Below are 115343 nucleotides of genomic sequence, written 5' to 3'. Positions count from 1 at the left end.
GTTACGGCATCCCGCGGCGCCGCCTCGGCTCGATCATGAGCCCGTGGTGCCTGAAGCGGCTCGATGAATTCAATGGCGACATCACGCGCTTCACCGTCGCCAAGCTCGCGCCCTCGCGCCTGCGCCAGATCGCAATCGCCAAGACAGAGCCAGGCGACGAGAATAATCAGGACATCTCCTCGCTTGTCGGCAAGGTGGATATTCGCAAGCTCGAGGCGCATGCGCAGGCCGATCCGGACGCCTATAATTATTCCGGCGGCCTGAACCGCGCCAATCAGGGCCTTCTCGAATTCGTCGAGATGTTCAAGGCGCCCATCAAGATGCTCCACCCCCTGCTCACCGCGACGCAGGAGGGCAATTACATCGGCACGGAGAATATCGGCGCGATCCCCTTCTCGGGCATCGTCCTCGCCCATTCGAACGAGGCCGAGTGGCAAAGCTTCAAATCCAACCGCAACAATGAAGCCTTCATCGACCGCATCTACGTCATCAAGGTTCCCTATTGCCTGCGCGTGACGGAGGAGCAGCGCATCTATGAGAAGCTGCTGCGCGAATCCGAGCTGGCGAACGCCGCCTGCGCGCCCAACACGCTGGAGATGCTGGCGCGCTTCATCGTGCTGTCGCGCCTGAGCCCGCACGAGAACTCCAACCTCTTCTCGAAGATGCGCGTCTATGACGGCGAAAGCCTGCGCGAGGTGGACCCGCGCGCGCGCAGCATTCTGGAGTATCGGGAGGCGGCGGGCGTCGACGAAGGCATGACCGGTCTTTCGACGCGCTTCGCCTTCAAGGTGCTCGCGGCGACCTTCAACCACGATACTGTCGAGGTTGCGGCTGATCCCGTTCATCTCATGTATGTGCTGGAGCAGGCGCTGCGGCGCGAACAGCTTCCCGCCGAGACGGAGAAGCGGTATATTGAGTTCATTAAAGGCGAACTTGCACCGCGCTACGCGGAATTTATCGGCAAGGAAATTCAAAAAGCATATCTCGAATCTTATCAGGACTATGGCCAGAATCTTTTCGACCGCTACATCGATTATGCAGACGCTTGGATTGAGGACCTGGATTTCAAGGATCCCGACACCGGACAGATGCTCGACCGCGAGCTGTTGAATCAGGAACTAACAAAAATCGAAAAGCCGGCCGGCATCGCCAATCCCAAGGACTTCCGCAACGAGGTGGTCAAATTCGCGCTGCGCTGGCGCGCCTCGAACAAGGGGCGCAACCCGTCCTGGGCAAGCTACGAAAAGATCCGTGACGTGATCGAAAAGAGAATGTTCTCCCAAGTGGAAGACCTCTTGCCGGTCATCAGTTTCGGAACGAAGAAAGACAACGAAACAGAAAGCAAGCATACAGAGTTTGTTAGCCGCATGGTCGCTCGCGGCTACACCGAGCGGCAGGTGCGGCGCCTGGTCGAATGGTACATGCGCGTAAAGCAGGCAGGCTGATAGGGTTTTGCCGGCGACGCGCTTGCAAGGATCGTGAAGGAAGAGATGCGCATCGTCGATCGCCGGCTCAATCCAGGGGGCAAAAGCTTCTCGAACCGTCAGCGTTTTCTTCGCCGTGTCCGAGACACAGTCGAGCGCGCGGTTCGTGAAGCAAGCCGCGAACGCGCAATCGAAGATCTGGAAAACGCGCAGGAAGTGACCGTGCCGGCGGACGGCGCGCGCGAGCCGATGTTTCGGCATACGCGCGGCGAACGCCGCGACTATATCCTGCCGGGAAACCGCGAATATATCGAAGGCGACCTCATCGACCGGCCGACAGGCGAAGGCGGCGGCGGCGGCTCGGAGCCGGGGCGCGGCAACGGCCAGGAGGACGCCTTCAGATTCGTGCTCACGCGCGAGGAATTTCTCAGCATCTTTCTCGACGATCTGGAGCTGCCGGATTTCGCCAAGCGCGGTCTTGTCGACGCGCAGAAGCTCGGCTCGCGCCGCGCCGGCTATTCGACGAGCGGCACGCCGGCCAATCTCGCGCTTGGCCGCACCATGCGAATGTCGCTCGCGAGGCGCATCGCCATGGGTCGGCCGCCGCGCGCGACGGTCGAACAGCTCGAAGAGGAGATTGCCGGGGCAAAGGAAAGCGACTCGCTCGACGTCATGGACGAAAGATTGCGCGCCGTGCGCGCGCGGCGGATGCGCATCCCCTTTCTGGACCCCGTCGATCTGCGCTACCGGCATTTCGAGCGCTTTCCCAAGCCGGTGGCGCAGGCGGTGATGTTCTGCCTCATGGACGTCTCCGGCTCGATGACGGAGCATATGAAGGATCTCGCCAAGCGCTTCTTCATGCTGCTGCATGTCTTTCTCACGCGCCGCTATGAGCGGGTCGAGATCGTCTTCATCAGACATACCGACGAAGCACAGGAGGTCGACGAGGAGACGTTCTTCCGCTCGACCGAGACCGGCGGCACGATCGTTTCGTCGGCGCTCGCCGAGATGGACCGCATCATCACCGACCGTTTCGATCCGGCCAATTGGAACATTTACGGCGCGCAAGCGTCCGACGGCGACAATATGATGAGCGACAATCAGCGCACGCGTGAGCTGCTGCAGGACAAGATCCTGCCGCTCTGCCAATATTTCGCCTATCTCGAAGTCGCGAACTCGCATGAGGGCTCTCCCCTCTCCTATGTGGGCGGCAGCTCGCTGTGGAACGCCTATGCGCCGCTCGCGACGAGTGAGCGCAATTTCCAGATGCGCCGCGTTTCCCGGCGCGAACATATCTACCCCGTGTTTCGCGAGCTGTTCCAACGCCGCGAAGGCGCGCGCGCGGAGCCCGCCACATGAGCGATGCGCTTCTCTTCACAGGAAAAGACTGGAGCTTCGAGACGCTCCAGCATATTCACGACGCCGTCGAGGTCGTCGGCAAGGGCGAGCTCGGCCTCGATACTTTCCCCAATCAGATCGAGGTGATCACGGCCGAGCAAATGCTGGACGCCTATTCATCGACCGGCATGCCGCTGCTCTACCGGCATTGGTCGTTCGGCAAGCGCTTCGCTCAATATGAAGGGGTCTATCGCGCCGGCCTGCAAGGCCTCGCCTATGAGATCGTCATCAACGCCAATCCTTGCATCAGTTATGTGATGGAGGAAAACAGCGCCACCATGCAGGCGCTGGTGATCGCTCACGCCGCCTTCGGCCACAATCACTTCTTCAAAAACAACTACCAGTTCCGCCAATGGACGGACGCCTCCGGCATTCTCGATTATCTCGCCTACGCCAAGAACTATATTGCAGCCTGCGAAGAGCGCTATGGCGAGCTGGAAGTCGAGCGGCTTCTCGATTCCGCCCATGCGCTTGCGCCGCAAGGCGTCGATCGCTATCCGCGCAAGCGGCCGATTAGTCTTTCCGACGAAGAAAGGCGCGACCGCGACCGCCGCGAGGAGCACGAGCGGCTGTACGACGATCTCTGGCGCACCGTGCCGCGCGGCGCCGAGAAGACAAAAAAGAGCATTGACCACCAACGCGCGCTCTTGCGTCTCCCGCAGGAGAACGTCCTTTATTTCCTAGAAAAGACCGCTCCCAGGCTGCAACCCTGGCAGCGCGAGGTGTTGCGCATCGTGCGCCTCATCGCGCAATATTTTTATCCGCAGCAGCAAACCAAGGTCATGAACGAAGGCTGCGCGACCTACTGCCATTACCGCATCATGAACCGGCTGCACGAGAAGGGGCAGATCAGCGACGGCAGCTTCCTCGAATTCATCCATTCTCACAGCAACGCCATTCGACAGCCGACCGCGCATGATCCCTCCTATAGTGGGGTCAATCCTTACGCGCTCGGCTTCGACATGATGTGCGATATTGCGCGCATCGTGCGCGAGCCCACCGAAGAGGATCGGCTGTGGTTCCCCGAGATTGCCGGCCGCAAGGATGAGATGGCGGTGCTCAAGGAGGTCTGGGCCAATTACCGCGACGACAGCTTCATCGCGCAATTCCTCAGCCCACATTTGATGCGCAAATGGCGGCTGTTCCACATCGTCGACGAGGAAGACGCGCCGAAGCTCAAAGTGGAAAAGATTCACAATGAGCGCGGCTATCACGATCTGAGGCGCGGCCTCGCCGCCGAATATGAGGTCGGCCGGCACGCGCCGGATATTCAGGTCGTCGACGTCGATCTCGCGGGCTCCCGCAAGCTCGTGCTGCATCACCGCGTCTTTTCCGGGAAGCTGCTCGACGTCGTCGACGCCGCGCTGGTCCTGCGCCATCTCACTTTGCTCTGGGGCTATGACGTCCTGCTCGAAGAGGTCGACGCGACGACGAATGAAGTGCTAAAGGCGCATCTGGCGTCGCCCGACCAGTAAGGCGCGCGCCCTCACGAGGGAAAATGTCGACCTTTCGCGCTGAACTTCCGCCCGGCCTCTGGGAGCGCTGGATTTCGCATTCGGCGCATTTGCTCAATTCCTATCGCAAGGCCACGGGCCGCGATCTCATGCCGCGCGGCGGCGACGCGCGCGCGGAGGCCGAGCGCCTGCTTGCCGCGCCATTCGTCGTCGTCTCGCATGGGACCGAGGCGGACCCTATCCTCAACTACGGCAATCGCGTCGCGCTGGCGCTGTGGGAGATGACCCCAGCGCAACTGATCGCGACGCCGTCGCGTCTGACCGCAGAAGCGCCGCTGAGGGAAGCGCGCGAGCAGTTTTTGGCGCAAGCCGCGCGCGACGGCTTTGTGCACGGCTATGAGGGCGTGCGCATCAGCGCCACCGGCCGCCGCTTCCATATCGCCAACGCCACGATTTGGAACGTGACGGATGACGCCGGCCATCCCGCCGGGCAGGCGGCGACTTTCGCGCGATGGACTTTTCTGTGAGAGATTGACGCTCGGGAATCGTCATTGCTTCGTCGCTTTGCGCCTCGCAATGACGAAAATAGCAGCTCGCCGACTGTCATTCCCGCGAAAGCGGGAATCCAGAGCAGCAACGCAACGCGCGGGAGTTTCCTTCGCTCGGGCTCATCACAGAGACCCCAGCAAGTCCTGCAGCGCGTCGAGCCCCGCGGGCTTGGTGAGCTGGCGGTCGAAGCCTGCTTCCCTGGCGCGGTCCCGTATCTGGTCCTGCCCCCATCCCGTCAGCGCGACAAGCGTGATGCGGGCGCTATTCGGCAGCGCGCGAATACGCCGCGCGGTCTCATATCCGTCCATGCCCGGCATGCCGAGATCGAGGAAGACCAGCTCGGGCTCGAACGCCTTCACAGCCTCGACGCCGTCTAGGCCGCTGTAGGCGACGCGCACATCGGCGCCGAATGTCTCCAGAAACATCACGAGGCTGTCGGCGACGTCGTGGTCGTCGTCGATGACAAGGATGCGCCTTGCGCCGCTCGCTTCAACTCCGGTCGTCGCCGGCATAGGGGCCTCCGAACTTTGATTTGTGCCGATGGGCAGACGCACGAGGAAGACGCTGCCGCGGCCCAGGCCGTCGCTATGCGCCTCCACGGTTCCCCCATGCAATCGCAGCAGGCTTTTCACCAGGGCGAGCCCGATCCCGAGACCGCCTTGCGCGCGGCCCAGAGAGCGATCGACCTGCGTGAAGAGATCGAAAACGCGCGGCAGCATTTCCGGCGGTATGCCGACGCCGCTGTCGCGCACGGCGATCGCCGCCTCCCTGCCGCGACGCTCGGCGACAAGCTCGATGATCCCGCCGTGCTCCGTGTATTTCGCCGCATTGTTGAGGAGGTTGGTGAAAACCTGCGCCAGGCGCACCGGATCGGCGTCGAGCTCCATGGGTGCGCTGGGCAGCTCGACCTTCAGCTCGTGGCCGCCGGCGTCGATCATCGGCTGCGCCGTCTCGATCGCATGCCGTAAGACCTCGCCAAGATCGATGCGGCGCTTCTTGAGTTCGATCTTGCCGCGCGTGATGCGCGACACCTCGAGCAGATCGTCGACGAGGCGAATAAGGTGCTCGACCTGCCGGTCCACCATCGAGAGCAGGGTGAGATCGCGTTTTCCCTTCGTCGTCTCCCCCACGTCGTGGCGTAGAATATGGACGGCGTTGCGAATGGGGGCCAGCGGATTGCGCAGTTCATGCGCAAGAGTCGCGAGGAATTCATCCTTCCGTCGATCTGCGGCTTTGAGGGCATCCTCTGCGCGCTTACGCGCCGTTATGTCACGGCTCACCGTCGCGAGGCCGATCCGCGCGCCGGCCTCATCTCTCAGAACGAAGACGTTATAAAGCATCCACAAGGCTTCGCCGGTCTTGAAGTGGCGGAAGCGGATTTCGACATTGGCGTGGTCGTCGCGCATCAGGCACGCGTGAAACTCGTTGAAAACGAAGGCGCGATCTTCGGGAAAGAAGTAATCCTGAATGGGCGTGTGCGGCGCCTTCTCTCTCTCCAAGCCAACCAGTCTCGCGCCGGCGGGGTTGATGTAGAGCGGCTCGAATTCGAGGCTGCAAATGCCGATGAATTCCATGCTCTGTTCGGCGAGCGACACGAACTTTTGACGCTCCGCCTCGGCGCGCTTTCGTTCCGTCACGTCCTGAGCGGTGCCGACCATGCGGATCGGTCGACCATTCTCGAAAAACACGGCGCCTGTCGTCGCGATCCAACGCTCCGCTTGGTCGGGTCTCGCCAGACGATATTCGAGAGAGAGACTCCCGCCGCTTTCGGGATCGAGCGAGCGCTCCACCGCGTGTTGCACGCGTTCGCGATCAGCGGCGTGAACGCCCTGCAGGAACAGGGCGTAGCTCACCGTAGCGCCGGCGGGCAAATTCCATTTCTTGCGCAGCCAATCGTCCCAGATCAGCTCGTCGCTTTCGATGCGCCATTCGTAAATGCCGATGTTGCCCGAACTCAAAGCGAGCTGCAGGCGGAATTCACTTTCGCGCAACGCCTCCTGCGCGCGGGCGCGTTCGCAAGCGGCCCAGACACGCTCTCCGACTTCCTGAATCAAGGCGATCTCGAAAGGCGTCCATGCGCGCGGCGCGCCATGCTGCGCGCAGAGGGCGCCGACCCATTGCCCCTGCTTCGTGAGCACCGCGCAGAGCAATGCAGCGACGCCTGTCGATCGCAGGCGCTCCTTCTCTGAGGCGCTGAGACGTTCGTCCCTTGAAATATCCTCAGTGGCGAAAGCCTCTCCGCTCTGAAACGCCGCAAGCGCCGCCTCGCCCAGTGACGCGATCGGCGTCCTGCCGGCGCCGGGCCCCGCACCCGCCGAACTGCGAATGACGAGCTCCTCGCCTTCTATATCCGCGTAGAAAACCCGCTCGACTCGCAGATACTCGGCGAGAAGCCTGCAACCCGTCTCCTGGATTTTTCGAGGGTCAGCGATCTGGCGCAACGCGTCCGCGCATTTCAGCAGAAAGGCCTGGCGCTCCTCGCCTTTGCGGAGCGCGCCTTCGACCTGTCTTTGAAGGCTGATGTCCTGAACCACGGTCACGGCGCTCGGCTTCTCCTTGCCCGGCGTCCGTATCGAGGTCGCCGTGACCCTGGCCCAAAAATGCGTGCCGTCCTTGCGCAGGCAGCGCTTCTCGGCGTCATATGCGGCGGTTTCGCCGCGTTTCATCCGAGTGAGCCGTTCCCAATGCCCCGCGCGGTCGTCAGGATAGGTGAAGTCGCCGAAGGGCCGTCCGACAAGCTCGGATATGTCATAACCGAGCATATTGGCCAAGGTTTCATTGACGCGCAGCAACCGGCCTGTTTCGAGATCGCCTTGCGCCATCCCAACGCCGGCGCGCTCGAACATCGCGCGGAACTGCGCCTCGCTGTCGCGCACAGCGGCGTCGCAGGCCAGTGAAGCGGCGTGTCTGCTTCGTGTAAGGATCGCCCCGCCCTCGGTCAGCGGCGAGTGTTTCGCTTCGACGACGAAAGCTTGTCCCTCCTCCCCCGAGCCGTCGAGATATTCGATCGTGATCTCGCCGGCGGCTCCGCCGGCGATGGCCTCCAATCCGTCGAGCAATCTGCGGCCGTCCGAGCCTTGTGGAGAAGCGCCGAAAGCCTCGAAGAGATTGCAGCCGATCTGCACCGGAGCGCCAAGGAGGGTGGGCGTCGCATTGCGGGCCCATTTTTCGTTTATCGCAACGATAACGCCCGATCGATCGACGGCCAGGCATTCCTGAGGCAGCAGGTCGAGAAAGGGGACGAGAACGGCTTCAATTGCCACGCCCTTATCGACAGCGTTTTTCTGGAATATCAAATCGAGAGCTCCGGCTTGCCGCATCCGTGCCTTCTTAAATTCATAGCGCTTCAATTGCCTAACCGAGATTTAAAGAAAAGCGCCACCTAAACTTTCGGATATTGCAGGATCAATGCGCCCATCTAAGTGTTTTTCCTTAGTTTGGGGAACTAGCAGCGTAGTGTAAAACCGTCGGCGTTACGCAGAAATTTCGAGGTGGCGCCTGTCAGGACCGCATCCGACCGCCCCACCATGCAAGCCTCTTTTTGCGCGACAACACCCGGGATAGAGTGCCACCGTTCGTCGAAAATACCGGTTTCCAAGCAAAACCCTTGCGCTTATCGAGAGGTTTTCACCATGCGGTCGGGCACACTCTGCTGTTTGCAACGCGCAGCGCCGGCGCGCCTCTTTCTCCGATGAGCACGCGCGGCCGTCACTTTTTTCAGCGGCTCACGAAAGACGGGCGAAGCGTCGCCTCGGCTTTTACCCAGCCCTTGCCGGTCCGGCTGCTGATCGCCACGCTCGCGGTGGCGATTGCGACAGCGCTGCGCCTCGCGATTCAGCCGATCCTCGGAGAGGCCGTTCCCTATGCAACCTATTACTTGGCGGTAGAAGCCTCGGCTTTGCTGGGCGGATGGATTGTCGGCCTTCTCGCAATGCTCGCGAGCGCATTCCTGGCCCATCTCTTGTTCGCGCCCATCGCTTCCGATCGCGCGCAAATGGGACTCGCGCTTTTCCTGGCGAGCTGCGCGTCCCTTTGCCTCCTCACCGGGATTTTTCGCTGCGTATTCAAAGATAAGGGGAGCGCGCTTGCCGCTGTTGCGCCGCTCGCGTGGCAGACGGAGCCCCGGCCGCGTGCGGGGGCGATCGACGCGGCGCAAGACGGCGTTCTGATAATGGATGGCGAAGGCCGTATCCTTTCGGCGAACCGCGCGGGCGCAGCGATGTTCGCCTATCCCGCAGATGAGATAATCGGCGCGACGGCGCAGACCCTCTTCGATTTGCCCGCTGGCCTCAAATCTCCTTTGATTGGACGCGCCCCTGGCCTTAACATGACAGAGCGAACCGCAATCAAAGGCCGACGCAAGAACGGCGCGCGTTTTCCAGCCGAGTTCACGCTCGAAGAAATGGATTTCGACGGCAACAGGCTTTTTGTCGCCATTGTAACGGACGTGACGGATCGCAGAAACATGGAGCGAGAGGTCGACGCGCAGCACGCCAGCCGCCTGGACGCCATCGGCGCTCTCGCGGCGGCGCTCGCGCATGAGATCAACCAGCCGCTCGCCGCAAGCGCCACCTATATGCGCGTCGCGCGGCGTCTTCTGCAAAAATCGGAGCTAGATTGCAGCAATGTTCTAGCTGTTCTCGACAAGGCGACGGCGCAGACGCTGCGGGCCGGGCGTATCGTTTTGAATTTGAAAGACCTCGTGCGTCGCGAGGAACCGGATAAGACATTGCTGAGCATGCACGCGCTTATCTCCGCGGCGCGCGAGGCGTTCCTGTCGGACGGCGCGCCAGCCGGATTCGTCATCGACCTCTCCTGCGCCGCCAGAAACGACCGGATTTTGGCCGATCGGGCGCAGCTCGGGCAGGTGTTCGCCAGCTTGATGCACAACGCCAATGAAGCGATGCAACTGAACGAAATTGCTCAACTCCTGATTGCGACGAGCAATCCAGATGATAAGACCATTCGTGTGGATGTCGCCGACAGAGGTTGCGGGCTGCCGGACTCCTCAGAAGAAGGCTGTTTCGATTTGTTTACGACGACCAAAGTGAGGGGAATGGGCGTGGGGCTGTCTATTTCGAAATCGATCATCGAGGCCCACGATGGGCGCATATGGGCGATGCCGAACGCCGGCGGCGGAGCCGTCTTCAGCTTCACATTGCCTTTGCAAGACTCGGGTCTCGATTCATGAATAGTCACAAGGTCGTTCACGTCATCGACGACGACGCCGCCGTGCGCGACGCCGTCGGGCTTCTGCTGAGCACGGAAGGCTATAAGGTCCACGCCTATCCTTCTGCGCCGGCCTTTCTCAAGACGGCCGCCGCCCAGGGCGAGGGCTGTGTGGTCACCGACGTTCGCATGCCGGAGATGAATGGCATCGAGCTTATCGCCAAGATGAAGGAAGAGAAGATTTCGATTCCGGTCATCGTCCTGACCGCACATGCGGATGTGCCCTTGGCGGTCGAGGCGATGAAGCTCGGAGCCGTGGATCTCCTCGAAAAGCCTTTCGAGGATGAAGCCCTGCTCGCCGCCGTCGACGCCGCGCTGGAACGCCGTAACGCCGAGGAATCGCGCTCGCGCGAGTCGATCGCCATCAAGAACCGGCTCGCGACCCTCACCCGGCGCGAAAACGAAATTCTGGCCGGTCTGCTGAAAGGTCTCTCGAACAAGGTAATCGCCCATGATCTCGGCATCAGCATCCGCACCGCCGAGGTCCACCGCGCCAATATCATGGCCAAGATGCGCGCCGGCAATCTAGCGGAGCTCGTCAAGATGGCGCTCGCAGCCGAACCGCCTAAGGCCGACTCCGAATAAGCAAGGCTCGCTTTCCCTCCGCTCGTCAGTCAGCGCGTCACCCCCCGGAACATTCACTCTCGCTTTCCGGTTCCTTCTCCGCCCCCGCCGGCGCGCAAGCGCGGCCAAGCTGGAGGAGCGCGAGATGAATGTCAGCTCCGAACGCAGCAAATCGATCTGGGAAGGCGTTGGCGCGACCGCCGCGCGCTTGCAGGGCGAGATAAAAGCCGAAGTGGCGGTGGTCGGCTCCGGCATCGCGGGCATGTCGGTCGCTTATGAGCTTGCCAAAGCGGGCAAAAACGTCGCCGTGATCGATCGCGGCTCCATCGGCGGCGGCATGACGGCGCGAACCACGGCGCATCTTTCGTCCTATAGCGACGATGGCTTCCGCGAGCTTATCGACACGCGCGGCCTCGAGGCCGCCAAGGGCTGGCAGGAAAGCCAGGCCGCCGCGATTTCCCGGATCGAAGCGATCCAGGCCGAACTCGGCGCGGCCTGCGACTTCCGTCGCCTGGACGCCTTCCTGTTTCTCGCGCCTGAAACCGACCCGGGCGTCATCGACTCGGAGCTTGTGGCGAGCGCACAGGTCGGCATGATCGCGCTGCGGCAAGAGGGCGTTCCTTTCACTGGCCTGGAAGCGACCCCAGCGCTGCGCTTTCCCGACCAGGCGACCTTTCACCCGACGAAATATCTCGCGGCGCTCGCGGGAGCCATCTCTCGAAGCGGGGGCCGCTTCTATTCCGAGAGCCCGGTTTCCTCGGTGGAGGAAGATGAAAATGGCGTCGTCCTGACGACGCTCGACGGGCCCCGCGTCCTGGCCGATGCCGCGATCGTCGCCACCAATGCGCCGATCAACGACCGATTGGCGATCAGCGCCAAACAGGCGCCGTATCGCACCTATGTCGTCGCTTTCGAAATTCCCCGCGCCAGCCTGCCGGACGCGCTCTACTGGGACACGCTCGATCCCTATCATTATGTAAGGCTTCAACCGGGCGACGGCGCATTCGACATTCTCATCGTCGGCGGAGAAGACCATAAGACCGGCGAGAGCAATGACGGGGACGCGCGCATCCGGTCGCTGACAACCTGGACGCGGGGCCTTGTTCCCCAGCTCGGCCGCGAGAAGGCGCGTTGGTCGGGGCAGGTTATGGAGCCGATGGATTACATGGGCTTCATCGGCCGCTCGCCGGGGGCCAAGCGCGTCTATGTTGCGACGGGCGACTCCGGCCAGGGCATGACCCATGGCGCCGTCGCGGGCCTATTGATCTCCGATCTCATCCTGCGCGGCGAAAGCACCTGGCAGAGCGTCTATGATCCCTCGCGCAAGCCGATGAAAGCGGCCGGAGAGTTCATCAAAGAAAATGTGTCGGCGGCCAAGCATTTCGTTGACTATCTGAAAGGCGGCGAAGTCGCTTCGACCCAGGAGATCGCGCCGGGCCATGGCGCGATCGTGCGGAACGGCCTTGAAAAGGTCGCCGCTTATCGCGAAGCGGACGGAACGCTTTACCTGCGCTCGGCCTCCTGCACGCATGTGGGTTGCCATGTCCATTGGAACGACTTCGAAAAATGTTGGGACTGCCCCTGCCACGGCTCTCAATTCGCGCCGGATGGCGAAGCGCTCAACGCGCCGGCTTTCTCGCCGTTGCGCAAAATCGAGAGCTGACGCCGGAGCGCCCGATGGCCCAGGACCCAACGGCGCTCATATTGATGTATTTCATCGTTCCGATTTGGTTTCTCGCCGGCGTGGCCGATTGGATGTGTCACAGAGCGACGCATATCGAAACGACATCCGGTCCAAAAGAGTCGCTCCTGCATCTCCTCATGTTCGCGGAACTCGGCCTGCCCTTGCTGGCGGCGATCTTTCTCGATGTGAACGCGCTGGTGATCGCTTTCATGATCGCCATGTTTCTTCTGCATGAGGCGACCGCCTTCTGGGATGTCTCCTACGCTGTCTCGACGCGGCGCGTGACGCCTGTCGAGCAGCATGTGCACAGCTTTTTGGAGATGATCCCGCTCATGGCGCTGCTTCTCATCATCGCGCGCCACTGGCCGCAATTTCTCGCCCTTTTCGGCGCTGGAGAAGAAGCGCCCAGAACCGCGCTGGCGTGGAAGTCCGAACCGCTGCCACAAGGCTATGTCGCCGCCGTTCTTTCCGGCGCGGCCCTGCTGGGCCTCCTGCCCTATCTCGAAGAACTATGGCGTGGGCTCGCGGCGCGCCGTCACGCGCCGCGCAAGGCGTTCTGACGCGAGGATCACGCTCTCCCCGACTGCCCGAGATCCGCGCCCGTCGTGGGATCGGCCATGGGGTTCGACATGGTCCGAGCCGCAAAGCTCGACAAATCGCTGCGTTCGGAACTCGTCAGGCCGACGCTCGCATCGCCCTCGCCGCCATCGACAGGAATGGCGCCGATAACATCGTCCATGCGCCGCCACTGCTCGCCCGAGTTCCACGGGCCCATCGTATCGCCCTCGCCTTGCGAAGTGTTGACGTAAAGGTCGGCGTATTCGGGAATGCCCTGCAGCTTGCCGGGCGGGAAATTTCCTTCGATCGAGTAAAGCGCCTTCTCGAAAGATTTCTGATGCGCAATCTCGCGCGTCATCAAAAAGCCGAGCGCTTCCTTGACGCCCGCGTCGTCAGTGACGTTGATCAAGCGCTCGTAGACAATCTTGGCGCGCGCCTCCGCCGCAATATTGGAGCGCAGATCGCAGGCGGGATCGCCGACCGTGTCGATATAGGCGGCGGTCCATGGGACGCCCGAGGAATTGGTCAGGCCCGGTCCGCCGCCGTAAAGAATCGCCTGCGTATGACTGTCGCCGCCCTGGGTCAGCGAGCGATAGAGATCCGCCTCCGATTGCGTCGCCTCCGCCAGCTCGCCTTTCATGCCCTTGTTCAACATGGCGACGATGCTGCCGATAACTTCGAGATGGCTCAGCTCTTCCGTGGCGATGTCGAGCAGCATGTCCTTACGGCCGGGATCGTCCTCGGCGAGCGCCTGCGTGAAATAGCGCATGGCCGCCGCAAGCTCGCCCTGCGGGCCGCCGAACTGCTCGAGAATAAGGCTCGCCAACACAGGATTCGGCTCCGAGACGCGAACCGTATACTGGAGCTTTTTATTGTGCGTGAACATGGCCGTCTCCTGTCGCGGGCGCTCCCGGCGAAACGCTTGTCGGCCAACCCGGTTCCCAATTCGGAGCGCGTGCGATTAGTGCGTCATTCCCGACGCTCGCGCCGTTTGAACACACAGGAAATGACTGCCGCCATTGCGAGGAGGCGGAGCCGACGAAGCAATCCAGGGCCGCATCGCCGCCCTGGATTGCTTCGCTTCGCTCGCAATGACGGGCTCTGAGTAAAACCCTGCGGCTTTTCATTCCCAATGCAAGCCATTCAAACGGAAATCGTATTACTCCGCCGCCACAGCGCTCGCCAGCGCACGGTTTTTCGGCGGCGCAACCTCGGCGCAGATGCGACGGAAAGAGGCGAGCGCCTGTCCGACAACCTGGTCCATATTGTAATAGCGGTAGGTCGCAAGCCGTCCGACGAACCAGACGTCCTTCTGCGCCAGCGCGAGTTTCTCGTATCTCTTATAGAGCTCCATATTCTCCGCACGCGGCACGGGATAATAGGGATCGCCGCTATCGCACGGATACTCGAAGGTCACGCTCGTCTTCTCGTGGCGTTGTCCGGTCAGATGCTTATATTCGGTAACGCGCGTGTAAGCCTCCGTCTGCGGATAATTCACGACGGCGACGGGCTGGAGCCACGGCCGATCGAGCGTCATATGTTTGAACTGTAACGACCGGTAGGGCAGCTTGCCGAAACGGAATTCAAAAAACTCGTCGATCGGGCCCGTGTAGATGAGACGCCGATAATCGACTTCGTTGCGTATTTCCTCGAAATCCGTCTGCAGCATGATCTTGATGTTCGGATGATCGAGCATGCGCTCGAACATGCGCGTATAACCGTCCGTGGGCATATATTGATGGGTATCGGTGAAATAGCGGTCGTCCCTGTTGACGCGGGTCGGCACGCGCGCCGTCACGGATTTATCGAGCTGCGACGGCTCGACGCCCCATTGCTTCTTCGTGTAACCCTTGAAGAATTTCTCATAGAGTTCTCGTCCCACAGTGGCGACGACGACATCTTCGGAGCTTTTGATTTCTTCTCTCTTCTCGGCGCGCGCCGCAAACCATGCGGCGAGGCCCTCGGAGTCGAGCGAAAGGCCAAAAAGCTTGTTGACCGTGTCGAGATTGATGGGGATCGGCAAAAGCATCCCATCGACCTTCGCCAGCACACGGTGCTCATAGGGACGCCACCGCGTGAACTTCGAAAGATAGCTGAAGATCGCTTCGGAATTGGTATGAAAAATATGCGGTCCATATTGATGGATGAGCACGCCGGCTTCATCATGCCGGTCATAGGCGTTTCCGCCGATATGCGCCCTTTTGTCGATGAGAAGAACCCGCTCTCCGCGTTGAGACGCAATGCGCTCCGCAAGAACGCTTCCGGCGAAGCCCGCGCCGACGATCAGCCAGTCAAACACGACGCGCCTCCATGCCTCTGTGCGAGATCGAATTCAGATGCCCCGCCATCCCCGCCCATGTGCTGTCCCACGACATGCCGGAAAGATGCGCGTCGACCATTCTCAGCCAGGGCCCCTTCGGTCTGCGCAGCAGATATTCGGCGCGTTCGACAAATTGTTCGGCCGTTCTTGCGATCTCCACGAGCCCCGCCTTTCCATAAGGCTCGACGACGTCGGCGATCGGCGTCGACACCAATGGGACGCCAGCGGCAAGAAACTCGGGCGTCTTTGTGGGGCTGATGAAACGCGTCGCCTCATTCAGCGCGAAAGGCATAAAACCAACGTCCCATCCCGCGAGGTAACGCGGCAGCGACTCATAGCTCTTGCACCCGAGCCAATGGATGTTCGGCGCAATTGGAAGCCGCGATGGATCGATCTTCGCGGTCGGGCCCACCATCACCAATTGCCACTGCGGGCGAAGCGCGGCGACGCCGGCGACGATGTCGAGATCCATCCGCTCGTCGATGACGCCGAAAAATCCCATGCGCGGATGCGGAATGAGCGCCTGATCCTCGGGCGCGTCGCGCATGGTCCGCGCCACACGAAAATGCGCGACGTCGACGCTGCTGGGATAGACGTGGATATTTGGATGCCGATTGCGTTTGGCCTCGTAAAGCGAACGGCCGCCGACATAGACGACGTCGCATTTCTCCAGCAAGCGGCGCTCCCAATCGGCAATATCACCCGGCGCGCCCGCAAAGGCGGAGAGTTCATCCATATTGTCGTAGACGCAGCCATCGGGCTCGAGCTCATGCGTGAAGCGGAGCGCCATGGGCGTGTAATACCAGGCAATCAATCGCTTTGGCTGAATCCGCGACAAGAGCCGCGCCAAAAGCGCTTTCAATGTTTCGTTGGTCTCTGGCTCGTTCAGCCCTTTCGGCACGAGCGGCGTGACAACCGAGACGTTGCACGCTTCATCCGTCTCTATGCGCAAGACAGGCGGCCCGTCGAAAAACTCGGGCTCCTCGAAATACCAGGTTTGGAACTCTTTCGCCGCGCGGCTCATGAGATGTTGAGGACGTTGAAAAACAAAACGCCAACGCAAATGTGAAAAGCATAAAAGATGGGATGAAGCGCTCGTCTCATGTACCGCACGCGCCATTGGTGACTCCTTGTCCGCGTAGCTCCCGCTCGCATCGTCTTTGCACGGGCGTTGCTCTGCCGCCCTTGTCGAAACAGCTCGGAAACGCTTTTGTTCCAAGGGGCCGCATAGCCGGCAGCCAGCGCAGCGCCCGTACGGGGCGCATCTCGACCTTCAATGCCGCGTGCGAAAGTATCGCAGATCGCCCGTCGTGATGACGTGATCGTCAGGGAGAAGTTCGTGCGGCTCTATATCGCGCGCCGCCTGCAGGCGATCATAAAACGCGCCGAAATCCTGGTAGCATTGGTCGAGAAGCTGCTCGAAGCTGTCGATGACGAAATAGATCTGCTGATAATCGCTGATGACATATTTCGTTCGCATGATGCGAAAGAGATCGAAAGCGATCCGATTGGGTGACGTGTCTTCGAGCGAGAAAACGGTTTCGCCCGGCGACGACAATATGCCGGCGCCGAAAATGCGCAGCCCATCGCTGGAGCGGATCAAGCCGAACTCCACCGTATACCAGTAGAGTCGCGCCAGATTGTGCAATTGGCCTCTGCGCAGCGCGCGCTGGCCGCCCTTGCCATAGGCTTCGAGAAAACGCGCATAGACAGGATCGGCCAGCAGCGGGACATGGCCGAAGACATCGTGAAACACGTCTGGCTCGGAAAGATAATCGAGCGCGCGCTCCGAACGGATGAAGGCGCCGGCGGGAAAGCGGCGATTGGCGAGACAATCGAAAAAGACGTCGTCGGGGATAAGTCCCGCGACGGGCGCGATGCGCCAGCCCGTCAGACGGGATAGTCGATCGCTCACTTTCGAGAAATCGGGAATGCAATGGCGCGGGAGCTTCAGCGTCTCTTTGGCTTCGAGAAAGGCGTCGCAGGCGCGGCCCGGCAGAAGCTTTTCCTGCCGCGCGACGAGACGGCTCCAGCGGTCGTGTTCGTCCTGCGTATAGGAGCGCCAGTTCTGCGCAATCGTCCAGCCGCCGTTTCGCGGCGTCTCGGCGGCGCGATTGTGTGACTGTGACGCTTCGGCCATGGAAGACCTCGCCATCCCCCCACGCTTCTATCTATGTCGGAGGCTGACGGCGTGTAGCGGCGCGGCAAGGGCGCTCCGGGGCGCGCGAAGAATCAAAAAATCCAAAAAATGAGAGGGCGCGGACGAAACGCCCGCGCCGATCGATCAGTGCTTGCGCTTCTTGCCGCCCGACGGAGGCGTGGTCTCGGACGCCGGCGAAGCAAGGCCCAACTCGGTGCGGCAGGCTGGGCTGATGCTGGCCGCGCTGGCCCGCAGGCATTTCTCGATCGCGACGGCGTCCGGCACCTGGGCCTGGCAGAAACGGTAAGCGTCGTCCTCGCAGGCGGCGCGCTGGGAGGCGGTGCCCTCAGCCAGGGCCGGCGCCGCCACGGTGATCGCCAGCAAAGCCGAAAGCCGGATAAAAATGCGCATTCACACGTCCCTTCTCGATTGATTTGGATTTCCTGCGGTGCTCAGCGCAGGCTGAGCGGATCATACTCGACTGGAAGCCTTGGCGAAACCGCCCTGACCGCGGTCGCCGCCCGGTGAGGGCCGAAAAACGCCCATCGGGCCAAAAAAAGAGCCGCTGGTCGGCCAGCGGCCCAAGTTCAGGGAGGAAATGCCCAAGGAGAGCACGCGACGATTGCACGCGTGAGCTATGGCAAAACTGTGTTCGACGGGGGCCGAAGCTCCAAAAAAGCTGTGCTGTTGCAGCTTTACCACAACCGGTCAGCGGGGCTTGCTGCCCTCGAATGTGCGTAGCTCGGCCGTGGAGGGCGCCTTGATGCTGGCGTTGAGCTTGCGCAGCATTGTGAGGCACAGTTCCTTCACCGCGTCGTCCTGCACCGTGTCGGTCAAACGCGCGACATGGTAGAAGGCCATCGCCCGCTGGGAAACGAGATCCTCGTAGCTGAAGGGGTCGGACAGGCCGTCCATATCGTCATGGGTGTTGTCAGTCATAGAGCCCTTCCGATCGTTTCGCCTGCATATTGGGATGGGAGACGATAAATTAAAGGGGACCGGCGGCAAGCGCCGCTTGGCGCAAAATCCGCAAAAATCGACAGGCTTTTTGCAAGCATGCGCTCCAGCTTCTGCGCGCGCTCGATTTCCTACCGAGGCGACGAGTCCATCCGGGAGGAAAACCCGCCCGGCGTGGTTAAGGCCCCATAGGTGGCCTGACGCGCCTCCTGATGTGGACTGAGCGCATAAAGAACATATGACGAGAGCGAGACCGCCGTCGCCGCGACAATGACTCCGAGAAGGCGCTGCCTGGCCCGCAACGAGGTTCGCGCCGCCGGACCGGCGAGGGCGAACAGACCGACAAGGCCGATGAAAGCGCTGAGCAAAGCGGTGAGATAAAGCGTCTCGACGGCGACGACCATTGCTTCCTCCGCCGGATCACGCGCCGGGCCGGCGAAAGACGCCCGGCGCCCATTGGCTCCTAACGCGCGCTTGCGAAAGAAGGTCCGGGGCTTACGAATCACCGCCGCCGGGCGGCGTCTTCCGGCGGCGGCCGTTCCGCCGTCCCCCTGTCGGCTGGCAAAAGCGCATTCAGGAAGCTGGCGTAAAAATCGTGCGCCTTGATCGCCTGATCGAAGAAGCTCCGATACGGGAACAGAGACAGCTCCGGCGCCGCCAATCTCGCCTTCTCATCGAGCCGGCCGCGCAGCGAGGTCCAGAGCCGGCGCATCTCCCGGGCGGCGACGCCGCTCGGGTTGAGTTCCCCGACCCCGAGGCCGAGGCGGATGGCGTCCTGATAATCGACGCGGGTGGAGACGAGCGGCGCCAGCAGCGCCCCGAGCTGCTGCAAAGCCTGCGCGCCGCGCTCGACGCGAACGCCCTGCTGGGCGGGCGGACATTGGTTGAGAAGGAAAGCGTAATCCTTGCCGCACGACCGCACCTTGGCCAGGGTCGCTTCGCTCGCCCATATGTCGAGCGTGTTGGGCCGCGCCGGGATCACGCAAAGATCCGCGGCCCGTATCGCCTCTTCGCAGGCGGCCGGATCCGCCCCCGGCGTGTCGATCACCGCCAGCGTCACGCCCTTGCTTGCCAGCGCCGCCAAGGCGGGCGCGAGCTTGCCCGGCGGGATATGTTCGACCGGAACGTCGACCGCCTTGCGCGCCTTCGACCATTTGACCAGCAACTGCAGCGGATCGAGATCGCAGACGAAGACGCGCTCGCCCGCAAGATGGCCGGCGACGGCGACATTGCTCGCGAGCGTGCTTTTCCCGGAGCCGCCCTTCTGGGCGACGAATGCGACGATATGCATGCCCCCGCCTGGTTCAGGGTTGAAACGCCGGGAACTGACGCGCGACGCTTGGCGCCGCCAGAAGCTGTAAATTGGCGGCCGCCCGCTTCCGTGCCGAGGGAAGCATCGGGAAAGATACAACCGGCGATGGCGTTGCTGAAAGAAAATTTGCCGCCTCACGCGATAAAAAGAGGCCCTGACGCTCGTTAAGGCTCGATAAACCCTCCCTCGTCAGAATCACCGCAGGCTTGACACGATCTGCGCCGCTTTCGGCAGGCTGGGCGTTGCTGGGGTCCGAGGGGTTTTATGAGCGGTCTGGTCGCGATCTCCGGGGAACGTGCATATGGCCCCGACGTCTCCATCGTGATGCCCTGCCTCGACGAAGCCAAGTCGCTTCCAGCCTGCATCGCCAACGCCCGCGCGGCGCTGGAGCGCATGCGCGCCGACCTCGGGCTCTCCGGCGAGATCGTCGTCGCGGATAATGGCAGCACGGATGGCAGCCAGTTGATCGCGCGGGCGCTGGGCGCGCGCGTGGTGGACGTCCAACGCCGCGGCTATGGCGCGGCGTTGATCGGCGGGATGCAGGCGGCGAGCGGAAGCTATCTCGTGATGGGCGACGCGGATGGCTCTTATGATTTCACCGAATCGGTCGCCATGGTGCGCACCCTCGCGCGCGGCGCCGACCTGTGCATGGGCTCGCGCTTCAAGGGCGGCATCGAAGCCGGGGCCATGCCCTGGAAAAATCGCTACATCGGCAATCCCGTCCTCACCTTCATCCTGAACCTGTTCTTCGGCGCGAGCGTGAGCGACGCGCATTGCGGCTTGCGCGCCTTGACGAAAGAATGTTTCGAGCGGCTCGCTCTCGGCGGCGCGGGCATGGAGTTCGCCAGCGAGATGATCATCAAGGCCGCGCTCAAGCGCCAGAAGATCGTTGAAACGCCGGTGATCCTGCGGCGGGATCTGCGCGAGCGCGCGCCCCATCTGCGTCCCTGGCGGGACGGTTGGCGGCACCTTCGCTATCTGCTGATGCTGAGTCCCGCATGGGTCTTTGCAGCGCCCGCGGCCTTCGCCGCGGCGCTCTCGCTCGTCATCCTCGGCGTCGCCGGCTCGAGCGCGCTGCTGGGATCGCCTAAGGAATCGCCTTTCGGCAATTACTGGATCATCCTGGCCGGCGCGCTTCTTGGCCTCTCCCATGTCGCCGTGCTTCTCGCGACCGCGAGCCATCTCTACGGCCGCCGGCAGGGCTATCGCCGGCCCGCCCTCTGGGAGGCGCGCCTCGCCAGATGGGCGACGCTCGAAGCCATGCTCGTTTCGGGCGCGGGCGCCATGCTCGTTGGCCTGGCGATCCTGCTCGGCGTGCTGAGCTATTGGTCGGGGCATCACTTTGTCGCGATTGGCAATGTGTTACCCGCGGTCCTCGGAACGACGCTGATCGTCCTAGGCGCGCAAAATGCTTTGGGCGGGTTCCTGCTCGCAATCATCAACGGCAACGAAGCCAGATTCGTCGATCTTTCGCCGCCCAGGCGGCGGCAGGAACGAACGGGTCAGGAGTCGACCCGCCAGAGGCGCTTCGATCGCGCCACAGGCTGAACCGCGCGCCTTTGTCCTAGTCACTGCTCCCACCGGTTCAACGACCAAAGCCTGCTTACGGAAAACGCCCGATGACCTGCAAAGACCTTCTCTCCGAGTTTATTGCGGCGTACCCGGCGCAGCCAGCCACTGCCTATTGGCGGGCGATCGAAATCGGCGCGTTGATACGACATGGCCTGCCGCAAGGGCTGGGGCTCGATCTGGGATGCGGCGATGGCATATTGACCCGCATTCTCTTATCGCACACGGGCTCCCGCAAATTAGTCGGAATCGATCCGGATCCCTTGGAAGCCGGCGCCGCTCGAAAGTTCTCTTTCTACGATCGCGTCCATGTCACGCAAGGAGACGCCATCCCGGAGGAAGAAAAGAGTTTCGATTTCATTCTATCAAACTCGGTGCTCGAACATATCCCTCAGCTCGACTCCACGCTTTGCGAGGCGTCCCGCGTGCTCAAGCGTTGCGGGCAGTTCCTGTTTACGGTCCCTGGGCCGAGGTTTCGGGAGAACCTTGCCGGCCCGCTCAGTCCCGGCGTTTCCCGTGAGACCTATCTGAAGACGCTCGACCAGCGCCTCGCGCATCTGAATTACCTCGATCACGAAGGCTGGCGCGAAGTCCTCTCGCGGCACGGACTCCAGCTAGATAATGCTCTCGGCTATCTGGATCGGGATCAGACCTGCCGCTGGGAGACCCTGTCTCGCATGACTGGCGGCTTATTCTATTCCATCTTCGGCGGACGTAAGCAGCCCATCGAGATTCAACGAACTCTGGGAATGCGAGACTTTCAGAACCGAGCAAAATTGCCTGATTTTCTCGCCAGGGCAATGGCGCGCGCTGTCAGTTTCGGGGTTCCCGTAGGCGACAATGACAGTCTTTGGCTCGCCCCCGAGAGCGCGTCATGCCTGCTGTTGGTCGGCCACAAGCCTTGAAGCCCAACGATGCGCCTGCGCAAAGGACGCCGCCGTTGCGAAGCGTCTTCAGGGCTCGGTAAATGATCTCGCCTTAAACCGGAACAAGGGCCTCAGTGCGGGACACAGGCGCCTTCGCCCGAGGTGACGATGCGGAGCCAATGCTTCCTAAAATTCTCGACCTGGTTCGACGCCCCGCTGTTCGCGCGTTTTGCAATCGTCGGCGTGACATGCGCCTTATTAAACAACGCTTTGCTAATTTGCTTCGTGATGCTGGGGCTCATGCCGATCGGTGCAGCGCTGGCGACCGTGCCACCAAGTCTCATGATCGGCTACGCTCTTCAGGCCGGTTTTGTGTTCCGCGAGCGCCCGACCTGGGCCGCCTTCCTGCGCTACTGCATCGCGATGCTCTCCAATCAGCCTATCAGCCTCGCCCTAATCTATGTGTTTTGTCACATCCTCAGGCTACCAATTTACATCGCGGGGCCGGCCATGACGGCAATGCTGTCACTCTGGAATCTGATAGCGACCCGATGGGCGATCGAATCCGAAGGTAGTTCGCCGGAAGCCCCACGGTTGCCGGAAGTGGAAAGATGATCTCCCCTCGGCGCATTGCCATCGTCTGCGACGCGGTCATGCCGTGGAACAAGGGCGGGCGCGAAATGATCCTGCATCAGATATGCCGAAGGCTCCGTCGCGCGGACCAGGAAGTGCATATCTACACGATGAACTGGTGGGGCGGTCCTGCAATCATAGAAAGAGAGGGAGTTTATTTCCACGGGCTTTGCAAATTCAGACCGCTTTACAGGGGCGATCGCCGCTCGACCGCGCAAGCGCTGTTCTTCGCGTTTTCCGTATTCAAACTCCTTTTCGAGCCCTTCGACGTGCTCCACGTCGATCACATGCCCTTCTTCCCACTCTATAGCGCCCGGATCGTCGCCTGGCTCAGAGGAAGACGGATGACAGCCATATGGCATGAGGTCTGGGGACGTGATTATTGGTTTAAGTATATGCGCGGCCCAGCCGGCGCGATCGGTTATCTGACGGAACGAATATCCTTCTCGCTCCCTGACGCTATCGCTTCTGATTGCGAACTCACGACGGCGCGCTTACGCGCGAATGGCGCGACCTGTCAGATCGAGACCGTGCCTCTCGGCGTAGACGCTAAGGCGATTGCGGCAGTTGGTCACGCAGAAGAGCAAAGCGACGTCATTTATGTCGGCAGACTTATCAGCCATAAGGGAGTCGACCTGCTTGTTCGAGCCATCTCGAGACTCGAGGCCGAACGGCCGAATATTCGCGTTCTGATTATCGGAACAGGCCCCGAAGAAAAACGCCTGATTCAAATGACCGCGTCGCTCGACCTATCGAAGAATATTCTTTTTCTCGGCCAAATCGACGCAAACGAACGGGTCTTCGCATTGATGAAGTCATCAAGCGTTCTAGCCCTTCCCTCCCGGCGCGAAGGATTCGGGCTCGTGGCGCTAGAGGCCAACGCCGCCGGCATTCCCGTGGTGACCCTGCGTCATCCGGACAACGCGGCGCAGGCGCTGATCCGTGAGGGCGTCAACGGCTTCCTGGCTGATGAATCGGAGGACGACCTTGCGGCCAAGATCGGCCTTGCGCTGTCTCGTAAAGAGGCGCTTCGCCCTCTCGAGGGCCTCGAGGCATATGATTGGGAGATCGTAGCCAGGCGTCTCGAGCGGCTCTGGCTGCCAAAGGAACAGCCGAGCGCGTCAGGAAAATGAAGGAAAAGCTGAAACCGGCGAACGACGCCGCCTCAGGCGTCCTGTACGCCAGCTTCTAGTTTGGTTGCCTATCATGAACATGGAACTTGGTAAGAAAGACATCGTCCGTGACCGGGTTTTCGCCACGCACCGGGCGCCTCTTGCGTTTCGTCACGCGCTGATTGCCTGCGCCGCGTCGATCATTGCCGTCTCCTCGGCCGCTTATGTCGCGGTCACGCTCTATCCGCTTCGACCCGCCGCCGCCTTAGCGGAATATTTTTTCCGCATGCAGGATGCTTTTTGGCTTGTGGCGATCGCCATTTTCCTGGCCGCTTGCGGCGTTTTGCGTTTTCCGGTTTTTTCGGCGCCGCTCCCCAACAGGATTTCCCCGGGCCTCGTTGCGCTCGCGCTTGCCGCCTTGGTCTTCCTTTGCGGTGCCATCGGCGCGCAGCTCGTCTTCGACGGCTACCATCTTGCTCGAGATGAGGCTCTCGCGGAATTCGACGCCGTGATTTTTCGCACCGGTCGATTGATCGCGCCGGTCGCGCCGGAGTGGCGCGCCGTCTCGCAAGCGCTCGCACCGCGTTTCATGCTCCCCATCGCGGAGCAGATGGGTTTTTCCTCCCAATATCTCCCCGGCAACGCGCTGCTTCGCGCTGTCGTCGGCTTATGGGCCGATCCCAACCTCACGAGCCCGATATTGCTGGCGATCGCCGTCCTTGCCGCCTATGGCGTCGCGCGGCGGCTCTGGCCCGACCGCCGCGACGCCGCCATTATCGCGCCGCTGATGATCGCCACCTCGTCGCAGGCGCTCGTCACCGCCATGACAAGCTATGCGATGACCGCCCATTTGGCGCTCAATCTTTTGTGGCTCTGGCTGTTCCTGCGTAACGACAAAATCGGACACGCGGGCGCCATTCTCGTCGGCGCGCTCGCCTGCGGCCTGCACCAGGTCGTTTTTCATCCCCTCTTCGCCGCGCCCTTCATCCTTCGCTTGTGGTGGGAAAAGCGACGCGTTCTGGCTGTGGTCTATAGCGTCAGCTATGCGCTCATCTGCCTGTTCTGGATGCGCTATTTTCAGATCGCCCTGGAGCTCCAGGGCATGACTGCGGAAACTGCGCGGGGCGCGGGGCTTCTCGATTTCATCGATCGCGCGGTGGAGCAGATCCTCACCGGCGAGAAGAATAGCTTCGCCATCATGCTGATGAACATTTTGCGCTTCGTCGGCTGGCAAAACCCGCTTCTTCTGCCTCTGGCGCTCCTCGCCTATGGCCAGATACGCCAGGGAACGGGCATTGCGCGCGAGCTGGCCGCCGGGGTCGCGCTGACGCTTTACGCGATGATGATTATCATGACCTATCAAGGCCATGGCTGGGGGTACCGTTATTTACACGGGCTGATCGGCAATCTGGCGCTGCTCGCGGCCTATGGCTGGGTCGGCGTTACGGCGCAGGCAAGCGCCGCGCAAATGGCGGCTTGCCGATCGATCGTCGCCATTTCGAGCGCCTTTGCCGCATTCCTCCTTTTCCCCGCGCATGCAAAGCAGGCGCACGACTTTGCGGCCCCCTACGCCAGAGCCAGCGCCGCCATCGCGCGCGCCCCGACGGATCTCGTCATTCTCGACGGGAGCGACCTCCTCTTCAGCGAGGATCTCGTCCGCAACGATCCGTTTCTGCGCAACAGGCCGATCGTGCTCGGCCTCACCCTGATGGACGAGACCGATCTCGTAAGGCTCTGCCAAAGGCATAGCGTCTCCCTCTTCGATGCGTCGCAAGGGCGCAGATATGGGATACGGCCGGACCCTGGCAGTCAGGTCGCCGCCGAGGGCGACCTTCGCGCGAAACTGCGGGCTGCCGAAGAGCAGCGCCGTATGAAATTGCGAGCGACAATGGCCGGGGCGCCCTGCGCGACGCCGCATTCCACAGGCCCGTAAAGTCTTTGCTGCAGGATACTGAAGCTCGAGCGCTTGTTATACGAGTTCGGCTTGATTGGTTCACCGCCGTCATTGCGGGCGCTGAGCAAAATCAGCGCCTTTGCTGCTCTGGATTCCGGTCGAGCTTTCGGCAATCGGAGCAGTTTAAACGGAAATGGCATTACGAGCGCACACGGAGCGAAAAACTGCCGCCCTGGGTATATTATGTCCATGGCGCAGCTTGAAATTCCGGCCTCCACCTGCTTGGGGAGGCATAGCCGAAACGGCTCTCGCGGCGCGTTCAAGGGGTTAGCGAGGGCTTGGCGGTTTCTCGCGGCGACGGGAGTTGCGGCACATGTTATCCGCGTTGAGTGAATGGCTGTTTGGCGCGTCCGGGCTCGCGCCCCACGGCTATTGCCTGCTTTGGGAACCCGAGCTGATTTGGCTTTATGCGATTTCCGACACAGCCATCGCGGTCGCTTATTTTTCCATCCCCATGGCGCTCGGCATTATTGGAAGACGGCGCCGCGATCTCATCTTTCCTCCGATGCTGTGGCTGTTCGCCGCTTTCATCATGCTTTGCGGCACCACCCATTGGCTCGATCTGGCCACGCTTTGGACGCCGCTCTACGGCATTCAGGGCGTCGTCAAGGCTGCGACGGCGCTGGCCTCGATTTCCACGGCGATCGTGCTGTGGTGGAAGCTGCCGGATTTTCTCTCCCTCCCGTCGATCGCACAATTACGCGACGCCAACGCCGCCCTGCGCGAGAGCGAGGAACGCCTGGCGCATGCGCAGAAGATGGAGGCGATCGGGCAATTGACGGGCGGCATCGCGCATGATTTCAACAATATGCTTCAGGTGATCGTGGGGTCGATCAGCGTCATCGAGCACCAGATCGAGATCGGGCGCGCCCAAGACATCAAGCCTGCCGTCGCCGCCATACAAAAAGCCGCGAACAACGCCTCGAGCCTTATCAACAGATTGCTCGCCTTCTCGCTGCGCCAGACGTTGACGCCGCGCGTCATCGAGCCCGGCAGGCTCGTCGCCGAAATGGAAGAGTTGCTGCGTCGGACTCTGGGGCCCGAAATCGAGCTGCAGCTACGCCTGGCGCCGGCGCGCTGGAACGTCGCCTGCGACCCTTCGCAGCTCGAGAGCGCTCTGCTGAATCTCGCCATCAATGCGCGCGACGCCATGCCCGAAGGCGGCGCGCTTCAAATCGCCACGGCGGATCGGGAGCTGATCGCCGACCCGGACACCCCCGGCGCGCAGCCGGGAAACTACGTCGAGATCGCGGTGACCGACAGCGGCGAGGGCATGACCCGTGAGGTCCTGAGCCGGGTGTTCGAACCTTTCTTCACGACCAAGCCGACGGGCAAAGGCACGGGCCTCGGCTTGTCCCAGATATATGGGTTCGTCAAACAATCCGGCGGATTCGTGCGGATCGAGAGCCATCCTGGCGGGGGAACGCGCGTGAGGATTTATCTTCCCGGCCGCGGGCCCGTAAAGGATTGCGTCGCCGCTGAAGATCGCCCCCGCATCGAAGCAGCGGCTTTGTCCGAGTCGACCCATCGTGGAAAAGCTCTCGTCGTCGAGGACCAGGCGGAGGTGCGCGCGCAAATCGCCGAGGCGGTCGCCCGAATGGGCTTTACCGTCGTCGAAGCCAGCGAGGGCTTGGCCGGACTGAAGGAATTGGAGTCCGACGCGCCGCTGGACCTGCTGATCACCGACGTCTGCCTGCCGGGCGTGAACGGTCGCCAGCTCGCCGAAACCGCTCAATCCAAGCGGCCGGAGCTACCGGTGCTGCTGATTACGGGCTATGCGGGGAATTCGTTGGAGACGTTGCGGCTCGCGCCAAACATGCAAATCCTGCGCAAGCCGTTCCTTCTGGACGAATTGACCGCCAGGGTTCGCGCGATGGCGGGAAACGCCGCTTCGTAAAGGCGTGACGCCGGTTTTGCCCAGAGCCCGTCATTGCGAGCGAAGCGAAGCAATCCAGGGCGGCGATGCGGCGCTGGATTGCTTCGTCGGCTCCGCCTCCTCGCAATGACGGCGGTGACTTCCTTTGTGTCCAAACGGCGCGAGCGTCCGGGATGGCGCCGAACAAATCGAGCGCAGCTTTGGCCTCGGCCGCCGGCGTCTCTACCCGTATTTTTGATTTCAATGGTGGGCGATGCAGGGATTGAACCTGCGACCCCTCCCGTGTGAAGGGAGTGCTCTCCCGCTGAGCTAATCGCCCGTCGCGTCGGACGCGAGGAACCCTCCTGTAAGAGAGGGCGGGGCGTTCCGTCAAGTGCGCGTGAAGGCGGAAGGCGGGAGAATCGACTCCGCCGCCGCCCAAAGCTCGTCGAAATGCGAGATCACCCGGTCGGGCGCGAGCTCGGTCACGGGGATCTCCGTATAGCCGAAATCGACCGCCACCACCGGCGCGCCGGCGCCTTTGGCGGTGTCGATGTCGGTCTTGGAGTCGCCCACCATCACCGCCCGCGCCGGGTCCCCGCCCGCCGCTTGAATGGTCAGCGCCAACGTGCGCGGATCGGGCTTGTGCATGGGGAAAGTGCCGCGTCCGCAGATCGCCGCGAAACGATCGGCGGCTCCGAGCTTCTCCAACAGCAGCCGCGCCATCCGCTCGGGCTTGTTGGTGCAGACCGCGAGCGTGAAGCCGGCGTCGCCGAAGCGATCGAGCGCCGTCAGGGCGCCGGGAAACAAGCGGCTCTCATCGGCGATATGGGCCTCGTAATGCGCCAGAAATTCGACGACCAGCGGCTCTACCCGCTCCGGCGGCAGCGGCGCGCCGCTGAGGGCGAAGCCGCGCTCGATCAGCGCCCGCGCCCCCGCCCCCACGATGCTGCGCGCCGAAGCGGGCGGCGCCAGGGGCAAGCCCTCGCGGGCCAGCAGCACATTGAGGGTGGCGATGAGGTCGTGGGCGGTGTCCGCCAAAGTGCCGTCGAGATCGAAGACGAGAATGGGCGCGCGCTGGGTCATGCGCCCGGGCCTAAAGGGCGCGCGCGCGCCGATCAAGCGCCGCCGCCCGATTTTCCCGCCGAAAGGCGGCGTGTAGACTGCGCGCAACCGATTCGCGACAGGAGAGAAGGAATGCGTCTTTCGCAATTTTTCGGTGGCCGGGGACGCCGTTTGCTCGCCGCATCGCTCGCCCTCGGGCCGCTCCTGGCGACAAGCGCCGCGTCGGCGGCCGGAAACTACGAATTTCTCGCCGCGCCGCAGACCGACCTCAACCGGGTCTTCCGGCTCGACAAGGCGACGGGCGAAATCGGCGCCTGCCAATATGGCCTGAAGGAAGGCACGGCGATCGGCGTCACTTTGTGCTATCCGCCGGGCGAAGGCGCCAAGGCGGGCACTTTCAGCGAATATGCGCTCGTCGCCTCGCGCCATACGGGCGAAGGCGGCGTGTTCCGCGTCGATCTGCGCTCCGGCATGATGTCGATCTGCTTCGTGCTCAACGAAAGCTCGGTCGTCTGCACGCCCCAAGCCAAATGAAGCCTCTGGCGCAGGCGACGGCGGTTGAGTTCGCGGGCGTTCGCTTCGTTCTCACGGACATGGACGAGACGCTGACCTATCGGGGCCGCCTCCACGCCCACACCTATTCGGCGCTGGAGCGGTTGCGCGACGCCGGCGTGACGGTCATCCCGGTGACTGGCGCTCCGGCGGGCTGGTGCGATCAGATGGCGCGCATGTGGCCCGTCGACGGCGTCATCGGCGAGAACGGCGGGTTCTTTTTCCAGCGCGATCCCAGCGGGCACGACATAGCGCGGACATTTTGGCATCCGGACGCGGCGCGCGCGGAGGTCGCCGCCCGTTTGCAGGCGATTGCCGACGCCGTGCAAAGCGCGCTTCCGCAAGCGCGGCTCGCGCAAGATCAGCCATTCCGCCTGACGAGCCTCGCCTTTGCGCGGCCGGACGACCCCGTTCTTTGCGGCAAAATTCTTTCCGCGCTGAGGGAGGCCGGCGCGGATGCGACAGTCAACAACCTCTGGGTTCTCGGCTGGATCGGCGGTTACGACAAGCTCGCAATGGCCCGTCGCGTCCTCGCCGAAACATTCAGCCTCAACATCGACGACGATCGCGACGGAGTGCTCTATTCCGGCGACTCGACGAATGACGCGCCCATGTTCGCCTTTTTCCGTCACACCGTCGGCGTCAGCACCGTTCGCGACTATCTGTCGGAAATCCCGACGCCGCCAGCCTGGATCACGCAAGGCCCCGGCGGCGCCGGCTTCGTCGAAATCGTCGACGCGGTGATACAGGCTAAAAAAACGCGGTAGAGCGGAAGCGGCGGCGGGCCGCCCGGGCCTCGCGACCAAGGCTCGGAATCCAGGTTAACAAACCTTACGCAGCCGCGTCATGCCCGCGCTTGTCGCGGGCATCCACGCCAGGACATTGCGACACGCGGGGAGAAGAAGCGGCGTTATTCCGGCTCATGCTCTCAGCTTTTCAGCATCGGCGCGGCGTGGATGGCCGCGACAAGCGCGGCCATGACGTCGGAAGGCGTCTGCGCGTTAACCCGAATTCGGAGCCCTGCATTGCGACCGCGACGATTGATTTTGCGTCCGCAAGCTCCTATTCGCGGGTTTCGCCGCCTCTCCCGCGGCGCGGGATCACACCATGTCGCCCTTTTCCGCTGACGCCATGAAGCGCGCCGCCGCCGAGGCGGCGCTTCAATCTGTCACCCATGGCATGCGCCTTGGGCTCGGCACCGGCTCCACCGCCGCGCATTTCGTCGATCTGCTCGGCGCCCGCGTGCGCCAGGGGCTGGAGGTGGTCGGCGTGCCGACCTCCGAGCGCACGCGCCTCCAAGCCGAGGGGCTCGGCGTCACGCTGTCGACGCTCGATGAAACGCCGGAGCTCGACCTCACGATCGACGGCGCCGACGAGTTCGACGCATCGCTGCGGCTGATCAAAGGCGGCGGCGGCGCTTTGCTGCGTGAAAAAATCGTCGCGGCGGCCTCCAAGCGCATGTTCGTCATCGCCGACGCGACGAAGGAAGTGGAGACGCTCGGCGCCTTTCCCCTGCCCGTCGAGATCGACCGTTTCGGCGCGCGCTCGACGAGGCTGCATATCGAGCGCGTCGCGCGCGGCCTGGGGCTGGAGGGCCCGATCACGCTGCGCATGAGCGCGCCGGACGCGCCCTATCTCACCGACGGCGGCCATTATATCTACGACTGCGCCTTTGGCGCGATCGATGCGCCGGAGACGCTCGCCGAGCGGCTGCGCGCCATTCCTGGCGTCGTGGATCACGGCCTCTTCATCGGCCTCGCCACGGCGATCTTCGTCGCCGGCAAGGATGGCGTGCGCATCGTCGGCGACGTGACAGGCGGCGCGCTATGAGCGGCTTCGACTATGATCTCATCGTTATCGGCGCGGGCTCGGGCGGCGTGCGCGCCGCGCGCGTGGCGGCGAGCCATGGCGCCAAGGTCGCAATCGCGGAGGAATTCCGCGTCGGCGGCACATGCGTCATCCGCGGCTGCGTGCCAAAGAAGCTCTATGTGCTCGCGAGCCGTTTCAAGGACGAGTTCGAGGACGCCAAGGGCTTCGGCTGGCATGTTGGCGAGACCTCCTTCGACTGGCCGACGCTCGTCGCCGCGAAAGAGAAGGAGATCACCCGCCTCTCCGGCCTCTACGAGCAGACGCTCGGCAATGCGAAAGTAGAGCTGATCCGCGCCCGCGCGACCATCGCCGGGCCGAACGCCGTGCATTTCTCCGACGGGCGCACGGCGCGCGCGCGCTACATCCTCATCGCGACAGGCGGCGCGCCGGTGCTGGCGCCGCATATTCCCGGCCTCGAATGGGGCCTCTCGTCGAATGAAATATTCGATCTGCCGACCTTCCCGCAGCGGCTGCTGATCGTCGGCGGCGGCTATATCGCGGTGGAATTCGCCAGCGTCTTCGCGCGCCTCGGCGCGGATGTTTATCTCGCCTATCGCGCCGATCTCCCCTTGCGCGGCTTCGACGAAGACTTGCGCAAGCGCGTCGCCGAGGCGCTGACGTCGGCAGGCGTCGCGCATCACGCCGGCGCGCTGCCGACGCGCATCGACAAATGCGCCAAGGGCTACGCCGTCTCCATGAGCGACGGCGAGACGCGCGAGGTCGACGCCGTGCTGGTCGCCACCGGCCGCCGGCCGCTCACGCAACATCTCGGATTGGAGCGCGCGGGCGTGGCGACGCGCGAGAATGGCGCGATCATCGTCGACGCGCAGTCGCGCACAAATGTGCCGTCCATCTATGCTGTGGGCGACGTGACCGACCGCATCAATCTCACGCCGGTCGCGATCCGCGAGGGCCATGCTTTCGCCGACACCGTCTTCGGCGATCTGCCCACGACCGTGAACTACGACAATGTGGCGAGCGCCGTCTTCACCACGCCGGAGGTGGGCGCTGTGGGGCTGACGGAGGCCGCCGCGCAAGAGAAATACGCCGCGCTCGATATTTACGAGACGAGCTTCCGCCCGATGCGCGCGACGCTCTCCGGCCGCGCCGAGCGCATCTATATGAAGCTCATCGTCGAGGCCGAGGGCCAGCGCGTCGTCGGCGCGCATATTTTCGGCCCAGAGGCGGGAGAGATGGCGCAGCTCCTCGCCATTCCGCTCAACATGGGCGCGACGAAACGCGACTTCGACGCGACCATGGCCGTGCATCCGACGGCTGCCGAAGAGCTGGTGACGATGCGGGCGCCGGCGCGCAGGATCAGGCGAGAAGGGTAGCGGGAGCCGCCAGCGCCTTTGCCGTGGTTATGGACCGCGAGCCTTCGGGCTCGCATTGCGGGGCGAGCCTGAAGGCTCGCGGTCCAGAGGCGCCCATGCTTTCTCGCGCTCCCCCCTTCTCTCGCTTGCGGGAGAAGCTGGCCCTCGCGTCAGCGAGGGTCGGATGAGGGCCCATCTCGCCCGCTCATTTTATCCCCACCCTCCAAAGCTCCCCTATACTCGCTCCCGCCTCGCCAACTTGCAGGGGCGTCGTCAGGGTCGGCGGCGCCGGCGGGGTCGGTTAAGCGCGGGACGCGACCCTCGTTCCGCGCGGGACTCCGGCGCCGCCCGCCGGGTCTCTCCTTCGTGGGGAGATTGCGTGGCGCAAGTCACGCAAAGGCTGGGCATAGTTTTCGCGCCCGCGACACGCGGCCCGAGTACCGAAAGGGAAAGCGCCGGCGGGCCGAAGGCGGCGCATGTCGAGGCCCTTGCGACGCGCTCGGGAGGTTCAAACCTCCCGGGAAAGAAGCAGTCGCCGTCTGGCGGCTGCGCCCGAAGGGCCAAGGTCACTTAGATGACCCCACCCCGGACGGAAAGGTGCGCGCGAATAAAGACCGCAGCCGGGACGTTCTGGTTCCGATGCGCTTATTTTCTCACGCTACCGGCCGAACGGGGCCGGGGCGTCCCGGCTTCCTGTATCGCCTCGCGTCGGAAATCGGCGGCGGGGAAGTTGGCGCTGGGTCGCCCCCTCCCCAACCCTCCCCCGCTTCGCGGGAGAGGGGGTAGATTGTGGCCTTCATCAGCAATGCAGATCGCGAGCGTCCCCTCTCCCGCTTGCGGGGGAGGGACAGGGAGGGGGCGTCTCAGTGATGGAAATGATGCCCATTTCCCTGCGCGCAGCCAATCAGGGCCGGGGCGTCCAGCGAGACGCCGGAAAGGGTCGCGCCGTCTCGAATTTTCCTCTATAAGCGCCTTTCACGCCAAAGCCGTGGCCTCAGGAGGCCATGGACTCGCGGCGGCTGATTTCGTGGAGTTTGGAAAGTGGAACGCTGGACGCCGGGCAGTTGGAGGAATTTGCCGATCGAGCAGACGCCGGTCTATCGCGACCAGGCGGCGCTCGCGGATGTCGAGAGGCAGCTCGCCGGCTTTCCCCCGCTCGTTTTTGCCGGCGAGGCGCGCAATCTGAAGCGCCAGCTCGCCGATGTGGCGGCCGGCAAGGCTTTCCTGCTTCAGGGCGGCGATTGCGCCGAGAGCTTCAACGAGCATTCGGCCGATAACATCCGCGACTTCTTCCGCGTTTTCCTGCAGATGGCGGTGGTGCTGACCTATGCGGCGGGCTCGCCCGTGGTCAAGGTCGGCCGCATTGCCGGGCAATTCGCCAAGCCGCGCTCCTCGCCGACTGAAAAGAAGGGCGATCAGGAGCTGCCGAGCTATCGCGGCGATATCATCAACGACCTCGAGTTCACGCTAGCCTCGCGCGAGCCCGATCCGCAGCGTCAGCTCTTGGCCTATCGCCAGTCGGCGGCGACGCTCAATCTGATCCGCGCCTTCGCGGCCGGCGGCTTCGCCAATCTCGAAAATGTGCATCGTTGGATGCTCGGCTTCGTCAAGAACAGCCCGCAATCCGCGCGCTATCAGAAGCTCGCCGACCATATCACCGAAACGCTCGGCTTCATGCGCGCGATCGGCCTCGATCCCGAGCACCATCCCGAGCTGCGCGGCACGGATTTCTACACCTCGCACGAGGCGCTCCTGCTCTGCTACGAGCAGGCGCTGACCCGCATCGATTCCACGACGGGCGATTATTACGCGACCTCCGGCCATATGCTGTGGATCGGCGATCGCACGCGCCAGGAGCAAGGCGCGCATGTCGAATTCATGCGCGGCATCAAGAACCCGATCGGCCTGAAATGCGGTCCGAGCCTCACGCCGGACGGATTGCTGCGCCTCATCGACGCCCTCAATCCCGACAATGAGGCGGGGCGGCTGACGCTCATCTGCCGCTTCGGCGCGGATAAGATCGGCGACGCCATGCCGGCGCTCGTGCGCGCCGTCACTCGCGAGGGCCGTAATGTCGTGTGGTCCTGCGATCCGATGCACGGCAACACGATCAGCGCGGCCGGCTACAAGACGCGCCCCTTCGACCGGATCATGTCGGAAATCCGCGGCTTCTTCGAGGTCCATCAGGCCGAAGGCAGCTATGCCGGCGGCATCCATCTCGAAATGACCGGCAAGGACGTCACCGAATGCACCGGCGGCGCCCGGGCCATTTCGGAGAATGATCTGCGCGACCGCTACCACACTTATTGCGACCCGCGCCTCAATGCGGAACAGGCAATTGAAGTGGCGTTCCTCGTGGCCGAGCTGCTCAAGGCGGAGCGGGTTTCCCGCGGCGTGCCGGAGCAACACGCGGCGGAGTAAGGCCATTTCCGTTTGAGCAGCTCGCGTTGGCGTCTGTCATTCCCGGCGGGCTGAAAGCCCGACCGGGAATCCAGAGCCACAAAAGCGCTGGTTTGGCTCTGGATTCCCGATCGCTCGCTCTGCGAGCGTCGGGAATGACAACCGGGCCAATCAGCGGATCTCCGATAAGACCCGGTTGGGCCCCCCTGAGGGGAGCGGCGTCAGGCAACCACGCTATATCTCTCCCCACCCGCCGCTACGCCGCTAAGATGCTCGTGGCGACGATGGGAAAAGGGATGGAGCTGGCGGCCATGAGCGCACCGGAAAACAACGACCCTTTCAATCTGCAGCGCTTCATCGATGCGCAAAGGGACTCTTACGCGCAGGCGCTCGCCGAGCTGCGCGCCGGGCGCAAAACCAGCCATTGGATCTGGTATGTCTTTCCGCAACTGACGGGTCTCGGCTTCAGTCAGGCCAGCCGTCTCGACGGTCTTTCCGGGCTTAATGAAGCCCGCGCCTATCTCGCCCATCCAGTTCTTGGCCCGCGGCTGCGCGAATGCGTGGACGCCATGGCGACGGGCGATCGCAGCGCCGAGGATGTCCTGGGTTCAACCGACGCGATGAAGTTCCGCTCGTCGATGACGCTGTTCGCACGCGCCGCGCCGGAGGAGCCTCTTTTCGAGCAGGCTCTGGGGCAGTTCTTCGACGGGGCGGAAGATCCGAAAACGCTCGAATTGCTAAATGAAGAAGGGCGGTGAATGCGCCCTTCAGTTTGTTTACGAACTTCGGAGGCGGCCTCGTCCTTCGAGACGGGCGCTTCGCGCCCTCCTCAGGATGAGGCCTATGTGTTTGGCGCAGATGCAGAAGCCCCTCATGCTGAGGAGGCTGCGCAGCAGCCGTCTCGAAGCACGAGGGGCGTCAATGCCACTTTGTCGGCGATCCTATCTGCGACAGCAGCGTCAGCCCACCGTATCCTCGACCTCGCGCACGGTCATGGCGTTGCCATGCCAGACGAAATCGTCGAAGAGCAGCGCGTCGACGAACATCACCGGCAGGAGCAGATCGCGCATCGCCAGCGCGAAGGGCGTGCGCCAGTCGAGCGGGAAGCGGCAAACGCGCGCCAGCCACAATTCGCCGCCATGCAGCGCGCCGACGATCGCGGCGGCGGTCAAAGCAGCGGAGGCCGCGTCGCCGCCGAACTCCAGCGCCGCATAGGCGCCGAGCACCACGGCCACGAAGCTGCCGTTCATGAACTCCGGCGCGTAATGGGCGGGGAACGTCACGCGGCGCAGGCGCGCCCAGCGGACATGGCGGGAATAAACCTCATGCGCTGTGCGCTGGCCGAGCGGCTGCTCGAACGGCATGTCGACGAGCCGCACCCGCATGTTCTGCGCGCGGATGACCTTGGTCGAGGCGGCGTCCTCGGCGATCTCGGCGCCGAGCGCGCGAATGCCGCCGGCGCGGTCGAGGACCTCGCGCCGCCACATCATATTCTTGCCCTGGGCGAAGCCGGCGCCGATCGCCTCGGCGCCATATTGCCAGCGCGCCTGGAAGGTGTTGAGGATCGCGCATTCGACCGCGCCCCAGAAGCCGACCGGGCGCGAGCCGATCGGCATGGAGACAGTCATCGCCGTGTCCGGCCGGAAAGCCGCGAGCATGGTCTGCACATAATCGCGCGGCGGCAAAGCGTTGGAATCGGCGAGGATAACATAGTCGTAGCGCGCCGCCTCCCAGCCCTTGACGCAATTATTGAGCTTGGGATTGGCGCTGACGTAATCGTCGCCGATCAGCAGCTTCGCCTCGCGCTCGGGATGCGCCTTGATCAGCCGCTCGACGAGCGGAATGATCGGGTCGCTCGGCGACTGCACGCAGAAGACGATTTCATAATGGGGATAGTCGAGCTCGAAGGTCGCGCCGAGCGTCTCCTCCGAAAAAGCCTCGAGGCCGCGCACCGGGCGCACGATGCTGACCCAGGGCGCATCGGCCGGAGCCGGCATGTTCCGCTCGCGGGCGCGGCATTTGCGGCCCATGAGCCACATGCTGGCGAAGTTGAGGACGAGGATGAAGGCGCACCATCCGGCGCAGATATAGGCGAGGATCATCGAGTTTTTCGGCTCACGCGTCGACTTGGGCGGATTGGCGGCGCAGGCGAAGGCTGGCTTCGGTCTGACGGTTGGCGCGGCGCGCCAGGCCCGGACGCGGCCAGCTCAATATTCCGACTGACAAAAACGTCGGCTCTTGGCAAAAGGGTTGCGGCGCGGGATTCTTTTCCCTGCCCTCGCTTTGCGAAAACTCCTGACGAAGCTTCCTCATGACCTCTCCGATCGTTCGTTTCGCGCCGTCCCCGACAGGCCGCATCCATATCGGCAATGCGCGGGTCGCGTTGTTCAATTATTTGTTCGTCACAATGCACCATGGACGATTCATACTGCGGTTCGATGACACTGATTTCGCCCGATCTACCGAGGAATTTGCAGGCTCGATCGAAATCGATCTCGCCTGGCTCGGCGTCGTTCCGGACGCGATTTTCAGGCAGTCAGAGCGCATCGCGCTCTATGAGGCCGCGGCCGCAAAATTGCGCGAAGAGGGTCGCCTCTACCCCTGCTACGAGACGCAGGACGAGCTGGAAAAGCGCCGCAAAATGCAGCAGGCGCGCGGCTTGCCGCCAGTCTATGACCGCGCCGCGCTGCGCCTTTCCGACGCCGAGCGCGCCAAGCTCGAGGCCGAGGGCCGCCGGCCGCATTGGCGCTTCAAGCTCGCGCCGGGCGTCGTGGAATGGAACGACCTCATTCGCGGGCCTGTGCATATCGATTGCGCGGCGCTCTCCGATCCGGTGCTGATCCGCGAGGATGGGAGCTTCCTCTACACCCTGCCCTCCGTCGCCGACGACATCGACATGAAGATCACCCATGTCATTCGCGGCGAGGACCATGTGACCAACACGGCCGTGCAGCTCCAGCTCTTCGCGGCGCTCGCCCCGCAGGCGCCGCCGCCCGCTTTCGCCCATCACAATCTGCTGATCGGCGCGAGCGGCGAAGGGCTTTCCAAGCGCACAGGCTCGCTCTCCATCGCCTCGCTGCGCGAGGAAGGCTATGAGGCGCTGGCCGTCGCGGCGCTCGCGACGCTGACCGGCTCCTCCGACAATGTGCAGGCCGTGCGCACGCTCGCCGAGCTGGGGCGGCATTTCGATCTCGCCCATGTCTCGCGCAATCCGGCGCGCTTCGATCCCGGCGATCTCGCGACGCTGACGCATCGCACGCTGGCGCTCTTCGAATTCGAGGATGTGCGCGACCGTCTCGCCGCGCTCGACGTCGTCGGCCACAAGGCGGAGCCGCTGTGGCGCGCGGCGCGCGGCAATCTCTCGACCTTCGACGATATTCTCAAATGGTGGCGCGTGGTCGAGGGCGAGATCGCGCCGGTCCGCGAGGACGCGGACTTCCTCGCGCAGGCCGCCGCGCTTCTGCCGCAGGAGCCTTGGGACGAGACGACCTGGTCCGCCTGGGTCGGCGACGTGAAGACGGCGACGGGCCGCAAGGGAAAGGCGCTGTTCCACCCGCTGCGCCTCGCGCTTACGGGGGAAGAAAGCGGTCCCGAGCTCGCGGCGCTCCTGCCGCTGATCGGGCGCATGACCGCAATCGCGCGCCTTGCGGGCTGAGAGGGCCCTCTTCCGAAGTCATATGAATTTTGGTCGACTGGTGCGCTGTCATTCCCGACGCTCGCGCAGCGAGCGATCGGGAATCCAGAGCAAGACCAGCTACTCTGGCTCTGGATTCCCGGTCGGGCTTTCAGCCCGCCGGGAATGACAGATGCCATTGAGAGCTATCCAAGCGGTTATGTCGCTCAGCGCAGAACGGAGACGCCGAAGAGATAGGGATGCAGCAGCAGGAGCAGCACATAAAGCGCCGTGCCGGCGCCGAGCGCGATGGCGTCGCCCTTGGTGAAGGCGTCGAGACGCGGCGCGCCGAGGTCGCCGCGCCGCTTGACGGCGATGCGGTCATAGACGCCGAAGCCCAGGAAAGAGCCGAAGAGCAGCATGCCGCCGAGATCGCCGTTGACGAGAAGATGCGCCGTCGCCCAGCTCTTCAGCGCGACGAGCGTCGGATGACGCAGCCAGCCCCTGATGCGCGAGGGCGGCGCGCGGCGGCTGGCGAGCGCCACGAAGGCGATCCACACCAGCGGCATGGCGATATGGCGCGTCCAGGACGGCGGGTCCCAGATCTGGACCATTCCTTCGGCGCGATAGCGCGAGAAGCCCCAGACGGTCAGCACAAGACCGAGAAGCGCGACAGCCGAATAAGCGCCCTTATAGGCCTGCAGGCCATATTGCGCGACGAGCTGGCCGCGCGCGCCGCGCAGGGTGGAAAAGACATGGACGCCAATGAAAAGCGCTATGCCGAGAATGAGAACGAGCATGTTGGGTTGGCTCCTCGCCGTTGGCAAAAAGAGTTATACGCCTCAAAAACAGCGCACTTGCGCTTCGGCCTGCGCGCGACGCAGCGTTTCCAGCGTATCGCGCGCGGCGCCCGTGTTGCGCATCATCATGCCGATCTGTCCCGGCTGCTGATTGACGCTCGCGACCGTCTCGGCGGCGACATAGCTGTCATAAGGCAGAATGCTCGCGATCACGTCGATGGAGCAGGAGCATTGCTCGAGCGACAGCCGCGAATCGCCGTTTGCTTTCATGCAGGCGAACACATAATCGGCGCGCGCCGAGGTGGGGTAGTCGTTTATGTCGGCCGCCGCCGCAGGGGCGGCCGCGAGCAAGAGCATAGCGAGCACAAGACGCATCGCGCTTTCCTATCCTCAAAGAAGTCTGTTTTGCAGTCTATCGCTTCGCCCGCGCGACAACCAGCGGTCGCCGGTCAAGGTGACGCAACGTCGGCGCAATGTCATTCGCCCGTCACCCTGCCCCTCTAAACCGGCCTTAGAACCGCTGGGCGACAGCTCGGAAGTTCTAAAAACGCCGGGCCGGAGGTACGCCCGGCGTTTTTTTATGCCCGGCATTTGCGAGATTCTCGCAACGCCAGAGGCAAAAAGATTTGTTATTTTAAGGTCTTGCGCCAGACAGCGGAAATCGGACATTGTAACCCGGGAGGGGACGATGGTCGGTTCTGTCAGGTTCGCAGGATTTTTTTACAGCGCTCAGACCGGCTTACAACGGGATGGCGTCCCGATTCACCTCGGGCCCCAGGCCCGACAACTGCTTGAACTTCTTCTCGAGTCGAATGGGGGAGTCGTCTCGAAGGCGGAGATCGCTTCCCGGCTATGGCCGGATCGCCCGCCGTCGGACGATTCGATCGACCGCTGCGCCTATCTCTTGCGCAAGCCGCTGCGAGAAGCCGGCTCCGGCGATCTGATCGCGACCGCCTATGGCCGGGGTCTCTCCCTGCGCGCGAAGGTGCAGCCGGCCGACCCTGAGAACGAGCCTATGCGCGCGCCGCCTGAGGCCATCGAGGGACGCATTCTCGATCTTTGGCGGACGGCCTGTGAGCTCGCTGGAACGCATTCCCGCGACGGCTACGCCCGGGCGCAAGCGGCGATCGCGGCCGCGGTCGAGAACGGGGGCGAATCGCCGGCGATCTGGTCGCTTTCCGCCGATATCGCGGCGGGCCGCGTCGTTCGCGGGCATCTGCGCCCCGCGCAAGCGGCGGCGATGATCGAGGCCAACGCCGGCCGCGCGCTCGCGCTTTCCCCTGATTTTCCTCCCGCTTTGGCCGCGCTGGGCTGGGCGCGCGCCACGCTCTCGGCGCGGCTCGACGAGGGGCTGGAGATGCTCGACAGAGCGCTGGCGCAAGACCCTGATTACGGCAGGGCGCGGGCTTACCGCGGCTGGGCGCTCGCGGGCGGCGATCGGCTGGCCGAGGCGATCCGGGACGTCGAAGCCGGGCTGCGGGTTTGCCCTTACGATGAAACGCTTCTGAGCTTGCGCGCCTGGCTGGAGCTCTGCGCCGGCGATCCCGAAGCGACCGACGCGCTGGCCCGCCGGGGACTGCATCTGCGGCCCGACGCCGCCAGCCTGCGCGTTGTCGCCGCCACGGCGTGCAGCCTGTGCGGAAAGCATGACGACGCTCACGAAGCGGCGCGACACGGATTGCAGGCGACGCCCAACGACCCGCTGCTTCTCGCCGCCTTTTCCTATGTGCTCGCGAGAGCGGGACGGCTCCAAGAGGCAGAAACGGCCTTTGCCGCCTGTTCGTCGAATGACGGCGCCGCGCCGCCCCGTCTGTTCGAAACGGCCGCGAAACTGGCGCTCGGCCGAGACGCCGAAGCGAGAGAGTCGCTCCGTCGGGCGCGCGACGAGGGCTGCCCCTGGTTCGTCTTCGCGCCGCATGAACCGCGCCTCACGCCTCTGCGTAGCGAAATAAGCAGCTTGCGCGGCAGCCCGATCCAGATCGTCGAGGACGGTTGAAATTTGTCCCGCCGTGGCCTTAATGCCGCGAGCAACATCGCGGCGTCGCCGCTCGGCTTGGGGAAATTAAAGAATGATCGGTCGTCTCAATCACGTCGCTATCGCCGTCGAAAGCGTGGAAAAAGCGTCGGCGGTCTATCGCGACGCGCTGGGCGCAAAGGTAACGGAGCCCGAGACGCTTGCCGAACACGGCGTTACCGTCGTTTTCGTCGAACTGCCGAACACCAAGATCGAGCTGCTCGAGCCCTATGGCGAGAATTCGCCCATCGCCGGCTTCGTCGCCAAATCCCCGTCCGGCGGCGTCCATCACGTGTGCTATGAGGTAGACGACATCCTCGCGGCGCGCGACCAACTGAAGGGCGCGGGCGCCAGGGTTCTGGGCGACGGCGAGCCGAAGATCGGCGCGCATGGCAAGCCGGTGCTCTTCCTACACCCGAAAGACTTCTGCGGCACGCTGATCGAACTCGAGCAGGCCTGACCCATGCCCTTCCCGCTTCCCCTCGCTCTGGCGATCTACGTCACCATCTGGTGGATCACCCTGCTTGCCGTCCTGCCGCTCGGCGTTCGCTCATCCGAGGAAGCGGGCGAGGAGCTGCCGGAAGGCGCCGATCCGGGCTCGCCCGTCGCGCCCCAGCTCGCCAGGAAAGCCGCGATCACCACCGTGGTTGCGGCCCTGATCTTCGGCTTGGTCGTGATTGCCGCGAATTTCATCGCCGGTTAGCTTTTTGGGGCGATTGAAGGCCGAAGGGGCCGAACCGGGGTTGACCCGCCCCGCGGCGGCGGGTAGTTGAACGCTAGCCGCGCCAGCAGCGGCAGGTAAGCGGACCGACCCGCCTGCCTATAGCCCCGCCGCCAGAGGTGACGGGGCAAAACGGTTAGAGCGCGTAGCTCAGTCGGTAGAGCATCTGACTTTTAATCAGGGGGTCCCGGGTTCGAGCCCCGGCGCGCTCACCAACAAAATTAGTGAGATAAGCGTCGCGTAGTATCTGCGCGCTATAGGCTGGTGACCACATGGTGACCACTCGCGCCTCACTGAAAATTTATAGGACGCCGCGGGCAAGCCCGATAAGTCAGGGCCCGGACAACTGCGTCTTTAGCTTCGCCATGAGCGTGTTAGAAATCCTCGTCTTCACCGGCCGCGCCACGGGCGCGCGCGACTATCAGCGGCTGCGCGCCGCCTTCGACCGGCTGCAGTCGACGAGCGTCGTCACGTTGATCCGTTAGAGGACCGAAAGGCGCCGGCGGCGCTTCTCCTGGATCAACGAATGGAAGGAGACCGCCGATCCAAGCGGACGGCCGCTCGGCGTCGAACTGATTATCCTCGACTGGTTCTACGAGGGCGTCCTCAACGAAGCCTTGGTGCTCACAATCGACCTGGCCTATTTCGGGCTGACGGGAGGTTTGGAGCGCTGACTTTATCGCCTCGTTCGCAAGCACTCCGGTAATCAGCATGGCGGCTGGAGCTTCCATTTCGCACATCTCCACGCCAAGTCCGGCGCGCTCTCGCCGCTCAAGCATTTTGCCTTCGATCTGCGCGACTCGGTTCGGCGCCAGCCCATTCCCAATTACCGGCTCGACATTCGTCGAGCCCCTTCGACCGCGAACTTCTCGTCTTCACGCCGCTCACCACCGATCCGCTCGAGAGCGCCGTCCAGCGCCTCGATCGTCCTCTCGCCGCTGGGGAAAAGCTGTGAACTGGCTCGTGCTATCGGGGACCGCGACTATCGTGCTATCGGGGACCGAATCCTCGTGCTATCGGGGACCAAAATGGGGCCCAAGCCATTGTCACTGTGTCATTCACGGCGCTCGTAACTTTCTAACTTCGGAATCCTTCGGATTCCTACTAACGGCGGGCACCTCCCGCTCGGCTGCCGCCCCACGAGCAAAAGGCCAGCCGGTAAGAGAAGAAGGCGCGCCCGCAGCTCGGCGCCCGCGCCGCGCGCGCAGAGCCGACCATCCGGCCGACGGCGACGCCGTCATCCCTTCGAGACAACGACCCTCGCAGACAGAATTCGGCCCGCGTCTCCCTTCGACCATGACTCGAACGGAGGCCGGTCATGAGCGCGTCGACCGAAGTCGAACTCTATTTCGTCAGAGGCAAGATTGAACGCTGGCTGCGCTTTGGCAAGCCGATCAGCGAGCAAACGCTCGATCGCCGCCGACGCGTCGCGACATTCACGCCGGGTGCCATCTTCGCCTTCATCCGCTGTGCGTCGAATGCACATGGAACGCTCGTCTCGCGGGTCGACATCCTGCGCGCCTGAGACGACGGCGAGCCCTGCCCCACCGTTCCGGGCGTAAAGCCCGGCGCCTTGGAGCGACGCCCATGAGGACGCTCGCTCTCGCTTTCGTCGTCTACGTAATCGCGTCGATCTTCGCCAGCGGCCGTGAGCCGCTTCTCGTCTGGAACGCCTCCGCCAGTGCTCCCATCGGACTCTATGCTGTCCGTCCACTCGGCGCGCTCGCCATCACTGATCTCATCGGCGCGCGGCCGCCCAAACCCCTCGCCAGTGGCTCGCCGCGCGCGGATATCTGCCCAAAGGCGCGCTGCTCATGAAGCGAGTGGCGGCGCCCCCCGGACAGAAGGTGTGCCGAGCCAACCTCACATCTCTGTCGACGGCAGCGTCGTCGCCGAGGCGAATGCGCGCGATCACGCGGGCCGCGACCTGCCGCGCTGGAGTGGATGTTTCACGCTCAGGCCCGGCGAAGTCCTGCTGCTCAATTGGGACCATCCGGCCTCGCTCGACGGGCGGTATTTCGGTGCGCTTCCCGTCGACTCCATTGTCGGCCGCGCGCAGCCAAACTAGACGCAGGAGGAATGATGATCGACGCATCGCTCTGCTGGGATAAAAATCGCAACGGCGCTTCAATTGGTCGGCGTTCGGCAAGGCTTCGAACAAACGGGGTGGTCTTGCTCTGCGCGTTGTGCGCGCTTCCTGAATATGCCGCGCCCGCTCACAGCGAGCCAATGGTAAATGAAACATCCCGCGATCTCGCCACCTCGCGCGCGCTCGGGGAGGCCTCCAATCGCTTCCGTCTCCCGGTCCATTGGCTGCGCGCCGTCATGAGCGCCGAGAGCGGCGGTGACGCCAAATCCGTCTCCAGCAAAGGCGCGATCGGCCTCATGCAACTCATGCTGGCGACCTACACCGAGTTACGGACCCGCTACGACCTTGGTGCCGACCCATTCGATTCTCACGACGATATTCCGGCTGGAGCCGCCTACCTTCGCGAGTTGCTCGATCAATATGGCGAGCGCGGCTTTCTGGCGGCCTATAACGCCGGTCCCGGCCGCTACGAGGAGCTTCTTCGCGCTCGTTTGTTGCCGGCAGAAACGACGCATTATGTCGAAAGAATTGCGTCCACGGTTTCACTCGGCGGACGCTCCACGGAGCCTTTTTCGGCCTCCTCTGGCAACGGTTCCTCTTCAATCTTTGTCGCGATCACCAAGTCGGACGAGCGGGAATATAAATGGCCGAAACACAACGTCGACACTGCTCTCAGAGCCGAAGAATCGACGGGACGCACTCTCTCATTCCGGCGCAGCGAGACGTCAGATGATTTGCCAGTTTTGCACGCAGCGAGCGACTCCAACGCTTCGTCGCCTGCTGTTCTTCAGCGCGCCTCCGACCTTTTCGCTATTCGCTGGTCGTCTGGAGCGTCCCAATGACGCCGCTCCCCCATTTTCGCAGAATAGCGCATGTCCTCGCGCCTTTGAGCGCGAGTGCCGCCGAGGGAGCGCCAGCGACCGGCTTATTGCAGGATAAAAGGGACAGCCTTCGGCTTTGTCCGGCGGTCGCTTTGTCGTTGCGCTTCAATGCATTCACACAGGCTGCGATTTCAACGCGCAGTCTTTGGTTCGCAGCAAGCCTCTGTAATAACGCGTCAATTTCCACCTCGCCTGCGCATTGTCATGTCGCGTAACGACGACATTCGCATCCGGCCCGAGCGCATCCGCTCGACGAAGCCGGGAAGAGCGAGGAGCTTCGTGTCGTGCGTGCTGGCCGCGACACAGGGCGGGCGGCCTCATTGTTCGGGCGCCCGCAGAAGGGAGCGCGGCGCCTTCGGTCGAGGCCGGGCGGCGAGCGTCTCCGCGCTGCGCGGCCTCACTTCCTCTTCGCGCGACGTCGTGATCAAGGCGCACGTCGTGCGACATGGTCCGAAGTCGACGCTGCTCTACATCAGCCTTGGTCCCCGGTCATCCTCCGATGATGCTTGGAGCCGAAGAAAGTCGGACTCCATTTCACACCATTCTGGAGGATGACCAGACCACCTCACAGCGAAGCCTCCGAGTCGCTGCGGCCGTTCCGCCATCTAATCAGCAATGAAGCGATAGCCTATCCCCGTCTCGGTAAGAACAATCCGGGGCGTCGCGGGATCGTCCTCTATTTTGGCCCTTAACTGGCCGATGAAGACGCGGAGATATTGCACATCGTCCTGATGCGAAGCCCCCCACACAGTGCGAAGGATTTCCCGATGCGTCAGGGGCCGCCCGGCGTTGCGCGCGAGAATCGTTAAAAGGTCGAACTCCCTCGGCGTCAGGTGCAGGGTTTGCCCATTTTTCGTCACGAGCCGCTTGGGAATATCCACGCATAAGGCGCCAGCCGTGACGATCGCCGGTTCCGCGCCCGCGCCACGCGCAAGTCGGAGCGCCGCGCGTATGCGCGCCAGGAGTTCGCCCATGGCGAAGGGCTTTTCGACATAGTCATTCGCGCCGAGATCGAGCGCTGCAATCTTTTCGGATTCCCGCTCACGGGCCGAAAGAATGATGACAGGCGTTTTCGTTGTCATGAGTCGCAGCTTGCGGAGCGTCTCCTTGCCCTCCATGTCCGGGAGGCCGAGATCGAGGATCACAAGGTCCGGCATGCTCTCGGAAACCCGCGCTAGCGCTTCATCGCCGCTTGCGGCTTCCCGCACCTCGTAGCCGCTCGCGATCAGGGACGGTCTCAAGACGCGCCTGATCTGCGGCTCGTCATCTACAATGAGGACCCGCAGCTTGTTCATGCGACGATTTCCTGCCGCTCGGGCTGGGACATTGCCGGGAGTCGCATAACAATCCTCGTTCCCTTTCGTCGGATAGCGGGGCTCTGAGCGACGATGGTCCCTCCCATTGCGCTCACCAAACCGCGACAGATCGACAGGCCCAGACCCGTGCCCGCTTTGCGCCCGTCGACGCGGCCGCTTCGATAGAATTTCTCGAAAATACGCTCCAAATCGGCGGGCTTTACGCCAGGCCCCTCGTCCGTCACCGTAACGACGACGTCTTCATTTTCCCGCCGCGCATGAATAATCGCGCCGGTCTCTCCGCCATATTTATGCGCGTTGTCGACAAGGTTGAACAGAACTTGTTCGAGCAGATTGGCGTCGCCGCGGATCTGCGGGAGATCGGGGGAAACGCTGACCCCGATTTTCTGACCAGGAAACGCTTTTTTGCATCTTTCGACTACCCGCCGAATGACCTCTGCGACATCGACGAGATCGCGACGCGGCGAGAGCGCGCCCGATTCGATGCGGGACATATCCAGCAGATTGGCGATGAAGCGGTTGAGACGCCCTGCTTCTTCTTCGATCGACAACAAGAGATCGTCACGATCGGCCTTCGGCAGTTGTTCACCCAGCTGCCGCAGGCTGGTCACCGCCCCGGTGATGGAGGTGAGAGGCGTGCGCAGGTCGTGTGAGAGAGAGGCGAGTAGCGTCGTGCGCAGCTTTTCGTTCTCCTCCAGAGCCGCCGCCCGGATCGACTCGCCGACGAGCATCGATCGGTCGATCGCGACGCAGGATTGCTCGATCAACGAGGTCAGGGCGCTTTCCTCCTCGGCGGAGAAGGGTTCGCTCGGATGTCGCGGCTCGACGCCGCAAACGGCCAGGACGCCGCGCGCCGTCGCAAGCGGGCGAAACTGGAACCGGACGCTTGGGAGCGTTCCTGTCCGCCAGCCGGCGGCTTCTCCCTTTTCGAGCGCCCAGCGCGCCGCGGCGGCTTCGCCAGCGTCGAGCTGGTCCAGAGGCGGCCAGGCGGCGCCGAGCCGCAGCGCGCCGTCGTTGGGCATCATCATGACGACGCATGGCGCGTTCAGGGCCTTCTGGATTTGCATCGTGGCGGCCCACAGGACTTCGTCGAGGTCCTTGGCGGCGGAGAGTTTGCGGGAATATTCGAAGAGCGCCTGCGCCCCCTGAGCCCGTCGCCTCATCTTCTGGGCTTGGTCGCGCATCTTGCTCGCCAGAGTGCCGGTGATCACCGCGACGACTAGGGAGACGACCAAAGCCAAAAATTCCTGAGGCTCGGAAATGGTGAACACATATCGCGGTTCGATGAAAAAGAAGTCGCAGGCGAGAAAGGACAGGATGGCGGCCGCAATCGCTGAAACCAGCCCGAATTGGGCGGCGCACAGGACGACAGGCAGAAGGAAAACGACGGACAGATTGGGTGGATGCAGCCAGTAATCGAGCAAATAACCAAAAGCGACGGTGAGTGAGACCGCGCCGATAGCCCCCAGAACCGAAATCCCTGTCTCTGGAAGCGAGGGCAACCGCCATCGACGGGGCCGAGGCTCGGTCGTCCCCATATCGTCCACGACGACATGGACAGCGATCTCCTTCGATCGCCGAACAATTTCGTCGGTGAAAGATCGTCCCAGGAGTCGCGCCAGGCGGCCGGCGCGCGAGCGGCCGAGAACAATCTGGGTGATGTTCTCGCGGCGCGCGTATTTGAGAACTTCCGCCGCGAGGTCGTCGCCAGACAGGCGTTCGACCTGCGCTCCGAGCCGCTCGGCCAACCGTAGAGCGGCGTCGATATTCCGCACGGTCTCCGCAGACCGCTCCTCCTGGCCCGCAAGCTGGACATAAAGCGCGATCCACGGGGCGTTGAGGCCAGTGGCGAGGCGCGCGCCGGCGCGCACGACGGCGAGCGACGTCCTGTCATGTCCGACACAAACCAGAAGGCGCTCCGAGGTCGCCCAGGGCCCTTCGATCGCGCCCTGACGAAGAAAATCGACCATCTGATCGTCTACGCGCTCGGCCGTACGCCTGAGGGCCAGCTCGCGCAGCGCCGTCAGATTGCGCGGCGTGAAGAAGTTTTGCGTCGCCCGCCTGGCCGTCTCGGGAACATAGACCTTCCCCTCTTTCAGGCGTTGGAGAAGCTCGTCCGGCGTGATGTCGACCAGGATGACGTCATTGGCGTCCTGCAACAGACGGTCGGGCACCGTCTCGCGGACGGCGACGCCGGTAATGCGCGTGACGACGTCGGCGAGACTCTCGAGGTGCTGGACATTCATCGCTGTCCAGACGTCGATTCCCGCCTGAAGCAACTCCTCGACGTCCTGCCATCTCTTCGGATGCCGACTGTTGGGGGCGTTGGTATGGGCGAGCTCGTCGACAACGATGAGCTGGGGCTTGCGCGCGAGCGCGGCGTCGATATCGAATTCATCGATCGCGCGCCCTTTATATTCGCTGCGCCGGCGCGGCAGGACATCGAGCCCCTCCAGCAGCGCTTGCGTCTCGGCGCGGCCATGCGTTTCTACAAGGCCGACCACAATATCCAGACCGTCGGCCTTTGCCGCGCGGGCGCGCAAGAGCATGGCGTAGGTTTTGCCAACGCCCGGCGCCGCGCCCAGGAAGACGCGCAGCTTGCCCTGCCCCTCCTTCTCGCTCAAGGCGAGGAGAGCGTCGGGGTCAGGGCGGCGATCGAACTCGTCTCGCGACAAGGCTTCTTAGCTCCGCCTGATCTCCGTTTATTTTAGCGCGTCGAGGGCAATGTTGAGCAGGAGGACATTAACGCGCGGTTCGCCGATCACGCCCATGGCCCGCCCTTCCGTATGCTCCTCCACGAGGAGGCGCAACCGATCTTCGCCGAGCCCGCGCGCCTTGGCGAGGGCGGGTATCTGAGCCCGCGCGAATTGCGGCGAGATATGGGGATCGAGGCCCGACCCCGAGGTCGTCACGGTGTCGGCTGCGACGACATCGATGCGTCCCGCCCCGAATTCGGCCTCGATCGCCGCATTGACGCGGTCGACGAGCTTCTTCGAGGTCGGCCCGAGATTGGAGCCGGCGGAGTTTGCGGCATTGTAGGGGGCGTCCACGGTCTTGCTGGCGTCGGAAGGGTCATAGCCGACGGTCGCCGAGGGGCGCCCGTGGAAATAGCGCTCGGACGTGAAGTTCTGGCCGATGAGCGACGATCCCACGATCACGCCGTTGCGCTCGACCATGCTGCCATTGGCCCGCTCCGCGAGGACGAGCTGAGAGATGCCAGTAATAGCGAGCGGATAAAGGACGCCTGTGAGGGCGGTAAACAGCGTCATCATGACGATCGCGGGGCGAAGTTGGGAAAGCATTCTTGCCTCCTCAAGCGAGATGAAGAAGAGAGACGACGAGGTCGATCGCCTTGATCCCCACGAAGGGGACGACGATGCCGCCGAGTCCGTAAATCAGCAGATTGCGACGCAGCAGCGCGGCGGCGCCCACGGGACGATATTCGACGCCCTTCAAGGCGAGCGGGATGAGCGCAATGATGATGAGCGCGTTGAAGATGACCGCCGAAAGGATCGCGGATTGGGGCGACGCCAGCTTCATGACATTGAGCGTCTCGAGCTGGGGATAGGCGGCGACGAAAAGCGCGGGGATGATCGCGAAGTATTTCGCGACGTCATTGGCGATGGAGAAGGTCGTCAGCGAGCCCCGCGTCATCAGAAGCTGCTTGCCGATCTGCACGATCTCGATAAGCTTCGTCGGATCGCTGTCGAGGTCCACCATATTGCCGGCCTCGCGCGCCGCCTGCGTGCCGGTTTGCATGGCGACGCCGACATCCGCCTGCGCCAACGCCGGCGCGTCATTCGTGCCGTCGCCGCACATGGCGATGAGGCGCCCGCCCTGCTGCTCCCTTCGGATATAGGCGAGCTTGTCCTCGGGTTTCGCCTGGGCGATGAAGTCGTCCACGCCCGCCTCGCCAGCGATCGCCGCGGCGGTGATGGGATTGTCGCCGGTCACCATGACCGTCTTGATCCCCATGGCGCGCAGAGCCGCAAAGCGCGCTTTTATATCGGGCTTGATGATGTCCTTCAGATGCACGACGCCGAGCAGCCGGCCGTTCTCCGACACCGCCAGCGGCGTTCCGCCAGCGCGCGAAATGCGCTCGACCGCCTGATCGAATTCGACACGCGCGCGATCGACCGCGCTGGGGGAGAGCGTCGTCGTACCGCCACCGATCCACTCAGAGACCGCAGGCGTCGCCTGGGCGAGCACCGCGTCGACGGCGCCCTTGCGCAGCGAGCGGCCGGGAAGATCGACGCCGGAAATGCGCGTATGCGCCGAGAAGGGAACGATCATCGCTTCCGCGCCGAGCACCGGGGCCTCGAGACCGTAACGGCTCGTCGCCAGTGCGACGATCGAACGGCCCTCAGGCGTCTCGTCGGCGAGAGACGCCAGCAGCACCGCTTCGGCAAGCCTATGCTCCGAGACGCCGCCGACAGGCACGAATTCATCCGCCATGCGGTTGCCGAAAGTGATCGTCCCAGTTTTGTCGAGCAACAGCGTGTCGACATCGCCCGCCGCTTCCACCGCGCGTCCCGAGGTGGCGACGACGTTGAAGCGGATGAGCCGGTCCATGCCCGCGATGCCGATCGCCGAGAGCAGCCCGCCGATCGTTGTCGGAATCAGGCAGACGAGCAGCGCAATGAGCACGGTGATGGAGAGATAGGCGCCCGAATAGACCGCAAGCGGCCACAGCGTCACGCAGACGATGAGAAAGACGATCGTCAGGCCAGAGAGCAGAATGGAGAGGGCCAGCTCATTCGGCGTCTTCTGTCGCTGCGCGCCCTCGACGAGCGCGATCATGCGATCGATGAAAGTAGAACCGGGCGCGGCGGTGATCTTTACCTTGATCCAGTCGGACAAGACCGTCGTGCCGCCCGTGACGGCGGAACGGTCGCCGCCCGCCTCGCGGATGACAGGAGCAGACTCGCCGGTGATCGCTGACTCGTTGACAGAGGCGACGCCTTCGATCACCTCTCCATCGCCGGGAATGAGATCGCCAGGCTCGACGAGCACGACGTCGCCGACGCGCAGCTCGAGCGCCGAGACGCCCTGATAGACCTCCTTCATGCCGGCTTCGCCATTGGGGTCTATGAGTCGCTTGGCGTGCGTGTCGCTACGGGTCTTGCGCAGCGCGTCGGCCTGCGCCTTGCCGCGCCCTTCCGCCACCGCCTCGGCGAAATTGGCGAACAGCACGGTAAACCAAAGCCAGGCTGCGATCTGGCCCGAGAAGAAGGCCTGGCCATTTTGGGCGATGAGGTCTCGCACAAAAAAGGCCGTGACCAGCGCGGAAACCATTTCGGTGACGAAGATCACCGGATTGCGCGCCAGCCGGCGCGGATCGAGCTTCTTGAAGGCGTCGATGCTGGCGCGTTTGATGATCGCGGCGTCGAACAAGCCGGGAGCGGCGACTTTTGAGGACATGAGCGTGCTCCGATCAGAAGGTTTTGCCGGCGGTCATGAGCAAGTGCTCGACGATCGGGCCGAGCGCCAGCGCCGGGAAATATTGCAGCAGGTAGAGGATGACGATCACGCCGAGCAGCAGGCCGATGAACAGCGGGCCGTGCGTCGGAAACGTGCCGACAGAGGCCGCAGCCTTCTTCTTCGCCGCGAAGGAGCCTGCCATCGCGAGCAGCGGAATGACGAAGAAGAAGCGGCCGACGAACATCGCCACGCCGAGCGTGGTGTTATACCAAAGCGTGTTGCCCGAGAGACCCGCGAAGGCGGAGCCATTGTTGTCGTTCGCCGAGGCGAAGGCGTACAGAACCTCGGACAATCCGTGCGGCCCGGCATTGTTCATGCTGGCGAGGCCCGTCTGCAACATGACGGACGCAGCCGTGAAGCCCAGAACAGTCAGCGGGTAAATCAGCACCGCCAGCATGGCGAGCTTCATTTCGCGCGTTTCAATCTTCTTGCCAAGATATTCCGGCGTGCGCCCGACCATCAGACCCGCCACGAAGACAGCGATGACCGCCAGCACGAGGAAACCGTAAAGCCCCGCCCCGACTCCGCCCGGCGCGATGCTGCCCATCAGCATGTTGAACATGGGCAGCAGGCCGCCAAGCGCGGTGAAAGAGTCGTGCATGGCGTTGACCGCGCCGCAGCTTGTCCCAGTCGTCGCGGCAGCAAAAAGGGCGCTGGTGGCGACGCCGTGGCGGACTTCCTTGCCTTCCATATTGCCGGGCGAAGGATCGACGCCGATGTCCGTCAGAAGCGGATTGCCCGCCGCTTCCGCCCAATACACGAAAAGCGCGCCAAAGAGCAGCACGATCCCCATCGCCGTCGCGACCGCGCGCCCTTGTCGCGCATCGAGAACCGCGCGCCCAAAGGCAAAGACCGAGGCGAAAGGAACGACGAGAAGCGCCCATATCTCCAGCATATTGGAAAGCGCGTTGGGGTTTTCGAAGGGATGCGCGGAATTGGCGTTGAAGAAGCCGCCGCCATTCGTGCCTAGTTCCTTGATTGCCTCTTGGCTGGCGACAGGTCCGAGCGCGATCACCTGATCAATGCCTTCGAGCGTCGTCGCTTGGGCGGAGGCCGCGAGCGTCTGTGGAACGCCGAGCGCGACAAGGGCGAGCGCCAGGACTATCGACATGGGCAGCAGCACGTAAAGCGTCGCACGCGTCAAATCGACCCAGAAATTGCCGATTGTCGAAGAATCGCTGCGCGCGAAGCCGCGAACCAGCGCAAAGGCCATCGCAAGACCTGTTGCGGCGGAGACGAAATTATGCACGGTGAGGCCGAGCATCTGAGTCAGATGACTCATGGTCGTCTCGCCGGCGTAATTCTGCCAGTTCGTATTGGTGACGAAGCTGACCGAGGTATTGAAGGCAAGGTCGGCGGGCACGCCGGCGAAGCCTTGCGGATTGAAGGGCAAAACGCCTTGCAGCCGCTGCAACGCATAGAGCGAGAGCAAGCCGACGACACTAAAGGCAAGCATTGCCATCGCATAAGCGAGCCAATTTTGCTCGCGGGCAGGATCAACGCCCGACAATTTGTAAAAGCCGCGCTCGATAGGCGCGAGCGCGGGCGTGAGCGCCGTGCGCTCTCCGCCCATAACGCGGGCTATGTAGGCGCCGAGCGGCAGGGCTGCAGCAATCACGGCGACGAGGACGACGGCGATCTGCGCCAGTCCAATTGCGGTCATGGCGAACACCCGGACAGAGCCGGGCCTCCCTCATCAAAACTTTTCGGGGCGCAGAAGCGTGTAGGCGAGATAAACGCCGAGAAGAACGGCCACGATCAGGCCGATGGCTGGTTCCGACATGCCGCCGCTCCTTCAAAGACGACCGCACGCGCGCGCATAGGCGGCGGCGGCGACAATAAGAACGACCTCCAAGGCGACGTAGACAAAGTCGAGCATTCGCCGCCTCCTCAACTGCGCGGAGTGTTTCTATTCCGTCGCGATTTGATCTCGTGGAGGAGATTGTTTCCGACGGTGAGGACAAAGGCGAAGAGGCCTAACGCGAAGATTGGCTCTGGCATGACAGAACTCCATGGCCTGCGTCGTCGGTCCGTTCGAGCTTGTGCCGAGGGGATCGATCAGACACGATGGAGGATGGCCGCAAAAGACATAAGGAAGCCATTAAGATTTTCGGATGGCTGTCCGGAACGGGAGAGAAGCAAGGCGCTCCGCCAGAGATCAGGGAATCCGCGGCGTGTTCCTTTCCAGATGGCGGTCGCTCTTGACGTGCTTCAGACACGGTGCGTTGAGTTGCTCGGCAGCGAACCCATTTGGAACATGCGCCTTTGCCATACGCTCCGGATTGTCCATCCAGCTCTTGGGTACATGCAATTCGTGGTCAATGAAGCTTGGCGGCGCGGCGCGATAAAGCAGGCGACGACGCAATCTGGCGGTTCATGATCTTGCCCGCCGAGCCCGTGTATTGCCGCACGAGCCGCAGGGGGGCTTTGCCCAGCCTCAGGAACCCTGTCTCGTCGATGAGAACCGTGTCGTCATCGGCCAGGGATTTCGGGCGCGTCATCGCGCACGATGCCGCCCAACGCATCCGCGTCCCAGCGTGCACGGCCAAGGATCACTTGTTGTCGCCACGGCCCCGAATCGCCGGCCGCCTCGGCGAGCATCCAACCGGTCTTGCGGCGCTCCTCGCCGAGCAAGTCTAAAGCGATCCAAATGTCCAGTCGCGAAACCGAGGCTCCCAGAGCCAAGAGAGATTGATCATGGACGAACTGACGCTCCTTGGTAGCGCCGATCCAGGCGCCGTTATTCGGGGCTACGGCCGCCGCACCCGACGAACCCGCGCGCTGTTCGAGCCGCTTCTCGAACATCAACAAATCCTGCGCCGGATCATCGACGCCGGGCTCGGCGAGTGGATCGGCTCAGATTGCTGGACTTGCGAACCCCAGACGCCGTCCGTTAACGCGCTCTCATCCGCCGGGAGCAATTGCCGGCCCGCGAGGCGCTGCACCGACGGGACGACGAATTGTGCCATGTGCTCGACGCCAAGGCCGACGAGAAGATGGTCTCCGTGCTGCTGTCGATCATGCTGGACGGCTTCCCGCGCGGGATGATCCCCGAACGTCCAGACTTATGCCGACGCGGCTCTCCTGGCGCTCGGCGAGATTGTTCTCTCGGCCCAAATCCTCGCCGCCGCCATTGTTCGCATCTGGGGTAAGGACCGTTTCCCGCCCACCATCGCCGATCTCCTCGACGAGTTCAAGCGCGCCCGTCAGGCGGCGCTAAACGCCCGGCGCGTCGTCGCCAAAATGATCGCACTGTTGGATAACGCGGAGGAAGTTATCGCGTTTGCAGGCAGGCCCGGGTCGCATGATTGACCATCCCCTCGCCGTTCTCATGCACTGCCGTCAAGCGCGGCGGCGAGGCTCGCGCCAATCTTATCTGCAGCGAGACGGACTGGGTCGGCGTCGAGATGCGCGTAGCGCTGCGTTGTCGCAGTTTGCATATGGCCTAGAAGCTTGCCGACAATCGGGAGCCCAAGCCCCGCCCCGGCTCCGACGCTGGCAAAGGAGTGGCGTAGATCGTGAATGCGTAGTCCCTCAAGGCCGGCGGCCTCTGTAACGGCAAGCCAGGGCTTCTTGAGGTCGGCTCGCGGGACATTGGGATTGGCGCCGGGAATGACGCAGTCGCCAACGCGTTCTAGCGAGCTTAGCACCATCATCGCCGGCGCATTGAGCGTGATTGTCTTCTTGCCGGTCTTCGAGTCGGGCAAGAACAAAAGCCCGCGGTCGAGGTCGACATGCTCCCAGCGCAGGTGGAGGATTTCTCGCAGGCGCGCCCCGGTGAAGAGCAGCAGTCTCAACGCGGCGACCCCTTCTCGGAACCGCCCGTCGCCTTCGAAGCGTCGGAATGCTTCCCCGAGCCGCCCCAGCTCCTCCTTACTCAAGAACCGTTCACGTCGGCTTTCCGGAAATCGCTCGATACGGCTCGCCGGATTATACGCTTCGGGCGTCAGTCCCATCCGCTCTCCAAACGAATACATACTGGCGACCACCGCCAGCAGCCGGTTGGCCTGATAGGGCTGCTCCCGCATGGACAGATGGAGGCGCGCGAGATCGGGCCGTGACAAATCATGCACTTTGCGGACCCCATGCTTTGGAACGAGATAACGCTCGATTAGGCTTCGGTAGTGAATGGCCGTCGTTCCCTTCCGTTTCGGCCCGACATGCTCCGCCAGAAATCGACGCGCCAGCTCCGCGACTGTTATCGCCGCGCGCTCCCGGCGTCGCTCTTCCGCCGGATCGTGCCCCATATGCACCTCCGAGAGCGTCGCCTGCGCCAGCCCCCGCGCTTGTTCCGGGGTCAAGGGGCCAAACCGGCCGACCGCCACAAATCGCTTTCGCCCGGCAGCCCGATATCGGACCAGAAATGTCTTCGTGCCCGAGGGCTCGACCCTCAGGCCGAACCCTTTGAGGGCGCTATCCCAGATGACATAGCGCTCGGCGTTTGGCGCCGCCGCGTCGACGACGCGCTTCGTCAGCTTCGCGATTCGCTTGCTCATCTCGCCTCCTTCGGTGACCAAATGGTGACCACATGCAAGAAAGTCGCTGGCGGCAATCGGAAACAATGTCGAAGATAATGTCAATATAAGTCAATATGATATCGCACTGTGGCGGGGAATCGGATAGTGCCGGATAGGCGGAAAATGAGACTTTTAATCAGGGGGTCCCGGGTTCGAGCCCCGGCGCGCTCACCACAGGCTCAGCAACCTAAGCTTAGGACGAGATTTCCACGCTGCGCGCAGTATGGCGGGCGCTCGCAATTTATTCCTCCATTGAACGCGCCGCGCGAATCGATATGAGTCGCGCAATGATTTTTGGTTCCCTCACTGCCGGGCGGGCGCTGCGATGACGCCGTCCCCCAGGATTTCCATCGACCTCGGCGCCCGTGCTGGCGGGGCGACGGCCCTGCTGGATCTCGAGGAGCTGCTGACCACCCGCCTGCTGGTGCAAGGCAATTCCGGCTCCGGCAAGTCGCATCTGCTGCGCCGTCTGCTGGAGCAGAGCGCGCCATGGGTGCAGCAGGCGGTCATCGACCCCGAAGGCGATTTCGTCACCCTGGCCGACCGCTATGGCCATGTGGTGGTCGACGCCCAGCGCAGCGAAGCGGACCTCCAGCGCATCGCGGCGCGTGTGCGTAAGCACCGGGTCTCGGTGGTGCTCAATCTCGAAGGGCTCGAGACCGAGCAGCAGATGCGCGCCGCCGCCGCATTCCTCGGCGGCCTGTTCGAGGCCGAACGCGAGATGTGGCATCCCGTTCTGGTGGTTGTGGACGAGGCGCAATTGTTCGCCCCCACCGCCGCGGGCGAGGTGTCCGACGAGGCCCGCAAGGCGTCGCTCGCCGCCATGACCAATCTCATGTGCCGCGGACGCAAGCGCGGCCTCGCGGGGGTCATCGCGACCCAGCGCCTCGCCAAGCTCGCGAAGAACGTCGCGGCGGAGGCTTCCAATTTCCTCATGGGCCGCACCTTCCTCGACATCGACATGGCCCGCGCCGCCGATCTCCTCGGCATGGAGCGCCGTCAGGCCGAGATGTTCCGCGACCTGGAGAGCGGCAATTTCGTCGCCCTCGGCCCGGCCCTCGCGCGCCGCCCGCTCCCCGTGCGGATTGGCCCGGTGGAGACCTCGGCGCGCTCGACGAATCCCAAGCTGGCGCCGCTGCCGGAGCCTCTGGCGGCAGAGGACGCCCATGATCTGCTGTTCACCCCCGGCGCCGACGAGGCCCGCCTCTCGGTTCCGCGCCGGCCTGCGATGGTGACGCCAACAGTGGACGTGCTGGCCCAGCTCGCCCGCAGCGCGCCGCCGTCGCCGCCGCCTGTCGCCGAGCCGCCGCCCGGCCTGTCGCCTGAGGAGCGCCAAGCGGCGATCGACGCGGCGGTCTGCGATATCGTGAGCGAGGGCGCCGGCGAGTTCCGCGCCGCCGCGGCGCTATACCAGGACTTTTTGGCGCGCTGCCGGATTCGCCGGATCGGCGGCGAGCCGCTCAGCCTGGCGTCGTTCCGCCGGCGACTCGCGGCGGCCCATGCGGGCGTCGACCTCGCCGAGGCGGAAGCGGAGGGCTCTCCTTGGGCCGAAGTGCTGGCCATGGCGGACGCGCTGCCGGAAGACTCGCAGGGCGTGTTCCTCTCCCTTGCGCGGGCGGCGTTCGACCGCCGCCCCTGCCCCTCCGACGCAGAGGTCGCCCGCGCCTATGGCACCAACTCCCCCCGGCGGGCGCGCCGCCTTTTGGCTTATATGGAAGAGCGTGAGGCGATCGTCTGCCGCCTCGACGGCCTGGGCAGGCGCATCGTGGCTATTCCCGGCGTCGCGTGGGAAACCGATCCAGGCGATCCCAACGCCGCGGAGAGCGCCGAGGCGGCGCCCGCAGACTGAGCCGAGGGCATGCTCCGCAGGCGACGCGGCCCGGCTTATCGCCGGTCCGCTCGGAACTGCACCGGCACGTCGAAAGACAATCCTTGGTCGGCGATTACCGCGGGGGGCGGCGGCACGGGGTCGGCGCGCTTCATCATGGCGAGCGCGGCCTCGTCGAAGAGCGGCAGGCCGGAAGAGCGATTGACGCTATAGGCCAGCACGTGACCGAGCCGATCGAGCGTGAAATGGACGCTCGCTTCCGCCGCACGCCTGCCCCCGCCCGCCGGATAGCGTTTCGCGCGGTTAAGATGCGCCATGAGCGCCTTTTGCCACGTCAGCTTGACGGCGTTCACCGCCGCATCCGCGCCTTGCACCGGCGCGGCGGGGCGATCTGCGACTTTCGCAGCTTCCGATTTCGGCGGCGCGGTCGCTTCGGACGCAGCGGACTCGCTCGAAACGACCTGCTGGGCCTGCTGCGACTTTTGGTTTTCGACCGGCCGTTCCGGTTTGGCGTCGCGCGACAATTCTGCGTCCTCCGCCTCGGCGCGCGCAATTTGCTCTTCGGTGCTTTCCTTCGTTTCGGCGGAGGAGACGGAGGGCGCCGCGGCGGCGGATTCGTCGGTGACGGGGCCAGGCGGCAGATCGGTCGGCTCAGTCTCACGCGCCGCGACGGGTTCGAGTGAAAGCTCGATTGCGGGCGCGCCGCTGGCGTCGTCTTCGATGTCGCCGCGCAGGGTGAGGAGCGCCGTAGCCGCGCCGCCGACATGCAGGAGCATCGCGCAAAGCGCCGCGAGGCTCCAGAGCCTGTTGTTGGGCGCTTCGTTTCTCAGAGCCGTCGCGCCGCTCATTTCACGGCGCTCGCGTCTTTGCCGCCCGCATCGAGCGCGACAAGCGCAACCTTCAGAAAGCCGCCGGCGCGCAACCGCTCCAGCACCGCCATCATCTCTCCATATGGCACCGCGCTGTCGGCGCGCAAATAGATGCGTTTGTTCTTGTCTCCGAGCTGACGTTCCAGCGTCGTGACAAGATCGTTGCGCTTGACCGGCGTGTCGCCGATCGCGAGCGCAAGATCGGATTGGATCGTCACATAGACGGGCTTGTCCGGTTTCTCGTGCGGCGCGGCGTTGGAGGCAGGAAGATCGACGGGAAGATCGACGGTCGCGAGCGGCGCCGCGACCATGAAGATGATCAGCAAAACGAGCATCACGTCGATGAAAGGCGTGACGTTGATCTCATGCGTTTCCTGAAGGTCGCCCTTGCCGAGATGCGCGGCCATGGTCGTTTACTCCGCCGCCTGGATCTTGTTTGCATGATGTCCGCGATCAAGGTCGCGGGAAACGATGCGCAGCAGCTCACCCGAGACATTCGAGACGAGTTCGAGATAGGCGCCGGTCTGGCGCGCCAGATGGTTGTAGATCAGCACCGCGGGAATAGCCGCAAACAGGCCGACGGCCGTCGCGAGAAGCGCTTCGGCGATGCCGGGCGCGACGACGGCGAGATTGGTCGTCTGCGCTTTCGAAATGCCGATGAAGCTGTTCATGATGCCCCAGACTGTGCCGAACAAGCCGACAAAAGGCCCCGTGGAGCCGACGGAAGCCAGCAATCCCGTCCCGCGCTTGATCGACAGCGCCTCGGCGCGTTCGACTTCCGCAAAACAGGAGGCGATACGCTCCTTGACTCCAGGTCCGGAGAGAATGTCCGAGGACAGCTTCAGTTCCCGCGTTGCTTCGGACAGAAGAGCGGCGGTCAAACGATCTGCATTGCCCAAGGCAAGTCGCGCCTCCGAAAGTCCGCGCGCTTCGGAGAGCCTGGCGATCGCGTCGATGGCGCGCTGGCGCGCGCGCTTCAGCTCGATCGTCTTGGCGATCAGAACGGTCCACGTTCCCATCGAGGCGAGCAGCAAGCCGATCATGACCACTTTGACGACGATGTCCGCGTTGTAAAACATTGCCCAGACGGAAAGGTCGTGAGTCTTGGCTGCGTCGACTGCGCGCGCAGCCGAGGGGCTTTGCGCTGCGCAGGATGAGACGAAGCTCCCGAGAGCAAGCATTCCGAGGAACGCCGATCGCATTATGCTTTTCATGCTTCCGCCCATATCCGAATGAGATTGTGATAGATGCCCGTCAGCCGCACGCAAGCCGGGTCGCCAGCGCCAAGCCGATTGCTCAGGGACTGGATCGCTTGGTCTAAATCGAAGAGCAAAGCGCGCGCCACATTGTCCCGGATCATGCTCTGCAGCCAGAAAAACGAAGCGACGCGCTCGCCGCGCGTGACCTCACGGACGAAATGAAGGCTCGTCGACGGGTAAAGGACCAGATCGCCTGCAGCGAGCTTGACCTCCTGCTGCCCCACGCGGTCCTCGATCACAAGCTCCCCGCCGTCGTAATCTTCGGCCTCCGAGAGAAACAGGGTGCAAGACAGATCGGTGCGAATGCGGACCGCTGCGCCAGGAACGCCGCGAATAGCGTTGTCGACGTGGAGGCCGAAATTGTGTCCCGTGCAATAGCGATTGAAGAGCGGCGGAAATATCTTGAGCGGCAGCGCCGCTGACACGAAAGCCGGCGAATTGGCGAGGGCCTGAAGGACATGCTCGCCCAATTCCCGGGCGGCGGCGCTGTCCTGCGGGAGCTGCAAATTGCTCTTCACGAGCGATGATTGTGCGCCGGCCGTGGCGCGACCATCCTCCCAATCGGCTGCCGACATGGTCTCTCGAAAGAAAGCCACCTGTTGTTTGGTCAATACCTCGGGAATGCAGATCAGCATGGGCGCCTACGCTTCTCCCCAGATTCGGATCAGGTTGTGATAGACAGTCGAGAGCTTGCGCATGTCGGGGTCGTCCCCATCGATACGCGGCGAAAGGTCCTGTATCGCCGTATCGAGATCGCAGATCAGGTCGCGCGCCTCGTCCGACTGTATCATGCTCTGCATCCAGACAAAGGATGAGATGCGCTCGCCTCTGGTGATCGGCGTCAACATGTTCAGGCTGCCAGCGGAAAACAGCACTGCATCGCCGGCGCGGGGCTTGAATTCACGAGAGCCAAACATGTCTTCAACGACAAGATGGCCGCCGTCATATTCCTCGGGCTCCGACAGGAGGAGAGTCGCTGCGAGATCGACGCGGATGCGCGCGCCGGTCATGGCGTCTCCGCGCACCGCATTATCGACATGTGGATCGTAGCGATCCCCCACTTCGTGACGCTCGAAAAGAGGTGGGAAGATTCTCAGTGGGATCGCCGCCGCAACGAATGCCGGACTGGCGAGCAGGGCTGACCCCACCGCCGCCCCGAGCTTGCGCGCCAATTCGGAGTCGGGCGGGACCTGGCTGTTTCGCTTCGCCGTCTTGCTCGCGCCTCCCGACGGCGCGCCGTCCTCCCACGGCGCGCCGGCGAGCGCGTCACGAAAGCGCTGGACTTCCGCCTTTCCGAGCGCCGTTGGAACATATGCGAGCATCGCAAGCCTCCTAGAACTTCACGCGGGCTTCGAGATAGGCGGCGCGACCGGGCGCCATCTGCGCGAAAGGCGCGGCAGTTTGGTAGAAGGAGTCGTAGTAGGTGCGGTTGAAGAGGTTTGTCACCGAGAATTTGAGCGTCGTGTAGGGGCCGATCTTCGCTTCGGTGAAGACATCGAACCGCCAGTAGGACGGAAGTTGCGTTGGCACATTCACGAAGGGATTGCTCGCGGTCGGCGTCGGCCAGCCAAAGGCGTTGAAGCTGGTTCCGCCATTGGCGACGAGATTGTTGCCCCCGTAGATTTTCGAACGGTAGATTGCTTGTCCGCCGAACTCCAGGACGTCGGGATTAAGCCCAAGCAAGTCTCCGAATTTGTATTTGGAGAGCATGCTGAAAGACTGGTGGGCGACATTGGCGAGCTGCAATCCGACATTGGTCGGCGCATAGGAACTCGTCACCTTGGACTCCATCAGGACGAGCCCGCCCATCGCGCTCCACTTTTCCGTAATGTTGCCGGCCAGTTCGAGATCGACGCCCTGAACATAATAGGCCGCATTGCCGGTGGTCACGCCGGCGTTCACTTCGCGTGCGCCAGTCACATCGGTCCGGAACAAGGCCGCTGTCGCGAGCAGATGCCCGAACAGCTCCCATTTGACGCCCAACTCCTTCGCACGGTTGTATTGAGGCGTGAAAATCTGGGCCGCAGTCGAAAGACCGCCGTAATTTGCAGCGCTTCCGTCCAGCTCGGCCCCCACGGGGTTGCTCGATGTTGCGTAAGCCGCATAAAGGCTGACGTTCGGCATCGGCTTCACGGTGAGGCCAACATTGTAGTTGACCATGCCGGAGTGATTGGCCGCGAAAGTCGTATAGGTCTCGTTGCGGCTCGTGATCGTGTAGTCGTCGTAGCGGACGCCGCCGTTGGCGAGAACGAGATCCTGATAATTCGCCGTCTCTATGACATATCCCGACTTGGTGTCGACCGCTATGCGCGTGGGATTGGCTGTCAGATAGGGGGCGTTCAAGAAAGGCAGATATGTTGGCGGCAGATACAGGTTGCCGACAACGCTGCCGTTGGCGGGTCCTGCGGCGTTGAGCTCGGATTGCAAACCGGAATAAGTGTTTCGCGTGAGACCTTCTCGGGAAAACTCGACGCCCGTCACGACCGCGTGACTGACGGGGCCTGTGTTGAACTTGATGTTCGCCTCTGTTTGATTATCCAATACGCTCGTAACCTGATTTCGGCTTTGCGGGCTGAGCGACACGGTCCCCGTAAAGATATTGGCGTTTTGCGCGAGCGTGCCGATATAGTCCAGAACCGATCGCCCCTGACGAAAACGGCTGCTGAGCGTCACGTTTTCCGACACTTTATATTGAGCGGTGAAGGTGCCGAAGTCCTGCTGCGAGGCTTGGAAATCCCGGCCAAGGAGCCCGTACCAAGTGTAGCGCGGCGCCAGATTTTCGGTGACCGGGCGATTGGCGATTCGATTGTAGGGCACGCCAAAGTCCGGCAGCCCACGTAGATAGACGTGGTTATATTCCGCCGTCAGCGTCAGCCCCTCGATCGGCTTGAAAACGACAGAACCCGCGACGCCGTTGCGGTCGTCGACGACATAGCTGCGCCCGGCCACATTGGCGCCCTGATACATGGCGTTGAGGCGCACCGCCAGGATCGGGCTGATCGCTTTGTTGACGTCGAGCGTGACGCGCTTGGTATGATCCGAAAAGCCGCCCATGAAATTCAGATCCGTGAAATCACGGTCGGTCGCCTGTTTGGTCACGATATTGACCGCGCCGCCGGCAGTGCCGCGACCGGCGAATGTCGAGCCGGGGCCGCGCAGGATTTCGACCTGCTCGGTGTAAAAATTTTCACGAATGCTGACGCCCGGATCGCGAACGCCATCGACGAAGATGTCGTTACGCGCGTCAAAGCCGCGAATGAAGAAGCGGTCGCCGAAGGCGTTGCCGCCTTCACCCGTTCCAAGCGTCACGCCCGCCGTGCTGCGGCCAATCTCGCGCAGAGTCGTGGCGTTCTTGTCCTGGAGCACTTCCTTTGTGAGGACGGTTATGGTGCGCGGCGTATCGAGTATCGGCTGCGTGAATTTATTCGACGAAAGTCGAACAGCACGATACGGCGCGACCGGATCTGCATAGGGGTCGGCGTCGGCCGCGCCAACGAAGAGCGGAACGCTCGGCGCGCCGCCCTGCCCGCCTGCCGAAGCCGCGCTCGCAGACGTCGTACCGGCGTTGCGCTCTCCCGCCGATGCGTGAGACTGGGCCGGGTGTTGGGCTGGTTGCGGCTTCGCGGCGGCGACCGGCGTGGGTTTCGGCTTCACGGGAGTGACGACTGGGCGCGGCTTCTCTCGAGGCGCGTCGACTTTGACAGGCGGCAGGGTCGTCGACGACTCCTGCGCCAAAGCCGAGACGCTGACGCCGGTGGCGACAATCGCAGCGCCGAGCGCTTTCGCCGAGGCGCGTTCCGAGAGGCCGGGGAGAGACGCGTGCAATGCTCGGAGCGAAACGGGAGATTTGACCTTCTTCATTCTGAATCCATACTATCTGTGTGCGTCTGCGCCATCGAAGCGCAATGTCTGTTGACTAAAGCTAGTGCTGTAGCTTGCCATTGGTCAATTATTCGCGGGCCTAGAATGGAACTCTTACAATAAGACGCTTTCAGACAGGCTGCTGTACGGATTGTTTTATTTCAAACAAGGTCGATTCCCAGTTAGGAATCGTTCCAGTTAGCAAAATATACTGTCTTCTCGGGGAGGCTTGAGCTCTCGACGAGCCGCGCGAAAGCGGGCGAGCGCGGCCAAGCGTCGAAGCGGCGCGCAAATTTCTCGAAGGCTAGAAGGGCCGATCAGCGCTCACTGGCGAGATTGTCGCGCGTGGCCATTCAGAAGGAACTGTGGGAAGATATCGGGAAATCTGGCGCCATGAGCGTTGCACTGTATATTAACTTGAGCTCGGTAGTCGCGCCGGCTGATTCGCCTCTCGCTCCAGACCTCCGCTGAAGGACGTCGATCCTTGGTCAAGGAACGCACCGGGAGGCCGCGCGTCGCGCGTCAACTGGCCAAAGCATTTTACGAGAAAAATTGGGGCCTTGATGGGAGCTGCTGGTGCGAAGAAGAGGGGCGCGGCGTGTGTCGCGATCGTCCTTTCGACCCTGTCGGCCGGATGCGCTGTCGGCCCTGACTTCGCAACGCCGCAGGCGCCGATCGCCGACGCCTGGATCGAATGGCGCAACCACTCGCTCAAAAGCGGTCCTGCCGAATATCGGGACTGGTGGTGGGTCTTCCACGATCCGGTCCTCGACCGGCTCATCGACGCCGCCTACGCCCAGAACCTGACCCTGCTGAGCGCCGGAACGAAAGTGCTCCAGGCGCGCGCAGAGCTGGGCGTCGCGATCGGAGAATTATTCCCTCAGAAACAAGCGCTTTCCATCTCGACGTCGTACAATCGCTCAAGCAATGCGACCACGCCGTCCCAAGGCGGAAACTCCTCCAAGCTCGGAAATTTCTGGGCCGACAATTGGTCGGCGGCCGCCGTCTGGGAACTTGATTTCTGGGGGAAATTCCGGCGCGGCGTCGAATCCGCCGACGCCACTTACCTCGCCTCGATCGCGAGCTATGACGACGTGCTCGTCACCCTGCTCGCCGACGTCGCGCAGACCTATATCGGCATTCGCACGCTCGAACGCCAGATCGCCATCGCCCGCGAAAATATCACGCGGCAGCGCGAAGCGGTCCGCATCGCGCGCGACCGCTACAAGGGCGGCGCCGCCACGATGCTCGACGTCCACCAGGCGGAAAATGTGCTCGCAACCACCGAGGCGAGCGTCCCGCAACTGATGCTCCAGTTGCGCACCGGGCAAAACGCATTGGCCGTGCTCCTCGGCATGGCGCCGGGCGAGATCGGCGCCATGCTCGCCCCTTCCAGCGGGAAAATCCCATCCGCCCCGGACAAAGTGGTGGTCGGCGTTCCGGCGGATCTGCTGCGCCGCAGACCGGATATTCGCGCCGCCGAATTGAAGGCCGCGGCGCAAAGCGCGCAGATCGGCGTGGCGCAGGCGGAGCTCTATCCGGCGATCAGCATCACAGGCGGCTTCGGCGGGCTCGCATCCACGGCCAGCGGACATAATCTGGCTCAGGCGTTCCACCCTATCGGCCGAATGTTCACCGTCGGGCCGTCGTTCAAATGGAACGTGCTCAATTACGGCCAGATCACCAATAATGTGCGTCTCCAGGACGCGACCCTGCAGCAATATCTGGTCGACTATCAGAACGCTGTGCTCGTGGCGCAGCAGCAAGTCGAAGACGGCATTTCCAAATTCACGCTTTCCAAGACGCAGGCGCGCTATCTGGCGCGCAGCGTCTCGGAGGCGCGCGGCGCAGTCGATATCGCGCTGCTGCAATATCAGCAGGGAACGCAAGACTTCACGACGGTCCTGACCTCTGAAGAAAATCTTCTGACGGCCCAAAACAATCTCGCGGCGGCAAGCGGCAATGTGGCGACCGGGCTCGTCGCCGTCTTCCGCGGTCTTGGCGGCGGCTGGCAGATCCGCGAAGGCAAAGGCTTCGTGAACGAGGCCACCGCTCGCGAGATGCGCAGCCGGACCAATTGGGGCGAGTTGCTATCGCCCGAGGGAGAAACGCCGCCGCCGGACCCCGGTCTGCCTGGGCCCGAGGACCGAGGCCCCACAATCCGCCTGCCGGAATGGTGAGGACGAAGGCAAAAGCAAAGGGCGATTCGCGATGATGGTCATTATTCATTTGGCGCGAGGCGCGGGCTGCTCAAGAGCTCGCAACGGGACGTCGCGTCCTGGCGCCGCGCTGGCCGTCGTCGGCGCGCTCCTTGGCGGATCGACGCAGCCGTGCCTCGCAGATTCGGCATGGAGCAAGCTTTTCGGCGCAAGCGACAGCTCCCAAACCCCGGCGCAGGAAAAAACCGCGCAAAGCTCTGCGAGCAAGCCGACGGCCGTGGTCGCCGCTCAATCGGCGGGTCCGTCGGTCCCGGTCGTGCGCCCCAAAGTTCAAAAGGTGACCGAATATATTCAGCTCACCGGCAATGCCACGCCGATCAACACGGTCAACCTCATCGCCCGCGTCGAAGGCTATCTCGAGAAGATTCACTTTCTCGACGGCCAGATCGTCAAGAAAGGCGACCTTCTGTTCACGATCCAGCAGCAGCAATACAAGGATCAGCTTCAACAGGCGGAAGCCCAGGTCCGCGCGCTGGAAGCGGCGCTCGTCTATGCGAAGATCGAGACCGCCCGTTACGAAGCGCTGCAAAAGAAGGGCGCGGCGGCGCAGGTCGTCGTCGATCAGTGGAACTTCCAGACCAAAAAAACCGAGGCCGATCTCGCCTCGGCCAGAGCGCAAGTCGACATCGCAAAGCTCAATCTCAGTTACACCGAGGTTCGCGCCCCCTTCGACGGCCAGATGAGCAAGCGTTACGTCGACCCGGGCAATACGGTCGGGGGCTCCGGCCAGCGCACCGTCCTCGCCGACATCCTCCAGCTCGACCCGATCTATGTCGTGGCCAACCTCAGCGAAACGGAATTTCTGACGGTTCGAAAGAACCTTAATCAACGCATGCCGAGCCACGCCGAACTCATGCAGGTTCCCGTCGAGGTCGGCATGGAGAACCAGGGCGATTATCCCTTCCGCGGGACAATTCAATATGTCGCGCCCGGCATCGATCCCAAGACCGGGACGCTCTACGTGCGCGGCGTGCTGGATAATCCCAACCACAGGCTTCTGCCCGGCTTTTTCGTTCAGATTCGTTTGCCGAAAGCCCGCGTATTGCCGGGAGCGTTGCTCGTGCCGGATCGCGCCGTGCAATCGGATCAAGTCGGCCGCTTTCTCTACGTGCTGAACAAGGATGACGCAGTCGAGCAACGCTATGTTCAGCTCGGCGATCTCGACGGCAACCTTCGCGTCATCCTCTCCGGCATTCAGAGCGACGATCGCATCGTCGTCGGGGATTTCTGGCGCGTTTCGGCCGGAGCGAAGGTCACGCCCAGGCTGACGGCAATCGAGGGGAGCGCCGATCAGCAATGATCTCGAAATTCTTTATCGAACATCCCATCCTCGCAAACGTCATTGCGGTCGTGATCGTGGTGATCGGCCTCGTTGCGATGCGGAGCCTGCCGGTCGCCCAATATCCTAATATCGTTCCGCCGACCGTGGTGGTCTCGACTAACTATCCGGGCGCCAGCCCGCAGACGGTGATCGACAACGTCGCCCTGCCCATCGAGTTGCAGGTCAATGGCGTCGACAACATGCTTTATATGTCCTCGACGAGCGCGGCCGACGGCAGCTACCAGCTCATCGTGACCTTCAAGATCGGGACGGACCCCGACATGGCGCAGGTGCTCGTCCAGAATCGGGTATCCAATGCGCTGTCTTCGCTTCCTGCCGCCGTGCAGTCGCAGGGCGTGACCGTTCAGAAAAAATCGACCGCGATCCTACAGATCATTGCCCTGAATTCGCCAAAGGGAACCTTCGACGCCTCCTTCCTCAGTAATTACGCGACAATCAATCTCGTGAACGAGCTGGCGCGCCTGCATGGCGTCGCCAATGTCACCGTCTTCGGCGCGGCCAAATACGCCATGCGGGTCTGGATGGATCCGCGCAAGCTCTATTCCTTCGGACTGACGCCCCAGGATGTCAGCACCGCCATCAATCAACAAAGCCAGCTCGTGGCGGCCGGACAGACAGGCATGCCGCCAGCCGCGAAAAATCAGGATTTCCAATACACGGTCGATATTCGCTCACGCTTCAACGATCCCGGGGAGTTCGAGAACATCATCGTGAAGTCCGAAGGGACGGTTCAGGGCGGACGTCTCGTCAGAGTCAAGGATATCGGCCGGGTCGAGCTTGGCTCGCAGAACTACTCGCAACAATGCAAGATGAACGATCGTCCCGCGGGCTGCATCGCCATTTTCCAGACGCCGGACGCCAACGCGATTCAGGTTTCGCAGGAGGTGCGCGCCAAGATGGTGGAGCTGGCGCGGCGTTTCCCGCAGGATCTGCAATATACCCTTCCCCTCGACACCACGGATTTCGTCAAAACCTCCATCAATGAGGTTTACACGACGCTGTACGAGGCTGGCATCCTCGTCCTTGTCGTCATTCTGGTGTTTTTGCAAAACTTCCGCGCGACGCTCGTCCCCGCGACCACCGTGCCGGTGACGATCATTGGCGCCTTCGCCGGCATGGCGGCGCTGGGTTACAGCATCAACATGTCGACGCTCTTCGGCGTCGTGCTGGCGATCGGCATTGTCGTCGACGACGCCATCGTTATTGTCGAGGGCGCGTCGAAATATATCGAGCAGGGCATGTCCGGCCATGACGCCGCGATCCGCGCCATGAAAGAGTTGTTCGGGCCGATCATCGGCATCACCCTCGTCCTGATGGCCGTTTTCGTCCCGCCCGCCTTTTTGCCCGGGCTCTCGGGCAAGATGCTCGCGCAATTCGCTGTCGTCATCGCGACGACAGCGCTCATCAGCGCGATTAATGCGGCGACCTTGAAGCCGACGCAATGCGCCCAGTGGCTGCGCCCACAACAGGCTGAAAACACCAACGCCTTTTATCGCGCCTTCAACATTGCCTATAATTTCCTCGAAGGCTTCTACATCCGCTTCGTCGGCGTGCTGGTGGCGCGTTCGAAAGCGGTTGTGCTGATCGGTCTCGCGATTTCGGCTTTGGCTGTGTGGGGGATCGCGCGTTTGCCGAAAGCCTTCATCCCCAACGAGGACCAGGGCTATCTGATCGTGGTGGCGCAACTGCCGGAAGGCGCGTCGCTCGAACGCACGGCCAACACTTTGAGCGAAGCGGCGCGCAGCGGGATGTCGACGCCCGGCGTGAAGAATGTGATCACCATCGCCGGCGTTTCAGTGCTCGACAACAACGCCGTGCTCTCCAACGCCGGAGTCGCCTATTTGGCCCTCGATGACTGGGACGCGCGCGGAAAGGCCAAGGACCAGGACATAGCGTCGCTTACGAAAATTGTACAGAAGAAGTTGGCGAGCATCTCGGACGGCCTGGCGGTCGTGGTGGCGCCGCCCGCCATCCAGGGCGTCGGAAACGCCTCTGGCTTCCAGATGCAAGTGAATTTGATGGGTGGCAGCTTCGACTATGCGAAACTGGGCGTAGCGGCGCAAAACATGGTGAAAAATGCGCAGGCCGACGCCGCGCTGCAGCAGCCGTCCACCACTTTCCGAGCCAATTCGCCGCATGTCGGGCTGAACGTCGACCGCGTTCAGGCAGAGACGGTCAAAGTTTCCGTCGGCGACGTCTTCTCGGCGCTGACGTCTTATGTCGGCTCCTCCTATGTCAGCCAATTCACCAAGTTCGGGCAGGTCCTGCAAGTCTATGTGCAGGCCGACTCGCAGTTTCGTCTTCAACCGGAAGACCTGTTGAACATGTATGTTCGCGGGACGGACGGGAACATGGTGGCGATCGGGACGCTCGCGCAACTGACGCAAACCTCGGCGCCTCCGCTGATTACGCTCTTCAATCTCTATCCGTCCGCCACGATCACGGGAGGGTCTGCGCCGGGCGTCAGCTCGGGCCAGGCGATGGAGCACATGGAGTCCGTGGCCGCCAAGACCTTGCCGAGCGACATGGGCTACGCGTGGAGCGCCGTCTCCTATCAGGAGGAGATCACGGGAAACCTGCTCTATCTGGGTTTCGCCATGTCCGTGCTTCTGGTCTATCTCGTGCTTGCTGGCCAATATGAGAGCTGGCTGCTGCCGCTGGCGGTGATCGCGGCCGTTCCTTTGGCCCTGGTGGGGCCGGCCTTGACCCTGACCAGCCTCGGCATCGACAATAATCTCTATGTGCAGATCGGGCTGATGCTGCTGATCGCCCTTTCGGCCAAGAACGGCATCTTGATCGTCGAGGTCGCGCGCGAAGTGCGCCTCAATGACGGCAAGCCGATACTGGAATCGGCGATCGACGCGGCGCGCTCGCGCTTTCGTCCCATCCTGATGACGTCGATCGCCTTTATTCTCGGCGTTCTCCCGCTCGTTTTGGCGACGGGCGCCGGCGCCAATTCCCGCAGGTCGCTCGGCACCAGCGTCTTCACCGGAATGATTTCATCGACCGTCCTCGCGGTCCTCCTGGTGCCGGCGTTCTTCGTGGTGCTGCAGACGCTGGACGAGCGCTGGCGGGGAAACTCTCACACCCCGAAGAAGCCGGAGCACAAGACTCTGGAAGAAATTGAGGCGGAAATTGCCTGATCGCCCACGGGCGGCTTAGGCGAGATCCGCTTGATTGGTTCGGTGTCATTCCCGACGCTCGCGAAGCGAGCGATCGGGAATCCAGAGCAAAACCGCTCTTGTGGCTCTGGAGTCCCGGTCGGGCTTTCAGCCCGCCGGGAATGACAAGGCCCAATGCGAGCTGCTCAAACGGAAATGGTATAGGCGACAGCCTCCAGCGATCAGCGCTCGCTCTTGGGAGGGAAACGCCACTTGCCGTTGCGGATCGGCAGGAAACTGCCGTCATCCACGCCCACTTCGTTCGCAACCAGAGTGTTGAGCTTGGCGTTGAGGGCCATGATCAGTTCGCCTCGCTCCTTGGGTTTCATGGCGAGATTCTCGACTTCCTCGGGGTCGCTGTTGTGGTCGAACAGCTCGAGGTCGTTCCTGGCCAGCAGCTCCTCCATTGTCGTGGGCGTGTTGAACTGCAAGGGCGAAAAGTAGCGCGAGAAACGGTAGCGGCCGTCGAACACGCTGCGCATCGACACGCGGTGGTGAAAGTCTGGCTCCTTCTGTTTCAGGACCTTGATCTTTTTCTTATCGGGAACCTTCGCTGATTCCATGAAGTCGTAGAGATTCGCGATCCAGAAGACGTCCTGAAACAGCAGCATGTCGAAGCAGAACAGCGCGCCGGACCGCAGCGTGTCTTCCTTCGCTGTCGCCGGGCTCCTCAGAAGCACCGAAATGTCCCTGCCCTTCAGCCCCTCTGAAGCCTGCTTGATCTTCTCCTGATCGAGCCCCGTCAGGCCAAGGATCGTCGGCGCGAGGTCGATTTGCGATGTGACCGCGTTGCACTCCACGCCGCCCGGATATGCCGGATGATAGATCATGAGCGGCACGTGGTTTTGCTGGCGGTAGGCGGAATTGCCCTTGCCCCGCATCTGATGGCAGCCGCCATACTCGCCATGGTCCGAGGTGAAGATAACAATCGTATTCTTATCGAGCCTGTGCGCCTTCAACGCCTCCAGGACACGCATGACCCGGCGGTCGCAGTCGCGAATGCAGTTGAAGTAATAGTTCTGCAGGAGACGCCAGCGGCGGTCTTCATCGGGCCACTCGCCAGAGAAGAGATATTGAATATCGCCGTAGATCTTGTGGGCCTCGGGACGGCCTGGCGCGTCGAGAGGCTGGCTGCGCGTGCTGGGTAACGGAACGCCGTCCCAACTGGCCGAGTAAATCTCGTCATCGGGCGGCGGCGCAATGCCAAGTGCGTGCTTCTTGCCTTGGACAGGGCGCCCGGGAAGGTCGGCATCGATATACATCACATCGTGTGGATTGACGAAGTTTACGGCCATGAACCAAGGCTTGCCCTCGGCCCGCAGTTTCTCGCCCTCGGTTCGCATCCAGGTGATCGCGATCGACGCCGTATCCGCGTCGTACCGGTAGCCGCCGAGTTCCTTATCGATGATGTCGCCGTAGCCGAAAAAATCCTTGAAGCCATAGCTCTCGAGGATTTTCCGGTACTCCTGCACCGGCGCCTCAAACGGGCGCTTCGCCTGATCGAGGTTATACGAGAGGTGCCATTTGCCCTGGTAAACCGGATAGTAGCCGAGCTGCTGAAGCCGGTCGCCGACGGTTCTCACCTTCGTCGACATGTCCGGCTGCCACAGATAGTTCATCAGATCGAAGACGCCCGTGTGTTGAATATGCTGGCCGGTGTAAATGACCGAGCGGGCCGGCGAGCATACCGACGCGCCAATCTGGTGATTGTTGAAAGTGACGCCGTTTTTCTTGAGCCACTCGCGGGCCGGGACCGGGAATGGCCACTTAGGAAAAAACCGCTCCTGATCCACCAGGATGAAAAGGATGTTGTAACCTTGCGGCGGCAATTCGGGCGCGGCGGCGGTGTTGTTTTGTGGAAGCTCGCTGTGAGCGTTGGCCTGCGCCTGAGGAACGACGCTCGCGCCAACAAGGGCGGCGCTGGACGTCAGTATGGCGCGACGAGAAGGATTTGTCAGATCGTCACCGTTCTTCATCGCGCTTCTCTCGTGGCTAAAAGTGTGGGGCCAATCGACGGCGCGGCTAGGCGCCGTCGCCGCCTAATTTGAAAAGCTTCTGCGCATTCGTTCGGCCGATCTTACGGCGGTCGCCTTCGCTCATGTCGACAGCATCGAACCAAAGTGCGGCTTGGTCGATGTTTTCGAAAGGCCAATCCGTCGAGAACAGGACGTGGTCGGCGCCCAGTTCGGCAATCGCGCACATCAGCGTCGGCGTGTGAAAGTTGCCCGACGTCGTCAGGTAGAAGTTTTCCTGGAAATAGTCGCGAAGGCCCCGTTTCGCTTTATGCTTGGGCGGCGCCTTGGCCCATGCGTTGTGATGGTCGACGCGCCAGATGCTGTAAGGGAGCCCTTCGCCGAGATGCCCCATTAGGATGGCCAGGCCAGGATGCTCGTCGAAGAGGCCCGATCCCATCAAGCGCAAGGCATGCACCGCCGTTTCGCTGCCGAAGGCCCAGGTGGGCCCCATGAGCCATTCCTGCCCCTCGTAAACGCCGGCGTTGCGCGGCAGCGGATTACGCGGATGAAGGTAGAATGGCGCGCCGAGTTGCTCCATGAGCGCCCAGAACGGACGGTATCTCGGCATGTCGTAATACAGAGCCTCACGGTCCGCGCCAAGCTCGGTGAAGCCGTTCACAAGGGCGCCGCGAAAGCCGAGGGCGCCGATGCACCGCTCCAACTCCACACAGGCGGCGTCCGGGTCCTGCATCGGCAGCGCGGCAAAGCCTTGAAACCGATCCGGTCGTTTGGCGACCTGTTCGGCAAGATAATCGTTCAATCGCCGGGCCGTTTGTATCGCCGTGGGGGCGTCTGGAATCTCTTGTATTCCGGGCGAGGTCAGCGACAGGATCATCATCTCCATGCCGAACTCGTCCATCAGCCGGAGGCGGCGGTCGTGGATGTCGAGAATCCTGCTTTTCAGCTCGTCCCACCGGTCGGCGGGCACGACGCCTTCGGAATCGTGAAGAAAATCCGCCGTGCCGAAATGCTCCTCGAGCCCGATCTTCCCGTCCATGATGTCCCTCTGCCGCTTCTGCCCAAACATTGCCGGAGGTGACAAGCTTAGCGCGGATCTGTCAACCGACGCTTACTATTTGAACGGGCATTCCGTAAGTCGGCGTTTGCTAAGGGACTGCTTTCCAGACGCCGGGTTTGAGATACATATTGAGCACGTCCTTTCCTTTCGCTCGGGCGGGCGAAAGGTAACGACGATGGAGAAGTGAACGTGGCGAGCGCAGCTCATCGAATGATCCGCATGCTCGCCTGGGCATGCGTCTTGGCGATCCTAGCGCTTTCACTGGCGCCCGGCGACGCCCGCCCGCACACTCTTCTGCCTGGGAAGCTCGAACATTTCATCGCCTATGCAGGAACGGGGCTCCTTTTCAGCATTGCGTATAGATGTCTTAGAGCGCGGGCGCTGATTTGGGGCGCGCTCGTTATCGCCAGCGTCGTCTTGGAGGGGATTCAGAGTTTCATCCCCGGGCGGTCGCCCGACCTTCTCGACGCCTTAGCCAGCTCAACGGGACTGACCGTTGGGCTCGCATGTGGCGCCGCCTTGGCGCGTCTCTGGCCCCGCGCCTGACCCAGAGCCCGTCATTGCGAGCGAAGCGAAGCAATCCAGGGCAGCGATGCGGCGCTGGTTTGCTTCGTCGGCTCCGCCTCCTCGCAACGACGGCGGTATTTCCGATCGCTCGTTTTGCGAGCGTCGGGATCAACACCGAACCACAAAGGCCTACACCGGCCCCGCCATCGACGTTGTAACCACGCGCAAGCTCGGTTGATCGTCCGCCGGCAAGCCCACGCCCTTGATCAAAGCGTAGATCGCCGGAATGACCAAAAGCGTTAGCAAGGTCGACGACACCATCCCGCCGATCATCGGCACCGCGATGCGCTGCATGACCTCCGACCCGGCGCCGGTGCTCCAAAGGATCGGCACGAGCCCGGCCATGATCGCCACGACCGTCATCATCTTTGGGCGCACGCGCTCCACGGCGCCGAGCATGATGGCCTTGTGAAGATCCATCTTCGTGAAGGCTTTCCCTTCCGCGGCGCGTTGGGCCGCGATCTCCTGCCGCGCGGCGTCGAGATAGATGAGCATGACGACGCCGGTCTCGGCCGCGACGCCTGCAAGCGCGATGAAACCCACGCCCACGGCGACTGACATGTTGAAGTTCATGAACCACATCAGCCAAACGCCGCCGACAAGCGCGAAGGGCAAGGACAGCATGACGATGAGCGTCTCGGTGATCTTGCGGAAATTCAGATAGAGCAGCAGGAAAATGATCGCGAGCGTCACCGGCACGACGACGCGCATGCGCGCTTCCGCGCGTTCGAGATATTCATATTGGCCGCTCCAGACAGCATAGGAGCCGGCGGGGAATTGAACTGCCTCGGAGACGGCCTTTTGCGCCTCGGTCACGAAGCCGCCAATGTCGCGGTCCCGGACATCGACGAAGATATAGACGGCGAGCTGCCCGTTCTCCGTGCGGATCGACGTCGGGCCGCGAACCAGCTCCACCTTCGCGACCTCGCCCAGCGGGATCGTTCCGCCCCCAGCGAGCGGGATCAGCACGTCGCTCGCAATCGCCCTTGGACTCGATCGGAAGTCGCGCGGATAGCGGACGTTCACGCCATAGCGCTCGCGTCCTTCCACTGTGGTGGTCACTGTTTTGCCGCCGAGGGCCGTGGCAATGGTCGCCTGCACGTCGTCCATCATCAGGCCGTAACGCGCGAGCGCTGCGCGATCAGGGATGATGTCGAGATAGTAACCGCCCATGACGCGCTCGGCATAAGCGGACGCGGCGCCACGAACGCCTTTCACGACCTTCTCGACCTGGCGCGCCAGTCCTTCGAGCTGCGCGAGATCGCGCCCCATGATCTTGACGCCGACGGGCGTGCGAATGCCGGTGGCGAGCATGTCGATGCGATTGCGGATCGGCATGGTCCAGGCGTTGGAGACGCCAGGAAATTGCAGCGCCGCGTCCATGTCGGCGACGAGACTTTCGACGGTCACGCCGGGCCGCCACTCCGCTTTCGGCTTGAGATCGATGACCGTCTCGAACATTTCGAGCGGCGCCGGGTCTGTCGCCGTCGCTGCGCGGCCCGCCTTGCCGAAGGTGGATTTCACTTCCGGAAAGGATTTGATGATCCGGTCCTGCGTCTGCAGCAATTGCGCGGCCTTGGTCACCGAAAGCCCCGGCAGCGTCGTCGGCATGTAGAGCAGCGCGCCTTCGTTGAGCGCCGGCATGAATTCGGAGCCGAGCTGACGTGCGGGAATGATCGTGACGGCGACGGCCGCGAGCGCCAGAACGACGGTTGGAATTTTCGAACGCATCACGAGGCGGATGATCGGCCGATAGATATAGATGAGCGCCCGATTGATCGGGTTTCTCTCCTCGGACACGATCTTGCCGCGCACGAAAATCACCATCAGCGCCGGAACCAGCGTGACCGACAGAAGCGCCGACGACGCCATGGCGAAGGTCTTCGTATAAGCGAGCGGACTGAAGAGACGCCCTTCCTGCGACTCCAAAGTGAAGATCGGCAGGAAGGACACGGTGATGATCAGCAGGCTGAAGAACAGCGCCGGGCCGACTTCCGTCGCCGCGTCGATCAATATATCGATGCGCGGCGTATCTGGCGGCGCGCGCTCCAGACGTTTGTGCGCGTTCTCGATCATGACGATCGCCGCGTCGACCATGGCGCCGATGGCGATGGCGATGCCCCCTAAGCTCATAATGTTGGAGCCGAGCCCCAGCGCCTTCATCGCCGCGAAGGCCATCAGCACGCCGACCGGCAGCATGATGATGGCGACCAGCGCGCTGCGGAAATGCAAAAGGAAGACGACGCAGACGAGCGCGACGATGACGCTTTCCTCGACCAGCGCGCCGCGCAGCGTTTCGATCGCCGCATGGATGAGTTCGGAGCGGTCATAGACGGGGACAATCTCGACGCCCTTGGGCAGGCTCGGCGCGAGCTGCGCCAGAGCGGCCTTGACATTGTCTATGACAGTGAGGGCGTTGGCGCCGTAGCGTTGCAACGCAATGCCGCTCGCCACCTCGCCCTCGCCGTTGAGCTCCGTGATGCCACGGCGCTCGTCGGGGCCGAGCTCTATGCGCGCCACGTCCTTCAGCAGGAGCGGCGTTCCTCCGCCGGCGCGCAGCACGATGTTTTCGAGGTCAGTGACGCCCTTCAGATAGCCGCGGCCGCGCACGATGAATTCGAATTCGGACAGTTCGACCGTGCGGCCGCCGACATCGGCATTATTGGCGCGGATGACCTCGCGAATGCGCGAGAGCGGGATGTTGAGCGCACGCAGCCGATTGGGATCGACGACGACGTTATATTGACGAACAAAGCCGCCGACGCTTGCGACCTCGGCGACTCCTTCGGCCTTGGCGAGCCCGTAGCGCAGCGTCCAATCTTGCAGCGAGCGCAACTCAGCGAGGGTCATTTCCTTGGCGACGAGCGCATATTGATAGACCCAGCCGACGCCCGTGGCGTCCGGGCCGAGCACCGGCGCGGCGCCCGCTGGCAAGCGTTTGGTTGCGGCGCTCAAATATTCGAGCACGCGCGAACGCGCCCAATAGACGTCGACCCCATCCTCGAAGATGACATAGACGAAAGAGACGCCGAAGAAGGAGAAGCCGCGCACCACTTTGGAGCGCGGCACGGTGAGCATGGCGCTCGTGAGAGGATAGGTGACCTGATCCTCGACCACCTGCGGCGCCTGACCCGGATATTCCGTATAGACGATCGCTTGCACGTCGGAGAGATCGGGAATGGCGTCGAGCGGCAAGGTGCGCAGCGCATAAAGACCCGCGGCGACGGCAAAGGCCGTGCCGACGAAGACCAGCACCAGATTACGCGCCGACCAAGCAATGAGACGGCCGATCATTTGCCCGCCTCTGCGTGGTCGAGCGCCTGCAACGCGGCCTTGAGATTGCTCTCGGCGTCGATCAGGAAGTTCGCCGACGTCACGATGCGGTCGCCCTCAGCAAGGCCGCTGGCAATTTCCGCAAAGCCGTCGCCGCGCTTCCCGATCTTGATTTCGCGCGGCTCGAAATGCCCCTCACCCTTATCGAGGATGACGACCTGTCGCTTGCCGGCGTCGATGATCGCGCTCTCGGGCGCGGCCAGAACCTTCTCCTTGCCGCCCGCTTCGATCTCGACGTCGGCGAACATATCGCCGAGCAGGCGCCCTTCCGGATTTGGCAGCTCGATGCGCACGCGGGCCGTGCGCGTCTCCATATTCAGATGCGGATAGATGAGCGCGACGCGTCCTTTGAATGGATGATCGGGGTAGGAGCGCGCGCGGATGATCGCTGTTTGCCCCGGCGCCACCGCTTCGACGTCGCGCTCGGGTATGTCCGCCAAAATCCAAACAAGGCTGTGATCGACGATACGAAACAGCGTCTCGCCAGGCGCCGCGCGCATCCCGCTCAGCGCCGTGCGCTCGATGACATGGCCGTCCTGCGGCGCGGGCCAGTCGATGACGCGCGGCACACGGCGGCTGCGCGCGATCGCGGCGATCGTCGCGTTGTCGAGTCCGAGATTGACGAGTCGGCGCCGCGCCCCTTCCATGCGCGCCGCCGAATGCGCGTTGAGCACGGCGACATATTCCGCGGCGGCGCTCGAGAGGTCGGGCCCATAGACGCGCATGAGCGGCTGGCCCTTATGCACATAATCGCCCTCGGCGACCTTCTCGACGGATTCGATGAAGCCCTCGAAGCGGAGCGCAACGACCGCAGTTCGGCGCGGATCGAAATCCACGCGGCCCGCGGCGCGGACAGGAACGGTCACGGCCCGGCGCTCGACAGGCTCCGAGCGCACGCCCGTCTTTTGCAGCTTGCCGGGGCTGATCGTGACGGTCGAAACGTCCTGCGCTTCGTCCTCATAGACAGGGACGTAGTCCATTCCCATCGGGTCTTTCTTGGGAACGGGCGACGTGTCCGGAAGGCCCATGGGGTTGCGGTAATAGCGAATGCGCCGGCCGGTCGATTGCGTTTGCGCAACTTCCGGCGGCTTGTCCTCGAAAGAGACATCCTCGCTGGCGCGAACGGCGACATAGTCCTTGCCGGCGGCGTTCTTCTTCGGCTTTATCGAATAGAAGGGGCCATCCGGATCACGGTAGTAGATGATTGGGCCGGTCCCTTGCGCATGCATCTCGCCGGCGTTGCGCGGCGTCTCTGCGCGCCACAGCCACAGGCCAGCGGCGCCGAGCGCAACAGCGGCGAGGACGGCCGAAAAAATGAGTTTTGCGCGGCTCATAGCGCGCCTCCTGCCAGACGTTCGAGGTCGGCGTATTTGCTCTGCTCCTCGACCTTCAAAGCGAGAAGCTCCAGTTCGACGGCGCGCAGGCGCCGCTCGGATTCGAGAAGCGTCGCGAGATTGGTCGTTCCCGCGTCGAAACCGCTGCGCGCGGTCTCGACAGACAGCCGCGCCGGGGGAAGCTGGCGCTGCTCGAAGATTTTGATCGCCTTGCGGATCGCCTCCAGGCGATACCACGCCTCGGCGACGTCTCCGTCGAGGCGGATACGAAGCGCGTCGTTGCGCGCCTGCGCGGCCCCGAGACTGGCGCTGGCCGCGCGCTGTTCGGCGTCCTTCGCTTCATATTGCAGCGGCACTTTGAAGCCCAGCAGGAACATGCCGCTGTTTTCGCCGCTCTGGCGCTGCACGAAATTCGCGCCGGCGGTGATGTCCGGATAGTAGTTGAGGTCGGTCAATTCCTTCGTGGTCGTGGCGGAGCGCACCTGCGCATGCGTCGCCGCGAGCTGGGGATTCGACGACCGGGCAAGATCCTGGACGCCGGAGAGCGTCAGCTTTGTTCTCAGCGGCGGAAAGCCCTTGGACGGGGCCAGCGGCGCACGCGCGTCGCGGCCGATGAGCGCATTCAAGCGCGCGGCCGATGATTTGACGTCCCCTTCTCTGCGGGCGACGTCGGCGGCCGCGGTGGCCGCCTCCAGCTCGGACCTGATGACCTCCTGCTGATCGACCGAGCTTGCGCCATAACGCAGTCGCAACAGCTCCAGGAGCTGATCGACGCGCTGCTGGAGCGACTTCGACAATTCCAGCGCGCGCTGGGCGGCGCTGTATTGGGCGTAGGCGGTCTTCACACGAGCGACGAGATCGACCTCCATCGCATGGCTCTGATGCCGCGACGCATCGGCGTCAGCCTGGGCGACGCCTTTTTCGAGGTCCGTCTTACCCCAGAGTCTGAAGGTCTGCTCGACGCCGATCCAGCGCTGGCCGACGCCCTTGCTGTTCACGTCCCATGCCTGCAGGGTGACCGTCGGGTCGGGTTGAACCCCGGCGGCGCCCACGCGCTGCAAGGCCGCGTCGGCGTCGAGAACCGCGGCCGCAAGCTCTGGACTGAGCCGCCTGGCCAAGGCCACCACGCTCTCCGCCGTCGCGCCGGGCGGACTCCTTTCCGCCCCCGAAACAGGCGAAGCGAAAACGCCTGTCGCGACGCAGATCGACAAAAAAACGAGTCGCCTCATGGAGTCGCCTGCAAGATCAGCCGGCCCTGGAGCGTTCCGGTCTCTCCCTGAATCTTCGCCGCGATGGACATGCGCCAGCGTCCCTCATCCGTCAGATCGACCTTGAAGCGGTAAAGGCCAGGCTCAGGGCTTTGCGTCAGTGCGATGGCGCTCGTCATCGATTCCATGTCATCCGGCGCCATGTCGAGTCGCGTGGCGAAAATAATGGCGTCGCCAACAAGTTTGCCGTCTGGTTTATGGACCAGGCGCACATCGGCGAAGCTTTGCCCCTTTTTGATTCGAGTTTGAACCAGTTGAAATGCGTAATCGTCGACCGCCGCGCGGGCATATCCGAGGCCGAGCGCGAAGACAGCCGTCGCGCCGACAAGCCGCAAGAAGTTCTGTCGCATCTGAGTTCTCTCACGCCTCACGCGCAAGCGTCGCTGCGCGCAAGTGGGCTACCGCCCCGCTGGGGGCCTGATATGAGATCGTAAGACGGAGAATCCGGGCCGCTCGCGCGCGTTGGCCGGTGGCGCCAGCCACCGAGGCGCCCATGATGGCGCATGCGCAGAGAGCGGGCCCTTAGGTGGGCGCTCAGAGAATCGGGGGACGAAGGTCCGGCGGCGCCGTGCGCCCTCGATAGGCCGCGTCGTCGAATATACGACGCGCCGGTGAGAGCGCGGCCGTAATCGTCGGCACAAGGGCGCTAGGCGGCGTCAACTGAATAGCGCTGCAAATGAGAGAATCGCAGTGCCGCGGCGCCGTCGCATGGTTGGCCGAATGGTCGGGGCAGTCGTCCGCTGCGGTCATCGCCGCACAGGCATGGGGCGCAGGCGCAGCGTAACCCGGCGGCGCCGCCCACAGAGCGGCGATGACGAGCATCGCAGAGACGATAAGGCGCAGCCAGTTGAGCTTCATTGCGTTTCCCGGCCACACAATAACACAGAAGGTCCGGTCGGCAACCATCGGGGGACGGCGAACTCAACCACGGATCAGACCAGCCGCCCGAAGGCGCTCATCGGCAAATCCAGACCCAGCCCTCGCCCGCGTCCCAATCCCAGCAGACGCTGTGCACATGGCGCCCTTTCTCGCCGCTCCAGTCGCGGTGCATATGGCGGTAGTGGCCGCCGAGGTGCTGCATGGCGCTATGTTCCCGGTGCTCCAGGCTTTGCGACGCCCCGGGCAGGGTCGTCGCGAGCAGAAGCGCCGCCATCATCATCAACCGCTTCGGCATTTGTCCGCCTCTTCGATAAAGGCGCCCGATCGGCCGTTCGTTGCTTTCCGAACGGCCGGCGGGACGCGCGCCTACTGCCGCCCAAGCCAGGACGTCACGCGATCGCGCAGCTCCGCGAAGCTGTGCTTCGCCGCGAGCGACCGCGCCCGGCGGGCGACCTGTTCGCTGATTGGCTGCCCGAAATGCAAGACGCCGCCATAATGGCAGTCGCAAAGGAGTTCATGCGCCTCCGACAAGGACAGCTTGAAGAAGGAGACGCCGTCGCCGACAGTGTCCCCCGACAGGCCTTCTAGCCGGAAGATCGAATCCTTGAGGGCGATGGCCAGGGGCGATCCTTCCTGCCGCAGAGCGAGGCGCCTTTTTTTCGGATAGCACTCCATCGTCGAGAAGAGCCGCACCGGCTCACTCTCAGCTTCCATCAAGCTCGCCAGACGTTCCAGTCTCAGTCGCCGGAGCGCCCAATCGGGGCAATCCGGTCTCGAAACGGGAGCGCATGCCGGCGTGTCTTTAATAGAGCGGCGTTCCATGTCGCACCTACTATGATCCAAGGGGGCCTTCGCCAGAACCCGGACATCGTCCGCGAGGTTCCGAATGGACCAACATTCCTTGCTCGGGCGCTCCGAGACGCTCATGCGCCAGCTTTCGCTGCGATATGCGTGCGTCGCGCTTCGATAACGCCAAAAATAGATGTCGAACGACGTTCCAGAAACGACACGCCACGCGTCCCAGAAAAGAAGGGAGGAGATTCGTCCTCGCCGATTTTTCTGTGTGGTGGAAAATGAACGAGACAACGGCCAAAAGAGAGTGGAAGAAAACAACGGCGATTACGATCGTCATGGCCGTGAAAGCGATCGACGCCGGCAGCCCCGCAGTCGCGCATGCCTCGATGACCAACAGGGAAATCGCACAGGCGGTCAAAACCTACCAGATTCCTCAAAGCTCGATGGATGTTGCTCTCAACCGGTTGGCGGATGCAAATGGCCTTCATGTTCTCTATCATTCGCGTCTAACGGAGGATCTCACAACGCCGGGGCTAAACGGAGATTATACGCTCTCTGGCGCGCTCGACTCGCTGCTGTCGGGAACAGGGCTCAATTACCGGCTCAGCGAGAACGGCGACGCGATTTCTATCGTGCTGGCCCAATCGAACAGGACGATGAGCGACGCGAGCCCGCGCAATGCGCAAGCATTGCCGCCGATCGAGGTCGGCGCGTCTCCCCAGTCAAACCAACAGGCACCTCATGGGAGCGGAGCCGGCCGGTCCGCCGCAACCGCCTCGCGTGACCAAAACGCCGGAAAAGATGGTCTCGGCGGACGATTCACCGGCTACATGTCGGACACGGCCGGCACAACGCTGAAAACCGACGCGCCGCTGCTGAAGACTCCCTTCTCGGTGCAGGTCATCACGCGCCAGACGATGGACGATCAGCAGGCAATCGATCTCAAAGATGCGGTTGTGGGCAATTCGAGCGGCGTGCTCGCCGTGCCCAACAGCTCATTCTACACAGGACTGATGATTCGCGGTTTTTCCACGAACACAAGCGTTTATTTCAACGGTCTGCGCCAGTACCAGCTTATGAACGTCGATACCGCCAATCTTCAGTCGGTGGACGTTTTGAAAGGTCCGGCAGCGATGCTCTATGGGCGATCCGAGCCCGGCGGCTTGGTTGATCTCGTGCCGAAACGCCCCTTGGACCGCCCTTATTATTCCGTGCAGGAGCAGGCCGGCTCATATGGTTTCACCCGGACGACGGTGGACGCCACGGCGCCACTGAACAAAGAAAAAACGCTCGCCTATCGCTTCAACGGCAGCTATGTGCGCTCCGACTCCTACCAGGACTTTGCAAACAAAGAATATTACTTCCTGGCGCCGACATTCTCCATCCGCCCGAATGATCAATTCAGGGCCAATATCGACTTGCAATTCATGCATGACGTGTTCATGCCCGAGTCCAACACCGTCGCGGTCGGCAACAGGCCCGCGTCGATTCCAATCACGCGCTATCTTCAAGACCCATCATACACCGGCAAGCTTCCGCAGCGGTTCGACCTTAGATACTATGGCTATGACTGGACGTTCGACATCGATAAAAATTGGAGCCTGACGAACAGGCTCTATTATCGGAGTCAGGGGCAAGATTTGTCGTCGGTGTCTTTCATCGGCCTCAACCAAGCGACAGGCGCCCTGACGCGCGGCTCCTATTACCAGTCCATCACCAACCAAGGCATGGCCACAAATCTGGATCTGAAGGGCAAGTTCGTCACCGGGCCCTTGAGCCATTCCACGCTTGTCGGGTTCGATTATTACAGCAACTATCAGCCGCTCGCGCCCTTCTATCTTGTCGTTCCCGCGTCGAAATATTTGCCCGCGTTCAACATCTACGCGCCGGTTTACGGAAGCAGATATGCCGGCGTAACGCCCAATCTTTTCACGACAAATTCAGAATCCTGGAAGGGCGTCTACGCCCAGGACACGATTTCGTTCTGGGACGATAAAGTCCATCTGCTTCTCGGCGGCCGATATGATTGGGCCGAGACCAACTGGCAGGTTAAGAATAATGATCTGCGCACCGCTTGGATCGTGAGCCCGAATTTGAGCAAGGCGTTTAGCCCACGCGTGGGTCTAACCATACAGCCAACGCCTTGGCTTTCCTTATACGCCAATTACACGAAGTCGCTGAACGCCGACAATGGGCTCAACGCCGGCAGCGCGGTCCCGTCGCCCTTGCCTCCGGTCCGATCCTATGAATGGGAAGGCGGCGTCAAGGCGGAGTTTTTGGATAAGCGTCTCTTGCTGACACTGGCCTATTTCGATCTCGTCAAGACGAATGTCCCGGGGCCTGATCCGACCAATCCCGGCAACACGCTGGTGGCGGGCGAAGCCGAAAGCAAAGGATTAGAGGTCGATCTAAAGGGCCAAATAAACGAAAATTGGAGCGTGATCGCCAATTATACGCATGACGACGCACGCGTCACCAAAGGCTCGCTCTACAATCCGCTCACCGAAATCAACACCCAGCTTTTCATCGCTGGGAACCGGCTTCCGACCGTTCCAAAAAACATGGGCAACCTTTGGGTCAAATATGACGCTGACGGCTCATTCCACGGCCTCAGCATCGGCGGCGGCGCGCAGGTCGTGGGAAGCGCCTTTGGCGACAACGCCAACTCCTTCACCATTCCGGCCTACGCAATCCTGAATGGAATGATCTCTTATCGCTTCGACGTCGGTCCCGCGCATCTCACCGCGCAGCTCAACGCGAAGAACCTCCTGGACACGACATATTATGCGAGCGCTGCGTCCCGGTTCCAGATCATGGCCGGCCCCCCGAGAACCATACTTGGTTCCTTGCGTCTGGAATTCTGACCATCGAGCGGATTTCCGGCGGTGGGGTTTGATACGAGATCCGCTTGATCGGTTCCCTGTCGTTCCCGACGCTCGCTTGAGCGAGCGTCGGGAATACAGAGCCCAAAAAGCGCTGGTTTTACTCAGTGCCCGTCATTGCGAGCGAAGCGAAGCAATCCAGGCAGCGGCGCCGCCCTGGATTGCTTCGTCGGCTCCGCCTCCTCGCAATGACGGCGGTAATTCCCGATCGCTTGCTTTGCGAGCGTCGGGAATGACAGCGAACCAATCGACATTTCAGAGCACTGACCGCGGCGTTTCCCCATCTCCCCGAGGCGCTTTCGCGACTTCATCGAATTTTCAACTGCGCGGCTGTAGCCCCCCGCTACAACCAACCGCTTCCTCTGAGCCAATCGGCGCTTCGGCGTTTCGGCGCGGCGCTCTTCTTTGCAGCTTGCTCATGACGAGATAGATCACCGGCGTCGTATAGAGCGTCATGATCTGGCTGAGAAGCAGACCGCCGACGATGGTGACGCCGACCGGGCGGCGCAATTCGGCGCCAACGCCCGTCGCCAAAGCGAGGGGGAGCGCGCCCAGCATTGCTGTCAGCGTCGTCATCAGGATCGGGCGGAACCGCTCGGCCGCCGCCGCCAGTATGGCGTCGTGCGGCGAGAGGCCCTTCTCATGCTCTGCCTGAAGCGCGAAGTCGACGAGCATGATGCCGTTTTTCTTGACGATGCCAATCAGCAGCAGAACGCCGATCAAAGCCATGGTGGTGAAGGGCGTCTGAAACGCTTCGAGCGCGACCAGCGCGCCCAGCCCGGCCGACGGCAGCGTCGAGAGGATCGTCAACGGATGGATAAAACTCTCGTAGAGCATGCCGAGGATAATATAGACGGCGATAAGCGCGCCGAGCACGAAGAGCGGCGTCCCCTTCACCGTCTTGATGAAATCCGCCGCGTCGCCGGCGAATTCGGCATGTAGCCCATCTGGAATGCGCAGATTGTCGACCGCCTCGCGCACCGCCGCCGCGGCGGCGCCGAGCGAATAGCCGGGAGCCGTGTTGAATGTCAGCGTGATGGCCGGCGAGACGCCCTGATGATTGACGGCGAGCGGCATGGCCCCGCTCTCGATACGCGCGACCGCGGCGAGCGGCATGATCTGTCCGCCGGTCCCCGTCACATAGACGCTTTCGAGATCGGGCAGGCTGCGCTGGCGCGATTCGGGCGCTTCGACAATCACGCGATATTGGTTGCGCTCCGTGTAGATGATCGACGCCTGCCTTTGGCCGAAAGCGCTGTTCAGCGCGGCGTTGATCGACGAGATCGCGACGCCCATTCGGGAGGCAGCGTTGCGATCGATCATCACATTTGCTCTGAGGCCGCCTCTCTGCACGTCGCTCGACACGTCGGCGAGCTGAGGCAGCGCTTTCAGACGCTGAAGGACTTTAGGGGTCCATCGTCCCAGCTCCTCGACGGAAGCATCCCAAAGCGTGAATTGAAATTGCGCCTTGCTCTGCCGGCCGCCCGCGCGAAAATCCTGCGCCGGGATCATGAAGAGTTTTAAGCCGTCGATCTCGGCAAGCTTCGGCCGCAGCCGCGCGACAATCTCGGCGCTCGTCGCTTTGCGCTGGCCCGCCGGCTTCAGCGCGATAAAAAACCGCCCCTGATTGCCAAGCATGCCCAAGCCGCCGCCCAGGACCGAACCGACCCCCACGACGTCCGGATCGGCGCCGATCACATCGGCGGCTTTCCGCTGCAGCTCGACCATGCTCGAGAAAGATATCTCGGGCGAGGCCTCAGACGTCCCGTTGATAAGGCCGATGTCGTCCTGCGGCATGACGCCCTGAGGTATGGTGAGATAGAGCCACACAGTCACGCCTATCGTCGCCAGGATCACGAGGAGCATCACGCGCGGATGATCCACGACGGGCCGCAATGTTCGTGCATAGAGCCGCAGGATCGCGCCGAGCGCGCCGCCCACGATCCGGTCCATGACCGACGGACTCGCGGGACGGGCCGAACGAAGATGTGCGCAGATCATCGGCGTGACCGTCAAGGACACGAGCATCGACGCAACGATTGCGAAGCTCAGCGTGAATGCGAATTCCCGCAGCATCATGCCGACGGTGTCTCTCATGAAGAGCAGAGGGACAAACACGGCGACGAGAGACAGGCTGATGGAGACGACCGTGAAGCCGATCTGCCGCGCGCCCTCGAGCGCCGCCGCGAGCCGCCCCATCCCGCGCTCGATATTCCTTTCGATGTTCTCGATCATCACGATGGCGTCGTCGACGACGAAGCCGACAGCGATCGTCAGCGCCATAAGCGAAAAATTGTCCAGCGTGAATCCTGCCGCCCAGATCGCCACGCAGGCGCTCGCAAGAGAGAGCGGGACGGTGATCCCCGCCGCAAAGGTGGGCGCCGCGCGGCGAAGGAAGAGAAACACCACCAGCATGACGAGGATAACCGAGATCAGCAAGGCGCGCTGGATCTCCGAAACGCTGGCGCGGATCGTCTGCGTGCGGTCTGTGAGCACCGAGATGTCGACGCCGCTCGGAATCCAGTTCTGCAATCTCGGCAGCAACGCCTTTATCTGATCCACCGTCTCGATCACATTGGCGCTCGGCTGCTTGGAGACGACCACGAAAAGCGCAGGCTTGCCGTTGTACCATCCAGCCGACAGCCGGTTGCGCGGGCCCAACTCGACAGAGGCGACGTCGCCGAGCTTCGTCACGGCGCCGGCCGAGGAAGCGACCACGATCTGACGAAATTCCTCGGGCGTCGACAGGAGGCCGTTTGCGCCGAAGGTCAGGGAACGCGCGTCGCCGTCGAGCGCGCCGAGCGGACCGAGGACATTGGCCTTCCGGATCGCCTCGCTCACCCTGTCGATGCTGAGGCCCATGCTTGCAAGCCGCGTCGGGTCCGCCTGGATGCGGATTGCCGGCTGCTCGGCGCCAGCGATCCTTACGTCGGCGACGCCTGGAATCTGCGCGATTCGCTGGGCGATAACCGTGTCCGCTATGTCATAGATCGCGCTGGTCGGCAGCGTATCCGACGTCATCGCGAGGGCGAAGACCGGCGGCCCGGCCAAGCTGGCCTTGCGGAAGGAAGGCGGGGACGGCAGGTCGGGCGGAAGATCGGTCATCGCCGCGTTGATCGCAGCCTGCACGTCGCGCGCCGCCGCATCGATGTTTCGGTCGAGCCCGAATTGGAGGGTGATCGACGTCGAACCGTATGAATTGGCGGAAGTGAGCTCGGTAACGCCGGATATGCCCGCGAGCCGCCGTTCCAACGGCGCAGCCACCGAGGCCGCCATGGTGGCCGGATCGGTCCCCGGACGATTGGCGGAGACGCTGATGATCGGCCGCTCGACGGACGGAATGCTGGCGACCGGCAGAAAAAAATAGGCGAGCGCGCCGAGCAGGAAGAGGGCGGCGGCAATTAACGTGGTGGCGACGGGGCGTCGAATGAAAGGCGCGGAGACGTTCATCTCGCTCCGCGCCGCAGAGGCGGTTGCTGGGCGCCGTGAAATGGAAAGGACGAGCGCATGAGGTCATCACAATATCGGAGCCGTTGCGGCGTCTCTTTTCTCATTCTTTCTCCTTCGACGCAGAGAGACCGAAAATCGCAGGCGCTCGAACGTCAATACAAGAAGGTCGCGAACGGCGTCAGACGAATGGCGCGCAAACCGAGCGACATCTCCATTTCGCTAATGATCTGCGCCTCGTCCGCGACGTCGAAAACACCAGAAACGCGGCGACTGCAAGCTGAGGGTTCGACGCAATAAATAAAGCCGCGATGGTAACGCCCAACCGTCGCCAGAACGTCGCCGAGCGGCAGCTTGGTCACGATCAGCTTCCCGCGTCGCCAGGCGGTCGCCGCCTCGACGTCCACGGTTTCGGGCGCGCGCGCCGCTGCGTCTCTCTCATAAGCGCTCTGTTGGCCCTCCTCCACCACGACCGAGGCTCCCCCGCTCATGACCAGCACGCGATGTTCATTCACTGTGACGCGCGCGCCGGAACCGTTCAAGGCGACGTCGAAGGCGGTGCCGAGCGCTGTCGCCGATCCTTCGCCGGCCTCGACGACAAAGGGACGCGCGGGGTCGCGCGCGACATTGAACCAGGCTTCGCCGGATAGCAGGATCACGCGCCGCTCCGCGGCGCTGTAGCGGACCGCGATAGAGGAACTCGCATCGAGCTCCGCCTTTGAGCCGTCTTCCAAGGCGACGACCTTCCTTTCGCCGACGCCGGCATAGTGATCTGCTCGGAGTCGCGTAGCGACGTCGCCCAAGGACAGCAGTAGCGCGAGAGCCGCCGCCAGTCCGGCGACCGCGGCCGCGGCATGGCGTCTACCGCTATGGCGCGGCGTTTGGGCCCGACGCGACGGGCTCATCCCGGCGAGATGGCCAAACATCCGCAGGACCTCCTCGAAGGCCGCCGCATTTTCCGCGTCTTTGGCGCGCCACTGCTCGAAAGCCGCCTTTTCCTCGTTGGACGACAGTCCCGCCCTCAACCTCACGAACCAGTCGATGGCTTCGTCTCCAGCATCGTCGGAGTCGGAGGGCGGTGTTTCAGTGCCAGGCATCATTGATCGAACCGAAATTGCTGCTCTTCGTCTGCTCGCATGGCGCTCAGTCGAGAGAATACTCCTTGCGCGCGAAATGCAAGCTGACCCGGAAATCCGATCGGAATCGCGTAACGCATGGGTTGGCGTAAATATTCTCTCCAGGAAGGCGCTGCATTGGCGCCTGTCGATGCGGCCGGCAAAAGATCAGCGCCCAAGGAGGGCGTCAATAAAGAACGTGCGCTCGGCGAAGAGGAGCCGCGAGACACGGCAAGCGCAGATGCGCCAGCTTCGGTTTCAGCACAACTGAAGGTGCGGGTTCGAAGATGGCGGCGCCTCTCGCGCGCTTTCCGCTCGCATGGGATCATGCGAGCGACGAGAAAGCGCGCAGCTTCAAAAAGCTGAAGCGCATTCATTTCGCAAAAGCGCACCACTTTGCGGAAATGCGCTCTATGACGAGGCGCCGCCTTCTCGCTAATTCGACGCCGCCGCCTTTTTCCAAGGATCAGAGAACCTTGGCGAGGTCAGCAGAGTCTCGTCAGTGAGAGTCTTCAGGAAGGCCAAAAGATCGGCCTTTTCCTGCGGCGTCATGTCGATCTTGACGATCAGGCCGCTTTTGAGCGGGCTCGCTTGTCCGTCGCCGGCGTTCGGCCCTTTCTCGATCTTACGGCCGCCCTTCGAATAAATCTCGATGACGTCTTCGAGCGTCGCGACGGTTCCGTCATGCATGTAGGGGCCTGTCACCGCAATGTTGCGCAGGCTGGGCGCGCGGAATTTGCCCATGTCGTCAGGATCGGACGTTATATCGAAGAGACCGCGGTTCGGAAGGGGATATCCGCCCTTGCCGTCGATGTCGTAAAGCCCGGTGTTGTGAAACGGCGTCTCGGCCTCGCGCGTCTTCACGTGAACAAACTGGTCGTTGAAATTCACGCTGCCGTGGCAGTGATGACACTCCGCTTTCTCGCCGAAATAAAGGTCGTGGCCCCGTTGCTCGGCCTCGCTCAATTTCAGCTTGCCTTGCAAATACTGATCATAGCGGCTGTTGAACGATACGACCCCACGCTCGAATGCGGAAATCGCCTTGACGATGGTTTCGAGGGAGATTGGATCGGTCTTGTCGGGAAACGCCTCCTTGAACCATTTCCGATAATCCGGGTCGGCGCGAAAGCGCGCAAGGATCTCGTTCTTGTTTGCGTCGTTCACGCCCATTTCGATCGGCCGCTCGCCCATCAACGGGTTCGTCATCTGCCGCTCGAGCGTCACCAGCGCCGGATTGGCCCAGGTCAGCGTCCCATGCCATCCCGAATTGATAATCGAGGGGGCGTTTCGGGGCGTATTCTCGCCGGTCGAGCCGACGCTCAACACGCGGCCGTCCGTGAAGGCGCGCTCCTGCAGATGGCAGGAGCTGCACGAAATCGTCCCGTTCCCGGATAAACGCTTATCGTAGAACAAGCGCCTGCCGAGCTGGAACCTCTCCTCCGACATCGGATTGTCCGCAGGAACGCGCGGCGGCGGAACATAGTTGGGCAGGTCCCATTTCCAGCCGGTTTGCTTGGCCGGCTCGGCCATCGCGAAAGACGCGGCGGCGAACCCCAGCAAAGCGATCGCGAAAAGCTGCCCGCGCCTCATTGCTTGCCTCCCGCCAATTTCGCGAGGCCGGCCTTGAAGACCGGGGAGGCGCCTGGCTTCGTTTGCTTGCCTGCCGTCCCGTCGGCGCCGGTGAGATTGAGGCCAAGCGCGGCGAAAATCGCGGGGCATTCCGGATCATCGAGCCCGCTCATGCAACCGACCGCGCCGCCCTTATCGACAAGAAGGTCGCTGTTCTCGAAGAGCCGGGTGAGGTCGAATTCGACGCGCTGCGTCTTCGGATCGAAACGGTCGAAGGTCACGGTGAAACGATTCTCATGCGCACAGGAAACGATTTCGCCCGTGGCGGGATTACCCTTGCAGCCCGTCGAGCCCAGATGCACCGTCCAGGTCTTGGTCTTGGAACCGTCCGCTTTGACGATCGGAGACGGCGGATCGACCTCGAACACCAGGAATCGACGCCCGGCCTGCCAATTCCACGCCATGCCGGCGACATCGAGAGGCGGCGGCGCCGTCTCGACGTTGGAATGGTTGATGGAGACGGGTTTTCCGTCGATAATCGTCTCCACAGGCGCGCCGACGGAAAATTCCAGACCGACATAGGCGCGGCGCGGCGCGGTCCCGGAAATCCTCGCATTCTTGGCCGGATTGCTCTCCGTGCAGGGAGCGTTGCCGCCGCGCGCGTCTTTGAAATCGACCAAAGCGACGTCGCCGTACTGCCATTCGTTTTGCGCGAGCGCAACGGGCGTACGTATGCCCTTGGCGTCGATGAGCTTGACGCCATAGATGTAAAAGCGCGCCTCATGGAGCTTGGCCTGCAGATGGGCGACGCCGAGATTGGCGAGCGGCGCCCCGCAACCGACATCCTTTCCATCCGCCATCAGTCCGAAGTTGATGGCGACAGGCAAATCTTTCGCTGCGGCCTCTCCGACGCCGGCGAGCGCCGCGAGCGTCAATAGCAGCCAAAATGCAGTCCTTCCAATCGATCCCAACATCGCTTCGATCCTCATTCGCAGACCGGAAAACACATACGGCGCGGTTAATCTTCTATGCGGAGCAGTGAGATACTCGCAGGCGTCCAGCGACGCCATGGCGCTTGGCCGCGCGAAAGGGCGATTTCGTCTCGACGCGCCCTCATCGAGCCAATTGTCGCACTCCCCGTCAGATCATCAGAGCTATAGGTTGTCCCAACCTCCTTAGACGCATCAGATCGAGAATAAGGAACCTCCCCGCAGGAATTTTTTCTGCAGCGGGCATGTGTCACTCTAAAGAAGATTTGAGCGCGGCGCGGCAGGTCCGGAAAGCCAGGCTGAGATGCTTACGCACCATCCTGTCGGAGATCTCTAATTTCCGCGCAATCTCGTGGAGGGGAACGTCTTCGTAGATATGAAGCTTGAAAACCTCCCGGCACCGCGGCGGCAGAGAGCTGACAGCCACGTCGAGGAGGCGGGATTTACGTTCATAATCCAGACGTTCGTCGGCGGGAGCATCCGCGGACGGCGCTTCGACCAGATAGTCGCCAAACTGGATATAGCCCGCTTCGGTTCTCCGGCGGCGCACAAAATCGCGCGCCAGATTAGTCGCGATCGTTTTCAGGAAGGCCGGCGGATCATTGATTCTCTCCGGCTTTTCCAGCCGGACGACCCTGACAAAGGTCTCTTGAAGAAGATCCGGCGCGTCGGTCGAGCCGACCTTTCGCGTGAGGTAGCGGAGAAGGTCTCCTTGGCTCGAAAGGAAGACCTCACGAAGCGAATAAGCTTCCCCAACGGGAGCATGCGACTGCTCGCCGCTCGATGAAACGGTTGAAAACACGTTGCTTCTCCCTGACGGCGCTGTCGGCCGCGAGAACCGAAATTATCTTGCGCAGACTCTGGCTGCGTTCGGTCGATCAGGAGAAGAAGGGTGGCGCGCGAGACGACCAGCTATTCAACCGGCCCGGGATGGGCCAGGGTTCGTCCAAGAGGCCATAAGCGGCGATTTGGCGCTCGGGGAACAAGTCCAGGATAGCGAAGCAAGTGACCGCGAACGCCAGAGCAGACGCCGCGCGGCCGCTCGCCAAACAATGGTCGCGGCATTTGGAATGATGGCTGTCGCCATGCGCCGGAGCGGCGTTATCGCCCTCCAGGCTGCACAAGGCGGCGGCTTCCGAGGATGCGTAAAGACCGATGACCCCGGAAAGCTTTATCGCCCCCGCTAATGACGCGAGCTGAAGCAGAAAAATAGATAGCGTGGCGCAAGCGATAAACGCGCGCCGAAAGCTGCTGTATTTTATCCGCCGCCAAGCCATCGCCCCTAAAATGGCCGAAGTCTGTAGAGTGTCAAGCTCCATGGTCGCGCTTGTCCTATCCACCCTTTGCATTTGGATAAGGCTCTGAAAATCACGCCCATCAGTGACCGTCGGCGTGAAACGGGAATTCGGCCGAGATCTTGGCGGGTAGGACAACGAAAGATCGTAACGCGTTCCCGCGGTCGGTCGAGCAGATCGCCACTGGAGCCGCCCCCTCTCGCCCGAGAACTCGTCCTACCCGAGCATAAAGACGTTCCGGCAACTTATAGTTTCATCTTTTCCAGCGCCCCTGGACCGCGCGCCTTCAGGCGCGCTTTTGGCAACGGCGAGCCTGAAGGCTCGCGGTCCAGGGGCGGTAGGCGCCATCTCCGTCGTGACCGCGACTACACCCCATCCGCCAAAGTTGATCGGCTTTTGCGAAAAGAACGCGCTCCAGCTCTTTGAATCTGTGCGCTCTATTATCGCTCGCACGATTCCACGCCAGCGGAAAGCCCGCTAGGGCGCCGCCGGAAACAATTTCGCATGGGCAGGGTTGTTCCCGCGTCTCAACCTGCGGAGAAGCCTCATGCACACTCAGGAGATCATCGGGACGCATCCAGACGTAAAGGGGCAGACCAACCAGGCCCTGATCCGCGCGATCGAGGAATGCTACGACTGCGGACAGAGCTGCATTTCCTGCGCCGACGCTTGTATCGGGGAGCAAGAGGTCACGCGCCTCAGGCAGTGCATCCGCCTCAACCTCGATTGCGCGGACATTTGCTTTGCAGCCGGGGCGATTGCAACGCGCCGCACGGGAAGCAATGAGGAGATCATCCGTTCGACGCTGGAGAGCTGCATGCTGGCCTGCCGTCTCTGCGCAGACGAATGCCAAAAGCACGCGCAGTCGCATGAGCATTGCCGTATCTGCGCGGAGGCCTGTCAGAGCTGCGAACAGGCGTGCCAGCAAGCGGTTCAGTCCCTCGGCGCCACGCACTGAAGCGAGCGCGCAGAGTGAGAGGCGCTACGCGTCAGCGTTCGTGTAGCGCCTCTTGCCCTTTCAATATCGGTTTGAGCAAATAGTCGAGCACGGTTTTCTTGCCTGTCTGAATATTCACGTCGGCGACCATTCCCGGCTTGATCGGGAGGGGGCCGTCCGGACCCTGCAACGCAGCCGTGTCGGTGAGCACGCGGACTCTATAATAGGGGTCGGCGTCCTTCCGCGTCTCGTCCTTGAGAGTGTCGGCGCTGATGAACACAAGCTCTCCGGTGAGCATCCCGTAGATCGTGTAATCATAAGCCGTGATTTTGACATTGGCGCGCTGACCCGTATGCAGGAAGGCGACGTCCTGGGGCCTGATTTCGGCTTCGACATAGAGCTGATCGTCGAGCGGCACGATTTCCATGATGGTCTCGCCGGGAGAGACGACGCCGCCGCGCGTCGTCACTTTCAAATTCTTGACGATTCCCCGCACTGGCGATTTCAGCACGGCATGCGTGAGCGCATCGCGTTTCTGTTCGCGCTGCTGAGTCAGGCTCGCAAGCTCCGCGCTCTTTTTGGTGATCTGGTCGTTGATTTCCTGAAAGTAGGAATTGCGGGCTTCCGCCAGTTGCCCCTTCAGATCGGCCAGCGTCCGCTCGAGCTCGATCTGTTTCAACCTGCTCGACGCGCCCCGCTCCACCATCGGCTTGAGCAGTTCGAGCTGTCGGGAGGTCAGTCCGATGCGTTCGTCGAGCGAAGAAACTGCTTCCGAAAAATGTTGACGCCGCGCATTGAAGAGGCTGATTTCGCCTCGGATGATCTCGTCGTTGGCCTTTACGTCCCGGTTGAAGTCGATGTGATCGGCGCCGCTCAGCTCCGCGTAAAGCCGGCTCAACGCGGCCTTCAAAGCGATCGTCTGGCCGTCGAGATCCTGATAGGCGGCGCGGAACTGCGTGTCCTCGATGACCGCGAGCTTCTGGCCAACTGCAACCTCCTCGCCTTCCTGAACCGCAAGCGACTCCAGGATTCCCCCTTGCAGACTCTGGATAACCTGGCTACGGCTCAATGGCTCGACCTTCCCGGCGCCATTAGTGACCTCGTCGAGCGACGCATTGGCGGCCCAGACCAAAAAAACCACGAGACCAAGCGCGGTAATCCAGAGAAGCGGTCGTGACATCCTGAAGCGGTCGGGGGCTTCGTCCTCCATCGCGGCGGCGATCAGCGCAGCCGCATTGGCGCCGATGCGTTTTATATCCATCACTCGGCCTCCTTCGAGGGCTGTGGATGACGGGCCGGGCCAGCCGTGCGATTGGAAGCGAGCGCCGCAAGCACGCCCTCCACAGGCCCATGGGCGGCGGGGCGGCCCGCGTTGAGCACGATGGCGCGCTGCGTAAGGGCGAGGACCGGTTGGCGATGGGTGGCGACGACGAGCGTGCGGCCAGCGGCCCATTCCCTGATGCGGTTGATGAGCACGAGCTCCAGCGCGTGGTCGATCGCGGCCGTCGGTTCGTCGAGCAGGACAATTCGCGGATCGCGCAGCCATATGCGTGCCAGACCGATCGACTGCCGCTGTCCCCCGGAGACGCCGCCGCCGCCTTCGGTGATCATCCGGTCGAGGCCGAGAGGATGTTCCTGGACAAGGCCCTCCGCGCCGACGAAAGCCAGAGCTTCCAGCAATTCCTCGTCCTGCTTCATCTCGAGCCCGAGACGAAGATTATCCCGCAAGGTGCCGTGAAACAGCCGCACATCCTGCGGCAGATAGGCCACTGATTTCCGCACATCCGCCGGGTCGATCTGCCTGATCTCCGCGCCGTCGAGCAGCAATTGCCCCTGCTGGACGTGATACAGCCCCGCCAAAATCTTCAGCAGCGTCGATTTTCCCGATCCATTGGCGCCGAGAAGAGCTGTGGATGCGCCGGCGTCGAACGACAGGGTGGGGATCTGCAGCGCCGGGTTGCTGTCCTTGTCATAGGCGAAAGCGACGTTTTCGAAACGATAGTTGCCCATAAGCCGTGGCCGGTGAACGAACTTCCTATCCGCCGGACGGTCGACGGGCGCCTCCATGACCGCGTCGAGGCTGTTGAGCGCGGCGCGCATGTGCTGCCAGCGGGCGAAGATGCCGGCAAGTTGCGTGAGTGGCGCGATCGTCCGCGACGAGAGAATCGAGCAGGCGAGCAACGCCCCGACCGTCATCTCGCCGTCGGCGATGCGATAAACGCCGACGACCATCACCAGCACATAGGCGATCTGCTGAACGGCGGTCGCGGAGAACATCAGCAAGCTGGAGATGGTGCGCATACGCACGCCGTTTTGCGCGAGCAACGCCGTATATTCCTCCCATAATCGCTGGAAGCGGCCCTCCGCTTGTGTCGCCTTGACCGTTTCGATACCGGAGAGCGCCTCCATAAGCAGCCCGTGACGGACCGCGCCTTCGCGCAGGTGTTGTTGCGATAGCTCGGAAATCGGCCATTGCGCGATCACGCCGGGAATGACAATCAGCGGCACGGCGCAGGCAAGAACGATCGCGACAGGTCCGCCGATATAAGCGACGATCACGATGAACAAGATGAGGAAGGGAATGTCGCTGAGGGCGCCGATCGTCGCCGAGGTAAAGAATTCGCGCACTGCATCCATTTCTTTGAGCTGGCTGGCGAAAGAGCCGACCGATCGAGGCCGGGCTTCCAGCCGCAAGCCGAGCGCCCTTTCGAAAAGGCGCGCCGATAACGTGAGATCCAGCCGGCGACCGGCGACGTCCATCAGATGCGCGCGCAATATCCGCATGACCGTCTCGAGGACGATCGCAAGACCGACGCCCAGGGCGAGCACCCACAAGGTCGCGAAAGACAGATTTGGGACGACCCGGTCATAGACCTGCTTGGCGAACAGAGACGTTGCGATGGCGAGGAGATTGGCGACGCCCGCGGCAAAAGCCACTTCCAGGAAATTCGGCCAGTAGCGCTTGATTTCATCCCAGAACCAGTGCTTGTCCGGCGCGTCTCCAAACCCGTCGGCGCGGGAGTCGCGCCGCGCCAGAGGCGCGGCCAAGACGACGAGGCCGCTGTGGCGCGCCATCAGGCTCTCGACCGGCGCCGACATTTCGCGCGTGGCCAGTTCGGGCAGAACGATCTTCGCTTTGCCCTCTTTAACGCTGAGAAGCGCCGCCACGGAGCCGTCCTTCATCAGGAGCAGCACGGGCAGAAACCCCGAAACGATCGCGCTGATGTCCTTGCGGCGGACCTGGACGTCGAGGTCTGCGCGGGCGCCGGCGCGCCGGAGGAGATCGGGCGTAAGGCGCCCACCGTCGAGCGGCAGGCCCGCCGTTAGTTCCGAGGCGCTCGCAGGCCGATTGTAAAGTTGGCAGAGCAACAGCAGCCCATCCAGCAAGGAATCCCCCTCGTCGGACTCGCGCGTGCGGGCGCCGGCCTTGATCGACTGAACCTTCCCCAGCTCGGTCATTTCTTCTGCTCCCCGGCGGCGATGTCGAGCAACTGCAGGAGCCTGCCGAGCGCGCTTGCCGCCGAATATTGCAGATCGGAAATCGCATATCGCGCTTCAGCGCCGTTGCGTTCGATGCGATAGACGTCCCCCTGCACCGATGCGAGGTCGGTGAGCGTGCGTTCCCCGAGCAGGAACTGATCTTCATAGATTTTGCGCAGGGCCTTGGCTTTGCGCAGTTGCGCCTCGAGAATACTCACTTGGCTGCGCAGGGTCGGCGCCTTGTCCTGGAATGCGCGGACATCCTCCACCGCCTTGCGGATGGTCGTCTCGGCCGCCCATTGCGCGCTGTCGGCCTGCAGGTGAGCAGCTTCGACACGCTTGAAATTGCTCAGCCCGACGAAGGTCGGCGCAACGAGCCGTAGACCTACGCCCGCGTCGGTCGTGCGCGTATAGGGGTACTGCGAGTTGGAGTACGAGTTATTGGGATATTGCCGCACGAAGCCTTCCGCAGTGAGCTTCGGGAAGAGCTCCGCTTTCGCAGACGCTACGGCATGTTCCGCCGCCCTGCCCTTCGCCAGCGAGGCGGAAGCGGCCGGAGCCAGAGAGGCTTCGGCTCTGACATCCGTTATATCGCCAAGCGCGAGATTGAGGTCTGGAATATCCGAGAGCTGCTTCGGCTCATATCCGACTTTCGACAGGAAGATGCTGCGGGCGTTGCGCAACAGCCCGTTGACATTTTCGAGTTCCGACATCGCCTCGGACTGGTGAACGCCAGCGAGCTCGACTTCGCTGTGGTCTCCGACGCCGCCCTTCGCGCGTTCCTTCGCAAGCTTGGTGAAGCGCTCATGTGCGGCGAGATTATCCTGAGCGGCGCGAACGATCGCCTCGTTTCGCTTGACCGATATATATGCCTGCGCCGCTTCGAGCGCGGCCTTCTCGTGCTCCGCCGCAAGCTCCAATCCCGCCGCTTCGCTTTCCGCATGGGCGCGGTCGACGTCGGCGTCGGTCTTTCCCCAATCGTAGAGCGGCTGACTCACGGTGAACTGGAAATCCGGCAGGCCGGCCGCGCCGAGATTGCGGTAGGCCGAATGTTTTATGCCGCCAGCAGAGCCCTGCAGCGTCGGCTGATAGCCGGCCCGCGCAATATCGATATTGACGCCCGACAAGGCGAGCTGCGAGCCGGCATGCCGAACGCTCGAGCTGTAATCGAGCGCGGCTGAAACGGCTCCGCGCATCGTGTCGAGGCTGACGGGACGTTCTGGGACGGCGGGTGGGGCTGAAACCTCCTTTTTGGGAATAACCTTCTCGCTCGCCACGGCGCGAGTCACGACTTCCGCGGCCATCTCAGGCGGCCCGTCATTTCCGACGCTGGAGCAGCCGTGAAGCGCGAGGGCGGCAAGAAGACAAGCAAACAGGGGGGGCCACATTCCCGACGCTCGCAGAGCGAGCGACCGGAAACCCCGCGTATAACCATAGCTATTTTTGCTCTGCATTCCCGGTCGGATTTCCGGCGCGCCGGGAATGACAAACTCCAATGCAAGCTGTTCAAGAGGAACGAGGAAGAGGCGCCTCGTGAGGCGCCTGACACGCTTTTTCAAGCAGAATTCTCCCGACGTAAAAATCTTTCGACAAATGAAGCTCTCCACTCTGCGCCCGCATGCGCGCGGAGCATCGACGAAAGCCGGTTCCCGCTCCTAATCAGGGATGCGAGCCCCGCTTCTGAATCAGATAGCTCGCTTTGGCGCTTGTCATTTCCGACGAGCCGGAGGCCCGATCGGTGATGACGCCGAACCAATCAAACCGATCGCGTCTCAGACAACCACTATTCCCTGCTGAATCCAGACATCGCCAAATGTATGGGCCGCATCGAGCGCGCTGTTGTGATAAACATCGAAGGTCACGGAACCCACGGTCTGCGTGTTCGTAACCGACCACGCGCCGCCGCCATCGATGAGGTTCACAGTCGACGTTGCGCTGCCCGCAATCTCGATATGGCCGAGCGTCGACGCCGCTTCGGGTTCGTTCAACACGTCGGACAGGCGGATATCGAGCTCATTGCCGCCGCTTCCCAGGTCGAACTTCTCGAAGCCCTGGACCCTGTCGCCATAGGCGCCAAGGTTCAGAACCAGACCAGACCCATCCAGCGCCAGAGTATCGATCCCCTCTCCGCCATCGACGCGCGTGAAATTGAGGCCGGCAAGATGGATCGCATCGCTTCCCTGCCCGCCATAGGCCACGTCGTGCAAGACGCTGGTCGCGGTCGTGCCGGTCGTGTCCGTGCCGATGCCGAGTATCGTATCATTGCCCAGACCGCCGCTGATCCGATCGACGCCGTCAACAATCGACGCGGCCCCGATCGTCGTGCCTCCGGCAACCAGCGTATCGTTCCCGACTGTGAAGGATTGGGTGAGCGCGCTGGTCGATCCCAGGAAGCTGTAGAATCCGCCGGCGCCCGTATTGATCCCCCAGGCGCCGATGGCAAAGTCGCTTATGCCGTCGCCGTTCCAATCGCCCATAGCCGTGCTGACGCCAAGGAGAGAACCAGCGCCCAAATCGTCGAGCCTTACGGCGGTCCCGCCGGAGACCATCGATTCGAGATTGCCGCTTACAAAGCCCCCGCCCGCGGCGCCATAGACCAAATATACGCTGCCGCTGTCGGTCCCGCCCGCGTCGATCCCTGGCGCGCCGATCAGGAAATCATCGACGCCATCGCCATTGACGTCGCCGGCGCCGCGAATATCGTAGCCCAGCCAGCCGTTTGTTGCGTTGGTCGACAGGCTGCTGGTCAGCGTGAAACCTGTGGCGCCGCTCGCCGCGGTCGCAATCGACCCGGAGGCCCATCCAGATTGGCTGCCGTATAGCACGTACACACGCCCTGGCGCGAAGCCATCCTCTAGCCCATCGCCCCATTCGGGAGAGCCGATCGCAAAATCCCCAAACCCGTCGCCATTGATGTCGCCCAATGCGGCGATCGTATTTCCTTCGCCCGAGCGCCACGCATCAGCCGAGCCGTTATTGCCGTAGTCCAATTGAACGCCGCCGAGGTCTTCTCCGGCCTGAGAGCCATCGAGGCGAATGGCCTGTCCGGCAGAAAGCAGAGAAGTAATATTCACGTCGGAGGCGAGACCGCCCTGCTGCCCAAAAACGAGATAAGCCGCGCCCGAGTTCGGCGTGGTTATGTCGCCCAGCCGCGGATCGGTGACAACGAAATCGAGAATCCCGTCGCCATTCACATCACCCACATTCTGGACCTTGCCGCCGAAGTGCGCGGCGCCCGTGTCGTTGGTGCCAATCGTGGTCTGGGCGCCCGCTCCCAACTGGGTGTTGGTCACGGAGTCGTATAGACCGTTTCCGTTTCCATATAGATTCGTCCAGACCGCCGCCCCCGCGCCCGAATGGCCATAGAGCACGTGCAACGCGCCGGCGGTCAACGTGCCGACGGGCGACGACTCGGCCGAGTAACCGCTGGGATCGCTCAAAAGCAGATCCGCATAGCCGTCATTGTTCAAATCCGTGCCGCCGGCCGCGGCCCCAAACAAAACGGAGCCCGCGACGCCGTGGATTGCGAAACCGTCGCTCGTCGCGGTTGTATCCATCGAGCCCAGGCTGATCGTCCCTGTGGCCGCAGCGCGTCCCCAGATGACAAAGGCGCCGTCGTTCAGCACAGATGTCACGAGAAGGTCGCTAAATCCGTCGCCGTTCAGGTCGCCGATCCCCTGAACTTGCAAGCCCTGAATGTCTTGGTCCCCCGAAACGCCCTGCCCAGTGATATGCAGCGCCTTCGACGCCAATAGGCTATCGGCGTCGCTGGTCGACGGCAAACCATTGGCGGAGCCATAAATCAGGTAGAGTTCCGATGCCCCTCCGACCGTATCGCCAAAGTGGGCGTGCGGGCCCGAAACCGCATAGTCCATGTATCCGTCGCCGTTGAAATCCCCGGCCGGGCTCGCCGCAAAGCCGAGACCATCGTGAGATTGCACGGAATAACCCGCATTCGCGGTCGTAAACGTCCCGGTCGAAATTGTGAGCAAGCTTCCGGACGTGCTCGAGCTATCGAAATACCCCGCCTTTGCATTCCCCGCCGGGTCGGTCATTTCCACTTTCAAATTATAGACGGCGTCCGGAAGAGACGGCAGCGTGAAGCTAATGACCGCCGACGAGCCGGCGAACTCCGCGCTGAAGTTGTCGTTGCTGACCAGCACCCGCTCGCCGGCGTCGATAACATTGTTGTTATTCGCGTCGTCCCACAAGTTGAGGGTCGTATTGCCTGCTTCGATCGAGGCGCCGTCGGCCGCGTTGACGCCGCTGACATATACTGTGACTGTCGGCGTCGAGAGGGCGGTGATGTTATCGGTGGTGCTCGGACCCGTGTCGCTCGCACTGGCAAGGTCGATCAGGAGCGTGCCGGAGGGCGCCGTCGTATCCACCGCCACAGCGAAGGGCGACGAGGCCGTCCCCTCATTGCCGGCTGCGTCCGCCACCACCGCCGTATAGCTGTGCGTCCCTTCCGAGAGCCCGGAGAGCGCCAGCGTCCAGCCCGTCCCCGAGACGCTCGCTGTCCCAATGAGCGTCGCGCCTTCGTAGACCCGAAGCTCCTCGCCCGCCGCAAGCGGCGCGGACAGAGTCCCGTTCAGGACCGGCGACGAATCGTCCGTCGCCGTCCCGCTGAGGTAGTTCCCCTGCTGCGTCCCGATGTTGTCCGTGAAGCTGGCGATGCTGGCGATGGCCGCCGGCGCCGTCGTATCGACCGCCACAGCGAAGGGCGACGACGCGGTCCCCTCATTGCCGGCCGCGTCCGCCACCACCGCCGTGTAGCTGTGCGTCCCCTCCGAGAGTCCGGAGAGTCCCAGCGTCCAGCTCGTCCCCGAGACGCTCGCCGTCCCAATGAGCGTCGCGCCTTCGTAGACGCGCACTTCCTCGCCCGCCGCCAGGGGCGCCGACAGCGTTCCGTTCAGAACCGGCGATGAATCGTCCGTCGCCGTCCCGCTGAGGTAGTTCCCCTGCTGCGTCCCGACATTGTCCGTGAAGCTGGCGATGTTGGCGGCGACAGTCGGCGCCGTCGTATCCACCGCCACAGCGAAGGGCGACGAGGCCGCCCCCTCATTGCCGGCTGCGTCCGCCACCACCGCCGTGTAGCTGTGCATTCCTTCCGAAAGCCCGGAGAGCGCCAGCGTCCAGCTCGTCCCCGAGACTCTCGCCGTCCCGACCAGCGTCGCGCCTTCGTAGACCCGCACTTCCTCGCCAGCCGCCAGCGGCGCCGAGAGCGTTCCATTCAGCACCGGCGATGAGTCGTCCGTCGCCGTCCCGCTGAGGTAGTTCCCCTGCTGCGTCCCGATGTTGTCCGTGAAGCTGGCGATGTTGGTGGCGACAGTCGGCGCCGTCGTATCCACCGCCACAGCGAAGGCCGCCGACGCCGTCCCCTCATTGCCCGCCGCGTCCGCCACCACCGCCGTGTAGCTGTGCGTCCCCTCCGAGAGTCCGGAGAGCGCCAGAGTCCAACTCGTCCCCGAGACGCTCGCCGTCCCAATGAGCGTCGCGCCTTCGTAGACCCGCACTTCCTCGCCCGCCGCCAGCGGCGCCGACAGCGTTCCATTCAGCACCGGCGAGGCGTCGTCCGTGCTCGTCGCGCTGGGGTAATCGCCCTGGTGCGCGCCGACGTTGTCGGTGAAGGTCGCAATCGTCGCCGTCGTGACCGGCGCCGTCGTATCGACCGCCACGGCGAAGGGAGACGACGCCGTCCCCTCATTGCCGGCCGCGTCCGCCACCACCGCCGTGTAGCTGTGCGTCCCTTCCGAGAGGCCGGAAAGCGCCAGCGTCCAGCTCGTCCCCGAGACCGTGGCCGTCCCAATGAGCGTCGCCCCTTCGTAGACCCGCACTTCCTCGCCAGCCGCCAGCGGCGCCGACAGCGTTCCGTTCAGGACCGGCGACGAATCGTCCGTGCTCGTCGCGCTGGGGTAATCGCCCTGGTGCGCGCCGACGTTGTCGGTGAAGGTCGCAATCGCCGCCGTTGTGACCGGCGCCGTCGTATCGACCGCCACAGCGAAGGGCGACGACGCCGTGCCCTCATTGCCCGCCGCGTCCGCGACGACCGCCGTATAGCTGTGCGTCCCTTCCGAGAGCCCGGACAGCGCCAGAGTCCAGCCCGTCCCCGAGACGCTCGCCGTCCCGACCAGCGTCGCGCCTTCGTAGACCCGAAGCTCCTCACCCGCAGCCAGCGGCGCCGATAGCGTTCCATTCAGCACCGGCGAAGCATCGTCCGTGCTCGTCGCGCTGGGGTAATCGCCTTGGTGCGCGCCGACGTTGTCGGTGAAGGTCGCAATCGCCGCCGTTGTGACCGGCGCCGTCGTATCGACCGCCACAGCGAAGGGCGACGACGCCGTGCCCTCATTGCCCGCCGCGTCCGCCACCACGGCCGTATAGCTGTGCGTCCCCTCCGAGAGCCCGGAGAGCGCCAGCGTCCAGCTCGTCCCCGAGACGCTCGCCGTCCCGACCAACGTCGCGCCTTCGTAGACCCGCACTTCCTCGCCCGCCGCCAGCGGCGCCGACAGAGTCCCGTTCAGAACAGGCGATGAATCGTCCGTCGCCGTCCCGCTGGCGTAGTTCCCCTGGTTCGTCCCGACATTGTCGGTGAAGCTGGCGATGACAGTGTTGGCCGCCGGCGCCGTCGTATCCACCGCCACGGCGAAGGGAGACGACGCCGTCCCCTCATTGCCCGCCGCGTCCGCCACCACCGCCGTGTAGCTGTGCGTCCCCTCCGAGAGCCCGGAGAGCGCCAGAGTCCAACTCGTCCCCGAGACGCTCGCCGTCCCGACCAACGTCGCGCCTTCGTAGACCCGCATTTCCTCGCCCGCCGCCAACGGCGCCGACAGCGTCCCGTTCAGAACCGGCGATGAATCGTCCGTCGCCGTCCCGCTGGCGTAGTTCCCCTGGTTCGTCCCGACATTGTCGGTGAAGCTGGCGATGACAGTGTTGGCCGCCGGCGCCGTCGTATCCACCGCCACAGCGAATGGCGGCGAGGCCGTCCCTTCATTGCCGGCGGCGTCCCTCACCACCGCCGTGTAGCTGTGCGTCCCCTCCGAGAGGCCAGAGAGCGCTAGCGTCCAACTCGCCCCCGAGACGCTCGCCGTCCCGACTAGCGTCGCCCCTTCGTAGACACGCACTTCCTCGCCCGCCGCCAGCGGCGCGGACAGAGTCCCGTTCAGAACAGGCGACGAATCGTCCGTCGCCGTCCCGCTGAGGTAGTTCCCCTGCTGCGTCCCGACATTGTCCGTGAAGCTGGCGATGTTGGCGGCGACAGTCGGCGCCATCGTATCCACCGCCACAGCGAAGGCCGCCGAGGCTGTCCCCTCATTGCCCGCCGCGTCCGCCACCACCGCCGTATAGCTGTGCGTCCCTTCCGCAAGCCCGGAGAGCGCCAGCGTCCAGCCCGTCCCCGAGACGCTCGCCGTCCCAATGAGCGTCGCGCCTTCGTAGACGCGCACTTCCTCGCCCGACGCCAGCGGCGCCGACAGCGTTCCGTTCAGAACCGGCGAGGCGTCGTCCGTGCTCGTCGCGCTGGGGTAATCGCCCTGGTGCGCGCCGACATTGTCGGTGAAACTGGCGATGTTGGCGGCGACAGTCGGCGCCGTCGTATCCACCGCCACAGCGAAGGCCGCCGACGCCGTCCCCTCATTGCCGGCTGCGTCCGCCACCACCGCCGTATAGCTGTGCGTTCCCTCCGCGAGACCGGAGAGTCCCAGCGTCCAGCTCGTCCCCGAGACGCTCGCCGTCCCAATGAGCGTCGCGCCTTCGTAGACCCGCAGCTCCTCGCCCGCCGCCAGCGGCGCCGACAGCGTTCCGTTCAGAACCGGAGACGCGTCGTCCGTGCTCGTCGCGCTGGGGTAATCGCCCTGGTGCAACCCGACATTGTCCGTGAAGCTGGCGATGTTGGCGGCGACAGTCGGCGCCGTCGTATCCACCGCCACAGCGAAGGGCGACGAGGCCGTCCCCTCATTGCCGGCGGCGTCCGCCACCACCGCCGTATAGCTGTGCGTTCCTTCCGAGAGGCCGGAAAGCGCCAGCGTCCAGCTCGTCCCCGAGACGTTCGCCGTCCCAATGAGCGTCTTGCCTTCGTAGACCCGCAGCTCCTCGCTCGACGCCAACGGCGCCGACAGCGTTCCGTTCAGAACCGGCGATGAATCGTCCGTCGCCGTCCCGCTGAGGTAGTTCCCTTGGTGCGCGCCGACGTTGTCCGTGAAGCTGGCGATGATAGTGGTGGCCGTCGGCGCCGTCGTATCGACCGCCACAGCGAAGGCCGCCGACGCCGTCCCCTCATTGCCGGCGGCGTCCGCCACCACCGCCGTGTAGCTGTGCGTTCCCTCCGAGAGCCCGGAGAGCGCCAGCGTCCAACTCGTCCCCGAGACGCTCGCCGTCCCAATGAGCGTCGCGCCTTCGTAAACCCGAAGCTCCTCGCCCGCCGCCAACGGCGCCGACAGCGTTCCGTTCAACACCGGCGACGCATCGTCCGTCGCCGTTCCGCTGGCGTAATTCCCCTGCTGTGTCCCGATATTGTCCGTGAAGCTGGCGATGACAGTGGTGGTCGCCGGCGCCGTCGTATCGACCGCCACAGCGAAGGGAGACGACGCCGTTCCTTCATTGCCGGCGGCGTCCGCCACCACCGCCGTGTAGTTGTGCGTCCCCTCCGAGAGCCCGGAAAGCGCCAGCGTCCAGCTCGTCCCCGAGACCGTGGCCGTCCCGACCAGCGTCGCGCCTTCGTAGACCCGCAGCTCCTCGCCCGACGCCAGCGGCGCCGACAGCGTTCCGTTCAGAACCGGCGATGAATCGTCTGTCGCCGTCCCGCTGAGGTAGTTCCCTTGGTGCGCGCCGACGTTGTCGGTGAAGCTGGCGATGATAGTGGTGGCCGTCGGCGCCGTCGTATCCACCGCCACAGCGAAGGGAGACGACGCCGTCCCTTCATTGCCGGCGGCGTCCGCCACCACCGCCGTATAGCTGTGCGTCCCTTCCGAGAGCCCGGAGAGCGCCAGAGTCCAGCTCGTCCCCGAGACGCTCGCCGTCCCGACCAGCGTCGCGCCTTCGTAGACCCGCACTTCCTCGCCCGCGACCAACGGCGCCGACAGCGTTCCGTTCAACACCGGCGATGAATCGTCCGTCGGCGTTCCGCTGGCGTAGTTCCCCTGCTGCGTCCCGATATTGTCGGTGAAGCTGGCGATGTTGGTGGCGACAGTCGGCGCCGTCGTATCCACCGCCACAGCGAAGGGCGACGACGCCGTCCCTTCATTGCCCGCCGCGTCCCTCACCACCGCCGTATAGCTGTGCGTCCCTTCCGAGAGCCCGGAGAGCGCCAGCGTCCAGCTCGTCCCCGAGACGCTCGCCGTCCCGACCAGCGTCGCGCCTTCGTAGACGCGCACTTCCTCGCCCGCCGCCAGCGGCGCCGAGAGCGTTCCATTCAGCACCGGCGACGCATCGTCCGTCGCTGTCCCGCTCAGGTAATTCCCCTGCTGCGTCCCGACATTGTCGGTGAAGCTGGCGATGCTGGCGGCGACAGTCGGCGCCGTCGTATCCACCGCCACAGCGAAGGCCGCCGACGCCGTCCCCTCATTGCTGGCGGCGTCCGCCACCACCGCCGTGTAGCTGTGCGTCCCTTCCGAGAGCCCGGAGAGCGCCAACGTCCAACTCGTCCCCGAGACCGTGGCCGTCCCGACCAGCGTCGCGCCTTCGTAGATTCGCACTTCCTCGCCAGCCGCAAGGGGCGCCGACAGCGTTCCATTCAGCACCGGCGACGCATCGTCCGTCGCCGTCCCGCTGAGGTAGTTCCCCTGCTGCGTCCCGACGTTGTCCGTGAAACTGGCGATGTTGGCGGCCACAGTCGGCGCCGTCGTATCCACCGCCACAGCGAAGGGCGACGACGCCGTCCCCTCGTTGCCGGCGGCGTCCGCCACCACCGCCGTGTAGCTGTGCGTCCCTTCCGAGAGCCCGGAAAGCGCCAGCGTCCAGCTTGTCCCCGAGACGCGCGCCGTCCCAATGAGCGTCGCGCCTTCGTAGACCCGCACTTCCTCGCCAGCCGCCAACGGCGCCGACAGCGTTCCGTTCAGAACCGGAGACGCGTCGTCCGTGCTCGTCGCGCTGGGGTAATCGCCCTGTTGCGCGCCGACATTGTCGGTGAAGGTCGCAATCGTCGCCGTTGTGACCGGCGCCGTCGTATCGACCGCCACGGCGAAGGCCGCCGACGCCGTCCCCTCATTGCCGGCTGCGTCCGCCACCACCGCCGTGTAGCTGTGCGTCCCTTCCGAGAGACCGGAGAGTCCCAGCGTCCAACTCGTGCCCGAGACGCTCGCCGTCCCAATGAGCGTCGCGCCTTCGTAGACCCGCAGCTCCTCGCCCGACGCCAACGGCGCCGAGAGCGTTCCATTCAGAACCGGCGACGCGTCGTCCGTGCTCGTCGCGCTGGTGTAATCGCCCTGGTGCGCGCCGACATTGTCGGTGAAGGTCGCAATCGTCGCCGTCGTTACCGGCGCCGTCGTATCGACCGCCACGGCGAAGGGCGACGACGCCGTCCCCTCATTGCCGGCTGCGTCCGCCACCACCGCCGTGTAGCTGTGCGTCCCTTCCGAGAGGCCGGAGAGCGCCAGAGTCCAACTCGTCCCCGAGACGCTCGCCGTCCCGACCAGCGTCGCGCCTTCGTAGACCCGCACTTCCTCGCCAGCCGCCAGCGGCGCCGACAGCGTTCCGTTCAGAACCGGCGAGGCGTCGTCCGTGCTCGTCGCGCTGGGGTAATCGCCTTGGTGCGCGCCGACGTTGTCGGCGAAGGTCGCAATCGCCGCCGTTGTGACCGGCGCCGTCGTATCCACCCCCACAGCGAAGGGAGACGAGGCCGTCCCTTCATTGCCGGCCGTGTCGGCGAGCACCGCCGTGTAGCTGTGCGTCCCTTCCGAGAGCCCGGAAAGCGCCAGCGTCCAGCTCGTCCCCGAGACGCTCGCCGTCCCAATGAGCGTCGCGCCTTCGTAGACCCGCACTTCCTCGCCCGCCGCAAGCGGCGCCGACAGCGTTCCGTTCAGAACCGGAGACGCGTCGTCCGTGCTCGTCGCGCTCGGGTAGTCGCCCTGGTGCAACCCGACATTGTCGGTGAAGGTCGCAATCGTCGCCGTCGTTACCGGCGCCGTCGTGTCGACTGTCAGCACGAAGGGAGACGAGATCGCGCCATCAATGCCGGTTGCGTCCGCCACCACCGCCGTGTAGCTGTGCGTTCCTTCCGAGAGGCCGGAAAGCGCCAGCGTCCAACTCGTCCCCGAAACGCTCGCCGTTCCGACCAGAGTCGCGCCCTCATAGACGCGCACTTCCTCGCCCGGCGGCAGCGGCGCGGAAATCGCGCCGTGCAGAACCGGCGAGGCGTCGTCCGTCGCGGTCCCGCTCGCATAATCACCCCGGTTCGCGCCGACGCTATCGCTGAAACTCGCGATCCTCGTTGCGATGGAGTCGATATAATCGACTGTCGCAGCGGGAGCGGTGTTTCCGTTGATGTCGGTCGCCGTCGCCGTCACCAACCCGCTGGTCTGGGCTGTTGGGGCCTCGATAAGGTAATGGCCCGCCAAATCGGCGACCGTCGTCGAGGTCGAACCGTCCGGCCAGGTGACGGTCACCGTCGCGCCGGGCTCCGCGGAACCCGAGGCTTCGGGCTGATCGTAACTATTCGCCTCGGCGACAGCGAGCGTCAGCGCCGGCGGGGTCGTGTCTGTATAGGTCGCCGTCGTGGCTGGGCTTACCTCGCCGGCGAGATCCGTCGCCGTCGCCGTCACCAGGCCGCTCGGCTGCACTGTCGGCGCCTCGACCGCATATTGACCAGCGGCGTCCACCACCGTCGTCGAAATCGAGCCGTCCGGCCAGGTCACCGTCACCGTCGAGCCGGGCCCCGCCACGCCCGCCGCTTCCGGCAGGCCGTCGGCGTCGGCGTCGGACACGGCGAGCGTCGGCGGATCGATAAAGATCGTCGAGGCGGCCGGACCCACATTGCCGTTGATGTCCGTCGCCGTCGCGGTCACCGGCCCGGTCGGCTGCACTGTCGGCGCCTCGACCGTGTATTGACCCGAGGCGTCGGCCGTCACGGAAGATGTCGTTCCGTCCGGCCAGGTCAGCGTTACGGTGGAGCCGGGCTCGGCCGTCCCCGAGGCCTCGGGCCGGCCGTTGAGGTTGGCGTCTATGGCGGCAAGCGTCGGCGCCGCGGGGGGCGTCGTGTCCGTATAGGTCGCCGTCGCCGACGGACTCGTCGCGCCAGTCGGGCTTGTCCCCACCGCTGACACTGCGCCATTCGGCTGGACTGTCGGCGACTCGGCCGTGTAATGGCCGGACGCGTCCGTCGTCGTTACGGACGTAGAGCCGTCGGGCCAGGTCACCGTCACCGTCGAGCCGGGCGCCGCTGTCCCCGCAACTTCCGGTCGGCCGTTGGCGTTCGCGTCGGAGAGCGTCAGCGTCGGCGCCGCAGGCGCAACGGGCGCGGCGGGCGGAAACCAGGCGAACGGATATGCGCCGCCGCCACTGCCGCCGCCACCGGCGGCCGCAACGCCAGCCGCGGCGCCTCCGGCGCCGAGCAGCGCCAACGGCAAGAGCGCCATATCGGGCAGGCCGCCGGCGTGCTCCGGCGCGCTTTGATCATCGATGCGCGCGCATGAATCCTCCGGCAGGATCGGCTGAAGGATTCCCTGGCGGTCGTCCCTGAAGTTTATTTCGATGTAGCGGCCGTCGACGCCCTCGGCGTCAGCCTCCGCGCAGTCGTCTTTTTCCAGAAACAAGACCGGACGGCCGTCCGCGTCGTCTCTGAAGAAATTATTCAGGCGGATCCATTCGCCATTCGTCAACACGAGAATAAGATCGTCGCCCTGACGCTCGTAAACAGCAACCCTGTTTGCGTGAAGCGCCAAAGCCACGCGCTCGGCATGGCCTGCATCCAGAGTGGCCCTCTTCCCGGAAAGAATGACCGTGTGCGCGGAGTGCGATCCAGAATTGACGACTTGCGTGCGAAGCTTCATCCCAGCCCTCCGTGGAAGCCTTGCGCCGCTCTGCGTGCGGGCCTCCATCAACACGATGCAAAAGAAAACACATTGGCTCGACGACGCGGCGCTCGAACCGATCGGCGACGCAACGACGACCTCGGCGGCCGCCGTCGTTCACTGGATTCCATATCGGTCGCGAGTGTGCGCGCTTCCGAAGCGGACGTCTTGCGTGTGGAGGAACTGTTTTTGATCCAGCCTGATCAGGCTTCCAGTTTAGCTTCGAAAAATCGCTTTATCTCGGCAATGGAGCCGGCCAAGGCAATCCCATGAGAAATTTCACTCGGCCTGCGTCCGCTTGTTTACAAACGACGCAAATGAGTGCGGGAACAAATTAGAATCGCCTTCGAATAAACCCTCCGCCATTTTCTCATCGAGCGGAATCGCTCACGCCGACATGCGTCGCGGCTTGCGCGGAAACGATCGCTTTCACCCGCGCCGACAACGCGCCTAGGTCTTCTTCGCCGAAGGTTTCCGTTTCGAGCAGACGCTCCGCCGACTCGCGATGCACGGATGCGCAAGCGCGCAGAAGCTCGGTCGCCCGCTCGAACGCCTCCTCGACGAGACGGCCGATCGCTTCGTCGATCCTTGCGCTGGTTTCGTCGCTCATTTCCGATTGCTGCGGACCGAGACCCTGTAAATCCAGATAACGCGGGCGTTCGACGACGAAAGACGCGCGCCCGAGCTCTTCCTCCATTCCGTAGCGCGTGACCATGGCGCGCGCCATCTCCGTCGCGCGTTGCAGATCGTCCGCGGCGCCGGTCGTCGCCTCCTGGAAAATGAGCATTTCAGCCGCTCTACCGCCGAGCAGCACGGTCATGCGGTGGAGCAGCTCCGTCCGCGTCATCAGATAACGATCTTCTGTTGGCATTTGCATCGTATAGCCGAGCGCCCCGAGGCCGCGCGGGATGATCGAGACTTTCTTGATCGCATCGACGTCCGGCAGCGCCATTGCGACAATGGCGTGGCCCATCTCGTGATAAGCCACGATCCGCCTCTCGCGCGGATTGAGAATGCGCTTGCGCTTCTCAGGGCCGGCGAGAACGCGCTCGATCGCCGCGGTAAAGTCGGCGGCCGAAACCGCCGCCGCCTTGCGCCGCGTCGCCAGCATCGCCGCTTCATTGACCAGATTTGCGAGGTCGGCGCCGGTGAACCCCGGCGTCATCGCCGCGATCTGCGCCGCATCCACGTCGCCGTCCAATTTGACCTTTGCCAAATGCACCTGAAGAATGGCGACCCGGCCGTTCTTGTCTGGCCGATCGACTGAGATCTGACGGTCGAAACGCCCCGCGCGCAAAAGGGCCGGGTCGAGCACCTCCGGGCGATTGGTCGCGGCGAGCAGCACCACGCCGACCGTTGGATCGAAGCCGTCGAGTTCGCTCAGGAGCTGGTTGAGCGTCTGTTCTTTCTCGTCGTGGCCGCCGCTCAGGCCGGAAATCCCTCTGGCGCGCCCGAGCGCATCCAATTCGTCGATAAAGATAATGCAAGGCGCGGTGGCGCGCGCCTGCGCGAAGAGATCGCGAACGCGCGCGGCGCCGACGCCCACGAACATTTCGACGAATTCCGAGCCGTTGATTGAAAAGAAGGGAACCCCCGCCTCGCCCGCCACCGCGCGCGCCAGCAAGGTCTTGCCTGTTCCGGGCGGGCCGACGAGGAGGATGCCCTTGGGCACATGCGCGCCGAGCCGGCCATAGGTCGCCGGGTCTTTGAGAAACGCCACGATCTCTTGAAGCTCTTCCTTGGCTTCATCGACGCCGGCGACGTCGCGGAAGCCGATCCGAATATCCTTTTCGACGAAGATTTTGGCCTTGCTCTGCCCGACGGACATGATGGAGCCGAGCCCCTGCCCGAGGCGGCGGGAAACAAAGCTCCAAATGAGAAAGAAAATCGTCGCCGGCAAAATCCAGGAAAGAAGGGTCGACACCCAGGTGCTTTCGGCGGCCCCGGAATATTTCACCTTCGCGGCTTCGAGCTCTTGGGCGAAATTCGGGTCGACGCGACGGGCGAAAATGTCCTTGCGCCCGTCGGGCATCGGCGTTTTCAATGTGGCGCGCACAGTTTTTTCGCCGACCTCGACATCGGCGATCTTTCCCTCACGCAGCATGTCGTAGAATTCGCTGTAAGAGACAATCTGGACGCGGCTGCTTGTGTCCAGAAGCTGGTGGATGAGGAGGATCGCCGAGAGGGCAAGCAGGAAATAGCCGATGTCGAAACGTGTCCTCGGCTTGTCGCTGGATTGATCCATAATGGTTTTTCCCCACCAAACGCCATGCCGGACGCCGGCCGATCCCGTCCCGGGAAGCCTGCTCGAGCATAACCTTGCCGCACGCCCGTTCAATCGGCGGCGACCACCCTGCCCTGCTCCGTCACCGGCGGCGTTCGGAAAGGGGCCTCCAGCTCCGCCGCGATAGCGCGTACAATATCCGCTCGCGTTACGATCCCGACCATCCGGCCGTCGTCGCAAACGAGAACCCGCTTGATCTTATGCGCCTCCATCAGGCGCGCGATCTCCTCGACCTCCGCTGTTTCGGCGACCGCGATGACCGGATGCGACATCAGCTCTCTGACGCAACGATTGTCGCTCCAGGCGGCGGCCAGAAATTTCTCATCCAGCGGCTCACCTTCCGCCAATTGGGCGAGCCACCATTGGGCGCGCTCCTTCCGGCGCAGCTCATTGGCGGCGGCGAGGTCGCCCTCGCTGATCATACCGACGGGCTTTCCCGCCTCGAGGACCGGCGCGGCGCTGATCGATTTCTCGATCAACAGCCGCGCGACGTCGCGCATGGTCGCATCGCTCTCAACGAAGGCCACGTCTGTCGTCATAATATCTTTCGCGCGCATGTTCGGCTCCGGGGCCGCGAGAATGGCTCGATCGGCGCCTGTCATTGTCAAGTATGTTCAATGCGGCGTTTCACAACCTGAGCATGCGCGGCTTCGTGCAAGCGGTCGCGACCCTGTCCTGGCGAGCAACCGCGGCGCAACTCGAAAAACGGCCTTATCGACAGGGCGTCTGGAGCGGACGCCGGTTATCGCCTGCGACCGGATATTTCGACCGGCTTTTCCGCCGCATCGCGTTTCAGCATGGCCGCAAGCGTCTGCTGCAACATGTCCGCGACAGCGCGGCGATCGGCCTCGGGATCACGAAGGGGCAGCGCTTTCAACCCGTCGATCATCGCGATCATGATCGTCGCCGTCGTCTCGGGATCGAGGGCCGGATCGATCGCTCCCCGCTGCTGCCCCTGCCGTAGCACATTTGCCAGAATGCTGCGCAGCCTGCGGCTGTGCGCCTGCACCAGCTTCGCCATGCCGGCGTTGCGCGTGCTCTCCGCGAGCATTTCGAAGACGAGCTGCGAACGGGCGTTCGGCCCGCTGGGAACGAGCTGGCTGATTTCCTCGACGAGTGACGCCACGACGCCGCCCTCCTCGATCGGCAATTGCTCGAAGCGCCGGCTGATGTTGTCGAGCCAGGCCTCGGAGAGCGTGGCGACGATCGCGTCCTTGCTTTTGAAATAATGATAGAGGTGGCCCGGGCTGATTCCGGCCTCCTTGCAAATGTGCGCGATCGAGGCGCCCTTGAGCCCGCTGCGCTCGAAGCAGCGTCTGGCGGCCGACAGAATTTCCTGCCGCTTTTGATCGTGCCGGGCGGGATCGAGCTTTCTCATTCTGCCCTTCCAAAAACTAGAGCAGCCGCTCTAGGAATCTTGCCCGCCGCTCCCGTCGTGGATATAAAGATAGAGCGATCATTCTAGCAAAAGGAACATTCCGTTGAAGCTGCGGCGATTAGGGAAGGACGGACCTGAACTGCCGGCGCTCGGCCTCGGCTGCATGGGGATGTCGCCGTTGCGCCCGCGGCCCGGCCGCCACGATGCGGCGCAAGACGCCGAGAGCGTGGCGACGATCCAGGCGGCGCTCGACGCGGGGATCCGGCTGATCAACACCGGCGACTTCTACGGCATGGGTCACAATGAATTGCTGCTGCGCGACGCGCTGCGCGGTCGCCGAGACCGGGCTTTTCTCAGCGTCAAATTCGGCATGATGGTCGCGCCGAGCGGAACGCCGCTTGGTCTCGACGTCAGCGCCCGCGCGGTCAAGAACTTCTGCTCCTATTCGCTGGAGCGGCTTAACACCGATGTGATCGACCTCTACCAACCCGGCCGTATCCCAACCTCGGCCCCCATCGAGGAGACAGTCGGCGCGATCGCCGACCTCATCAAAGAAGGCAAGGTCCGCTATCTCGGCCTGTCCGAGGTAACCGGCGCGCAGCTCCGCCGCGCCCACGCGGTTTATCCGGTGACGGCCGTCGAGGTCGAATATTCGCTCGCCGGCCGCGCCATCGAGGACGACCTGCTGCCCGTGGCGCGCGAGCTCGGCGTCGGCGTCGTCGCCTACAGCGTGGCGGCGCAGGGGCTTCTCACCGGCGCGATCAAGGGGCCGCTGCCGCCCGGCGACGCGCGCAACTGGACGCCGCGCTTCCAGGGCGAAGCGCTCGCGAGAAATCTCCGCGTTGTCACGGAGTTCGAGAAAATGGCGGCCGCGAAGGGCTGCACGCCCACGCAACTCGCCGCCGCCTGGGTGTTGGCGCAGGGCGCGGACATCGTGGCGCTGATGGGCATGAGCAACCGCAGCCGAATTCGCGAGAATCTCGAGGCGACCGCCATCCTTCTCTCGGCC

At 63.2% G+C, this 115343-nt stretch carries 83 protein-coding genes, 2 tRNA genes and 2 pseudogenes (2 of these 87 running past the window's edge); 38 read left to right on the top strand and 49 right to left on the bottom strand.

Going from position 1 to position 115343, the window contains the following annotated elements; translation table 11 throughout:
* The 4 genes in view from QNA11_RS17590 to QNA11_RS17575 are tightly spaced (at most 45 nt apart) and all read left to right on the top strand, a layout consistent with a single transcriptional unit that may run on beyond the window.
* Positions 1-1445: the 3' portion of a PrkA family serine protein kinase gene (locus tag QNA11_RS17590; RefSeq protein ID WP_283484007.1), read on the top strand. Its footprint begins 499 nt before the window's first position; 1445 of the gene's 1944 nt are visible here — the last part of the coding sequence; its start codon lies beyond the left edge, outside the window; it ends in the stop codon at positions 1443-1445.
* Positions 1446-1490: 45 nt separating this feature from the next.
* Positions 1491-2783: a YeaH/YhbH family protein gene (locus QNA11_RS17585; protein ID WP_202072120.1), complete on the top strand. Its 1293-nt coding sequence runs from the start codon at positions 1491-1493 to the stop codon at positions 2781-2783.
* Complete coding sequence (locus QNA11_RS17580; protein WP_202072119.1) at positions 2780-4297, top strand: SpoVR family protein; 1518 nt, start codon at positions 2780-2782, stop codon at positions 4295-4297. The genes QNA11_RS17585 and QNA11_RS17580 overlap by 4 nt, the downstream gene beginning before the upstream one ends.
* A gap of 23 nt (positions 4298-4320) precedes the next feature.
* Positions 4321-4803 carry an MEKHLA domain-containing protein gene (locus QNA11_RS17575; protein WP_283484006.1) on the top strand — a complete coding sequence of 161 codons (483 nt, stop codon included), beginning with the start codon at positions 4321-4323 and terminating at the stop codon, positions 4801-4803.
* Positions 4804-4947: 144 nt separating this feature from the next.
* Here the strand turns inward: QNA11_RS17575 and QNA11_RS17570 are convergent, their stop codons facing one another.
* A complete protein-coding gene (locus tag QNA11_RS17570; protein ID WP_283484005.1) occupies positions 4948-8145 on the bottom strand; it encodes a PAS domain S-box protein in 3198 nt (1065 codons plus the stop codon).
* 371 nt (positions 8146-8516) lie between these two features.
* On the opposite strand from QNA11_RS17570, the gene QNA11_RS17565 reads away from it, so the two are divergent.
* The 4 genes from QNA11_RS17565 to QNA11_RS17550 all read left to right on the top strand — a co-directional run bounded on the left by QNA11_RS17565 (position 8517) and on the right by QNA11_RS17550 (position 12862).
* On the top strand, positions 8517-10016 hold the full coding sequence (locus QNA11_RS17565; protein ID WP_283484004.1) for an ATP-binding protein: 1500 nt from the start codon (positions 8517-8519) through the stop codon (positions 10014-10016).
* Positions 10013-10639 (top strand): response regulator FixJ, encoded by a 627-nt coding sequence (gene fixJ, locus QNA11_RS17560; RefSeq protein ID WP_202072115.1) that lies wholly within the window; start codon positions 10013-10015, stop codon positions 10637-10639. Before QNA11_RS17565 ends, fixJ begins: the two co-directional genes overlap by 4 nt.
* A gap of 124 nt (positions 10640-10763) precedes the next feature.
* Positions 10764-12281, top strand: coding sequence for an FAD-dependent oxidoreductase (locus QNA11_RS17555; RefSeq protein WP_283484003.1), 1518 nt, complete (start codon positions 10764-10766; stop codon positions 12279-12281).
* A gap of 14 nt (positions 12282-12295) precedes the next feature.
* Positions 12296-12862 carry a diguanylate cyclase gene (locus tag QNA11_RS17550; protein ID WP_283484002.1) on the top strand — a complete coding sequence of 189 codons (567 nt, stop codon included), beginning with the start codon at positions 12296-12298 and terminating at the stop codon, positions 12860-12862.
* A gap of 8 nt (positions 12863-12870) precedes the next feature.
* Here QNA11_RS17550 and QNA11_RS17545 read toward each other — a convergent pair whose 3' ends face one another.
* From QNA11_RS17545 to QNA11_RS17510, 8 genes are all read right to left on the bottom strand, one after another.
* Positions 12871-13746, bottom strand: a complete 876-nt coding sequence (locus QNA11_RS17545) for a manganese catalase family protein (protein ID WP_283484001.1) — start codon at positions 13744-13746, stop codon at positions 12871-12873.
* A gap of 273 nt (positions 13747-14019) precedes the next feature.
* Complete coding sequence (gene glf / locus QNA11_RS17540) at positions 14020-15159, bottom strand: UDP-galactopyranose mutase (RefSeq protein ID WP_283484000.1); 1140 nt, start codon at positions 15157-15159, stop codon at positions 14020-14022.
* Positions 15152-16204, bottom strand: coding sequence for a glycosyltransferase (locus QNA11_RS17535; protein WP_283483999.1), 1053 nt, complete (start codon positions 16202-16204; stop codon positions 15152-15154). The genes glf and QNA11_RS17535 overlap by 8 nt, the downstream gene beginning before the upstream one ends.
* A gap of 249 nt (positions 16205-16453) precedes the next feature.
* Entirely contained in the window at positions 16454-17320 is an 867-nt protein-coding gene (phhA, locus tag QNA11_RS17530; RefSeq protein ID WP_283483998.1) for a phenylalanine 4-monooxygenase, read from the bottom strand.
* A 144-nt stretch (positions 17321-17464) separates the two neighbouring features.
* Positions 17465-17731 (bottom strand): hypothetical protein, encoded by a 267-nt coding sequence (locus QNA11_RS17525; RefSeq protein ID WP_202072108.1) that lies wholly within the window; start codon positions 17729-17731, stop codon positions 17465-17467.
* Between the two features lie 297 nt (positions 17732-18028).
* Positions 18029-18259, bottom strand: coding sequence for a hypothetical protein (locus QNA11_RS17520; RefSeq protein ID WP_202072107.1), 231 nt, complete (start codon positions 18257-18259; stop codon positions 18029-18031).
* A 149-nt stretch (positions 18260-18408) separates the two neighbouring features.
* Positions 18409-18681 carry a hypothetical protein gene (locus QNA11_RS17515; RefSeq protein WP_283483997.1) on the bottom strand — a complete coding sequence of 91 codons (273 nt, stop codon included), beginning with the start codon at positions 18679-18681 and terminating at the stop codon, positions 18409-18411.
* A gap of 98 nt (positions 18682-18779) precedes the next feature.
* A complete protein-coding gene (locus tag QNA11_RS17510; protein WP_283483996.1) occupies positions 18780-19568 on the bottom strand; it encodes a division plane positioning ATPase MipZ in 789 nt (262 codons plus the stop codon).
* 285 nt (positions 19569-19853) lie between these two features.
* Here QNA11_RS17510 and QNA11_RS17505 point away from each other — a divergent pair, with 285 nt between their 5' ends.
* The 6 genes from QNA11_RS17505 to QNA11_RS17480 all read left to right on the top strand — a co-directional run bounded on the left by QNA11_RS17505 (position 19854) and on the right by QNA11_RS17480 (position 27620).
* Entirely contained in the window at positions 19854-21137 is a 1284-nt protein-coding gene (locus QNA11_RS17505) for a glycosyltransferase family 2 protein (RefSeq protein ID WP_283483995.1), read from the top strand.
* Between the two features lie 71 nt (positions 21138-21208).
* Positions 21209-22063: a class I SAM-dependent methyltransferase gene (locus QNA11_RS17500; protein WP_283483994.1), complete on the top strand. Its 855-nt coding sequence runs from the start codon at positions 21209-21211 to the stop codon at positions 22061-22063.
* Positions 22064-22192: 129 nt separating this feature from the next.
* Positions 22193-22639 (top strand): GtrA family protein, encoded by a 447-nt coding sequence (locus QNA11_RS17495; protein WP_283483993.1) that lies wholly within the window; start codon positions 22193-22195, stop codon positions 22637-22639.
* Entirely contained in the window at positions 22636-23790 is a 1155-nt protein-coding gene (locus tag QNA11_RS17490) for a glycosyltransferase family 4 protein (protein ID WP_283483992.1), read from the top strand. The genes QNA11_RS17495 and QNA11_RS17490 overlap by 4 nt, the downstream gene beginning before the upstream one ends.
* Positions 23791-23863: 73 nt before the next feature.
* On the top strand, positions 23864-25702 hold the full coding sequence (locus QNA11_RS17485) for a hypothetical protein (protein WP_283483991.1): 1839 nt from the start codon (positions 23864-23866) through the stop codon (positions 25700-25702).
* Positions 25703-26036: 334 nt separating this feature from the next.
* A complete protein-coding gene (locus QNA11_RS17480) occupies positions 26037-27620 on the top strand; it encodes an ATP-binding protein (RefSeq protein WP_281928950.1) in 1584 nt (527 codons plus the stop codon).
* Between the two features lie 223 nt (positions 27621-27843).
* On the opposite strand, the gene QNA11_RS17475 is transcribed toward QNA11_RS17480, so the two are convergent.
* Positions 27844-27918 (bottom strand) — tRNA-Val (locus QNA11_RS17475).
* 50 nt (positions 27919-27968) lie between these two features.
* Complete coding sequence (locus QNA11_RS17470; protein WP_283483990.1) at positions 27969-28664, bottom strand: HAD family hydrolase; 696 nt, start codon at positions 28662-28664, stop codon at positions 27969-27971.
* 111 nt (positions 28665-28775) lie between these two features.
* Between QNA11_RS17470 and QNA11_RS17465 the strand changes: the two genes are divergently transcribed.
* The 6 genes from QNA11_RS17465 to QNA11_RS17440 all read left to right on the top strand — a co-directional run bounded on the left by QNA11_RS17465 (position 28776) and on the right by QNA11_RS17440 (position 35535).
* On the top strand, positions 28776-29177 hold the full coding sequence (locus tag QNA11_RS17465) for a hypothetical protein (RefSeq protein ID WP_283483989.1): 402 nt from the start codon (positions 28776-28778) through the stop codon (positions 29175-29177).
* Positions 29174-29962: an HAD-IIB family hydrolase gene (locus QNA11_RS17460; protein WP_283483988.1), complete on the top strand. Its 789-nt coding sequence runs from the start codon at positions 29174-29176 to the stop codon at positions 29960-29962. The genes QNA11_RS17465 and QNA11_RS17460 overlap by 4 nt, the downstream gene beginning before the upstream one ends.
* Before the next feature lie 340 nt (positions 29963-30302).
* Positions 30303-31025, top strand: a complete 723-nt coding sequence (gene rpiA / locus QNA11_RS17455; protein WP_283483987.1) for a ribose-5-phosphate isomerase RpiA — start codon at positions 30303-30305, stop codon at positions 31023-31025.
* Positions 31022-32398: a glutathione-disulfide reductase gene (gor, locus tag QNA11_RS17450; protein ID WP_283483986.1), complete on the top strand. Its 1377-nt coding sequence runs from the start codon at positions 31022-31024 to the stop codon at positions 32396-32398. The genes rpiA and gor overlap by 4 nt, the downstream gene beginning before the upstream one ends.
* A gap of 1020 nt (positions 32399-33418) precedes the next feature.
* The gene (locus QNA11_RS17445; protein WP_281928961.1) at positions 33419-34798 is read left to right on the top strand and encodes a class II 3-deoxy-7-phosphoheptulonate synthase; all 1380 of its coding nucleotides are present in this window, start codon (positions 33419-33421) and stop codon (positions 34796-34798) included.
* 290 nt (positions 34799-35088) lie between these two features.
* Positions 35089-35535, top strand: a complete 447-nt coding sequence (locus tag QNA11_RS17440) for a DUF1810 domain-containing protein (protein WP_283483985.1) — start codon at positions 35089-35091, stop codon at positions 35533-35535.
* A gap of 201 nt (positions 35536-35736) precedes the next feature.
* Here the strand turns inward: QNA11_RS17440 and QNA11_RS17435 are convergent, their stop codons facing one another.
* On the bottom strand, positions 35737-36879 hold the full coding sequence (locus tag QNA11_RS17435; RefSeq protein WP_283483984.1) for a ceramide glucosyltransferase: 1143 nt from the start codon (positions 36877-36879) through the stop codon (positions 35737-35739).
* Positions 36880-37088: 209 nt separating this feature from the next.
* Between QNA11_RS17435 and gltX the strand changes: the two genes are divergently transcribed.
* Positions 37089-38432, top strand: a complete 1344-nt coding sequence (gene gltX, locus QNA11_RS17430) for a glutamate--tRNA ligase (protein ID WP_283483983.1) — start codon at positions 37089-37091, stop codon at positions 38430-38432.
* 185 nt (positions 38433-38617) lie between these two features.
* Here gltX and QNA11_RS17425 read toward each other — a convergent pair whose 3' ends face one another.
* Complete coding sequence (locus tag QNA11_RS17425) at positions 38618-39190, bottom strand: NnrU family protein (protein WP_283483982.1); 573 nt, start codon at positions 39188-39190, stop codon at positions 38618-38620.
* Positions 39191-39232: 42 nt separating this feature from the next.
* Positions 39233-39565 carry a hypothetical protein gene (locus tag QNA11_RS17420; RefSeq protein ID WP_283483981.1) on the bottom strand — a complete coding sequence of 111 codons (333 nt, stop codon included), beginning with the start codon at positions 39563-39565 and terminating at the stop codon, positions 39233-39235.
* A gap of 313 nt (positions 39566-39878) precedes the next feature.
* On the opposite strand from QNA11_RS17420, the gene QNA11_RS17415 reads away from it, so the two are divergent.
* The 9 genes and pseudogenes from QNA11_RS17415 (at position 39879) to QNA11_RS20630 (ending at position 44856) form a co-directional block, all read left to right on the top strand.
* A complete protein-coding gene (locus QNA11_RS17415; RefSeq protein ID WP_283483980.1) occupies positions 39879-41186 on the top strand; it encodes a winged helix-turn-helix domain-containing protein in 1308 nt (435 codons plus the stop codon).
* 73 nt (positions 41187-41259) lie between these two features.
* On the top strand, positions 41260-41664 hold the full coding sequence (gene mce / locus QNA11_RS17410; RefSeq protein WP_283483979.1) for a methylmalonyl-CoA epimerase: 405 nt from the start codon (positions 41260-41262) through the stop codon (positions 41662-41664).
* A 3-nt stretch (positions 41665-41667) separates the two neighbouring features.
* Positions 41668-41907, top strand: a complete 240-nt coding sequence (locus QNA11_RS17405; protein ID WP_202072088.1) for a DUF1467 family protein — start codon at positions 41668-41670, stop codon at positions 41905-41907.
* A 157-nt stretch (positions 41908-42064) separates the two neighbouring features.
* A tRNA-Lys gene (locus tag QNA11_RS17400) sits at positions 42065-42140 on the top strand.
* A gap of 147 nt (positions 42141-42287) precedes the next feature.
* Positions 42288-42880: pseudogene (locus QNA11_RS17395) on the top strand (replication initiator protein A); the annotation flags it as partial.
* A gap of 363 nt (positions 42881-43243) precedes the next feature.
* Positions 43244-43450: a DUF2840 domain-containing protein gene (locus QNA11_RS17390; RefSeq protein WP_283483978.1), complete on the top strand. Its 207-nt coding sequence runs from the start codon at positions 43244-43246 to the stop codon at positions 43448-43450.
* Positions 43451-43512: 62 nt separating this feature from the next.
* Positions 43513-43743 (top strand): hypothetical protein, encoded by a 231-nt coding sequence (locus QNA11_RS20640; protein WP_349362211.1) that lies wholly within the window; start codon positions 43513-43515, stop codon positions 43741-43743.
* 31 nt (positions 43744-43774) lie between these two features.
* Entirely contained in the window at positions 43775-43993 is a 219-nt protein-coding gene (locus QNA11_RS20635; protein ID WP_349362210.1) for a S26 family signal peptidase, read from the top strand.
* An 11-nt stretch (positions 43994-44004) separates the two neighbouring features.
* Positions 44005-44856 carry a lytic transglycosylase domain-containing protein gene (locus tag QNA11_RS20630; protein WP_349362227.1) on the top strand — a complete coding sequence of 284 codons (852 nt, stop codon included), beginning with the start codon at positions 44005-44007 and terminating at the stop codon, positions 44854-44856.
* A gap of 644 nt (positions 44857-45500) precedes the next feature.
* Here QNA11_RS20630 and QNA11_RS17375 read toward each other — a convergent pair.
* The 8 genes and pseudogenes from QNA11_RS17375 to QNA11_RS17345 form a co-directional block, all read right to left on the bottom strand.
* Positions 45501-46190 carry a response regulator gene (locus QNA11_RS17375; protein WP_283483977.1) on the bottom strand — a complete coding sequence of 230 codons (690 nt, stop codon included), beginning with the start codon at positions 46188-46190 and terminating at the stop codon, positions 45501-45503.
* Complete coding sequence (locus QNA11_RS17370) at positions 46187-48886, bottom strand: DUF4118 domain-containing protein (protein WP_283483976.1); 2700 nt, start codon at positions 48884-48886, stop codon at positions 46187-46189. The genes QNA11_RS17375 and QNA11_RS17370 overlap by 4 nt, the downstream gene beginning before the upstream one ends.
* A 27-nt stretch (positions 48887-48913) precedes the next feature.
* Positions 48914-49513, bottom strand: a complete 600-nt coding sequence (gene kdpC / locus QNA11_RS17365) for a potassium-transporting ATPase subunit KdpC (RefSeq protein ID WP_283483975.1) — start codon at positions 49511-49513, stop codon at positions 48914-48916.
* Positions 49514-49523: 10 nt separating this feature from the next.
* On the bottom strand, positions 49524-51632 hold the full coding sequence (gene kdpB, locus QNA11_RS17360; protein ID WP_283483974.1) for a potassium-transporting ATPase subunit KdpB: 2109 nt from the start codon (positions 51630-51632) through the stop codon (positions 49524-49526).
* 13 nt (positions 51633-51645) lie between these two features.
* Positions 51646-53355 (bottom strand): potassium-transporting ATPase subunit KdpA, encoded by a 1710-nt coding sequence (gene kdpA / locus QNA11_RS17355; RefSeq protein WP_283483973.1) that lies wholly within the window; start codon positions 53353-53355, stop codon positions 51646-51648.
* 33 nt (positions 53356-53388) lie between these two features.
* Positions 53389-53475 carry a K(+)-transporting ATPase subunit F gene (kdpF, locus tag QNA11_RS20780; RefSeq protein ID WP_202072455.1) on the bottom strand — a complete coding sequence of 29 codons (87 nt, stop codon included), beginning with the start codon at positions 53473-53475 and terminating at the stop codon, positions 53389-53391.
* 456 nt (positions 53476-53931) lie between these two features.
* Positions 53932-54326: pseudogene (locus QNA11_RS17350) on the bottom strand (transposase); the annotation flags it as partial.
* 695 nt (positions 54327-55021) lie between these two features.
* The gene (locus QNA11_RS17345; RefSeq protein ID WP_283483972.1) at positions 55022-56188 is read right to left on the bottom strand and encodes a site-specific integrase; all 1167 of its coding nucleotides are present in this window, start codon (positions 56186-56188) and stop codon (positions 55022-55024) included.
* 346 nt (positions 56189-56534) lie between these two features.
* Here QNA11_RS17345 and QNA11_RS17340 point away from each other — a divergent pair, with 346 nt between their 5' ends.
* Complete coding sequence (locus tag QNA11_RS17340) at positions 56535-58058, top strand: helicase HerA domain-containing protein (protein ID WP_283483971.1); 1524 nt, start codon at positions 56535-56537, stop codon at positions 58056-58058.
* Between the two features lie 35 nt (positions 58059-58093).
* Here the strand turns inward: QNA11_RS17340 and QNA11_RS17335 are convergent, their stop codons facing one another.
* The 6 genes from QNA11_RS17335 to QNA11_RS17310 are packed head-to-tail and all read right to left on the bottom strand — an operon-like array spanning position 58094 to position 64026.
* Entirely contained in the window at positions 58094-58885 is a 792-nt protein-coding gene (locus tag QNA11_RS17335) for an energy transducer TonB (RefSeq protein ID WP_283483970.1), read from the bottom strand.
* Positions 58882-59313, bottom strand: a complete 432-nt coding sequence (gene exbD / locus QNA11_RS17330) for a TonB system transport protein ExbD (RefSeq protein WP_283483969.1) — start codon at positions 59311-59313, stop codon at positions 58882-58884. Before exbD ends, QNA11_RS17335 begins: the two co-directional genes overlap by 4 nt.
* Before the next feature lie 6 nt (positions 59314-59319).
* On the bottom strand, positions 59320-60108 hold the full coding sequence (gene exbB / locus QNA11_RS17325) for a tonB-system energizer ExbB (RefSeq protein ID WP_283483968.1): 789 nt from the start codon (positions 60106-60108) through the stop codon (positions 59320-59322).
* 8 nt (positions 60109-60116) lie between these two features.
* Positions 60117-60800, bottom strand: a complete 684-nt coding sequence (locus QNA11_RS17320) for a Fe2+-dependent dioxygenase (RefSeq protein WP_281929001.1) — start codon at positions 60798-60800, stop codon at positions 60117-60119.
* Positions 60801-60806: 6 nt separating this feature from the next.
* The gene (locus QNA11_RS17315) at positions 60807-61487 is read right to left on the bottom strand and encodes a Fe2+-dependent dioxygenase (protein WP_283483967.1); all 681 of its coding nucleotides are present in this window, start codon (positions 61485-61487) and stop codon (positions 60807-60809) included.
* A gap of 10 nt (positions 61488-61497) precedes the next feature.
* A complete protein-coding gene (locus QNA11_RS17310; protein WP_283483966.1) occupies positions 61498-64026 on the bottom strand; it encodes a TonB-dependent receptor domain-containing protein in 2529 nt (842 codons plus the stop codon).
* A 563-nt stretch (positions 64027-64589) separates the two neighbouring features.
* On the opposite strand from QNA11_RS17310, the gene QNA11_RS17305 reads away from it, so the two are divergent.
* The 3 genes from QNA11_RS17305 to QNA11_RS17295 are packed head-to-tail and all read left to right on the top strand — an operon-like array spanning position 64590 to position 70730.
* Entirely contained in the window at positions 64590-66206 is a 1617-nt protein-coding gene (locus QNA11_RS17305) for an efflux transporter outer membrane subunit (RefSeq protein WP_283483965.1), read from the top strand.
* Positions 66207-66237: 31 nt separating this feature from the next.
* Positions 66238-67545, top strand: coding sequence for an efflux RND transporter periplasmic adaptor subunit (locus QNA11_RS17300; protein ID WP_283483964.1), 1308 nt, complete (start codon positions 66238-66240; stop codon positions 67543-67545).
* Positions 67542-70730: an efflux RND transporter permease subunit gene (locus tag QNA11_RS17295; RefSeq protein ID WP_283483963.1), complete on the top strand. Its 3189-nt coding sequence runs from the start codon at positions 67542-67544 to the stop codon at positions 70728-70730. Before QNA11_RS17300 ends, QNA11_RS17295 begins: the two co-directional genes overlap by 4 nt.
* Positions 70731-70930: 200 nt before the next feature.
* Here QNA11_RS17295 and QNA11_RS17290 read toward each other — a convergent pair whose 3' ends face one another.
* Together QNA11_RS17290 and QNA11_RS17285 are read right to left on the bottom strand one after the other, a co-directional pair.
* The gene (locus QNA11_RS17290; protein ID WP_283483962.1) at positions 70931-72724 is read right to left on the bottom strand and encodes a sulfatase family protein; all 1794 of its coding nucleotides are present in this window, start codon (positions 72722-72724) and stop codon (positions 70931-70933) included.
* A gap of 46 nt (positions 72725-72770) precedes the next feature.
* Positions 72771-73760, bottom strand: coding sequence for an amidohydrolase family protein (locus QNA11_RS17285; RefSeq protein ID WP_283483961.1), 990 nt, complete (start codon positions 73758-73760; stop codon positions 72771-72773).
* A gap of 231 nt (positions 73761-73991) precedes the next feature.
* Between QNA11_RS17285 and QNA11_RS20775 the strand changes: the two genes are divergently transcribed.
* Complete coding sequence (locus QNA11_RS20775) at positions 73992-74327, top strand: VanZ family protein (protein ID WP_502867569.1); 336 nt, start codon at positions 73992-73994, stop codon at positions 74325-74327.
* 150 nt (positions 74328-74477) lie between these two features.
* Here QNA11_RS20775 and QNA11_RS17280 read toward each other — a convergent pair whose 3' ends face one another.
* The 7 genes from QNA11_RS17280 to QNA11_RS17250 all read right to left on the bottom strand — a co-directional run bounded on the left by QNA11_RS17280 (position 74478) and on the right by QNA11_RS17250 (position 81876).
* Positions 74478-77642, bottom strand: coding sequence for an efflux RND transporter permease subunit (locus QNA11_RS17280; protein WP_283483960.1), 3165 nt, complete (start codon positions 77640-77642; stop codon positions 74478-74480).
* Positions 77639-79015, bottom strand: coding sequence for an efflux RND transporter periplasmic adaptor subunit (locus QNA11_RS17275; RefSeq protein WP_283483959.1), 1377 nt, complete (start codon positions 79013-79015; stop codon positions 77639-77641). The genes QNA11_RS17280 and QNA11_RS17275 overlap by 4 nt, the downstream gene beginning before the upstream one ends.
* A complete protein-coding gene (locus tag QNA11_RS17270) occupies positions 79012-80244 on the bottom strand; it encodes a TolC family protein (protein ID WP_283483958.1) in 1233 nt (410 codons plus the stop codon). The genes QNA11_RS17275 and QNA11_RS17270 overlap by 4 nt, the downstream gene beginning before the upstream one ends.
* Positions 80241-80633: a FixH family protein gene (locus tag QNA11_RS17265; RefSeq protein WP_283483957.1), complete on the bottom strand. Its 393-nt coding sequence runs from the start codon at positions 80631-80633 to the stop codon at positions 80241-80243. The genes QNA11_RS17270 and QNA11_RS17265 overlap by 4 nt, the downstream gene beginning before the upstream one ends.
* A gap of 184 nt (positions 80634-80817) precedes the next feature.
* On the bottom strand, positions 80818-81141 hold the full coding sequence (locus tag QNA11_RS17260) for a hypothetical protein (RefSeq protein WP_283483956.1): 324 nt from the start codon (positions 81139-81141) through the stop codon (positions 80818-80820).
* A 97-nt stretch (positions 81142-81238) separates the two neighbouring features.
* The gene (locus QNA11_RS17255) at positions 81239-81457 is read right to left on the bottom strand and encodes a hypothetical protein (RefSeq protein WP_283483955.1); all 219 of its coding nucleotides are present in this window, start codon (positions 81455-81457) and stop codon (positions 81239-81241) included.
* Between the two features lie 71 nt (positions 81458-81528).
* Positions 81529-81876 carry a hypothetical protein gene (locus tag QNA11_RS17250; RefSeq protein ID WP_283483954.1) on the bottom strand — a complete coding sequence of 116 codons (348 nt, stop codon included), beginning with the start codon at positions 81874-81876 and terminating at the stop codon, positions 81529-81531.
* A gap of 359 nt (positions 81877-82235) precedes the next feature.
* Here QNA11_RS17250 and QNA11_RS17245 point away from each other — a divergent pair, with 359 nt between their 5' ends.
* Entirely contained in the window at positions 82236-84821 is a 2586-nt protein-coding gene (locus QNA11_RS17245) for a TonB-dependent siderophore receptor (RefSeq protein WP_283483953.1), read from the top strand.
* Between the two features lie 336 nt (positions 84822-85157).
* Here the strand turns inward: QNA11_RS17245 and QNA11_RS17240 are convergent, their stop codons facing one another.
* From QNA11_RS17240 to QNA11_RS17220, 5 genes are all read right to left on the bottom strand, one after another.
* Positions 85158-88289 (bottom strand): efflux RND transporter permease subunit, encoded by a 3132-nt coding sequence (locus QNA11_RS17240; protein WP_283483952.1) that lies wholly within the window; start codon positions 88287-88289, stop codon positions 85158-85160.
* Positions 88290-88441: 152 nt separating this feature from the next.
* A complete protein-coding gene (locus tag QNA11_RS17235; protein ID WP_283483951.1) occupies positions 88442-89386 on the bottom strand; it encodes a FecR family protein in 945 nt (314 codons plus the stop codon).
* Between the two features lie 450 nt (positions 89387-89836).
* Positions 89837-90991 (bottom strand): MbnH family di-heme enzyme, encoded by a 1155-nt coding sequence (locus QNA11_RS17230; protein ID WP_349362208.1) that lies wholly within the window; start codon positions 90989-90991, stop codon positions 89837-89839.
* Entirely contained in the window at positions 90988-91944 is a 957-nt protein-coding gene (locus tag QNA11_RS17225; RefSeq protein ID WP_202072055.1) for an MbnP family copper-binding protein, read from the bottom strand. Before QNA11_RS17225 ends, QNA11_RS17230 begins: the two co-directional genes overlap by 4 nt.
* Before the next feature lie 265 nt (positions 91945-92209).
* Positions 92210-92761, bottom strand: coding sequence for an RNA polymerase sigma factor (locus QNA11_RS17220; RefSeq protein ID WP_283483950.1), 552 nt, complete (start codon positions 92759-92761; stop codon positions 92210-92212).
* Positions 92762-93801: 1040 nt separating this feature from the next.
* Here QNA11_RS17220 and QNA11_RS17215 point away from each other — a divergent pair.
* Complete coding sequence (locus QNA11_RS17215) at positions 93802-94212, top strand: four-helix bundle copper-binding protein (protein ID WP_283483949.1); 411 nt, start codon at positions 93802-93804, stop codon at positions 94210-94212.
* Positions 94213-94243: 31 nt separating this feature from the next.
* Here QNA11_RS17215 and QNA11_RS17210 read toward each other — a convergent pair whose 3' ends face one another.
* The 7 genes from QNA11_RS17210 to QNA11_RS17180 all read right to left on the bottom strand — a co-directional run bounded on the left by QNA11_RS17210 (position 94244) and on the right by QNA11_RS17180 (position 114334).
* Positions 94244-95452, bottom strand: a complete 1209-nt coding sequence (locus QNA11_RS17210; protein ID WP_283484234.1) for an HlyD family type I secretion periplasmic adaptor subunit — start codon at positions 95450-95452, stop codon at positions 94244-94246.
* Positions 95452-97650, bottom strand: coding sequence for a type I secretion system permease/ATPase (locus QNA11_RS17205; RefSeq protein ID WP_283483948.1), 2199 nt, complete (start codon positions 97648-97650; stop codon positions 95452-95454). The genes QNA11_RS17210 and QNA11_RS17205 overlap by 1 nt, the downstream gene beginning before the upstream one ends.
* Complete coding sequence (locus QNA11_RS17200) at positions 97647-99059, bottom strand: TolC family protein (protein WP_283483947.1); 1413 nt, start codon at positions 99057-99059, stop codon at positions 97647-97649. Before QNA11_RS17200 ends, QNA11_RS17205 begins: the two co-directional genes overlap by 4 nt.
* A gap of 384 nt (positions 99060-99443) precedes the next feature.
* A complete protein-coding gene (locus QNA11_RS17195) occupies positions 99444-110651 on the bottom strand; it encodes an Ig-like domain-containing protein (RefSeq protein WP_283483946.1) in 11208 nt (3735 codons plus the stop codon).
* 391 nt (positions 110652-111042) lie between these two features.
* Positions 111043-112917: an ATP-dependent zinc metalloprotease FtsH gene (gene ftsH / locus QNA11_RS17190; protein ID WP_283483945.1), complete on the bottom strand. Its 1875-nt coding sequence runs from the start codon at positions 112915-112917 to the stop codon at positions 111043-111045.
* Positions 112918-113006: 89 nt separating this feature from the next.
* A complete protein-coding gene (locus QNA11_RS17185) occupies positions 113007-113495 on the bottom strand; it encodes a CBS domain-containing protein (RefSeq protein ID WP_283483944.1) in 489 nt (162 codons plus the stop codon).
* Between the two features lie 203 nt (positions 113496-113698).
* Entirely contained in the window at positions 113699-114334 is a 636-nt protein-coding gene (locus QNA11_RS17180; protein ID WP_283483943.1) for a TetR/AcrR family transcriptional regulator, read from the bottom strand.
* A 103-nt stretch (positions 114335-114437) separates the two neighbouring features.
* Here QNA11_RS17180 and QNA11_RS17175 point away from each other — a divergent pair, with 103 nt between their 5' ends.
* Positions 114438-115343, top strand: partial view of an aldo/keto reductase gene (locus QNA11_RS17175; RefSeq protein ID WP_283483942.1) — the 5' portion only. The gene runs 93 nt beyond the window's last position; the window shows 906 of its 999 coding nt (coding positions 1-906); it begins with the start codon at positions 114438-114440; the stop codon falls past the right edge of the window.

The sequence above is a fragment of the Methylocystis sp. JR02 genome (assembly GCF_030063565.1).
Classification (GTDB): Bacteria; Pseudomonadota; Alphaproteobacteria; order Rhizobiales; family Beijerinckiaceae; genus Methylocystis; species Methylocystis iwaonis.
The sequence above is the reverse complement of the archived record's forward strand: the minus strand, read 5'-3'. Positions and strand labels throughout refer to the sequence as shown.

What these genes read in the sequence shown, in the direction of transcription:
- QNA11_RS17200 (WP_283483947.1), bottom strand. Translation starts at nt 99,059, where the DNA reads ATGTGGCCCCCCCTGTTTGCTTGTCTTCTTGCCGCCCTCGCGCTTCAC.
- QNA11_RS17315 (WP_283483967.1), bottom strand. Translation starts at nt 61,487, where the DNA reads ATGCTCGCATATGTTCCAACGGCGCTCGGAAAGGCGGAAGTCCAGCGC.
- QNA11_RS17275 (WP_283483959.1), bottom strand. Translation starts at nt 79,015, where the DNA reads ATGAGCCGCGCAAAACTCATTTTTTCGGCCGTCCTCGCCGCTGTTGCG.
- QNA11_RS17480 (WP_281928950.1), top strand. Translation starts at nt 26,037, where the DNA reads ATGTTATCCGCGTTGAGTGAATGGCTGTTTGGCGCGTCCGGGCTCGCG.
- QNA11_RS17510 (WP_283483996.1), bottom strand. Translation starts at nt 19,568, where the DNA reads ATGCATATCGTCGCATTCGTCGCCCAGAAGGGCGGCTCCGGGAAAAGC.
- QNA11_RS17485 (WP_283483991.1), top strand. Translation starts at nt 23,864, where the DNA reads ATGAACATGGAACTTGGTAAGAAAGACATCGTCCGTGACCGGGTTTTC.
- QNA11_RS17295 (WP_283483963.1), top strand. Translation starts at nt 67,542, where the DNA reads ATGATCTCGAAATTCTTTATCGAACATCCCATCCTCGCAAACGTCATT.
- QNA11_RS17460 (WP_283483988.1), top strand. Translation starts at nt 29,174, where the DNA reads ATGAAGCCTCTGGCGCAGGCGACGGCGGTTGAGTTCGCGGGCGTTCGC.
- QNA11_RS17425 (WP_283483982.1), bottom strand. Translation starts at nt 39,190, where the DNA reads ATGCTCGTTCTCATTCTCGGCATAGCGCTTTTCATTGGCGTCCATGTC.
- QNA11_RS17375 (WP_283483977.1), bottom strand. Translation starts at nt 46,190, where the DNA reads ATGAACAAGCTGCGGGTCCTCATTGTAGATGACGAGCCGCAGATCAGG.
- QNA11_RS17520 (WP_202072107.1), bottom strand. Translation starts at nt 18,259, where the DNA reads ATGACTGACAACACCCATGACGATATGGACGGCCTGTCCGACCCCTTC.
- QNA11_RS17465 (WP_283483989.1), top strand. Translation starts at nt 28,776, where the DNA reads ATGCGTCTTTCGCAATTTTTCGGTGGCCGGGGACGCCGTTTGCTCGCC.
- QNA11_RS17265 (WP_283483957.1), bottom strand. Translation starts at nt 80,633, where the DNA reads ATGCGACAGAACTTCTTGCGGCTTGTCGGCGCGACGGCTGTCTTCGCG.
- gor (WP_283483986.1), top strand. Translation starts at nt 31,022, where the DNA reads ATGAGCGGCTTCGACTATGATCTCATCGTTATCGGCGCGGGCTCGGGC.
- QNA11_RS17570 (WP_283484005.1), bottom strand. Translation starts at nt 8,145, where the DNA reads ATGCGGCAAGCCGGAGCTCTCGATTTGATATTCCAGAAAAACGCTGTC.
- kdpF (WP_202072455.1), bottom strand. Translation starts at nt 53,475, where the DNA reads ATGTCGGAACCAGCCATCGGCCTGATCGTGGCCGTTCTTCTCGGCGTT.
- QNA11_RS17515 (WP_283483997.1), bottom strand. Translation starts at nt 18,681, where the DNA reads ATGGTCGTCGCCGTCGAGACGCTTTATCTCACCGCTTTGCTCAGCGCT.
- kdpC (WP_283483975.1), bottom strand. Translation starts at nt 49,513, where the DNA reads ATGCTTTCCCAACTTCGCCCCGCGATCGTCATGATGACGCTGTTTACC.
- QNA11_RS17580 (WP_202072119.1), top strand. Translation starts at nt 2,780, where the DNA reads ATGAGCGATGCGCTTCTCTTCACAGGAAAAGACTGGAGCTTCGAGACG.
- QNA11_RS17290 (WP_283483962.1), bottom strand. Translation starts at nt 72,724, where the DNA reads ATGAAGAACGGTGACGATCTGACAAATCCTTCTCGTCGCGCCATACTG.
- rpiA (WP_283483987.1), top strand. Translation starts at nt 30,303, where the DNA reads ATGTCGCCCTTTTCCGCTGACGCCATGAAGCGCGCCGCCGCCGAGGCG.
- QNA11_RS17280 (WP_283483960.1), bottom strand. Translation starts at nt 77,642, where the DNA reads ATGATCGGCCGTCTCATTGCTTGGTCGGCGCGTAATCTGGTGCTGGTC.
- fixJ (WP_202072115.1), top strand. Translation starts at nt 10,013, where the DNA reads ATGAATAGTCACAAGGTCGTTCACGTCATCGACGACGACGCCGCCGTG.
- QNA11_RS17470 (WP_283483990.1), bottom strand. Translation starts at nt 28,664, where the DNA reads ATGACCCAGCGCGCGCCCATTCTCGTCTTCGATCTCGACGGCACTTTG.
- QNA11_RS17210 (WP_283484234.1), bottom strand. Translation starts at nt 95,452, where the DNA reads ATGGATATAAAACGCATCGGCGCCAATGCGGCTGCGCTGATCGCCGCC.
- mce (WP_283483979.1), top strand. Translation starts at nt 41,260, where the DNA reads ATGATCGGTCGTCTCAATCACGTCGCTATCGCCGTCGAAAGCGTGGAA.
- QNA11_RS17240 (WP_283483952.1), bottom strand. Translation starts at nt 88,289, where the DNA reads ATGAACGTCTCCGCGCCTTTCATTCGACGCCCCGTCGCCACCACGTTA.
- QNA11_RS17545 (WP_283484001.1), bottom strand. Translation starts at nt 13,746, where the DNA reads ATGTTCACGCACAATAAAAAGCTCCAGTATACGGTTCGCGTCTCGGAG.
- QNA11_RS17305 (WP_283483965.1), top strand. Translation starts at nt 64,590, where the DNA reads ATGGGAGCTGCTGGTGCGAAGAAGAGGGGCGCGGCGTGTGTCGCGATC.
- QNA11_RS17195 (WP_283483946.1), bottom strand. Translation starts at nt 110,651, where the DNA reads ATGAAGCTTCGCACGCAAGTCGTCAATTCTGGATCGCACTCCGCGCAC.
- ftsH (WP_283483945.1), bottom strand. Translation starts at nt 112,917, where the DNA reads ATGGATCAATCCAGCGACAAGCCGAGGACACGTTTCGACATCGGCTAT.
- QNA11_RS17345 (WP_283483972.1), bottom strand. Translation starts at nt 56,188, where the DNA reads ATGAGCAAGCGAATCGCGAAGCTGACGAAGCGCGTCGTCGACGCGGCG.
- gltX (WP_283483983.1), top strand. Translation starts at nt 37,089, where the DNA reads ATGACCTCTCCGATCGTTCGTTTCGCGCCGTCCCCGACAGGCCGCATC.
- QNA11_RS20775 (WP_502867569.1), top strand. Translation starts at nt 73,992, where the DNA reads ATGATCCGCATGCTCGCCTGGGCATGCGTCTTGGCGATCCTAGCGCTT.
- QNA11_RS17260 (WP_283483956.1), bottom strand. Translation starts at nt 81,141, where the DNA reads ATGAAGCTCAACTGGCTGCGCCTTATCGTCTCTGCGATGCTCGTCATC.
- QNA11_RS17435 (WP_283483984.1), bottom strand. Translation starts at nt 36,879, where the DNA reads ATGATCCTCGCCTATATCTGCGCCGGATGGTGCGCCTTCATCCTCGTC.
- QNA11_RS17250 (WP_283483954.1), bottom strand. Translation starts at nt 81,876, where the DNA reads ATGGAAGCTGAGAGTGAGCCGGTGCGGCTCTTCTCGACGATGGAGTGC.
- QNA11_RS17525 (WP_202072108.1), bottom strand. Translation starts at nt 17,731, where the DNA reads ATGCGCATTTTTATCCGGCTTTCGGCTTTGCTGGCGATCACCGTGGCG.
- QNA11_RS17300 (WP_283483964.1), top strand. Translation starts at nt 66,238, where the DNA reads ATGATGGTCATTATTCATTTGGCGCGAGGCGCGGGCTGCTCAAGAGCT.
- QNA11_RS17575 (WP_283484006.1), top strand. Translation starts at nt 4,321, where the DNA reads ATGTCGACCTTTCGCGCTGAACTTCCGCCCGGCCTCTGGGAGCGCTGG.
- QNA11_RS17270 (WP_283483958.1), bottom strand. Translation starts at nt 80,244, where the DNA reads ATGAGGCGACTCGTTTTTTTGTCGATCTGCGTCGCGACAGGCGTTTTC.
- QNA11_RS17440 (WP_283483985.1), top strand. Translation starts at nt 35,089, where the DNA reads ATGAGCGCACCGGAAAACAACGACCCTTTCAATCTGCAGCGCTTCATC.
- QNA11_RS17205 (WP_283483948.1), bottom strand. Translation starts at nt 97,650, where the DNA reads ATGACCGAGCTGGGGAAGGTTCAGTCGATCAAGGCCGGCGCCCGCACG.
- QNA11_RS17505 (WP_283483995.1), top strand. Translation starts at nt 19,854, where the DNA reads ATGAGCGGTCTGGTCGCGATCTCCGGGGAACGTGCATATGGCCCCGAC.
- kdpB (WP_283483974.1), bottom strand. Translation starts at nt 51,632, where the DNA reads ATGTCCTCAAAAGTCGCCGCTCCCGGCTTGTTCGACGCCGCGATCATC.
- QNA11_RS17180 (WP_283483943.1), bottom strand. Translation starts at nt 114,334, where the DNA reads ATGAGAAAGCTCGATCCCGCCCGGCACGATCAAAAGCGGCAGGAAATT.
- QNA11_RS17555 (WP_283484003.1), top strand. Translation starts at nt 10,764, where the DNA reads ATGAATGTCAGCTCCGAACGCAGCAAATCGATCTGGGAAGGCGTTGGC.
- QNA11_RS17230 (WP_349362208.1), bottom strand. Translation starts at nt 90,991, where the DNA reads ATGAGGCGCGGGCAGCTTTTCGCGATCGCTTTGCTGGGGTTCGCCGCC.
- QNA11_RS17405 (WP_202072088.1), top strand. Translation starts at nt 41,668, where the DNA reads ATGCCCTTCCCGCTTCCCCTCGCTCTGGCGATCTACGTCACCATCTGG.
- exbD (WP_283483969.1), bottom strand. Translation starts at nt 59,313, where the DNA reads ATGGCCGCGCATCTCGGCAAGGGCGACCTTCAGGAAACGCATGAGATC.
- QNA11_RS17235 (WP_283483951.1), bottom strand. Translation starts at nt 89,386, where the DNA reads ATGATGCCTGGCACTGAAACACCGCCCTCCGACTCCGACGATGCTGGA.
- QNA11_RS17585 (WP_202072120.1), top strand. Translation starts at nt 1,491, where the DNA reads ATGCGCATCGTCGATCGCCGGCTCAATCCAGGGGGCAAAAGCTTCTCG.
- QNA11_RS17415 (WP_283483980.1), top strand. Translation starts at nt 39,879, where the DNA reads ATGGTCGGTTCTGTCAGGTTCGCAGGATTTTTTTACAGCGCTCAGACC.
- QNA11_RS17420 (WP_283483981.1), bottom strand. Translation starts at nt 39,565, where the DNA reads ATGCGTCTTGTGCTCGCTATGCTCTTGCTCGCGGCCGCCCCTGCGGCG.
- QNA11_RS17320 (WP_281929001.1), bottom strand. Translation starts at nt 60,800, where the DNA reads ATGCTGATCTGCATTCCCGAGGTATTGACCAAACAACAGGTGGCTTTC.
- QNA11_RS17225 (WP_202072055.1), bottom strand. Translation starts at nt 91,944, where the DNA reads ATGTTGGGATCGATTGGAAGGACTGCATTTTGGCTGCTATTGACGCTC.
- QNA11_RS17390 (WP_283483978.1), top strand. Translation starts at nt 43,244, where the DNA reads ATGAGCGCGTCGACCGAAGTCGAACTCTATTTCGTCAGAGGCAAGATT.
- QNA11_RS17185 (WP_283483944.1), bottom strand. Translation starts at nt 113,495, where the DNA reads ATGACGACAGACGTGGCCTTCGTTGAGAGCGATGCGACCATGCGCGAC.
- QNA11_RS20630 (WP_349362227.1), top strand. Translation starts at nt 44,005, where the DNA reads ATGATGATCGACGCATCGCTCTGCTGGGATAAAAATCGCAACGGCGCT.
- QNA11_RS17335 (WP_283483970.1), bottom strand. Translation starts at nt 58,885, where the DNA reads ATGAGCGGCGCGACGGCTCTGAGAAACGAAGCGCCCAACAACAGGCTC.
- QNA11_RS17310 (WP_283483966.1), bottom strand. Translation starts at nt 64,026, where the DNA reads ATGAAGAAGGTCAAATCTCCCGTTTCGCTCCGAGCATTGCACGCGTCT.
- QNA11_RS17500 (WP_283483994.1), top strand. Translation starts at nt 21,209, where the DNA reads ATGACCTGCAAAGACCTTCTCTCCGAGTTTATTGCGGCGTACCCGGCG.
- QNA11_RS17255 (WP_283483955.1), bottom strand. Translation starts at nt 81,457, where the DNA reads ATGCCGAAGCGGTTGATGATGATGGCGGCGCTTCTGCTCGCGACGACC.
- QNA11_RS17285 (WP_283483961.1), bottom strand. Translation starts at nt 73,760, where the DNA reads ATGGACGGGAAGATCGGGCTCGAGGAGCATTTCGGCACGGCGGATTTT.
- QNA11_RS17245 (WP_283483953.1), top strand. Translation starts at nt 82,236, where the DNA reads ATGAACGAGACAACGGCCAAAAGAGAGTGGAAGAAAACAACGGCGATT.
- exbB (WP_283483968.1), bottom strand. Translation starts at nt 60,108, where the DNA reads ATGCGATCGGCGTTCCTCGGAATGCTTGCTCTCGGGAGCTTCGTCTCA.
- QNA11_RS17215 (WP_283483949.1), top strand. Translation starts at nt 93,802, where the DNA reads ATGCACACTCAGGAGATCATCGGGACGCATCCAGACGTAAAGGGGCAG.
- phhA (WP_283483998.1), bottom strand. Translation starts at nt 17,320, where the DNA reads ATGGCCGAAGCGTCACAGTCACACAATCGCGCCGCCGAGACGCCGCGA.
- QNA11_RS17340 (WP_283483971.1), top strand. Translation starts at nt 56,535, where the DNA reads ATGACGCCGTCCCCCAGGATTTCCATCGACCTCGGCGCCCGTGCTGGC.
- QNA11_RS17565 (WP_283484004.1), top strand. Translation starts at nt 8,517, where the DNA reads ATGAGCACGCGCGGCCGTCACTTTTTTCAGCGGCTCACGAAAGACGGG.
- QNA11_RS17495 (WP_283483993.1), top strand. Translation starts at nt 22,193, where the DNA reads ATGCGGAGCCAATGCTTCCTAAAATTCTCGACCTGGTTCGACGCCCCG.
- QNA11_RS17490 (WP_283483992.1), top strand. Translation starts at nt 22,636, where the DNA reads ATGATCTCCCCTCGGCGCATTGCCATCGTCTGCGACGCGGTCATGCCG.
- kdpA (WP_283483973.1), bottom strand. Translation starts at nt 53,355, where the DNA reads ATGACCGCAATTGGACTGGCGCAGATCGCCGTCGTCCTCGTCGCCGTG.
- QNA11_RS17535 (WP_283483999.1), bottom strand. Translation starts at nt 16,204, where the DNA reads ATGAGCCGCGCGGCGAAAGAGTTCCAAACCTGGTATTTCGAGGAGCCC.
- QNA11_RS17550 (WP_283484002.1), top strand. Translation starts at nt 12,296, where the DNA reads ATGGCCCAGGACCCAACGGCGCTCATATTGATGTATTTCATCGTTCCG.
- QNA11_RS20640 (WP_349362211.1), top strand. Translation starts at nt 43,513, where the DNA reads ATGAGGACGCTCGCTCTCGCTTTCGTCGTCTACGTAATCGCGTCGATC.